Raw genomic sequence first — 114,092 nt, 5'->3', positions numbered from 1 at the left:
TTCCCGGGCCAGCAGCTGCACCTGAAGTAAGGCCCAGCTGAACCACAGGGCCCTCACAGCCGTGTCCTTCAGGATGAAGGCCTCGTGAGGGTCCCCCCCCGTCCCCACGGGCTCCCCGCTCCGGTGCGTGTTCCCCCGTACGCACCGGGGCGGGGTTTTTTCATGGGCCGCTGCGGGGGCGTCTTTGTTCAGTTCAGAAACAATTTACTCTCGGTTCTGTCCAGGGGGCGGTCCACACGGTGGCCGATCCCCCGGAGCCGGTTAGGCTCGGACTCGCAGAACCCACCGCGGTCCCGGCGGACCGTGTCACATCCCAAGAAGGAGATGCTCGTGCCGTCCATCGACGTCGTCGTAGCCCGGGAAATCCTGGACTCCCGAGGCAACCCCACGGTCGAGGTCGAGGTCGGCCTCGACGACGGCAGCACCGGTCGTGCCGCCGTTCCCTCCGGCGCCTCCACGGGCGCCTTCGAGGCCATCGAGCTGCGCGACGGTGACCCGAACCGCTACCACGGCAAGGGTGTCGAGAAGGCCGTCCTGGCCGTCATCGAGCAGATCGGCCCGGAGCTGGTCGGCTACGACGCCACCGAGCAGCGCCTGATCGACCAGGCGATGTTCGACCTGGACGCCACCGACAACAAGGGCTCGCTCGGCGCCAACGCCATTCTCGGCGTCTCCCTGGCCGTCGCCCACGCCGCCTCCGAGGCCAGCGACCTCCCGCTCTTCCGCTACCTGGGCGGCCCGAACGCGCACCTGCTGCCGGTGCCGATGATGAACATCCTGAACGGCGGCTCGCACGCCGACTCCAACGTGGACATCCAGGAGTTCATGATCGCCCCGATCGGCGCGGAGTCCTTCTCCGAGGCGCTGCGCTGGGGCACCGAGGTCTACCACACCCTCAAGAAGGTCCTGAAGAGCAAGGGCCTGTCCACCGGCCTCGGCGACGAGGGCGGCTTCGCGCCGAACCTGGAGTCCAACCGCGCCGCCCTGGACCTCATCCTCGAGGCGATCAAGGAAGCCGGTTACATCCCCGGCGAGCAGGTCGCCCTGGCGCTCGACGTCGCCGCCTCCGAGTTCTACAAGGACGGCAAGTACCAGTTCGAGGGCAAGGACCGCTCGGCCGCCGAGATGACGGAGTACTACGAGGAGCTCGTGGCGGCCTACCCGCTCGTCTCCATCGAGGACCCGCTGTTCGAGGACGACTGGGCCGGCTGGAAGGTCCTCACGGACAAGCTCGGCGACAAGGTGCAGATCGTCGGCGACGACCTGTTCGTCACCAACCCGGAGCGCCTGGCCCGCGGCATCGAGGACGGCGCCGCGAACGCGCTGCTCGTCAAGGTGAACCAGATCGGCTCGCTGACCGAGACCCTCGACGCCGTCGAGCTCGCCCAGCGCAGCGGCTTCAAGTGCATGATGTCCCACCGCTCCGGCGAGACCGAGGACGTCACCATCGCCGACCTGGCCGTCGCCACCAACTGCGGCCAGATCAAGACCGGCGCCCCGGCCCGCTCCGAGCGCGTCGCCAAGTACAACCAGCTCCTGCGCATCGAGGAGATCCTCGACGACGCCGCGGTGTACGCCGGCCGCAGCGCGTTCCCGCGCTTCAAGGGCTGACCCCGGCAGGGCTAAGCCTTAGCCAGTCGTACGTACGTCCCCGTACCGGTCCCGTACCGTGTGCGGGGACGTACGTACGTAGAAGGGGAGGCGGAGAGCCGATGGCCGTGAAGGACCGGGACCGTTTCTCCACCACGACCAGGATCAGGCTGCTCGGTGAGCAGACCGCGGCCCGTGTCTACCGCTCCCAGACCAAACGGCAGGCCCGCCGCTCCCGGCTGACCGGCCGGGCCGCGCTGCTCGCCCTCGTGCTGTGCACGCTGGTGGTGGCGCTGGCGTACCCGATAAGGCAGTACGTCTCCCAGCGCGCCGAGATCGCCGATCTCCAGCGGGAGAAGGCGCGGGCCGCCGAGCGGGTCGAGAAACTGCGCGACCTCAAGGCGCGCTGGCAGGACGACGCGTACGCGGAGCAGCAGATCCGGCAGCGGCTGCACTACGTCATGCCGGGGGAGACGGGCTTCATCGTCGTCGACCCCGACGCGGCGAAGAAGTCCCGCACCGACCTGGGCGCGGCCGACCGCCCCTGGTACGCCAACGTCTGGGACGGCGTCGACAAGTCCGACGCCTCCGAGCAGTGACACGACCTCAAGACCTCAAGACCCAGAGAAAGACAGGCATGGAAACGCCTCCGCCCTCCACTCCGCGCACCGAGCCGACCGACGCGGATGTCGAGGCCTTCAAGCAGCAGCTCGGGCGGCCGCCGCGCGGGCTGCGGGCGATCGCGCACCGGTGCCCGTGCGGGCAGCCGGACGTCGTGGAGACCGCGCCCCGGCTGCCGGACGGCACGCCCTTCCCGACGACGTACTACCTGACGTGCCCGCGCGCCGCCTCGGCGATCGGCACGCTGGAGGCGAACGGCGTCATGAAGGAGATGACGGAGCGGCTGCAGACCGATCCGGAGCTCGCCGCCGCGTACCGGGCCGCGCACGAGGACTACCTCGCGCGCCGGGACGCCATCGAGGTCCTGGAGGGCTTCCCGAGCGCGGGCGGCATGCCGGACCGGGTGAAGTGCCTGCACGTCCTGGTCGGCCACTCGCTGGCCGCCGGACCGGGCGTCAACCCGCTGGGCGACGAGGCGATCGCGATGCTGCCGGAGTGGTGGCGCAAGGGCGCGTGCGTGACGCTCCCCGAGCAGAAGGAGGGCGACCGGTGACCCGCGTCGCCGCCGTCGACTGCGGTACGAACTCGATCCGGCTCCTCGTCGCGGACTGTGACCCGCAGACCGGTGAACTGGTCGAGCTGGACCGGCGTATGACCATCGTGCGGCTCGGGCAGGGGGTCGACCGGACCGGGCGGCTCGCGCCCGAGGCGCTGGAGCGGACCTTCGCCGCGTGCCGGGAGTACGCGGCGGTCGTCAAGGAGCACGGCGCCGAGCGGCTGCGGTTCGTCGCCACCTCAGCCTCCCGGGACGCCGAGAACCGGGACGAGTTCGTGCGTGGGGTGATGGACATCCTCGGGGTCGAGCCCGAGGTCATCTCCGGGGACCAGGAGGCCGAGTTCTCCTTCACCGGGGCGACCAGGGAACTCACCGGCAGCGACCACCTCGCCAAGCCCTACCTCGTGGTGGACATCGGCGGCGGTTCGACGGAGTTCGTCGTGGGCGACGACCAGGTGCGCGCCGCACGCTCCGTGGACGTTGGCTGTGTGCGGATGACCGAGCGGCACCTGGTCCGGGACGGGGCCGTCAGCGACCCGCCGACCGACGCCCAGATCGCCGCGATGCGGGCCGACATCGAGGCCGCTCTCGACCTCGCCGAGAAGACCGTCCCGCTGCGCGAGGCGCGCACGCTGGTGGGGCTCGCCGGGTCCGTCACCACCGTGTCGGCGATCGCGCAGGAGCTACCGGAGTACGACTCGCAGGCCATCCACCACTCCCGGGTCTCCCGGGAGCGCGTCCGCGAGATCACCGACTGGCTGCTGCGCTCCACCCACGCCGAGCGCGCGGCCGTGCCCTCCATGCATCCGGGGCGCGTGGACGTCATCGGCGCCGGGGCCCTCGTCCTCCTCACGATCATGGAGCGGATCGGCGCCGAGGAGGTCGTCGTGAGCGAGCACGACATCCTCGACGGCATCGCGTGGTCCGTCGCATAGGGCCTGCGGGCACCTCTGCTGAGCAGGCAGAACAACGAATGAGCGCGTCCGGGGGGCCCTTCGGGGCCCCTCTTTGACGTGGCGTCGAGAAACTTCGTGAAGTTCTTCACAAGGAATTTGGTCCTGTGGGACGGCGAATGTGGTCCGGTTGACCCTTCCGGGGGCTCAACACCCGTGTGAACACGTTCAAAACGGTGGGTTGCGGACCTCGGGTGAGGGCTGGGGGAGGTGCCCGCGAGGTCCCCTCACGGGGCACCTTTCGGCGCAGAGAGGCAGCTCACGCGGCATTGACAACGGGTCGCCAGGTACCGTGGTTCCCGTTCCGCGCCATGACTTGGATCACGCGAGCGGCGGAGGATAACACACCCTCTGCAAGAGCTTGTGAAGGGGCGCACGAGCGACCCCCCTGGGGCAGGTGGATACTCGATGGCATGAGCACCACGGAGCGTCCCAGGATCCTCGTAGTAGGCGGTGGGTACGTAGGCCTGTACGCAGCTCGGCGCATTCTCAAGAAGATGCGCTACGGCGAGGCGACCGTCACGGTCGTCGACCCCCGGTCGTACATGACCTACCAGCCCTTCCTCCCCGAAACCGCCGCCGGCAACATCTCCCCGCGCCACGTCGTCGTCCCGCTGCGACGCGTGCTGCCGAAGGCGGAGGTGCTCACCGGCCGGGTCACCACCATCGACCAGGACCGCAAGGTCGCCACGATCGCCCCGCTGGTCGGCGAGGCGTACGAGCTGCCCTTCGACTACCTGGTGATCGCGCTCGGCGCGGTCTCCCGCACCTTCCCGATCCCCGGCCTCGCCGAGCAGGGCATCGGCATGAAGGGCATCGAGGAGGCCATCGGCCTGCGCAACCACGTGCTGGAGCAGCTCGACAAGGCCGACTCCACGACCGACGAGGAGATCCGCCGCAAGGCGCTCACCTTCGTGTTCATCGGCGGTGGCTTCGCGGGTGCGGAGACCATCGGCGAGGTCGAGGACATGGCCCGCGACGCGGCCAAGTACTACACCAACGTCTCGCGCGAGGACATGCGGTTCATCCTCGTCGACGCCGCCGACAAGATCCTTCCCGAGGTCGGCCCCAAGCTCGGCCAGTACGGCAAGGAGCACCTGGAGAGCCGGGGCGTGGAGATCTACCTCTCCACCTCGATGGACTCCTGCGTCGACGGCCACGTGGTCCTCAAGAACGGCCTGGAGGTCGACTCCAGCACCATCGTGTGGACCGCCGGCGTCAAGCCGAACCCGGTCCTTTCCCGCTACGGCCTTCCGCTGGGCCCGCGCGGTCACGTGGACACCGCCCCGACCCTCCAGGTCCAGGGCACCGACTACATCTGGGCCGCCGGCGACAACGCCCAGGTCCCGGACGTCGCCGCCCGCAAGGCCGGCGTGGAGAACGCCTGGTGCCCGCCGAACGCCCAGCACGCGCTGCGCCAGGCACGGGTCCTCGGCGACAACGTGATCTCCGGGCTGCGGGGCTTCCCGCAGAAGGAGTACAGCCACTCCAACAAGGGTGCTGTGGCGGGTCTCGGCCTGCACAAGGGCGTGGCGATGATCGTCATGGGCAAGATGAAGATCAAGCTCAAGGGCCGTCTCGCCTGGTACATGCACCGCGGCTACCACGGTCTGGCCATGCCGACCTGGAACCGCAAGATCCGCGTCTTCGCCGACTGGACCCTCGGCATGTTCCTCAAGCGCGAGGTCGTCTCCCTCGGCGCCATGGAGAACCCGCGCGAGGAGTTCTACGAGGCCGCGCGCCCCGTGCCGGCCGCCGAGCCGAAGAAGACCGAGGCGAAGGCCTCCTGACCGGCTCCGGTCACCCGACCGGTTCCGGTCGCTGATCCACCCCGAAGGACCTCCCGCCATCCGTGGTGCGGGAGGTCCTTCGGCGTTCCCGCACCCGGCGGATGTACATGGTTGCTACATGTGTTTTGCCCGGACGTGACCCGCCGAAGGGAGTGCTCCCCGGCATGCCGCTGTTTACCAAGGTGGACAATTCCGGGATCCTCGTCACGGAGGTGTGCGTCATGGCAGATGCCGCGCTGCGGCTCAGGGACCTCTTCGCACAGTTGCTTGGGGTGCCGCTACCGTTACGGATCCGCGCCTGGGACGGCTCGGAGGCCGGGCCGCCCGACGCGCCCGCGCTGGTCGTGCGCAACCGGCGTGCCGTGCGCCGGCTGCTGTTCAAGCCGGGCGAACTGGGGCTGGCCCGCGCGTGGGTCGCGGGAGACCTGGACATCGACGGCGACCTCTACACCGCCCTCGGCCTGATCTCGGGGCTCGTCTGGGAGCGCGGGGAGGACGACAGGACGCTGTTCCAGGCCCTGCGCGAACCCGAGGTGCGCTCCGCCGTACGCCGACTCGTCGCCCTCGCCGGACCGCCGCTGCCGCCCGCCCCGCCGCCCGAGGAGATCCGCCGGGCCCGCGGCCACCTGCACACCAGGCGCAGCGACAAGCGGGCCATCAGCCACCACTACGACGTCGGCAACGGCTTCTACGAGATCGTCCTCGGACCGTCGATGGTGTACTCGTGCGCCTACTGGCAGGCCCCCGAGCCCGAGGGCACCCTGGAGAACGCCCAGCGCGACAAGCTCGACCTCGTCTGCCGCAAGCTCGGCCTGACAGCCGGGCACAGACTCCTCGACGTCGGCTGCGGCTGGGGCTCGTTGGCCATCCACGCCGCCCGCGAGTACGGCGTGAGCGTCGTCGGCATCACCCTCTCCCAGGAGCAGGCGGCCTACGCCCGCAAGCGCGTCGCCGACGAAGGGCTCACCGACCGCGTCGAGATCCGGGTGCAGGACTACCGGGACGTCACCGACGGGCCGTACGACGCGATCTCCTCCATCGGCATGGCCGAACACGTCGGCGCCGAACGGTACTTGGAGTACGCCGAGGACCTGTTCAAGCTCCTGAGGCCCGGCGGGCGGCTGCTCAACCACCAGATCGCCCGGCGCCCGCAGCGCGACGAGTCGGCGTACGACCTCGACGGGTTCATCGACGCCTACGTCTTCCCCGACGGCGAACTCGCCCCCCTCGGCACCACCGTGACCATGCTGGAGCGGGCCGGGTTCGAGGTCCGGGACGTCGAGTCGATCCGCGAGCACTACGCCCACACCCTGCGCCGCTGGGTCACCAACCTGGAGGCCCAGTGGCAGCGCGCGATCCGGATCGCCGGCCCCGGGCGGTCCCGCGTATGGCTGCTGTACATGGCCGCCTGCGCCCTCGCCTTCGAACGCAACCGCATCGGCGTCAACCAGGTCCTCGCCGTCAGGACCCCCGAGTCCGGGGCCTCCGGGCTGCCCCTGAGGTCCCGCACCTGGCACTGACTGCTTGAGTGAGCCGCCGGTGCCGCCGTCGGCCCATGGGTACGGCACAGCGGCCGTGGTGACCGGCGTGGACCGGTTCAGCCCCGGTCCGCTCCTGCAACCGCCGGGCGAGGCGATCCTGCGGGCGGCGGGTTGGAATTCCGATGGGGGAGCTCGACCGCTACCTCGCTTACCTCGCTGCCTGGCCGCTCGACGCTGCTCGGGATCGGCGCGCACCTCGGCCGCGGAACCGGTCGTCCGGCGGGCTTGGCGTGAGCCGGAAGGTTCAGATGTGGCGGGGGCGCCGGGCATGAAGAAGGGGCCCGCCACCCCCCGTGACGGGCCCCGACTGCCGTACGCCTACTCCGCCTTGATGGCGGACAGCATGTTCATGCGGGCCGCCCGGCGGGCCGGCCACAGCGCGGCGAGGATGCCGACCGTCGCCGCGAGCAGCAGGAACACCGCCATCCGGGCCCAGGGCAGGACGAGTTCGTACGTCGCCATCTTCGTGCCGAGCAGCTCACCGGCCGCCCAGCCGAAGAAGACGCCCAGTCCGATGCCGAGGACTCCGCCGAACAGGGAGATGACCAGGGACTCCAGACGGACCATCCGCTTGATGCCCTTGCGGTCCAGGCCGATCGCGCGGAGCATGCCGATCTCCTGGGAGCGCTCGAAGACCGACATGGCCAGGGTGTTGATGACCCCGAGGACCGCGACGATCACCGCCATGGCCAGGAGGCCGTAGAGCATGTTCAGCATCAGCGTGAACATCTGCGCGATGGACTCGGAGAGGTCCTTCTTGTCCTGGACCTTGATGGCCGGGTTGGTGCCGAGGGCCTTCTCCAGCTTGTCCTTGGTCGCGTCCGAGGCGCCGTCGGACGTCTTCAGCATGACCTGCATGTCGGACAGGTCGCTCAGGTGCGGGTTGAGCGTGGCGGTGTCGAGCATGATGCCGCTGATCAGGTCGTTGCCCTCGTAGACCCCGGCGACCGTGAGCCGCTGCGCCTTGCCGTCCTCGTAGTGCACGGTGAAGGCCGAACCGGCTTTCCAGCCGCGGGACTTGGCGGTGTCCTGGTCCACGACGACCCGCGTGCCGCCGACCTCGAAGGTGCCGCTGTCGACCTTCAGGTCGGTCAGCTTCCCGATCGCGGGGCCGTTGACGCCGGTCAGGTACTCGGTCTCGCCGTCGATGCGGGAGGCCGCGTTGCGCAGCGGGCTGACGGCGGTGACGTCGTCGACCTTCGCCAGCTTCTTCTCGACGTCCGGCGAGAGCTCGTTGCCGTTCGCCATGGAGACGACGTAGTCCGCCTTGATGGCCGCCGACGCCATCTTGTCGATCGACTTCTGGAGACTGCCCGCCATCACCGTCATGCCGGTGATCAGGGTGAGGCCGATCATCAGCGCGGAGGCGGTGGCGGCCGTACGGCGCGGGTTGCGCACCGAGTTCTGGCGGGCCAGCTTCCCCGAGACGCCGAAGACGCGCAGGACCGGGGAGGCGGCCGCGATCAGCGGGCGGGACAGGAGGGGGGTGAGGATGAACACGCCGATGATCAGCAGGACCGCGCCCATGCCCATGGGGGCCTGGCCGTCCGAGCCGTCCATGGTCGTGGCCGCCAGGATGACGGCGACACCCGCCCCGCTGAACAGCGCCCCCAGCGTGTTGCGCAGCACCAGCGACTTGGTCGTCGCCTTCGCGTGCACGCTGCTCATCGCCGCGACCGGCGGGATCTTCGCCGCCCTGCGGCCCGGCAGCCAGGCCGCCAGCATGGTGATCAGGACACCGACCGCGAGCGCCACGCCGACCGTGCCGGGCGTGATGATCAGCGGCCCGGCCGGGACGGTCGCGCCGAGCGTGCCCATGAGGGACCTGAGCCCGGCACCGATGCCGATACCGGCCACGAGACCCGTCACCGCGGCGACCAGGCCGACCACGAACGCCTCGATCAGCACCGACCGGGTGACCTGCCGGCGGGACGCGCCGACCGCCCGCAGCAGGGCCAGCTCCTTGGTGCGCTGGGCGACCAACATGGTGAAGGTGTTGGCGATGATGAAGGTGCCGACGAACAGCGCGATGCCGGCGAAGACCAGCAGGCCCTGCTTGAGTCCGCTCATCGAGGAGGAGATCAGCCTGGCCTGGGAGTCGGCGAGTTCCTTGCCGGTCGTGGTCTCCACCCGGTCTGCCGGAAGCGCCTTGTCGAGAGCCGCCCGCAGCGCGGTCTGGGAGGTGCCGGGGGCCGCCTTCACGTCGATCTCGTCGTACGTCCCCGGCTTGCCGAACAGTTTCTGGGCGGTGGCCGTGTCGAAGAGGGCGAGGCTGCCGCCGGCGGCGACGTTGCCGTCGTCGGTGGTGAAGATGCCGGTGACGACGGGCTTCAGGACCGGGCCGTCGACCGAGAGGCGCACGGTGTCGCCGACCTTGTAGCCGGCCCGCTTCGCGGTCTCGGAGTCGATCGCGACCTGGTTCGCGCCGTGCGGTGCGGTGCCCACGGCGAGCGGGTACCGGGGGTCCTTGTTCCCGTAGTAGTTGCCGCCCTGCGACTGGAAGCCGCCGCCGATGAGCTTGCCGTCCTTGTCGGCGATGGCGGTGAAGCCGCTCACGACGCCGATGGTGTTCGAGGCGCCCGGGACCTCGGCGCTCTTCTCGAGCAGAGCCTGGGTCAGCTCGTGGCTCTTGCCGATCGTGTTGCCCTTGTCCTCCTCGGACTCGGCGGTGACGGCCACGTCGACCTGGCCGAAGCCCTTGGCCGAACTCTTCTGGTAGGCCTCGGAGATGGTGTTGGTGAAGACCAGCGTGCCGGACACGAACGCCACACCGAGCATCACGGCGAGCACGGTCATCAGCAGTCTGGCCTTGTGCGCGAGTACGTTGCGCAGGGCGGTGCGGAACATCAGGAGGTGCGGCCCTTCGCGTCGAACTGCTTCATGAAGTCGAGGACGCTGTCGGCGGTGGGCTTGTACATCTCGTCCATGATCCGCCCGTCCGCCAGGAACACCACCCGGTCCGCGTACGCCGCGGCCACCGGGTCGTGGGTCACCATGACGACCGTCTGCCCCAGCTCCCGTACGGAGTTGCGCAGGAAGCCCAGGACCTCGGCGCCGGAGCGCGAGTCGAGGTTTCCGGTCGGCTCGTCACCGAAGATGATGTCGGGCCTGGACGCCAGTGCCCGGGCGACGGCGACGCGCTGCTGCTGGCCGCCGGAGAGCTGGGCGGGGCGGTGGCTGAGCCGGTCGCGCAGCCCGACCATCCGGATGACCGAGTCCAGCCACTCCTTGTCCGGCTTGCGGCCCGCGATGTCCATCGGGAGGGTGATGTTCTCCAGGGCCGTCAGGGTCGGCAGCAGGTTGAACGCCTGGAAGATGAAGCCGATCTTGTCCCGCCGCAGCTTGGTCAGCTGCTTGTCCTTCAGGGAGCCCAGCTCGGTGTCGCCGATGCGCACCGAACCGGAGGAGAAGGTGTCGAGGCCGGCCACGCAGTGCATCAGCGTGGACTTGCCGGAGCCGGAGGGGCCCATGATCGCGGTGAACTCGGCCTGCCGGAATTCGACGGTGACCCGGTCCAGGGCGACCACCTGGGTCTCGCCCTGTCCGTAGATCTTCGACAGATCCGTGGCGCGTGCGGCCACGGTGGTGGCCCGGCCGGCGACTGGTGTGGTGGTCACGGGATGGAACTCCTAGCGGGACGACGTCGTTGCAGGACGTCTTCCATCGTGGTCGCCGGAGCCCGTCGTGTAGTCAGCCGCAGTTCTGGTTCCGAAGGCAGACTTCGGAGGGACCGCGCCGCTCGGTGTCATACCTGGGGATGACGGCCGCCCCTGATCCGGGCAAGTGCAGAGAACAGGTGGAGCGTCCTTGTTCTGGCGGTGAAATTCCGTCATTCCGCATGCGCGGCCGGGTGTCCCACGTAAGGCTATTGGCAAGTGCGGATGGCGTGTTCCATGGTCTGATGCACCCTCAGACGTCAATAAAATAAGACAACATCGGTCCGCCCGTCCGCTGTTCGGGGGATGCATCCCGATAGGCTCGGGACCTCGACGCGGAGCCCATGGCCTGCCCGGATGGTGGAATGCAGACACGGCGAGCTTAAACCTCGCTGCCCCTTCGCGGGCGTGCCGGTTCAAGTCCGGCTCCGGGCACTTTTCCGCGTTGCTGTTTCTGGCGTTCGGTCGCACGGGGCAGCGAGGGCGGGACTCGTTTCTCCCGCCCCGCCCTTGCCCTTTCAGCGGCGCAGCTCGATCACCGTGATCTCCGGCTCGGCGCCGACCCGTACCGGCGGGCCGAAGAATCAGCGCGCGATGGCCGCCCTCGGCTGCCCCCACGAGGCCGCGGAGCACCACCGCGAAACCCTGCGCACCGCCCGGGGCATCCCTTTCCACCGGGCGGAGCAGCACGCCCCGGCGGGTCTTCGCACCCCCGTCTTCGTACCGTGCCGGGTGTGACGCGCGCCCGCGCGGTGTCCTGTGCCATGGGCCGTCACCCCTCGTAGACAGTCAGGACGGCGCCGTCGATCTCGATCCGGCGGCCCGCCCGCAGGCCGCGGCGGCGCAGTGTTCTCAGACAGGCGTGGAACAGCGGCAGCTCGTCCGCGTCCAGGATGGCGGCGGCCAGTTCCACGAGTTCGGAGACCGACTTCTCGGTCAGTACGTCGGGCAGCTCGCCGGAGAGCAGGACGACCGATTCACCGGCGGGCCCGCGGACCACGGCTGTGGCCGGGCCGCCATGCACGAACAACACATTCCCCCCTGGGAGCCCGGAGTCGTGTCGCTGTCGCTCCTCGGGCAGGACGAGAGAGTAGCGGGGGGAGTGCGGCACTTTCGGCCACAGTCGAGTTCTTTTTCCGACTGCACGGAAGAGTGAACATTCGCGGTCGTGGACCGCCGGGACCGGCTTCCGGACGGTCACTTCCTTGGCCAGGGGTCGGTTCGGCGGACGGTCACTTCTTCGGTGCGCGAGGCGTGGAACGGTCCAGCAGGGACTCCACGAGCGCGGTCACATGGCGGCGGTCGTCGGCCGAGAGCTTCTGGAGGCTGGCGATGAGGAGGTCCACCTCGGGGTCGGCCGGGCGGGCGGTGCCCTCGGAGTCCTGGCCGGCCGGTGAGCCGTACACGTGGATGCCGCAGGCCTCCGCGGCGGCGCGGCGGACCGTGTCCAACGGGAGTTCCAGGCCCTTGGACAGCCCCTCCAGGGTCGTCGCCTGGGGCATCCGGACGACGCGGTCGGTGGTCGCCAGGTGGTGGACGGTGGAGCGCGGGACGCCACCGCGGCGCGCCACCTCGCCGTAGGACCAGCCCTTGCGGTCCAGGCGCTCACGGATCAACTGCTGGAGTGCGTTGGCCACGGGTGGGTCACTTCCTGCTCGCCGCTCGGCGGAACCGTCCATGTCGGGGCCGATTCTACGGGCGGCCCCACCCGCCGCCGAAAGGGTGATTCCCCGAACGGGTTGCGCAGTGGCCCCGCGAGGCCCTAGTGTCCAATCTCGTTGGACAGAACGTCCGACCAAGTTGGACAGAGTGTGGGGGGAACCTGACTCGGTCCGACCGGAAATGCCCATCCCTGAGGGGGAATTGATCATGATGGACGCTCACGAGCTCGAGGCCGAGTCCGCGGAACTGCTGCCCGGCCGGGAGGCCCTCGGTCGTCTGAAGTTCAGCTTCAACAAGACGACCAACGTCACCAAGCACATCGCCAACGTCGAGGCCCACAACTCGTCCCTGGCCGTCAACGACCACTCCCTGGCGTCGGCCGCCGCCTCCCAGGCCGGCCAGAACATCACCGTCACCCAGTAACGCCCGCGCACCACCTCGAACCCGATCCACATCACCTGAAAGGACGTCCGTCATGAGCATGGACATGCACGAGCTGGAGACCGAGTCCGCCGAGCTGCTGCCGGGCCGGGAGGCCCTCGGTCGTCTGAAGTTCAGCTTCAACAAGACGACCAACGTCACCAAGCACATCGCCAACATCCAGGCGGACAACCAGTCCGCGGCGCTCAACGACCACTCCTCGTACTCGGTCGCCGAGTCGCAGGCCTCGCAGTCGATCGTCGTCAAGCAGTAGCACCGGCGTGACCACGGCCGTCGGGGTGGGCCGCCCGTACAGCGGTGCGGTCCACCCCGACGGCCATGCGAGGGGGGAAACGGGGCGGACGTGGGGGGAGACCACATATGACAGTGCTCGGAGACGGGCCCCCGACGCTGTACGACCCCGGCCCGGTGCCCGGGCCGGGCGGCTGGCCGGTGACCTACGAGCAGGTGGCGACGGGCAGCCTGCCGGTCGTCGAACAGCGGCTCGTGCCCCGGCTGAGCGCGGGACTGCGACTGCACGGGGAGTACCAGGGGTCGGGCTTCACCGAGCCCAAGTACATCGCCCGTCGGGGGGACGGGCAGGTCGTGCAGCTGTCGCGGCTGCTGTACCTCGTGGCGTCGTCCGTCGACGGCGAACGTGACACCGAGTCGATCGCCCACCGGGTGAGCGCGAGATTCGGCCGCGAGGTCAGCGGGGACAACATCCGCTTCCTGGTGGAGAAGAAGCTCGAACCCCTCGGTGTGACGGTCCCCGAGGGCCAGGAGAGCGACGAGGTCGACGCACCGCGCTCCGACCTGCTGCTCGCCCTCAAGGGCCATCGGATCATCTTCGACGAGCGGCGCACGGCACGGATCGCGCGGATGTTCGCGTGGCTGCACCGGCCGGTCGTGGTCGCGGCCGTGCTGCTCGCGACCGTGGCCATGGACGTATGGCTGTTCGGCTTCTTCGGGGCGATCGAGCCGGTCCTGGAGGTCCTCGACCAGCCGGTGCTGATCCTGATCGTCTTCGGCCTGACCGTGGCCTCGCTCGTCTTCCACGAGTTCGGCCACGCCTCGGCGTGCAGTTACGGCGGCGCCCGGCCCGGGTGCATCGGCTGCGGGATCTTCCTGATCTGGCCGTCGATGTACACCGACGTGACGGACGTGTACCGGATCGGACGCGGCGGGCGGATCAGGACCGACCTGGGCGGGGTCTACTTCAACGTGGTGTTCATGCTCGGCATGGCCGGGCTGTACTTCGCCACGGGGGAGCCGTTCTTCCTGGCCGCGGTGTATCTCGGGCACTTCGAGATCCTCGAACAGCTGATGCCGGCGGTGCGCCTCGACGGCTACTACATCCTGGGCGACCTCGCCGGGGTCCCGGACCTCTACGGCAAGATCAAGCCGATCCTGCTCGGTCTGGTGCCGGGAAGGAAGGGACGGGCCGCGCGGAAAGAGGTCGCCGGGCTGAAGAAGTCGGCGCGGACCATCGTGGCCGCGTGGGTGCTCACCATGGTGCCGCTGATCATCGGCGAGATGGGCTACGCGCTGTGGAACCTGCCCAGGATCATCGCCACTATGACCCGGTCCATGGTCGAGCAGTTCTCCGGCACCGGGGCGGCCTTCGCGGACGGCGAGGTCGTCGAGGGGCTCGTCGGGGTGCTGGGCTGCCTGATGCTGCTGATCCCGATGGGCGGTGTCGTCTACCTCACCGTGAAGATCGGGGGGCGGATCTGGCGGGCCGCGAAGCGGTCCACGGCAGGGCGGCCCCGGTTGCGGGTGGCGCTGTGCGCGGTGGTCCTCGCCGGGCTGGCGGGCCTCAGTTACGCATGGACGTCCGGACTGACGCCCCAGCCGCTCCCGAAGAAGCCGCCCATCGCGCCGATCCTCCAGCCCGGGGTGTCGACGGAGGAAGCACAGCCCCGACAGGCCACGATCCCGGACGGCGACGCGTCCACCGCGGACGACGGCCCGGCGGACAACCCGTCAGGCCCCGGCCCCGGCGCGGTCCCACCGTCGGCGGCGGGCGGCTCACCGGGCTCCGACGCCCCGTCCGCCGGCACCTCCGCCGCCTCGGCGTCCGCCTCCCCGGCACCGTCGGCGGCATCGCCGGGCGCGGCGACCGGGGGCACCTCCCGTGGACCGGCGTCCCCGGCCCAGGGCACCTCTGCGGGCCCGGATCCGTCCTCTCCTGGCACGGGTGAGGGCTCGTCGAGCCCACCACCCCCGTCCCCGATCCCGTCGGAGAGCATCCCACCGTCCCCGGCAGACACCCCTTCCCCGGCACCGGCCAGCGGATCACCTGGGGCGTCCTGAGTGGGTGCGGCGGTGCGGGCGGGACCGCCGGCGGCTTCCGGCCCAGGACGCCGGTGCGGGCGGGACAGCCGCACCGGCTTCCGGCCCAGGACGGTGAGGCCGGGAGAGGAACGGGGCGCCCACCGGGATTCCGGCTCCGGGGCCCCGGCCCCTACGCGGCCACCCGCGTGGCGGGCGGACTCGGCGGCCGGGGTGGGGTGTCGGCTCCCGTCCCGCAGGCCGGTAAGCGGTCGGCCCTTGCCAGGGGCCGGCAGTCGGCTCCCATCCGGCGATCCGGTGTGTGGTCCGTCCTCGCCGGGGGTCGGTGGTCGGTCCTCGTGGCAGGGGGCCGGTGGTCGGTCCCGGCCGGCGAGTTGGTGGTCGGTTCTCGTCGGGAAGGCCGGTCCCGCCGGGGGCGATGGTCAGCCTTCATCGCGGGGGCCGGTGGTCGGTCCCGCCGGGGCCGGCACATGGTCCGTCGTCGTCGGCGGCGGCCTGGCCACATGGGCGACGGCTGTCCCGGGGACCAGCACGCGGTCCTCCACGCCAGGGACAGCCAGGCGGTCCTACGCGCCGGAGACAGCCACGCGGTTCTACGCGCCGGGACCGACACCCGGTCCCCGCCCCGCGGACCACCGCCCCGTCCCGTCGCGATGAGGCACCGGCGGCCGGCTCCGAGTCGGTCGCCTCTCCGTCACTCCCCACATCCGTACTGATCCATCCATCCAAGGAGACCCCTTGAGCAGCCACCGAAAACCCCGTACCTCAACTCCCTTCACCCGGCGTGCCGTTCGCGTGGGACTGTTCGCCGCCGGTGTCGCCGGTGTGGCGACCGCCGTGCCGGCGCAGGCGGCCACCGGCGGGGTCGCCAAGGTCGCCGTCGCGTCGGACCATGTCTTCAGCCACGCCGACCGCCGCGACCACACCGAGGAGAAGGACTCGTTCACCGTCCGGCAGTTCGGCAAGGTGACCGCCGCCTCCGTGCGCAACCAGGCCAACGCGGTCTCGTCGGGCTGCACCGCCGACGACGACTGCCGTTCGGTCGCGCTGTCCTTCCAGATCGTCACCGTCGCGGGCGAGCACACCCGCCTGAACGCCGTGAACCTCAGCGACGCCGCCAACAAGAGCTGCACCGGCTGCCAGACCCTGGCCGGCGCCTACCAGTTCGTGGTCTCCACGCCCACCCCGCTCACCCTCGACTCCGCCCACCGCCGCCAACTCGCCGACATCCACCGCCGACTGGACGCCCTGACCCGCTCCGACGTCCCCGCGACCGACCTGCGCACCCGGGCCGACGCGCTCGCCGCCGAGGTCAACACCGTCCTCCAGGACGCCGTGGCCGACGCCCCCAAGGGGGACGCGCAGGAGGACGTCACCATGCGCCGCCACCTGGACGGCTGGCCCAGCCGCTGACCCGGCCGGCCGTCCGGCCCGCGGCAACCACCCGTGGGCCGGACGGCCGCGCGGACCGTTGACATCGGCAGACCCTCGGCGCAGACTCGGCCCAGTTGAGTGAAATAAACTTCACCACGCGAACACGAGCTATTGCGCGCGCCAGCCACAAGGTCTCCGAAGGGAACGCCCGATGCGCACCACCGTCGGCATCATCGGAGCCGGCCCCGCCGGCCTCCTCCTCGCCCGGCTCCTCCACAACGCCGGCATCGACTCGGTCGTCCTGGAGAGCCGCGACCGCGCCTACGTCGAGCACCGCCAGCGCGCCGGGATCCTGGAGCAGGGCACCGTCGACGTACTGCGCGCGGCCGGCGCCGGCGAGCGCATGGACCGCGAGGGACTCCCGCACGACGGCATCGAGCTGCGCTACGACAGAAAGCGCCACCGCGTCGACTTCCCCGCCCTCACCGGCGGCCGGTCCGTGACGGTCTACGCCCAGACCGAGGTCTGCAAGGACCTCATCGCCCTCCAGCTCAAGGACGGCGGCCCGCTGCTGTTCGAGGCGGAGGCCCTGGCCGTCGAGGGGGCGGACGGAGACAGCCCGCGGATCCGCTTCCGGCACGAGGGGCGCGAGGACGTCCTGGAGTGCGCGTACGTCGTCGGCTGCGACGGCTTCTGGGGCGTCGCGAGGAAGGCGATCCCCGCCGAACTGACCAAGGTGTTCGAGCGGACGTACCCCTTCGCCTGGCTCGGCATCCTCGCCGACGTCCCGCCCTCCCACGACGAACTCGTCTACGCCCGCCACGACCGCGGCTTCGCCCTGCTGTCCATGCGCTCCCCGTCCGTCTCCCGCCTCTACCTCCAGGTCCCCGAGGGCACCGACGTCGAGAGCTGGGGCGACGAGGAGATCTGGGACGAGCTGGAGCGCCGCTTCGAGACGGACGACGACTGGAGGCTCGACAGGGGACCGATCACCCAGAAGTCCGTCACCCCCATGCGCTCCTACGTCCACGAGCCCATGCGCCACGGCCGTCTCTTCCTCGCCGGTGACGCGGCACACATCGTCCCGCCCACCGGCGCCAAGGGCCTGAACCTCGCCGTCGGCGACGTCGTGACCTTCGCGAGGGCGCTGACGTACCAGGAGGAGACCGGTTCGGCCGAGCGCCTCGACGCCTACTCCGAGACCTGCCTGCGGCGGGTGTGGCAGGCCGAACGGTTCTCGTACGACATGACGAGCCTGCTGCACCGGTCGCCCGACGCCACCGCCTTCGATGACCGGATGCAGCTGGCCCGGCTGGAGCGGATCGCCGGGTCGCGGGCCGCCGAGACCGACCTCGCCGAGGGGTACACCGGCTTCCCCTTCGACTGAGGCCCCTCCAGTGCCGGGAATCACGCGTGCGCGTAGCGTGTTGGCCGACACAACGAGGGAAGATCCTCCTCAAGCACTAGGGTCATTCCTTTGCCTACCCATTACTCTTGAGGCAAGGTCCACACACGGTGGCCACGGAGGAGTGAAATGAGGAGCAGCAACCCGGTCTTCTCGCGACGGGGGTTCAGCCGCGACAACGGCTACGCGGGCTTCAACACCGCGCCGCAGGCCGGGGGCGCAGCCGTAGGCACGCAGGGCAGCCCCTACGCGCAGCCGCAGGGCAACCCGTACGCGACCAACCCCTACGCCCAGGACCTGCAGCAGGGTGCGCCGCCGCAGGCCCCGGTGACCACCGGCCGGATGACGATGGACGACGTCGTCATGCGCACCGGCACCACGCTCGGCATCCTGATCGTGACGGCCGCGCTCGCCTGGGCGCTGCTGCCCGTCGACGACGCCAACATCGGCCGCTCGTACGGCATCGGTATCGGTGCCGCGGTGATCGGCATGGTCCTGGCGCTCGTGCAGTCCTTCAAGCGCACGGCCTCGCCCGCGCTGATCGTGTCGTACGCCGCGTTCGAGGGCGTGTTCCTCGGCGTCATCTCCAGCATCGTCGACAACCGCATCGCGAGCGGTGCGGCCATGCAGGCCGTGATCGGCACCCTGGCGGTCTTCGCCGCCGTACTCGTGGCGTACAAGGCCGGCTGGATCCGCGTCAACCGGCGGTTCTACGGCTTCGTGATGGCTGCCGCGCTCGGCTTCATGCTGCTGATGGTCGTCAACCTGCTGTTCGCCGTTTTCGGCGGCGGTGACGGCCTCGGCTTCCGCAGCGGCGGCCTCGGCATCCTGTTCGGCATCATCGGCGTCCTGCTCGGCGCGTGCTTCCTCGCCCTCGACTTCAAGCAGGTCGAGGACGGCATCGCCTACGGCGCCCCGCGCGAGGAGGCGTGGCTGGCCGCGTTCGGTCTCACGCTGACGCTGGTGTGGATCTACATGGAGTTCCTGCGACTCGTCGCGATCCTCAACAGCAGCGACTAGTCCCCGACGGTCGTACGGCGAAGGGCTCCCGGTTCCGACCGGGGGCCCTTCGGCATGTGCGCAGCTCAGAAGTACCTGCGCGCGGCCCTCCTCAGGTCGTACTCGTGGATGATCGCCTTGGCGTGGCCGTACGCGAGGTTGTGTTCGTGGCGGAGCCAGCTGACCTTTTCCTCGAAGCGGAAGAGGGCCGGGCCTTCGTCGACGGTGCGGAGCCAGTCGGACACTTCACGACCGGTGCAGTGGGGGATGCGGGCGAGCAGGTTGCGGTGGGTCTCCTCGGAGAGGACGTGGGACATCGGCGCCTCCGGACGCAAAGGGGATGTAAGCCGGTCCTTCAGGTCACCGTGCCTGAGCGTTCGCCTGTTGGCAACAGTCCCGGAGGGACGCGTACGGTTGCCCGGTGGCTGATACTTCGCGTCTGACCCGGGCTGTGGACCACTTCGCCGACCGTTTGCGGGCCGCGCCGCAGAGCCGGTTGCAACGGGGCGCCGCCGCCGAGGCGCTGGGCCTGGCCCGGGAGTTCGCCCGTCGGACGCAGGTTCTGGAGGAGCCGGGGACCGAGCTTCGCGAGATGCCGGACGCGGGGATGTTCGCCGCCGCCGACCAGATCACCGTGGCCGTGCACGACCTGGCCCTCGTCCTGACGGACGAGGGCCAGGTGGAAGAAGCGATGGAACTGGTCGCACAGGCCCAGCAGCGGGCCGGAGTCTGACACCTACAGAGACGCTATGACCCTGTCGGCCAGGATGTAGACGTTCTCCTCGCCGCACGCGAACGTCAGCGTGTACGCCCCCGAGACGCCCGAGCCGCCCAGCAGGACCGGGGTCTCGCCCGCGCGCAGGGCCGCCGCGAGGCGTTCGGCCGTCTCGCGGTGGCCCGGGGTCATGCAGAGGGTCGTTCCGTCGGCGAAGACGTAGACGTCAAGGGTGCCGAGGGGGCCGGGGCGGACGTCCGCCAGTTCGGTGCCGGACGCGGCCAGTTCCTCCAGGGTCGCCACCGTGCGTTCGTGGTCGCCCACGACCGGTGAACCGACCGGCACGAAGTCCGGGTGGGAGGGGTGGCGGCGCCGGGCCGCGGCCAGTTCTGGGCTGTCGCCGGCGAACTCGTCCGCGTCGGCCGAGGACTCCGACACCGGCTCCAACGGCTCCAAGCCCACGAAATCGGCCTGCCGGGGCATGAACAGCTCGCTGTCGGGCAGGCCGAGCAGCGAGGGCGCGTCGGAGGTGTCACGGGCCTCCTGGGCGGCCCAGAAGGCCCGCGCCTCGGCGAGCTCCCGCTCGCGCTCCTCGGCGAGGGCCTCGGCCACCGCGGCGCGTATCTCGTCGACGTCAGCGGCGGCACGGGCGGCCGGTACGAGACCCCGTACGGGCGCGGAGTTGTTCCTGGCGAGCTCGGTGTGCAGGGCGGCGACCTGTCGGCGCAGCACCATGAGGGTGCGCAGGACGGCGACGCCCACGGCGCCCGTGGCGGCCGTGGTGACCAGCAAGGCGATCGGCATGGCGCTCACTGACGTACTCCCGGTTCAAAGTCGACCCCCGACTTCCTACATCAGCTTGAAGGGCGGACTATCCAGCTGTCAGTGCGTAACGTCACGAAACGGACAGGTATTTGGACTCCGGATTTCGTGGTGATCCGCTCTGAGCTGCGCAAATCCCTTGGCGAAGGGAGATAGGTCACATCCTGGGGGAGATTGGATCACAAATCGGCCCAGAACCCTGGAGTTTCCACGGTTCTGGGCCAAAGAGTGACGCCGGGTCCCCGTACGGGCACGGAGAGTTGGGAAATCAGCTGAGGCGCTCGATGACCATCGCCATGCCCTGGCCGCCGCCCACGCACATGGTCTCCAGACCGAACTGCTTGTCGTGGAACTGGAGGGAGTTGATGAGCGTGCCGGTGATGCGGGCGCCGGTCATGCCGAAGGGGTGGCCGACCGCGATCGCGCCGCCGTTGACGTTCAGCTTCTCCAGCGGGATGTTCAGGTCGCGGTAGGAGGGGATCACCTGGGCGGCGAACGCCTCGTTGATCTCGACCAGGTCGATGTCGTCGATCGTGAGACCGGCGCGGCGCAGCGCCTGGTTGCTCGCGTCCACCGGGCCCAGGCCCATGATCTCGGGGGACAGGCCGGAGACACCGGTCGACACGATGCGGGCGAGCGGGGTGAGGCCGAGCTCGCGGGCCTTGGCGTCGGACATGATCACGACCGCGGCGGCACCGTCGTTGAGGGGGCAGCAGTTGGCCGCCGTGACGAGGCCGTCGGGGCGGAAGACCGGCTTCAGGCCGCCGACGGCCTCCATGGTGACGCCGGCGCGGGGGCCGTCGTCCTTGGAGACGACCGTGCCGTCGGGGAGCGTGACCGGGGTGATCTCGCGCTCCCAGAAGCCGTTCTTGATGGCTTCCTCGGCGAGGTTCTGCGAACGGACGCCGAACTCGTCCATGTCCTGACGGGTGACGCCCTTGACGCGCGCCAGGTTCTCCGCGGTCTGGCCCATCGCGATGTACGGGTCGGGGAGCTGACCGTCCTCGCGCGGCTCGTGCCAGGTCGTGCCCTCCTGGGCGGCGGTGGCGGCGGTGCGGGCCTGCGCCTCGTCGAAGATCGGGTTCGTGGTGTCCGGGAGGCCGTCGGAGCTGCCCTTGGCGTAGCGGGAGACCATCTCGACGCCGGCCGAGATGAAGACGTCGCCCTCACCGGCCTTGATGGCGTGCAGGGCCATGCGGCTCGTCTGCAGCGAGGAGGAACAGTAACGGGTGATCGTGCAGCCGGGCAGGTGGTCCATGCCCATCTGTACGGCGACGATGCGGCCCAGGTTGTAGCCCTGCTCCCCGCCGGGGAGGCCGCAGCCGAGCATCAGGTCGTCGATGTCGCGCGGGTCCAGCTCGGGGACCTTGGCGAGGGCGGCCTGGATGATCGTGGCGGTGAGGTCGTCGGGGCGCAGGTCCTTGAGCGAGCCCTTGACAGCGCGGCCGATGGGGGAGCGGGCGGTCGAGACGATCACGGCTTCGGGCATCACGGCTCCATTGGCATGCGGGGGTGTTCTTCCGGACGGGGCTCTTTGGGAAGTTACCCGTACGTATGGCCTGGGTCACGGGGGTGACGGTGTGACCTATGTCTAAGCGCTTGCTTGGGCCTCCGGTGCTGGACTCCACCCGCTCGCGCGAGTACCCCGCCAGGCACCGCTCACTGGATGCTCGTGGTGCTGGTGGGTGACGGCTCCGTCGCCCGCACCCGCCGCCTCCGCCTGCGCTTGAGCAGTGCCCAGGGCCCCGTCGGGCCCGTCGGCATCGCCGCCGCGACCTCCGTACCCGCCTCCGACGCCGCCTCCGCCGCCGCCCGGGCCACCGGCAGGAAGCCCTCGCGGCGCGAGACGTCCGGGCGGTCCTCGTCGGCCGGCCACAGGCTCAATGCCGCGCAGACCGTCGGCAGCACCGCCATCGCCGCCGTCGCATACCCCTCCGCCGAGGGGTGGTAGTTGTCGGGGCCGAACAGCTCACGCGGGTTCGCCTCGAACTCCGGACCCAACAGGTCGCCCAGCGAGACCGTGCGGCCGCCCTGCTCCACCGCGCCGATCGTCTGCGCCGCCGCCAGCTGACGCGAGGCCCGGCGGGCCAGCCACCGCAGCGGCTGCTGGACCGGCTCGATCGTGCCCAGGTCGGGACAGGTGCCGACCACCACCTCGGCACCGGCCGTGCGCAGCCGCCGTACCGCGGACGACAGGTGCCGCACGGAACGCGTCGCCGGCATCCGGTGCGTGACGTCGTTCGCGCCGATCATGATCACGCACACGTCCGGGATCCGCTCGGGGTCCGCCAGCGTCAGCGCCACCTGACGGTCCAGGTCGTCCGAGGTGGCGCCGGGCAGGGCGACATTACGGAGTTCCACCGGGCGTTCCGACACCGCCGCGAGCCCGGACGCCAGCAGCGCGCCCGGCGTCTGGGCCGCCCGGTGCACTCCCTGGCCCGCGGCCGTGGAGTCGCCCAGCATCGTCAGACGCAGCGGCGGAACGCCCGCGGCGGCATACACGTGGCCGTACCGGCCCTCGGCCTGCGGGACGTGCGGCGCCGTGCCGTTGCCCACCTGCCGCCTGGCCAGCCGCACCTCCGCCAGCACCAGCCCCATGGCCGCCGCGCCGACCAGACCGATCCCGCCGCCGCCGTATGCGGCGCCGGCCGCGATCCGCCGGGCCACCCTCGCCCTCGACATGCTCGTCATACGTCGCCGCCACCTCCGTCGTACCCGCTACACCCACTCCTTGCCCCGCACGGACCGTGGCCCAATCCCAACGGGGTGTGAACGACCGTCATGGCGCCCGATCAGGCCATAGGCTGGCTGGACCACTAGGACCAATTCTTTGCAAGCATCCGGAGACAACGGTGCAATTCCACGACTCGATGATCAGCCTCGTCGGCAACACCCCGCTGGTGAGGCTCAACAGCGTGACCAAGGGCATCAAGGCGACCGTCCTGGCCAAGGTCGAGTACTTCAACCCCGGCGGCTCCGTGAAGGACCGCATCGCCCTGCGCATGATCGAGGCGGCGGAGGAGAGCGGCGCGCTGAAGCCAGGGGGCACCATCGTCGAGCCGACCAGCGGAAACACCGGGGTCGGACTCGCCATCGTGGCGCAGCAGAAGGGGTACAAGTGCATCTTCGTGTGCCCCGACAAGGTGTCGACGGACAAGATCAACGTCCTGCGGGCCTACGGGGCCGAGGTCGTCGTCTGCCCGACCGCCGTGGACCCCGAGCACCCGGACTCGTACTACAACGTCTCCGACCGGCTGGTGCGTGAGACGCCGGGGGCGTGGAAGCCCGACCAGTACTCCAACCCCAACAACCCGCTCTCCCACTACCACTCCACCGGCCCCGAGCTGTGGGAGCAGACGGAGGGGAAGATCACCCACTTCGTGGCGGGCGTGGGCACCGGCGGCACCATCTCCGGCACCGGCCGCTACCTGAAGGACGCCAGCGATGGCGCGGTCCAGGTGATCGGCGCCGACCCCGAGGGCTCGGTGTACTCCGGCGGCTCCGGCCGGCCGTACCTCGTCGAGGGCGTCGGCGAGGACTTCTGGCCGACCGCCTACGACCGGACCGTCGCCGACGAGATCGTCGCCGTCTCCGACAAGGACTCCTTCCAGATGACCCGCCGCCTCGCCAAGGAGGAGGGCCTCCTGGTGGGCGGCTCCTGCGGCATGGCCGTGGTGGCGGCCCTGCGCGTCGCCGAACGCCTGGACGAGAACGGCGTCGTGGTCGTCCTGCTCCCGGACAGCGGGCGGGGGTACCTCTCGAAGATCTTCAATGACGAGTGGATGGCCGACTACGGCTTCCTGGAGGACGAGGGCCCCAGCGCCCGCGTCGCCGACGTCCTCAACGACAAGGTGCACGGCGCCATCCCCTCCCTCGTCCACATGCACCCGGACGAGACGGTCGGCGAGGCCATCGAGGTGCTGCGGGAGTACGGCGTCTCGCAGATGCCGATCGTCAAGCCTGGCGCCGGCCACCCGGACGTGATGGCCGCGGAGGTCGTCGGCTCGGTCGTCGAACGCGAGCTGCTCGACGCCCTGTTCACTCAGCGGGCCTCGCTGGAGGACCCGCTGGAGAAGCACATGTCGGCCCCGCTGCCCCAGGTCGGCTCCGGCGAACCGGTCGGCGACCTGATGACGGTCCTCGGTTCCGCGGACGCCGCGATCGTCCTCGTGGAGGGCAAGCCCACCGGAGTCATCAGCCGCCAGGATCTGCTGGCCTTCCTCGCCAAGGGCGGGAAGTAGCGGTAAATGTCCGGTGAACCCCGGGCGCCGGAGGCGGTCTTGCGGTTTCCTACCGAAAGGGTGGACTTCGCGGAACTGGTACGAGCTGGTCACGTCCGCGCAGCACACGCTTAACACGGGCCCGGCACAGTGGTGGATGTCGGCAGGGCGGGAGCGGCTCCCCGCCCAGGCCGGCGCCGAAACGTCCAAGGACCTCCGGAGCGGCTCCCGGACCTCCAAGGACGCCGGACGTGAGACCTGGCCTGACCCGGTCGACGTCCTTCGCGGGGACCGCCGTCGTCCCGCCCCCCGGTAACGGGGGTGCGGCGGTCCCCGCGCATCACCTTCTCAGCGCGTTGTCAGCGCGCGGGGCTCGACGCCCAGCTTCCCAGCAACGCCAGCCTCTCCGCCGTCTCCGACCCCGGTTCCGGTGTGTAGACGAGCAGGGTCTGGTCGCCGTCTCCCGGGATCGTGAGGGTCTCGTACGGGAAGACGAGCAGGCCCGCCACCGGGTGCTGGAGGCGCTTCACGCCGTAGGCGCACTCCTTGACCTGGTGGTCGGCCCACAGTCGGCGGAAGTCCTCGCTCTTGAGGGAGAGTTCGCCGACGAGCGAGGTCATTTCGCGGTCGTCCTGGTGGTGGCCCGCCAGGACACGCATGTGGGCCACGCTCTGGGCGGCCACGGCCTGCCACTCCGGGTAGAAGTCACGGGCGGCGGGGTCGAGGAACACGTGCCGCGGGATGCTGCGGGCCTTGGCGGTCGTACCGCTGTAGCCGAACACCGTGTCGGCCAGGGGGTTCCAGGCCAGGACGGTCATGCGGCGGTCCAGGACGAAGGCCGGGGTGCGGTCCATGGCGTCGATCATGAGCTGGACGGCCGGGCGGACGCGGGGGCGCGTCGGGCGGTCGGTCTGCCTGTGGGGGCGGGCCACCGCGTGGAGGTAGTCGCGTTCGGTGTCGTCCAGGCGCAGGACGCGCGCGACGGCGTCCAGGACGGCGTCGGAGACTCCCCCGGACTTCGTCCGGGAGGGGCCCCCGGGCCCCCTGCCCTGCTCCAGCCGGATGTAGTAGTCGACGCTCACTCCGGCCAGCTGCGCCACCTCCTCCCGGCGCAGACCGGGCACGCGGCGCCGGCCGTGTGAGGGCAGCCCCACCTCCTCGGGCTGTATGCGGGCGCGGCGTGAGCGCAGGAAATCTCCGAGGTCCCCGTTCATGGGTTCGATCGTAGGGGAGGCCGGGGTTTTGAACCTGGTACTGGCAGACCCAGGAAAAGCGCATCCCTGGGTACGGCGGCCCGGGCGCCGCAGGGTGGTGGTCGAGCCGGGGAGTCACCCCGGCGGACATCCCACCGAGGAGCACTTCGATGTCGTACGAGAATCTGGCCGGACGTACCGCTGTCGTCACCGGAGCGGCGAGCGGTATCGGGGAGGCCACGGCCGTGCTGCTGGCCGCGCAGGGGGCGCGGGTCGCGCTGCTCGCGCGGCGCGGTGAGCGGCTGGAGGCGGTCGTGGGGAAGATCCGGGCCGACGGCGGTCAGGCGCTGGCGGTGGTCGCGGACGTCACCGACGACGCGTCCGTGGCGGCCGCCGTGGAGAGCGTCCACGCCGCCTACGGGACCGTCGACCTGGTGGTGAACAACGCGGGCGTGATGCTGCCGAACCCGATCGTCGACGCCCGCGTCGACGAGTGGCAGCGGATGATCGACACCAATGTCACCGGTGTCCTGCGTGTCATCGGCGCCTTCGCCGGGGACCTGAACGAGGCGGCCGCGCAGGGGCGCAGCGCGGACCTGGTGAACGTCTCGTCCATCGGCGCGCACGTCACGGGCTTCACGGACTACGCCGTGTACGGGGCGACGAAGGCCGCGGTCACGCATCTCTCGGCGCTGCTGAGGAACGAGTTCGGGCCGCGGGGCGTGCGGGTCACCAACATCGAGCCGGGGCTGACGGAGAGCGAGCTCGCCACGCACATCGAGAACGACGGGCTGCGGGAGCAGATCGGCGGCATGGCCGAGGCGATGGGCACGCTGACGGCCACGGAGCTCGCCGACCTCGTCGCCTACGTCACCAGCCGGCCCCGGCACGTCAACCTGCGCCAGGTCGTGGTGCTGCCGACCGCGCAGGTGTGAGCGCCGGGTCAGTCCTCCCAGTCGCTGCCCCGGGAGGACGGCTTCGTCCGCCGGCCCCGGAAGAGGTCCGGGTTGAGGCGGAGCGCCTGGAAGGCGTTGACGCCGACGATGCCGACCCAGGTGACCATGAGGCCGGGCAGGTCGCCGAGGGCGCCGCCGATCCCGGAGAGCGGGATCGCCAGTACCAGGGAGACGATGCCGAAGCCGAAGCGTTCGCCGAAGGAGTCGGTGGGCTTGGGCGAGCGGGCGCCGCGGGCCGTCACCATCTGCTGCTCGGCGAGCTGCCGGCGCAACCGTCGGTCCACGGCGCCGTCGATCCGCTGGTCGACCTTCTCCAGGAACGAGTCGACCAGCGCGGACTCGTACTCCTCGCCCAGTTCCCTGCGGGCCTGCAGGGTGGCGTTGAGTTCCTTCTTGAGTTCGGGGTCCCGCGCGTCCATTCCGGTCATGGGGTCCACGGTAGGCAGCGGTACCGCCCGCTGCACTGGGGTTAGCCCCCCTGTTGCGGCGGGGGTGCTTCCCAGATCAGCCCGTGGTCAGCCCGTGCTGCTTCGCGTACGCGTTCGCCACGTCCTCCGGGTCCTTCTTGTCGTTGTCGACCTGGCTGTTGAGCTGGGTGAGCTGGGCGGTCGTCAGGACGTTGCCGAGGCGGGCGAGAGCCTTGCGGACGGTGTCGTCGGCCTTGCGGTCGGCTATGAGGGGGACGATGTGCTGGCTGGGGATGAGGTTCTTCGGGTCGGTCAGCACCACCCAGTCGTCGGCCGCGATGTCGGTGTCGGTGGTGAAGAGGTTCGCCACGTCGACGTCGCCCTTCTTCAGGGCGCCCTTGACGAGCGGACCGTCCGAGTCGAGGGACTTGAACTCCTTGAACTCGACGCCGTACACCTCCTTGAGGCCGACGGCGCCCACCCGGCGCTTCTTGACCTCGGGCGCCGCGCCGATGACCAGCCTGCCGTTCTGCTTGGCGAGGTCGGCGAGGGTGACGAGGCCGTACTTCCTGGCGGTCGCCCGGGTGACGACGAAGCAGTCGGAGTCGGCCGCCTGGCCGTACGGGAGCACCTGGAGGCCGGCGGGCAGGGCCAGGGTGAGGGCGTTCTGCATGGTGCCCGGCTCGGCCGACGCGTCCTTGGGGGCCAGGTAGTTGAGGAGGGCGCCCTGGTACTCGGGCAGCAGGTCGATGTCGCCGGCCTTGAGGGCGGGGATCACGATCTCTCGGGTGCCGAGGTTGGGACGGACCTTCACCTTCACGCCGGCCTGCCGGAGCACGGCCGCGTACAGGTATCCGAGGACCTGGTTCTCGGTGAAGTTGGCGGTGCCGATGGTGACTCCGCCCTTGCTGGAGCCGCTGCCGCCGGAGGTGGTGCCGCCGCCGTCGAGGGAGGTGATGCCGCTGGAGCAGGCGGAGAGGGCGGGGACGGAGGCCGCCGCGAGGAGGCCGCCGAGGAGGGTGCGTCGGTTCATCGGAGGGGTCCTTACGCGGTGCGGTGACGGAAGAGGAAGCGCTGGAGGCCGGAGAGCAGCAGGTCGAGGGCGACGGCGATCACGGCGACCAGCACCGCGCCGCCGAGGACCTGGACGAGGTCGCGCTGGGCGAGGCCGTCGAAGACGTAGCGGCCCAGGCCCCCGAACGAGACGTACGCCGCGATGGTCGCGGTGGCGACGACCTGGATCAGTGCCAGGCGCAGGCCGGTCATGATCAGGGGAAGTGCGAGGGGCAGTTCGACCTGGAACAGGACCTGGTGGCCGCGCATGCCCTGGCCGCGGGCGGCGTCCTTGACGTCCGGGTCGACCGCGGTCATGCCGGCGTAGGTGTTGGTGACGATCGCCGGGACCGCGAGAGCGACGAGGGCGACGTAGACCGGGAGCATGGACAGGCCGCCGGCCAGGAAGACCAGCACGACCAGGCCGACGGTGGGCAGGGCGCGGCCGAAGGACGCGAGGTTGATCGCGACGAAGGCGCCCTTGCCGGTGTGGCCGATCAGCAGGCCGAGGGGCAGGCCGATCGCGGCCGCGACGAGGGTCGCGAGGAGCGAGTACTGCAGGTGCTCGGCGAGCCGGTGGGCGATGCCGTCGGTGCCGGTCCACTGGGAGCCGCTGGTCAGCCAGGTGCCGAGGTTCTTGATGAGTTCGTACATGTCAGGCTCGCCTCCGCCGCCACGGGGTCAGGACGTACTGGAGGGCCACCAGCAGGGCGTCCGCGATCACGGCGAGCAGGAGCGTGAGGACCACACCCGCGATCACCGGGGTCGGGAAGTCGCGCTGGAAGCCGTCGGTGAAGAGCTGGCCGAGGCCGCCGTCGCCGATGTAGGTGGCGACCGACACGAGGGAGATCGACATGACGGTCGCGATCCGCACCCCGGCCATGATCACGGGGAGTGCGAGGGGGAGTTCGACGGTGAGGAGGGTGCGCAGGGGGCGGGTGCCCATCGCCTTCGCCGCCTCCTTGGTCTTCGCGGGGACCGAGTCGAGGCCCTCGACGGTGTTCCGCAGCAGGACGACCAGGGTGTAGATGGTCAGGCCGATCACGGTCGTGGTGCGGGTCAGGCCGCTGATCGGCAGCAGGAGCACGAAGATCGCGATCGAGGGGATCGTGAACAGGACGTTCGAGAGGCCGAGCAGGAAGCCGCGCAGGGGGCGGATCCGGTGCGCGACCACTGCCAGGGGGAGGCTGATCAACAGGCCGAAGAAGACCGCTGAGAGCGCTGCCTGGAGGTGCGAGATCGTCAGGGTGGTCAGGTCGTCGGTGTGGCCGGATATCCACGACCAGTCGATGGTCATGCGGCCACCCGGGCTTCCGTGTGGGCCCGGCCGGCGTGCCGGTGGATGTCGTCGCGGGAGGTGACGCCGGTGAGGACGCCCTCGGTGTCGACGCGGGCGACCAGGCCGGTGGGGGAGGCGACGGACTCGTCGAGGGCGGCGAGCAGGGAGTCGCCGTCCTTGAGCGGTCGTACGGGGACCTCGGCGTCCTGGGTCGCCCAGTGCAGAGGCCTGCCCGCCGCGTCGCACACCAGGGACCAGGCGGCCCCTTCCGGCGCCGGGCCCTGCGGGACCTCGGCCAGGGTCTTCAGTGAGAGCAGCTTCAGGCCGCGCTCGGCGCCGAGGAAGTCGGCCACGAAGTCGTCGGCGGGGCGGGCGAGGAGTTCGGCGGGTGGGGCGCACTGGACGAGGTGGCCGCCGGTGCGGAAGATCGCGATGCGGTCGCCGAGCCTGACCGCTTCGTCGACGTCGTGCGTGACGAAGACGATGGTCTTGTTCAACTCCTTCTGGAGTCGGAGCAGTTCGTCCTGGAGCTGGGTGCGTACGACCGGGTCGACCGCGCCGAAGGGCTCGTCCATGAGCAGGACCGGCGGGTCGGCGGCGAGCGCGCGGGCGACGCCGACGCGCTGCTGCTGGCCGCCGGAGAGCTGGTGCGGGTACCGCTTGCCGGACTCGGGGGTGAGGCCGACGGTTTCGAGGAGTTCGGCGGCGCGGATGCGGGCCTTCTTGCGGCCGTGGCCCAGGAGCAGGGGCACCGTGGCGATGTTGTCCAGCACGGTGCGGTGCGGGAAGAGTCCGGACTGCTGGATGACGTAGCCGATGGAGCGGCGCAGTTCGGCGGCGTCCTGGCGGGTGACGTCCTTGCCGCCGACCTTGATGGTGCCGGAGGTCGGTTCGACCATCCGGTTGATCATCCTGAGGGTGGTCGTCTTGCCGCAACCGGAGGATCCGACGAGGACCGTGACGCCGCCTTCCGGCATGTCGAGGGTGAGATCGTGCACTGCTGTCGTGCCGTTGGGGAAGCGCTTGTGGACCGCGTCGAACTGGATCATGAGTTGTCCCTTGCCCGGCTGTATAACGTCATGCAGAGTTCTCGGTACCTGAATAGGTTGTCAACGGTTCGGTGTTAATCCGAGGTAACGGATGACCGCCAGGCAAGATCAGATGTCCGCTTGAGGGGAGTTTGAGCTAGATGTCGTCTCGGATCGTGGACGCGTCGGATCCCGTCGCGGTCGGGCACACCGGTCTGGTGGTACTCGACGGGATCGCACTCGACGTCGCGGACGTGGTCCGCCTCGCCGACGGGAGCGCGCGGCCGGTGCCCGGGACCGACGCGATGAAGCGGGTCACTGAGTCTTGGGACGCCGCCCGCCAGATCGCCGCGACCGGACGCGTCTACGGCCGCTCGACCGGCGTCGGCGCGAACCGGAACGAGGACGTGCCCACCGAGGCGGCCGCCGAACACGGGCTGCGGCTGCTGCGCAGCCACGCCGGCGCCATCGGCGAGGAACTCCCCGCCCGGCAGGTCCGCGCGATGCTCGCGGTCCGCGCCAACCAGCTCCTGGCGGGCGGCGCCGGACTGCGGCCGACCGTCGTCACAGCCCTGTGCGAGGCGCTGGAGAACGGCGCGTACCCGGTCGTCAACGAGTTCGGCTCGGTGGGCACCGGTGACATCGCGGCGCTGGCCCAGGTGGGACTGGCGCTGGCGGGGGAGCACCCCTGGAGGGAGGCCGGCGCCCCCGAGCCCCAGCTCCTCGACAACAACGACGCCCTCGCCTTCATCAGCAGCAACGCCCTCACGCTCGCCCAGGCCGCCCTCGCGTTGCACGAGCTGCGCGGACTCGTCGAGGCCACGCAGGTCGTCGGGGCGCTGTCGCTGCTGGCCGTGGACGGGTCGCACGAGGCGTACGCCGCTCCCGTGCACGCGGCCCGCCCGCACCGCGGGTCCGCCGAAGTGGCGCGGCGGATGCGGGCCTTGATCGGGGCCGAGGACCGGCCCACCCCGCCGCTCGGGCGCATCCAGGACCCGTACGGCTTCCGCTGCCTGCCCCAGATCCACGGGCCCGCCCACGACGCCGCCGACGCCCTGGAGGAGGTCCTCGCGATCGAGATCAACGCGGCCGCCGAGAACCCCCTCATCTCCCCCGAGGACATGGCCGCCTACCATCACGGCGGCTTCTACCAGGCCCAACTCGCCCTCGCCCTGGACCACTTCAGGCTGGCCCTCACACAGGTCGCCCGCCTGTCCACGTCCCGGCTCTCCACGCTCAACGAGCCCGCCTTCACCCGCCTCAGGCCCTTCCTCGCCGACCAGGAGCCCGCCTCCTCCGGCGTGATGATCCTGGAGTACGCCGCCGGGGCCGCCCTCGGCGACCTGCGGGCCTTCTCCGCGCCCGCCTCGCTCGGCCACGCTGTACTCTCCCGGGGCGTCGAGGAACAGGCCAGCTTCGCCTCGCTCGCCGCCCGTCAGACACTGCGCGCGTGCGGCGCGTACCGTCTCGTCGTCGGCTGCGAACTCGTCGCCGCCGTACGGGCGCTGCGCCAGCGCGACCTCAGGCCCGACCCGGACCTCCCGGTGGGCCGCGCGCTGGAACTCGCCGAGGCGGTGCTGGCGGAGGACCCGGCCGACCGGCCGCTCACGGGCGACGTGACGGCGGCGGCCGCACTGCTCGACCGGTTCACGGACATCTGGAGGGGGATCGAGGCATGAGCGACATGGGCGGGGCGATGGGCGGGGCGGGTGTGGCGGACACTCCCGCGGGACGGCTTCAGACACTGTTCGAGGGACACCGGCTCACACCGACCCAGCGGCGCATCGCGCACAGCATGGTGCGGCGGGCCGCCGACGTGCCGTTCCTGTCCAGCGTGGAGCTGGCCGAACTGGCCGGGGTCAGCCAGCCCTCCGTCACCCGCTTCGCCGTCGCCCTCGGCTTCGACGGCTACCCCGCCCTGCGCAGACACCTGCGCGAGGTCGCGCCCGCCGAACAGACGGCGGCCTCCGCGTCGTACAACGAGTACCAGCAGGCCGTCGAGGCCGAGATCGAGAACCTCAGACACCTGGCGGAGATCCTCGCCGACCCGCGCCCGGTGCAGAAGGCCGGCCGGCTGCTCGCCGCCTCCCGCCCGCTGCCGGTGCTCGGGCTGCGGGCCGCCGCCTCCCAGGCGTACGGCTTCGCGTACTTCGCCGCCAAGGTCCACCCGGACGTACGGCTGCTCAACGAGGGCGGCACGATGATCCACGACCGCATCGACGCCGCCGTCCGCGCGGGCGCCTCGACCCTGCTGTGCTTCGCGCTGCCCCGGCATCCCCGCGAGGTCGTGGACACCCTCGCCTACGCCAAGGAGGCGGGCCTGAGCGTCGTCACGGTCGCCGACTCCGCCTTCGCCCCGGTCGCCAAGGTCTCCGACCTGCTGCTGCCCGCCGCCGTCGGCACCGGCCTCGCCTTCGACACGGCCTGCGCGCCGATGCTGCTGGGCCGGGTGCTGCTGGAGGCGATGTGCGACGACCTGCCGGACGCGCAGGCCCGCCTGGAGGAGTTCGACGCGCGGGCCGCGGCACGCGGACTCTTCGTGGAGTAGCGCTTTTTCAGACTCGTCTCACGTTCGCCCGCTACCCTCCCCGCCCATCAGGACTGTGCCGGGACGACGAGGAGACGGGACGTGGCACACGCAGATCGCAGGGCTCAGGGGCTGGCTCGGGTGGCCGTCGTCGTGCGCGCCGGGGCCGCACCCCTGTGGTGGCTCGGAGTGTGCGCGGCGGGCGTTGGCCTGCTGATACCGGGGCTCACCGGGCGCCGGATCGGAGTGATGGCGGGCGCGGCGCTGTTCATCGTCGCCGTGGCCGTGGTGTCGTACAGCCGTCGCAGGCGGTACACGACGCTGGGGCGGGCGGCTGTCCGCGCCGGGAAGCACGACGTGCTCCAGGACCGTGCGGTCAGTGTGCGCAACTGGCGCCGCGGGCACCGGTGGTGGCTGCTGCTGGCCTGGCTGGTCGCGCTGCTGAGTTCGTTCGCGGTGCCCGTCGCGGGCGGCATGCTGCTCGCCGGGTGCGGTGCGGGCCTCGCGCTCAAGGCCGCCTGGCTGGGGCGGCGCGAGCGGGACGAGGACGCGCTGCTGTGGGTGCGGGTCGACTGGCTCGCCGCGAACGGCGGACGCCCGGCCGGAAAGGCGGTCAAGGCCTACCGCAGCACGGGTATCGCGGCGGGCGACGCGGCCCCGGGAGGAGCGCGCCGCCGCACCGCGGCACTGGTCTAGCTCCGGTGCTCCCGGGTCACACCTCCAGGTCGGCCTCGATCTGCCTCAGCTGGTGGCGGGCCATCGCGAGGTTGGAACGCTTGGCGTCCAGGACCAGGTAGAGGAAGAGGCCGTTGCCCCCGCGTCCGCTGATCAGGCGGATCAGGTGGTACTGGTCGGACAGGGTGATCAGGATGTCCTCGATCTGCGCCTTGAGGCCGAGGTGCTCCATCGTGCGCATCTTCGCGCGGACCACGTCGGTGTTGCCGGCGGCGGCCACGTTCAGGTCGAAGGTCTTGCTGCCGCCCATGGTGCCGAGCGCCATGCCGCTGGTGTAGTCGACGAGCGCGACGCCGGTCGCGCCCTCGATGGAGGCGAGAGCCTCTTTCAGCGCGGTTTCGGTGTTGGCCATGACTGTGTCTCCTCGGTTCTCTAACTTTCGGTGGTGGTACGGGCCACCGGTGGTGCGGTGGCCGTGGCACGGGTGTCCGCGGGCTTGGCCCGGGACGTGCGGGGCGCCCTGGCACGTGCCGGAGCGGGCTTCGCGGGCGCCTTCGCGATGGCTTCGGTGTGTTCGGCGGCCGCGACGGCTTCTGTGCGCTCGGCGGCCGCGCCGTCGACGAGCTCGGCGATCCGGGCGCCCGCCCGACGGCCCTCCAGATGGAGGCGGCCGACGTTGACCCGGTCCTGTGCGAGCAGCGTGACGACGGCCCCGGCGCCCGCCGCGTACGTGGCGACGTAGCCGTACACGCCCCGCACGAGCAGTTCGCGCAGGTCCCCCTGGCCGGTCGTGTCGGACAGCTGGGCGGCCAGCGCCCGGGTGGTCCCGGTGAGTGCGGCGACGGCCTGCGGATCGACGCCCGGGGTGTCCTGGGCCAGGACGAGACCGTCGGCGTCGGCCGCGAGGGCGCCGGTGAGTTGCGGCACCCGGGCTCTGAGCCGGCGCAGCTCCTCCAGGATCGCGTCCTGAGCTGCTGCCATCAGATCTCTCCTCTCGGCGCGGATCCGCTGCCGCTCAAAGGGCCTCCAGCGCATCCCTGAGCCTCTTCAGCAAGGTGATGTGGGGATCGACGTGCTCGACGGCGTCGACGGCAGCGAAGGCATCGACGGGGACACCGACATCCGGCGGACCGGGCACCGGCTCGCACTCGGGCTCGGATCCGGTGAAGGACAGCGGAGGGCAGGGCGAGACCACCCCGGCCGCCACCAGCCGCCGTACGTCCACCAGGGTGTGGAAGGCCGGGCGGCCCAGCTCGCGGGCGATCTCCGACGCCGTGCGGATGCCGTCCACGCGGGCCAGCACCGCCTGCCGCCGGGCCGGGAGCGGTGGGGGCGAGGGGCGGTGTTCCCGGGTCAGCGGCACCTCGTCCGGCAGGGCGTGGGGCCAGATGCGGTGCAGCAGGTCGCGGCGGCGCAGGGTCTCGCGCTCCAGGGCGGCGACCGGGACGGGGCGCGGGTCGCCGGGGACGTCGTCGGGTTCCCGGGGTACGCCGAGGGCCTCGTCCGTTCCGTCCCCGGTGCCGTAGCGGAAGCGGCCCGGGGTGCTGCTCGGGGCGAGGGCGAAGTACGCCGCGTCGTACAGCGCGGTCAGCCGGCACATCTCCAGGGCGCCCGGGGTGAGCAGCCCGCCCGCGACGAGCCGGCGGCCCGCCCGGTGCACGGCCTCGGCGCCGGTGAGGCGGCGGGTCCCGGTGCCGGCGCCCGCGGTGCTCGAGACGCTCTCGGCCAGGGCCTGCCGCCAGACGTCGGCGTCCAGCGTGCCGTGGGCGGCGAGGAGGACGTCGGCGCCGGGGGCGGCCGGGCTCTCGGCGTGCACCACCTTGCCGTCGGCGAGGTGCAGGGTGCCGCGCTCGCGTATCAGGATGCCGGTGGCGCGCTCGGCGGCCAGCCGGGTCAGCATCGGCGAGACACCGCCCCGGCCGCGGTCCAGGGCGGCCGTCCTGTCGCGCACCGGCAGCCGGGGCGGCGGCGGGGCGGGCGTGGTGCGGAGCGTCGTCATCCGAGCTCCAGCCGTCCGGCCATCTCACCGAGCCGGATCCGGGCCAGCGCGAGGTTGCCCTCCGCACGGGCCAGCCACAGGTGCAGGAACACGCTGCTGTCGAAGGACGTCGGCACGAACCGCAGGACGTGGTAGCTGTCACGGTTGCTGAGGATGAGGTCCTCGACCGGCGGGTCCGGCTTCTGCCCGGCGGCCTCCGCCCCGGCGGCTCCCGCCCCGGCGGTCCCGGAGCTGCCGGAGGGCCCGACCGCCCCGGAGCTGCCGGCGACCCCGACTTCCCCGGAGCTGCCGGAGGCGAAGGCGCGCTGTTCGGCGGCGAGCCGGGCGAGCTCGGCGGCCTCCGCGGCGGCCGCCTCCTGGTCGCCGCCGGGGGCTTCCCCGACGGCGCCCAGCGCCAGCCCGCTCGTCCAGTCCACCAGCGCGGCCCCCCGCGCACCCGGCAGTCGCATCGCTTCCAGCAGGCACTCGTCGATTCCCTGCACCGTGGCTCCCCTCCCGCCTGCGGTTCGGCTGAGTGACGCCGAAACTACGCAACGTGTGCGCGAGGGGTGAGGGATCTGGCATTTTCCGGTGGAACATGCTCGGGATGACTAAGGTGGGTCAACTTGCCTTGTTCCCGGGCCAATTGATCAACGGGGCCGCCGGTGCGTGTCAACTGCTCCCGGGCGCGTGGAAGGTGGTGAGTGCACCGGTGTGCGCCCCTCCGGATTCGGCCACGATCGAGGCGAGCGTCTGGGGATCCCGCACGGTCGCGAAGCGGACGCCTCCCGCATGGTCGGGGGCGAAGCCGTAAATGCCCGGCCGGGCCAGCGAGTTGTAGGCGTAGTGGTGCGCGAAGTAGTACGCGCCCGTGTCCAGCGCCGCCGCGTAGTCCCCCTGGTCGAGCAGCGGGAGCGCGCGCCCCTCGGCCAGCAGGTCGCCCGCGAAACAGGCCGGACCGGCGACGTCCTGCACCACCTCGGGCCCGCTCTTGGGCCGTCCCTTGCCGTCGTACGCCGCGATCCGCAGCGGCCACGACCCGGGTACGTACACCGTCCGCGTGGCCACCTGCACGCCCGCGTGCGTCACCGCGACCGGCCGCCCGCCCGCGCTCTTGGCGTACTCCACCCGCGCCACGATCGTGCCGTGCTTGGCCAGCAGTGACCGCCCGAACTCGGTGACCAGCCCGTACCGCCCGTCGAACAGCCCCGGCACCGCCTCCCTGAGCGCCCGCGCGTACTCGGCGTACGTCGGAGTCGTCACGTCCGACGCGAAGTTCACCGGCAGCCCGCCGCCGATGTCGATCGTGTCGATCTGCGGCCGCCCGATCCGCCGGTTGATCTCCTCGGCGAGCGCGTACGTCTCCGCGAGCCCCTGGGTCATCAGGGGCAGCGGGATGCCCTGCGAGCCGGTGTGCGCGTGCAGCCGGGAAAGCCAGGGCCGGTCGAGGTAGGCGCGCACGACCCACTCGCGCGCCCCCTCGTCCCGCAGCGCCACCCCGAACTTCGAGGTCGCCGTGGCCGTGGAGGTCGCCCCGATGGAGCCGCCCCCGACCTGCGGGTTGACCCGAATGCCGAGCGGGGAACGGCTGACGGCCGACTTCACGAGGCCGTCGATGCGGTCCAGCTCCTGCGGGTTGTCCGCGTTGACGGCGATCCCCAGCGCCAGCGCCTCTCTGAGCTCGGCCGGTGTCTTGGCGGGCGAGTCCAGGACGGTCCGGGCCGGCGAGAGCCCCGCCGCCCGCGCCAGCGCGAGTTCGCCCGGGCTCGCCACCTCCGCGCCGATGTCCTCCTCGCGCAGCAGCCGCAGCACCGGAACCAGCGGGGTCGCCTTCACCGCGAACGCGTGCAGTACCGGGGTACCGGGTGCGGTGACCTCGTCGAAGGCCGCGCGGAGCTCGGCCGCCGACTCCCGGATGCCGGTGACGTCCAGAAGCCCGACGATGGGGGAGTCCGGCCCCAGCAGGCCCTGCTCCACGGCCGCCCGCACCGCCTCGTCCCGGCGGGCGGCCCGCCCTTCGCCGGTGGTGCCGTACTCGTCCATCACGTCCCCGTCCTGCTCGTCACCGCGTCCGGGACGTCCGGCCGAACACAACGGGCGAACATCCCTGTCCTGAAACATCACTGTCCTACCGATGCTGACGCGAGAACGTATTGACTAGTTCTATTCAGAAAGCCAGGATGTGAATATCGGCAGCAACAACCCCCAGCGATGATCCGCAGCAGAGTCCCAGGAGGCAGACCATGTCAGGACCCCGCCCCGTCCGAGCGCCGCGCGGTACGGAACTGAGCGCCCTGGGATGGCAGCAGGAAGCCGCCCTACGGATGCTGCAGAACAACCTCGACCCGGAGGTCGCCGAGCACCCCGACCAGCTCGTCGTCTACGGCGGCACCGGCAAGGCCGCCCGTGACTGGCGTTCCTTCGACGCCATGGTCCGCACGCTGCGCACCCTCAAGCAGGACGAGACGATGCTGGTCCAGTCCGGCCGCCCCGTCGGCGTCATGCAGACCCACGAGTGGGCCCCGCGCGTCCTGATCGCCAACTCCAACCTCGTCGGCGACTGGGCCAACTGGGAGGAGTTCCGCCGCCTGGAGGCCCTCGGTCTGACCATGTACGGCCAGATGACCGCCGGTTCCTGGATCTACATCGGCACCCAGGGCATCCTCCAGGGCACCTACGAGACCTTCTCCGCCGTCGCCGCGAAGAAGTTCGGCGGCACCCTGGCCGGGACGATCACCCTCACCGCCGGTCTCGGCGGCATGGGCGGCGCCCAGCCCCTCGCGGTCACCATGAACGACGGCGTCGCGATCTGTATCGACTGTGACCCCCGCGCCATCGAGCGGCGCATCGAGCACCGCTACCTGGACGTGAAGGCCGACAGCCTGGAGCACGCGCTCCAGCTGGCCGTCGAGGCCCGTGACGCCCGCCGGCCGCTCTCCATCGGCCTGCTGGGCAACGCCGCCGAACTGCTGCCGCGCATGCTCGCCGAGGGCGCGCCCATCGACATCGTCACCGACCAGACCTCCGCGCACGACCCGCTGGCGTACCTGCCGGTCGGCGTCGACTTCGACGACATGGCGTCCGCCGCGGCCAAGGACCCGGCCGGGTTCACCGTGCGCGCCCGTGAGTCGATGGCCCGCCATGTCGAGGCCATGGTCGGCTTCATGGACGCCGGCGCCGAGGTCTTCGACTACGGCAACTCGATCCGCGGCGAGGCCCGACTCGCCGGGTACGACCGGGCGTTCGCCTTCCCCGGCTTCGTCCCCGCCTACATCCGCCCGCTGTTCTGCGAGGGCAAGGGCCCCTTCCGTTGGGCCGCGCTGTCCGGTGAGGCCTCCGACATCGCCAAGACCGACAAGGCGATGCTGGAGCTGTTCCCCGAGAACGAGTCCCTCGCCCGCTGGATCAAGATGGCCGGGGAACGAGTCCACTTCCAGGGCCTGCCCGCCCGCATCTGCTGGCTCGGCTACGGCGAGCGCGACAAGGCCGGCGAGCGGTTCAACGACATGGTGGCGAGCGGGGAGCTGGCGGCACCGCTGGCCATCGGGCGCGACCACCTGGACGCCGGGTCCGTCGCCTCCCCCTACCGGGAGACCGAGGCCATGCTCGACGGGTCCGACGCGATCGCCGACTGGCCGCTGCTGAACGCCATGGTCAACGTGGCTTCGGGCGCCTCCTGGGTGTCGATCCACCACGGCGGCGGTGTCGGCATGGGGCGGTCCCTCCACGCCGGGCAGGTGACGGTGGCCGACGGTACGAAGCTGGGCGGCGAGAAGGTCCGGCGGGTGCTGACGAACGACCCGGGCATGGGCGTCATCCGGCACGTGGACGCCGGGTACGACATCGCGGAGTCCGTCGCCGACGAGCGGGGCGTGCGGGTCCCGATGCGCGAGGGTGACTCGGCGTGACGCAGCGCGGCAACTCCGGAACGGTCCAGAGCCACGGCACCGCCTCCTTCCACGAGATGTGGCGCGAGCTGCTCCCCGTCGGCCGGCACCCCGACTCCCACGGCTACCGGCGCTTCGCCTGGACCGGGGCCGACACCGAATGCCGGGCCTGGTTCAAGGAGCAGGCCGAGGCCCGCGGACTGACCTACGAGGTCGACCGCAACGGCAACCAGTGGGCCTGGCTCGGAGACCCCGCTCAGGGCGACGCCGTCGTCACCGGGTCGCACCTCGACTCCGTACCCGACGGGGGCGCCTTCGACGGACCCCTCGGAGTGGTGTCCTCCTTCGGCGCGCTCGACGAACTCCGGGCGCGGCGGGCGGAGTTCGCGAGGCCCCTCGCCGTCGTCAACTTCGGCGACGAGGAGGGCGCCCGCTTCGGGCTCGCCTGCGTCGGGTCGCGGCTCACCGCCGGGCAGCTCACCGTCGAGCAGGCACACCGGCTGACCGACGGGGAAGGGGTGACGCTCCCGCGGGCCATGGAGGCCGCCGGCCACGACCCCGACGGCATCGGAGCCGACCCGGAGCGGCTCGCCCGCATCGGCGCCTTCGTCGAGCTGCACGTCGAGCAGGGCAGGGCGCTGGACCTCTCCGGCGACCGGCTCGGGATCGCGAGCGCCATCTGGCCGCACGGCCGCTGGCGGTTCGACTTCCGGGGCGAGGCCAACCACGCCGGAACCACCCGCCTCATGGACCGGCGCGACCCCATGCTGCCGTACGCCGAGACCGTGCTGGCGGCCCGCCGCGAGGCCGAACTCGCCGGTGCCGTCGCGACCTTCGGCAAGATCGCCGTCGAGCCGAACGGCGTCAACGCCATCCCCTCCCTGGTGCGCGGCTGGCTCGACTCCCGCGCCGCCGACCAGGAGAGCCTCGACCAGGTGGTCGGCGGCGTCGAGAAGGCGGCCAGGGAGTACGCGGAGGCCCACGGTATCGACCTCGACGTGGTCCGGGAGTCCTTCACCCCCGTCGTCGAGTTCGACCACGCCCTGCGCGACGAACTCGCCCGCATCCTGGGCACCGGCACCGATCTCAGGGTGCCCGTCCTGGGAACCGGCGCGGGACACGACGCGGGAATCCTCTCCGGGAACATCCCGACCGCCATGCTGTTCGTGCGCAACCCCACCGGCGTCTCGCACTCCCCGGCGGAGTTCGCCGCCGAGGACGACTGCGTGGCCGGAGTCCTCGCGCTCGCCGACGTACTGGAAGGGCTGGCCTGCAGGTGACAGAGAAGACCTACTGGCTGGAGCACGCCTGGCTCGGAACCCACGTCGAGCCGGGTGTGGCCGTGACGGTGTCGACAGGCGGCTCCGCCGCGGGGGCGGACGGCCGCGTCGCCGCCGTCCGCACGGACACCGGCACCCCGCCCCCCGGCGCCGAGATCCTGCGCGGCCTGACCCTGCCGGGACTGGCGAACACCCACTCGCACGCCTTCCACCGGGCCCTGCGCGGCACCGTCCAGGTCGGCTCCGGGACCTTCTGGACCTGGCGCGAGGTCATGTACTCGGTCGCCGACAGGCTGACCCCGCAGACGTACTACGCCCTCGCCCGTGCCGTGTACGCGGAGATGGCGCTGGCGGGCGTGACGGCGGTCGGTGAGTTCCACTACCTGCACCACGCCCCCGGCGGCACGCCCTACGCCGACCCCAACGCCATGGGCGAGGCGCTGATCGAGGCCGCCGCCGACGCCGGTGTCCGCATCACCCTCCTCGACACCGCCTACCTCTCCTCCGGCTTCGGACAGCCGCCCAACGCCCACCAGCTGCGCTTCTCCGACGGGACGGCCCAGGAATGGGCCGAACGCTGTTCAGTTCTCAAGGACCGGGATCACGCGAGGATCGGTGCGGCGATCCACTCGGTACGGGCCGTGCCCGCCGACCAGTTGGCGACCGTGGCACGCTGGGCCGAGGAGCGGCGGGCCCCGCTCCACGTCCACCTGTCCGAGCAGACCGCCGAGAACGACGCCTGCCGCGAGGCCCACGGGTGCACGCCGACCCGGCTGCTCGCCGAGCACGGAGTCCTCGGGCCGCGCACCACCGGCGTCCACAACACCCACCTCACCGACGAGGACATCGCACTGATCGGCGGCAGCGGCACCGGCACCTGCATGTGCCCGACGACCGAGCGGGACCTCGCCGACGGCATCGGCCCGGCCGTGGCCCTCCAGCGTGCGGGCTCACCGCTGTCCCTCGGCTCCGACAGCCACGCCGTCATCGACCTGCTCGAAGAGGCACGCGCGATGGAGCTCGACGAGCGCCTGCGCACCCGCAGGCGAGGTCACTGGACGGCGGCGGCCCTCCTGCGGGCTGCCTCGGCCGACGGCCACGCGGCCCTCGGCTGGGACGGCGCGGGCACCCTGGAGCCGGGCGCGCTGGCCGACTTCACCACCATCGCCCTCGACTCGGTCAGGACGGCAGGGCCGCCTCCGCGGCTCGGGGCCGAGACGGCCGTATTCGCCGCGTCGGCAGCAGACGTGTCGCACACGGTCGTGGGAGGCCGGCACGTCGTACGGGACGGGGTCCACGCGCTCGTGCCGGATGTGCCGAAAGCCCTCGCGGACGCCGTCGCAGCGCTGCACGGATGACTCCGGGCAGCACACCCCCACGGCCCGCCCCCGAACCCGCCCCCACCGCCGACCAGGCCACCGAGGACGCCATGAGCAACGCGACGACCGTCAGCCCCGCCCACTCCGCGAGCACCGCGAGCACGCTCATCACCAACATCGCCGCTCTGGTCACCAACGACCCCTCCCTTGACGGATCCCCCCTTGGACTGATCCAGGACGCCGCCGTCGCCATCGAGGGCGACCGCGTCGTGTGGACCGGTGATCAAAGCAAAGCACCCGCCACTGACAATCGGGTCGACGCGAGCGGCCGGGCGGTGATCCCCGGCTTCGTCGACTCCCACAGCCACCTCGTCTTCGCGGGCGACCGCACCCAGGAGTTCAACGCCCGTATGTCCGGGCGGCCCTACAGCGCGGGCGGCATCCGTACGACGGTCGCGGCGACGCGGGCGGCGAGCGACGAGGAACTCGAACGCGGGCTCACCCACTACCTCGCCGAGGCCCTGAGCCAGGGCACGACGACCTTCGAGACCAAGTCCGGCTACGGCCTGACCGTCGAGGACGAGGCGAGGGCCCTGCGCATCGCCGCCGCCCACACCGACGAGGTCACCTACCTCGGCGCCCACATCGTGTCCCCGGACTATGCGGACGACCCGGCCGGTTACGTCGCCCTCGTCACCGGCGAGATGCTCGACGCCTGCGCCCCCTACGCCCGTTGGATCGACGTCTTCTGCGAGAAGGGCGCCTTCGACGGCGACCAGGCCCGCGCGATCCTCACGGCGGGCAGGGCGAGGGGCCTGCACCCCCGCATCCACGCCAACCAGCTGTCCTACGGCCCCGGCGTCCAGCTGGCCGTCGAGCTGGACGCCGCCAGCGCCGACCACTGCACCCACCTCACCGCCGAGGACGTCGACGCCCTGGCGAACAGCCGTACGGTCGCCACGCTGCTGCCCGGCGCGGAGTTCTCCACGCGCGCCGAGTGGCCGGACGCCCGCCGCCTCCTGGACGCCGGCGTCACCGTCGCCCTGTCCACGGACTGCAACCCGGGCTCCTCCTTCACCTCCTCGGTCCCCTTCTGCATCGCCCTCGCGGTACGTGACATGCGGATGACCCCGGACGAGGCCCTCTGGTCGGCCACGGCCGGCGGAGCGGCCGCCCTCCGCCGCGACGACATCGGCCGCCTCACCCCGGGCGCCTACGCCGACCTGATCCTCCTGGACGCCCCGAGCCACGTACACCTGGCGTACCGGCCGGGGGTGCCGCTGGTCGGCGGGGTGTGGCGGCGAGGCACCCGCGTGGCCTGAGCCACGAGCACGAGCCGGCCGCGACTACGACGCCCCCGCCCGCCACCGCTGCCCCGCACCCCCCGTCAGCGGCTCCAGCGAGACCCCGTCCCCGCCTCCCGGTGTCACCCCCGTCGCGATGGCGATCGCCGGGCGGATCACTCCGTCGGGGTCGACCGTGAAGCGCAGGTTGTCGCCGTTGCGGCCCTCGACCGAGTCGCAGGGCCAGATGCCGAGGCCCTTGTCCACGTCGCCGCGGCTGTCCAGGCAGAAGTCGGGGTCGGCGTACGACTGGAGGACACCGCGGCCGGTGTCGACGCGCCAGCGCTGGGAGGCGGCCGGGGTGCAGGGGGCGGTGACCACGTCCGTGCCCTCGGCGAAGTCGCCGGAGACGTCCAGGCAGCGGGCTGTGGAGACGTTGACCACCTGGGCGTAGGCGTCGCTCGGCGGGCGGAAGGGGGGAGGCGTCTTCCGGGGCGGCGCCGAACTCCTCGTCGGGGAGGGCGAGGGCGAGGGCGACCTGCTCGTGGCGGACGCGGAAGGGGAGGGCGAGGGCGAGACCGTGGTCGTCACCGTCACCCGCGGTGGGGCCGGCAGCGCCCCGCTCACGGAGGCCGAGGCCGAGGCCGACGCGTCCGCCGGAGGGCCGTCCTCCCCTGACACCAGGAACAGCAGCAGCGGCACCACGGCCACCCCCAGGGCCGCCGAGGCCAGGACGAGCCGCCGCGGGCGCGGCCAGGTGCCGGACGGGGTACGGGATCCCGCCCGTGGCCGGGTCTCCGGCTCGGCCGGGCTCCGCCCCGCGTACGCCGTCCCGCCCCATGGCAGCAGCCCCTCCGCCAGTGCCGCCCGCGGAGTGTCCCGCAACGCGCACAGCTCCTCGTGGGCCGCCGTGCAGTGCGGGCAGCGGGCCATGTGGGTGTGCAGGTCGGTGCTGGGGCGGGGGCTGTCGGGTCGTACGGACTCCTCGATGAGGCGGCGGAAGTCCGCGCACCGGGGGTCGTCCGAGGCAGCGAGGCGGTACCGGAGCGACGTCCGGGCCAGGGCGTGCAGGGCGCCCTCCGTGCCGTGGACCACGTCCTCGCGGGTGAGGCCCAGGTGGTCGGCGGTGCGGTACTCCGGCTCGCTTTCCACCAGGCCGTACCAGACGAGGCCCTGGGCGCGGGCCGGCAGGGACTCGAAGGCGGCGAGCATGGGCGGCACCGGACCACCGGGCCCCGCCGTGTTCAGGAGCAGCAGGACGCTCGGGTCCACGCCCGCCGCCCGGTCGTCCCCGGCCCACTCCGCCGCCGACCGGGCCGTCAGCAGCAGGAGCCGGTGGCGCCACGGCACGCCGGGGTCGATCCCGCGGGCCGTGTCCCGGGCGGCGAGGGTGAAGGTCTGCGCGGCCAGTTGCCGGGCGGCGGACTCCCCGGCCGTGCAGAGCCGGGCGTAGGCGAGGACCGAGGGCTGGTGGCGGGCGCGGAGCTCCAGCAGGGCCGCGTACGCCGTGGCCGTGTCGGCGCGCAGCAGCTCCGTGAGCCGGGCGTCGGACGCCCCGTCGGGGCGAGTCATGCGCACCCTCCTCCTGACGTACCGGCCAGTCTGTGAGGGACCATAGTGGGGGAAGCCAACCCTTGGGGAAAGGGTTTCGCCGGGTAATCAAGCCGGGTGCTCAAGAGGTGCCGCGGACGCACGGTGCCCGGTGTCCCACCGGACACCGGGCACACGCGCAGGTCAGCAGTGCCGACGCGTCACTCCTCGACGGTCAGGCCCTTCCGCAGTCGCACCAGGGTGCGCGACAGCAGTCGCGAGACATGCATCTGCGAGATGCCGAGCTCCTCGCCGATCTCCGACTGGGTCATGCCCGCGACGAAGCGCAGCGAGAGGATCTGGCGGTCCCGGGAGGGGAGTTCGGCGATGAGCGGCTTCAGGGACTCGACGTACTCGATGCCCTCGAGCCCGTGGTCCTCGTAACCGATCCGGTCGGCCAGCGCGCCCTCGGAGTCGTCCTCCTCGGGCTGGGCGTCCAGTGAGGAGGCGGTGTACGCGTTGGACGCCGCCATGCCCTCGACGACCTCCTCCTTCGACAACCCGAGGCGTTCGGCGAGCTCGCCCACGGTGGGGGCGCGGTCGAGCTTCTGGGCCAGCTCGTCGCCGGCCTTGGCCAGGTCGAGCCGGAGTTCCTGGAGGCGGCGCGGCACCCGCACCGACCAGGACGTGTCGCGGAAGAAACGCTTGATCTCACCCACGATGGTTGGCATCGCGAAGGTGGGGAACTCCACACCCCGGCTGAGTTCGAAGCGGTCGATCGCCTTGATCAGGCCGATGGTGCCGACCTGGATGATGTCCTCCATCGGCTCACTGCGGGAGCGGAAACGGGAGGCGGCGAACTTGACCAGAGCGAGGTTCAGTTCGACGAGCGTGTTGCGGACGTACGAATACTCGTGCGTGCCCTCCTCCAGCGACTCCAGCCGCGCGAAGAGGGTCTTGGAGAGGGCTCGCGCGTCCACGGCCCCCACCTCTTCGAAGGGCGGAATGTCCGGAAGCCCGGCGAGCACATCGCCTTCGCTGCCCTGCTCGATGGGATTCAGATGTTCCGGGGGGGATGTCGACGTCGCCTGAGGGGTATGCGAGGCGTCGAGCCGGGGTGACATGATGTCCTCCATCGTTCTCGGCATAAGGCTGCCGAAGCCAGTTCGTGCACTGCGGTGTGCGGCGCCTCCAAAGCCGGCCGTGTCGAGTTCGTGTCTCTACTAGCCCTACCCGGTTTCCCGACAGGACCGCAAGTGTGTTCTGTGCGGTTATGTCCGTTTGTGAATGATTGTTCGGGTGTCGGAGGGTGTGGAGAAGGCGTAGTGTTCGAGGGCGTCATCAGCAGCCACGACGTCGGGAGAGAGAGACGGCATGGACCGCGGGACGGTCGGCAGCGCACAGTCTGGCCGGCTTCTGGTTGAGGTGCGGCAAGAGGGCTCCAGTGCCGTCGTGACTCCAGCAGGTGAGTTGGATCACCACACGGCCGATTTGTTGCGTGAGCCACTCGAGGAGTGCCTCGCCAAGGGGAAGAGCCGGCTTGTCGTCGACTGCACACGGCTGGAGTTCTGTGACTCCACCGGACTGAATGTGCTGCTGGGGGCACGGCTGAAAGCCGAGGCGGCGGGGGGTGGCGTACATCTTGCGGGCATGCTGCCCGTCGTGGCACGGGTCTTCGAGATCACGGGGGCCGACGCGGTCTTCACCGTGCACGACACGCTGGAGGAGGCCCTGGCCGGCGAGTCCGGCGACTGAGGCGGCGGTCGGGTGGCGGCCCCGGGGGCCCCGCTCGTGTCCCGTTCGTCTCGTCCTGCCGGTGTCCACCGGGTGTCACACCTCTCGTGGCGGACATACGTCCCGAATGGAGGGGTGTTCTACCGGTCCGCTCGGGCAGGAGACATCCGTAACGACTGTTCGGTGAGCGACCATGCAGTGACCTTGTGAATCGTGAACCGGTGAATCGGTGAGGTGAAGCGCTGATGAGCACCACCCGGCCCTACTCGCCGGGCGACCGTGACCCGGAGCCCGGCGTGGAGCCTGGCGGCGAGGCAGGGGTGCCGACGGGACGGCAGGTCCGCCGGCTGAGCTTCGAGGGGGAGAGTGGGGTCGTCCCGCTCGCGCGCGACTTCACCCGGCAGGCGTTGCAGGCGTGGGGGTGGCTGCCGGCGGCGTCCGCGGACCGGCGGGCCGTGACGGAGGACGTGCTCCTCGTCGTCTCCGAGCTGGTGACGAACGCGTGTCTCCATGCGGAGGGCCCGGACCAGATGTGGATCTCCAGCGACAACAAGGTGATCCGGGTCGAGGTCTCGGACCGGGGCACCGGACAGCCCGCGCCACGCACTCCGCACCAAGCGGGCCGGCCCGGCGGGCACGGCATGTTCATCGTGCAGCGGCTCTCCCTGGACTGGGGGGTCGTACGGGCTCCCGGGGTGTCCGGCAAGACCGTGTGGGCGGAGCTCGGAGCACCCGCCTAGCCGCCCTCCGGCGCTCTTCTGCCGTCGTCCCCACAGTTCCGACACTTACTTTCTCTTCCTTCCTCTGGTGCCCCGGCGTACCTTGACGGCCGATCTGATGTGCCGTCAGGAACGAGTAAGGGGAGCGGAACCGTGTCGTACCCGAAACGAACCGCCGCGCTCGCGTCCGTCGCGGCTCTGGCCGGCTCGGCGGTGCTGATGGCCGCCCCCGCTGCCCTTGCCGAGGTCGTGAACGTCAACTACCAGTGCAAGACGCCCATCGGTGACAAGAGCGCCGTCTCGCCCATCGACATCACGGGCGTCAAGAGCGGCGGCGGCTACAGGATCACCATGTCCTGGCAGAAGGGCGTCTCCTCCAGCCCGGTCGATCTCGGCAAGGGCGCGATGAACCCGAGTGCCACCATCAGGCTGGGCGGCGCGGACAGCGGGACGATGAACGTCACGGGCCCCGCCAACCAGGCGACCGTCCCCGCCAACACCCCCATCAAGATCAACGACCTGACCGGGACGTACACCCCGAAGAAGTCCGGCAAGGTCACCTTCACCCCGGGCGTCCTCACCATCAGGGCGCTCGGTACGACCACCACCTGCACGCCGACCAACAGCCCCGGCGCCGCACTGACCCTCGACGCCGCCGCCTCGGGCTCCTCCGGCGGCGGCACCCGAAGCGACAGCGGCTCCGGCGCCGCGCTCCCGCAGACCGGCCCCGAGGACTCGGCGATCGCCCTCGGCACGCTCGGCGGCACGGTGCTGCTCGCCGGCGCCGCGGGCACGCTGTGGCTGACCCGGCGCAACCAGGCGGCCCGCGCGCGCCACTGAACGGCCCGGTTCCGCGCTCGTACGACAGCCGAGGCGTGCCGGTCACGCCCCAACGGCGCGGCGGCCGGGGGCGGTTGCTTCGCCGTACGGCGGCCAAGGCGTCGTACGACCCGGTCCCCCTGCGGACCCCGCCCGATCCCCGTGTACGGAAGCAGAGTTGACGGGAGCGACGACGTGAGCCCGAGCGGCAAGGTGCGGTGGGCGGCGATGCCGGCGGTGCTCGCGCTGCTGCTCGTGCCCCTGGCGGGGACGGCGGCCGCCGCGGACAGGCCGAGTGTGAAGCTGTCCACGTCCCAGGCGGGGACGGGCGGTTCGATCACCGTGAGCGGCAGCGGATGGCGTGCGCGGGCGCTGCTGATGATCCTGGTCTGCGGACAGGCGGTGCCGTCGCGCGGGGTACCGGGCGGCACCAACTCCTGCGCCAACGCGGACGGCCGGGCCGTCACCACGGACGCCGAAGGGCGCTTCAGCAAGATGCTGCCCGTCGCCGAGCCACCGGTGCCCTGTCCCTGCGTGGTGCACGTGGCCACGGTGACCGGGGCGAAGGCCGAGGCCGACGCGATCTTCCAGGTGGCCGGGCACGCCGTGGAGCCGCTGCCCGCGCAGCGCGACGGCGGGCGGCTGTCCGTCCTCACCGACACCCGGCTCGACGGCTCCGGCTCCCTGCTGACCTGGTTCGGGGCGCCCCCCGCCCGCACCCTCGTGTTCACCGTCGGAAACGTCGGCACCTCCGACGTCAAGAACCCCGTCTTCCAAGTCGGCACCGCGCATGGCGTGTTCGCCCCGCAGTGGGAGGAACAGCAGTGGCGCGGCACGATCCGGCCGGGCGGGAAGGCGCGGATAGAACTGCCCGTCGAACTCACGGGCGGCGCGCACGGCGAGTACACCGTCTCGCTGAAGTACGGCGGCAAGGTGCTGGCCGAGCAGCCCTGGGACGTGGGCCGGCCCTGGGGCGTGACCCTGTTCTGGGTCCTGGTCTGCCTGGTCGTGCCGGCGGCACTGTTCCGCATCGGCATGGCGGTGGTGGACCGGGTACGGCCCCGGCCCGCCGGAGGCCTGCGGCACCGCGGCCTGCGACTGCCCGAACTCGCCCTGCGCCTGCCGGGGTTCAGGCCCTCCACGGCCGCACACGCGGCCACCCCGACGTCCACCCTGCCGTGGTTCGCCCCGGACGCCGATCCGGGCGCGGCCGGTGGCCGGCTCTCCGCACCGCACGACGACAGCCCGACGAGTCCCACGACTCCCACCAGAGAGGGTTCCACGTGAGCAAGCGAAGGAGAGTCACACCGGCCGGCGGGCCGAGAAGAGCGGGCGCGGCCGGTGCGGCGCTGGTGCTGGCCGGGGCGGGCGTGGTGCTCGGCCTCGCCGCCGGACCCGCCCAGGCCGCCGAGGTGTCGTTCGCGACCCGGTGCGTGCCGCCCGCGGGCGTCGGGCTCGACCCCGTCAACGGCACCACCAAGGTCGAGATCACGGCGCCCGCCGACGCGAAGGTCGGGGACGAGATCGACGTGGTGTGGAAGTTCACCCAGGCCGCTTCCAAGAACCCGAACATCATCGACCTGCCCGCGAATTCGGTCCAGCCGACCGGCACGTTGAAGGCCTCCGGCGCGCAGAGCGCCGACATCGCGATGACCGGCCCGCGCGAGAACCCGGCCATCCCCAAGGGCGGCGACATGGTGCTGTCCGACATGAAGGGCACGCTGAAGCTCACGGCCGCCGGCACCGTCACGCTGACGCCGGGCGCCTACACGGTGAACGCGATGGGGACGAACACGGTGTGCACGCCGACGGAGACGGTGCCGGCGGCGGGCACGATCGATGTGGCCGCGGGGGGCGGTACACCGACACCGACCCCGACCCCGGATCCGACGGACACCGCCACCCCCACGTCGACCCCGACCCCGACCGACTCGGCCACGGCGACCCCGAGCACCTCCCCGTCCTCCTCCGACGGCGGCCAGACCGACTTCACCGGCAAGGCCGTCGACATCCCCTACACCTGCCAGTCGCCCCTCGGTGAGAAGAAGGCCACCTCCACGATCCAGATCAACGCCAAGAAGAGCGGCGGCAGTTACGGCCTGACCGTGCAGTTCAAGAACTCACCCATGGACAGCCCCGCCGACATCCCCGCGGACTCGGTCAAGCCCTCCATGGACGTGGTCCTGAGCGGTGCCGACAAGGGCTCGGTCCACGTCGAGGGCCCCACCAACTCCGAGGCCATCAAGTCGGGCGACCCGATAGAGATCCCGGACATGACGGGCACGTACAAGCCGGGCGCGACCGGGGAGTCGACGCTGTCGCCGGGTGTTCTGACGATCAAGGCCCTGGGCACGACGACCACCTGCAAGCCGGACAGCACGGCGGTCTCCCTGACGCTGACCACCGAGGAGCAGGAGGGCGGCGCGTCGGGTGGCTCGTCGTCCTCCGGCGGTACGTCGTCGGGCGGGTCGACGAGCGGCGGCCTGGCCGCCACCGGCGCGGACGACCATGCGGCGTTGAAGGCGCTGGGTCTGGTGGCAGGGACGGCACTGCTGCTGGGCGGCGCGATCTTCACGTTCATGCCCGGGCGCAGGAGGCTCTGAGGGGCGCGCGGACCGAGCACGGTACGGAGGCCGACGGGGCGTCGCGATGCACCAGGATCCCGACGCCCCGCGGCTTCAGCGCACGCTGCCCATGAGCTCCTTGACCCGGTTGCGGTACATCCAGACCGCGACACCGGCGAGCACGGCGAGCGTGGCCTCCAGAGCCACCACGCCCGTCTTGTTGAGGTCGACCCCGGCGATGGACAGCAACCCGGTGGTGGCGTCGCCCGCGGTCACGGCGAGGAACCAGACGCCCATCATCTGCGAGGCGTACTTCGCGGGAGCCATCTTCGTGGTCACCGACAGACCCACCGGGGACAGCAGCAGTTCACCCACGGTCTGCACGAAGTAGATCGCGACCAGCCACAGCGCGGCGGCCTTGTGGCCACCGTCCGCGATGGCCAGCGGCGCGAGGAACAGGAAGAAGGACGCACCGACGAGTACCAGGCCGGAGGCGAACTTCACGGCCGTGCTCGGCTCCTTGCCGCGCCGGTTCAGCGCCAGCCAGAACCAGGCGAAGACCGGGGCCAGCGCCATGATGATGACGGGGTTGACCGACTGGTACCAGGAGACCGGGAACGTCCAGCCGAAGACGCTGTTCTCGGCGGAGGACTCGGCGAAGATCGACAGGGTCGAGCCGCCCTGGTCGTAGATCATCCAGAACACGGCCGCGGCCACGAAGAACCAGATGTACGCGGACATCGACTTCTGCTCGGTGCGGTCCAGGTCCTTGTCGCGCTTGATGTTGGCCAGGACCATCACCGGAATGATCACGCCGAGCAGGGTCAGCGGGACCAGGATCCAGTTCAGCGTGTAGTGGCCGGAGAAGCCGACGATCGCGTAGAAGACGACGGCGATTGCGGCCCAGATCGCGGCCTTGCGCAGGGTGGACGCCTTCTCCGCGGCGGACAGCGGCGTCGGGACGACGCTGGAGCGGTCGGCCAGGTGGCGGCTGCCGATCAGGAACTGGGCGAGACCCAGGGCCATGCCGACCGCGGCGAGAGCGAAGCCCAGGTGCCAGCCGACGTTCTCGCCGATGGTGCCGATGACCAGCGGCGCGGCGAAGGCGCCGAGGTTGATGCCCATGTAGAAGACGGTGAAGCCGCCGTCGCGGCGGGCGTCCTCCAGGCCGTCGTAGAGGTGGCCGACCATCGTGGAGATGTTGGCCTTCAGCAGACCGGAACCGATCGCGACCAGGCCGAGGCCGGCGTAGAACGTGCCCGAGGAGGGCAGCGCCAGCGTGAGGTGACCGAGCATGATCACCGCACCGGCGACGGCGACGGTCTTGCGGGGGCCCCACACGCGGTCGCCGAACCAGCCGCCCGGCATCGCGAGCAGGTACACCAGCGACACGTACACGGAGTAGATCGCGGTCGCGGTCGAGGCGCTGAGGTGCAGGCCGCCCGGGGCGACGAGGTACAGCGGGAGCAGAGCCCTCATGCCGTAGTAGGAGAACCTCTCCCACATCTCGGTCATGAAGAGTGTGGCCAGTCCGCGGGGGTGGCCGAAGAAGGTCTTGTCGGAACCGGGGGTGCCCGGAGTCACCGAGGCCTTCGTCAGGCTGGACGCCATGGTCGTTCCTTGCTGGTGGGGATTACCGCACACAAAAGAGACCTTCAGCGACGGATGCGCGCCAAAGGTCCCCACGATGCGACAGGCATTGATTCACCATACGACAGGATACTGACGGAAATGGAAGGACTTGAGAGGTGAATCACAGGTGACCGAGGAACCGTACACCCGGTTTCTAAGGTCCTTACAGGATTGGCACCGCACAGTCACAGGTTCACACCGAGTCCGTGAAAGGTAAGAACCACTGGGTTGTGATCACACCCCAGCATCTGTCAGGAGCGGTCTACCATCAGCTCATGACCCGTGTACTGCTCGCCGAGGACGATGCGTCCATTTCGGAGCCGCTGGCCCGCGCCCTGCGCCGGGAAGGGTACGAGGTCGAGGTGCGTGAGGACGGCCCCACCGCACTCGACGCCGGAATGCAGGGCGGCATCGACCTGGTCGTCCTCGACCTGGGTCTGCCCGGCATGGACGGCCTCGAGGTGGCCCGCCGACTGCGCGCCGAAGGCCACGCCGTACCGATCCTCATCCTGACCGCCCGTGCCGACGAGGTGGACACCGTCGTCGGTCTCGACGCGGGCGCCGACGACTACGTCACCAAGCCCTTCCGGCTCGCCGAACTGCTCGCCCGGGTCCGGGCCCTGCTGCGGCGCGGGGCGGCCGAGCCCGCGCAGCCGCCCGCCACCCACGGGGTGCGGATCGACGTCGAGTCGCACCGGGCGTGGATGGGCGACGAGGAACTCCAGCTCACCGCCAAGGAGTTCGACCTGCTGCGGGTCCTGGTGCGGGACGCCGGCCGGGTGGTGACCCGGGACCAACTGATGCGCGAGGTCTGGGACACCACGTGGTGGTCGTCGACCAAGACCCTCGACATGCACATCTCCTGGCTCCGCAAGAAGCTCGGCGACGACGCGGCCAACCCGCGGTACATCGCGACGGTACGAGGCGTGGGCTTCCGCTTCGAGAAGAGCTGAACCCCGGGTACCCATCGGGGTATCCGCCTGGCAGGTAAGAGGACATGCGCCGTCGACTGATCCAGTCCACGCTCGCCGTGGTGCTCGTGGTGATCGCCGTCTTCGGCGTCTCCCTCGTCATCGTCGAGACCCGCACCATCAGCAACAGTGCCCAGGAGCGGGTCGACTCCGAGGCGATCCGGCTGGCCGGGATCGTGGACAGCCGGCTGTTCGCCGCGGAGGACGTGACCGCGGAGATCCTGCGCGACCAGGTCGCGCAGGAACGGTACGCCGTGATCCGCATCCCCGGGAAGGACCCGATCGAAGTCGGCGCCAAGCCCTCCGGTGAGGTCATCAGCTCCACCGAGAGGGGCGAGGAGGGCGAGACGGTCACCGTGGAGGAGCCGCGCTCCTCGGTGACCCGGGAGGTCGGCCGTACCCTCCTGATCATCGGCCTGGTGGCGCTGCTCGCCGTGATCGCCGCGGTGCTGCTGGCGATCCGCCAGGCCAACAAGCTGGCCTCACCGCTGACCGACCTCGCCGAGACCGCGGAACGTCTCGGCTCGGGCGACCCGCGGCCCCGGCACAAGCGCTACGGCGTCCCCGAGCTGGACCGGGTCGCCGATGTGCTGGACTCCTCGGCCGAGCGCATCGCCCGCATGCTGACGGCGGAACGGCGCCTGGCCGCCGACGCCTCCCACCAGCTGCGGACCCCGCTGACCGCCCTGTCCATGCGCCTGGAGGAGATCACCCTCACCGACGACCCGGACACGGTCAAGGAGGAGGCGAACGTCGCGCTGACCCAGGTGGAGCGGCTGACGGACGTGGTCGAGCGGCTGCTGACGAACTCCCGTGACCCCCGGGCCGGCAACGCCGTCACCTTCGACCTCGACGAGGTCATCCAGCAGCAGCTGGCGGAGTGGCGGCCCGCGTACCGCAGTGCGGGCCGGGCGATCGTGAGCTCCGGCAAACGCCACCTCACGGCCGTCGGCACGCCGGGCGCGGTGGCCCAGGTCCTCGCCGCGCTGATCGAGAACTCCCTCATGCACGGCGGCGGCACGGTGGCGCTGCGCACCCGTGTCACCGGCAACCAGGCCGTCATCGAGGTCACCGACGAGGGCCCCGGCGTCCCCGCCGACCTCGGCGCCCGGATCTTCGAGCGCACGATCAGCGGCCGCAACTCCACGGGCATCGGCCTCGCGGTCGCCCGGGACCTGGCGGAGGCCGACGGCGGCCGTCTGGAGATGCTCCAGGCCCAGCCCCCGGTCTTCGGCCTGTTCCTGTCCCGCACCCCGCTGAAGACGGCGGTGCTGGACGACGACGAGCCGATGGTGCGGTGAGCCGCGCGGGCTGAACGGGGAGGGTTGATTGGCGTCCGCGGGCCGGTGGGGGCTGGGCGCGCAGTTCCCCGCGCCCCTGGGTGCTTGCGTGGTCCGTGGTGTTCAGAGAACCCGCTGCTTCGGGGGCTTGGGGGCCGGGGTCGCCTGCTCGGCCTCCTCCAGGAAGGACTCCGCGCTCGCCACGGCCTCGCGGGCCGGGAGGGTCTTGAAGACCCAGCTGCGGTAGGACCAGAAGCGGAAGAGGGTGGCGATGCCGATGCCGACGAACTTGAAGACGTTGCTCTGCAGCGGGCTGTCCCAGCCGAAGCCGTAGGTCGCGGCGTACAGGATGCCGTTCTCGATGACCAGGCCGACCACGCTGAACAGCAGGAACAGGGTCAGTTCCTTCGTGCGGCCGCTCTTGTCGCGGTCGCGGTACGTGAAGTAACGGAACCCTATGTAGTTGAAGACGATCGACACGACCGTGGCGACGACGCTCGCCCGGACCACCGGCAGGTCGGTGAGATGCCGGACGACGTTGAAGACGACGAGGTTGACCAGGAGCCCCGCTCCGCCCACCGCACCGAACTTGGCGACTTCGCGAACGATCCTTCGCAGCCCTGAGGAACCATGTCCCATGGTTGTACAGTCCCCCAGTCGGGTCGGTCAGTCGAGTGATTTCGTCAACGCAGCCATGCTAACCACCCCCCTTGCCCGCTGCCTGTGGATGAACTCACACACAGGGAAACAAGCTGGTAAGAGGGCCGGTAAGAGGCGCGGGATCCGGCCGCCGTGGCGCGACCGATACCCTGGTGCCGTGACGTTCCCGGTAGTCGGCATGGTCGGCGGGGGCCAGCTCGCGCGTATGACACACGAAGCAGGCATCCCGCTCGGCATCAGGTTCAAGCTCCTCAGTGACACCCCTCAGGATTCCGCGGCGCAGGTGGTGAGCGACGTCGTCATCGGCGACTATCGCGACCTCGACACGCTGCGTGAGTTCGCGCGCGGGTGCGATGTGATCACCTTCGATCACGAACACGTACCCACCGAGCACCTCAGGGCCCTGGAGGCGGACGGCATCCCCGTGCGCCCCGGCCCCGACGCGCTCGTGCACGCCCAGGACAAGGGCGTGATGCGCGCGCGGCTCGACGCGATCGGCGTCCCGTGCCCACGGCACCGGATCGTCAGCGATCCGCAGGACGTGGCGGCCTTCGCGGAGGAGGGCGACGGCTTCCCCGTCGTACTCAAGACCGTGCGCGGCGGTTACGACGGCAAGGGCGTGTGGGTCGTGGACTCCGTCGAGGAGGCCGCGGACCCCTTCCGGGCCGGTGTGCCCGTCCTCGCCGAGGAGAAGGTCGACTACGTCCGCGAGCTCGCCGCCAACGTCGTACGGTCGCCGCACGGGCAGGCCGTCGCCTACCCGGTCGTCGAGTCCCAGCAGGTGAACGGCGTCTGCGACACCGTGATCGCCCCCGCGCCCGACCTGGACCAGGCCCTCGCGCTCAGGGCCGAGGAGATGGCGCTCAACATCGCCAAGGAACTGGGCGTCGTCGGCCACCTCGCCGTCGAGCTGTTCCAGACCCGCGACGGGCGCATCCTCGTCAACGAGCTCGCGATGCGCCCGCACAACTCGGGCCACTGGTCGATGGACGGCGCGATCACCTCGCAGTTCGCCAACCACGTCCGGGCCGTCCTCGACCTCCCGCTCGGCGACCCGCGCCCCCGCGCGAAGTGGACCGTCATGGTCAACGTCCTCGGCGGCGACTTCCCCGACATGTACTCCGCGTACCTGCACTGCATGGCCCGCGACCCCAAGCTGAAGATCCACATGTACGGCAAGGACGTGAAGCCCGGCCGCAAGGTGGGCCACGTCAACACCTACGGCGACGACCTGGACGACGTTCTCGAACGCGCACGTCACGCTGCCGGCTACCTGAGAGGCACGATCACCGAATGAGCCCCGTTGTAGGCATCGTCATGGGTTCGGACTCCGACTGGCCGGTCATGGAGGCCGCCGCCCAGGCCCTCGACGAGTTCGAGATCGCGTACGAGGTCGACGTCGTCTCCGCGCACCGCATGCCGCGCGAGATGATCGCGTACGGCGAGCAGGCGGCCGAGCGCGGTCTGAAGGCGATCATCGCGGGGGCGGGTGGCGCGGCCCACCTCCCCGGCATGCTGGCCTCCGTCACCCCCCTTCCGGTGATCGGCGTGCCGGTCCCGCTGAAGTACCTGGACGGCATGGACAGCCTCCTGTCCATCGTGCAGATGCCGGCCGGCGTCCCCGTCGCGACCGTCTCCGTCGGCGGCGCCCGCAACGCCGGACTGCTCGCGGCCCGCATCCTCGCCGCGCACGACGAGGAACTCCTCGGTCGGATGCGGGAGTTCCAGCAGGAGCTGAACGACCAGGCCACCGAGAAGGGCAAGCGCCTGAGGTCCAAGGTCGAGGGCTCCAACGGCTTCGGCTTCGGCAAGTGACCGCCGTGGGGCCGCTGGAGACGGCCCGGGAACTCCTGCGCGAGTTCCCGGTCGTCGACGGCCACAACGACCTGCCGTGGGCGCTGCGCGAACAGGTCCGCTACGACCTCGACGCCCGCGACATCGCCACCGACCAGTCGGCCCACCTCCACACCGACCTGGCACGGCTCAGGGCCGGCGGGGTCGGCGCGCAGTACTGGTCGGTGTACGTCCGCTCGGACCTGCCCGACGCGGTGCCGGCGACGCTGGAACAGATCGACTGCGTACGCCAGTTGATCGCGCGGTACCCCTCGCAGCTGCGGGCCGCGCTCACCGCCGCGGACATGGAGGCGGCGCGCGCGGAAGGCCGTATCGCCTCCCTCATGGGGGCCGAGGGCGGCCACTCCATCGCCAACTCCCTCGCGACGCTACGCGCGTTGTACGCGCTCGGTGTGCGTTACATGACCCTCACCCACAACGACAACGTCGACTGGGCGGACTCGGCGACCGACGAACCCGGCGTCGGTGGCCTGTCCGCCTTCGGCCGCGCGGTGGTCCGGGAGATGAACCGCGAGGGCATGCTCGTGGACCTCTCGCACGTGGCGGCGACGACCATGCGGGACGCGCTGGACGCGAGCGAGGCGCCGGTGATCTTCTCGCACTCCTCCGCGCGGGCGGTGTGCGACCACCCGCGCAACATCCCGGACGACGTGCTGGAACGCCTCCCGTCCAACGGCGGCATGGCCATGGTGACCTTCGTCCCGAAGTTCGTCCTCCAGGCCGCCGTCGACTGGACGGCCGCGGCCGACGAGAACATGCGCGAGCACGGCTTCCACCACCTCGCGACCACCCCCGAGGCGATGAAGGTGCACCGCGCCTTCGAGGAGCGCACCCCGCGCCCGGTCGCCACGGTCGCGACGGTCGCCGACCACCTGGACCACATGCGCGAGGTGGCCGGCGTGGACCACCTCGGCATCGGCGGCGACTACGACGGCACGGCGTTCACCCCGGACGGCCTCAGCGACGTCTCCGGCTACCCGAACCTCATCGCCGAGCTCCTCGACCGAGGCTGGTCCCGCACCGACCTCGCCAAGCTCACCTGGCAGAACGCGGTCCGGGTGCTGGGCGCGGCGGAGGACGTGGCGCGAGAGCTCAGGGCGACGCGGGGGCCGTCCAACGCGACCCTCACCCAGCTCGACGGCTGAGCGCCGGGGCACCTTCGACCTGGTGGCCGGGGCGGCAGGCGGCACCTGAACGCCGTACCCCCGAACGCCCCGCCCACCAGGAAGCACCCCGCGCTCCGTGGGACGGTGACCGTACGGCGATCAGGAAGATCACGACGTACGGAGCCCGTCATGGCAGATCTCCAGGACGAACTGCATCCCGCGGCCGAGGTGGGAGAGCTGCCCCAGCTCTTCGAGGCCGCGCCGGAGCCGTCCACCACCGGCTCCGAACCGGACGCCGAGCCTCTGGAGCGTGCCCGTGCCATCCTCGCCGCGCACCCCGTCGCCGACGGCTACAGCGGGCTGCCCTGGGCCCTGAGGCACCTGCCCTGGTACGACCTGGAGGTCGGGGAGAGCGCCGTGGACACGGATGTACCGAGGCTCAGGGAGGGGCACGTGGGTGCCCTGATGTGGTCGCTGCACCTGCCCGGGGGGCTCGACGGGGACCGTGCCGTCGGCGCCACCCTGGAACAGCTCGACCTGGTGAAGACGGTCGTGCGCAACCATCCCGAGGGCCTGCGTCTGGCCCGCACCGCGGGACAGACCACCGACGCCCGCAACTGCGGCCGGGCCGCCGTCCTGCTCGGCCCCGCCGGCGCGGCCGCCCTCGGCGACTCGCTCGGCATCCTGCGCTCCCTGCACGCCCTCGGCCTGCGCGCCCTCACCCTGACGGGGGTGTCCTGGGCGAGCAAGGCGGGGCTCACCCGGTTCGGTGAGGAGGTGCTGCGCGAGATGAACCGGCTCGGAGTCCTCGCCGACCTCTCCGGCGCCTCCGAGGCCACCGCCCGGCGGACCCTGGCGGTGTCCAAGGCTCCGGTGCTCTTCAGCCGCTCCGCCGCCCGCGCCCTGCGCCCCCACCCGGCCAACCTCCCCGACGACCTGCTCGCCGAGCTGGGCGCCGCCAAGGGCCTGTGCATGGTGCCGCTGACCGCCGAGCAGACCGGCCCGACGGTCCGGGACGTCGCCGACCACCTCGACCATGTGCGCGCGGTCGCGGGCGCCGAGTGCGTGGGCCTGTCCGGCACCTACGACGTCGGCTCCGCCCACCCGCAGGAGCTCGGCGACGCCTCCTGCTACCCCCACCTCGTCGCAGAGCTGCTGCGCCGCGGCTGGGACGAGACCGGCGTCGCGCTGCTGACCTGGGGCAACGTCCAGCGGCTGCTGCGCGAGTCCGACTTCACGGCGCGGGCGGCGCAGCAGCGGCGGGAGCCGTCCACGGCGAAGATCGCCGACCTCGACGGATGACCGGCGGCGCTGCCTGACCGGCGGGCCACCTGACCGGCTGCGCTACACCGGGTCGATCCGGCACAGGCAGAAGGGATGGCCCGCCGGATCCGCGTACACCCTGAAGTCCTCCTTGTCCTCGGCGTGCAGCAGCCGCGCGCCCAGCTCCAGCACCTTGGCCTCGGCCGCGTCGATCTCCTCCCATGTGGTCCCGCCGTCGAAGTCCAGGTGGAACTGCTGGGAGTTGCGGTCCGCCCGCGGCCACTCTGGCGGGGTGAGCCCCGGTGCGCTCTGGAAGGCCAGCCGCGGGCCGGCGGGGACGCGCAGGACCACCCAGTCGGGGTCGTCGTCCTCCGGGGTGCCGCCCACGATCCCGGCGTAGAAACGGGCGAGCGCGCGGGGATCGGGGCAGTCGATCACGACGGAACGGAAACGTGCGACAGTCACGAGGGGTCCTCCTGGTTCGACGGCGGTTCAGCAGGCGCAGAGGCAGAACGGGTGCCCCGCCGGGTCGGCGTACACACGGAAGGTGCGGGAGCGGTCCTCGGCGTCCAGCGGCTTCGCTCCGAGCGCCAGCACCTCCTTCTCGGCCGCGTCCAGGTCCTGGACGGTCAGGTCGAGGTGGAACTGCTGCGAGGCGTCGGGGGCGGGCCACTTCGGCGGTACGAAACCGGGGGCGGTCTGGAAGGCCAGCGAGGGTCCGTCGGGGATCTTGAGATCCACCCAGTCGCCCTCGCCCTCGACGGTGCCGCCGAGCACACCGGCGTAGAAACCGGCGAGCGCGCGGGGGTCCGGACAGTCCAGTACGACGGCACCGAGTTCGGCGATGGCCATGGCTTCCTCCTTGAAGCGCGGTTACCTGTAGAAGCGGGTAACCAGTAACGGTTACCGCATGCTCCCGTATCGGAGGTAACGTCGCAAGGGAATTCCCTAGCTAGGTAGCGTGCAGCCATGAGTGAGCGATCGCCCGCGCCCGGGGGGCTGGCCCTGGTCGAGTCCCTGGTCAACACGGTGGGCCTGGAGTCGGGCGCCGATTCGCTGGACACGGCGGAGGGGCGTGCGCGGTTCGGGATCGACGAGGGTGAGGTGGCGGGGGCACGCGAGCTGCGGGAGTCGCTGCGGGTCGCCCTGCTGGCCCACGCGGGACACCCGCCGCACCGCCCGGTGACGCCGCTGGGCGAGTTGCTGGCGGCGGCACCCCTGCTCCTCACGGTCGCCGCGGCCGACGGCTCGGCGGCCCTCGCCCCCGCCGACGCCCGGCCCCTCCTCTCCCGCGTCGCCGCCGCCGTCGCCGAGTCGCTGGTCGCGGGGACCTGGATCCGCCTGAAGGCCTGCGAGGCCGCGGACTGTCACTGGGCCTACTACGACCGGAGTCCGGCGGGGCGGGGGCGCTGGTGCTCCATGCAGGTGTGCGGGGCCCGGGCGAAGATGCGGCGGTACCGGGCCAGGGGGTGAGTCCCCGTCGTCAGGGCTCCTCCCGCTGCGCGCGGGACGTCCTCGAACCGACCAGCAGGAGGCACAGGACCGCCACTCCGGCCACCAGGCCGACCAGGACCAGCAAGGGGTCCAGTGGGCGGGCCGTGGTAACCGTCGCCTGGGCCGCGGGCGGCTGCGCCGGCGCCGGTAGCGTCGTCGTCCGCGGTACGGCCGCCTCGGGCGCCGCCGGTGTCGGCGAGGGGGACGGCATCGTCATCGCCGGCATCGAACGTGCCGTACGTGACGGGGTCCGGGCCGGTGCCGGGTGCGCGTGCTCTCCCGGTGCCGCCGAGGTCTTTGCCGGAGCGGGCGCGGGAGCCGGCGCCGGTGCCGCCCGGACTGTGATCCCCGCCGTCATGTCCGGATGGACCGTGCAGACGTAGCCGTAGGTACCGGCCGTGGTGAACGTGAAGCTCCAGCTCTGGCCCTTGTTCAGCATGGGGGAGTGGATCGAGAGCGGACCGGAGGTGGTCTTCACGTCGTGCGGGGCCGTGTCGTAGTTGGTCCAGGTCACCGTGGATCCGGCGGGCACGCTCAAGGACGCCGGCGAGAAGGCGTACCCCTTCATGGCCACGGAGTAGCTCGCCGCCGACGCCTGTCCGGACGGCAGCAGCCACGCGGTGAGGAGGGCGAGCACCGCCGCGGCCCGCAGCAGCCCCCTCATGCGAAGTCCGCCGCGACGAGCAGCCTGAGGCGGGTGGCCGGCAGTCGCCACGGCAGCCGGAATCCGGTGGCCCGGCGCAGCAGCCGGTAGGGCAGCTTGGCCGTGCCCACGACGAGGAGCCGGTCCTCGGCGCGGTCGACCACGCGCATCCGCAGGAGGACGGGAAAGGCGACGTCGTCGAGGACGAGGTCGGCGGTGAGCTGGAGGCGGTCGCCGGGCAGGTCCTCGACCCGCTCGGAGGTGAGGACGGCCCGCAGCTCGCCGTCGTCGAACTCGAAGCGGAACGCGCGGTGTCCGACGTCCGGGGACGTCTCCAGGGACGCTTCGGCGAGGGGCACCCGCCGACGCCGTACCGGCAAAGGCCCGTACCAGGCGGTGAGTTCGGCGAGGGAGCGGCCGGGAGCCACGGTGAGGCGTCGCGGTGGCGGAGGAACGGTGGGCAGGGTGACGGTTGTCATCCCGAACTCCTTGGAAAGCGGTTCCCGAAATGTGGTGAGGGTGTGGAGAATGGCCGTGGACGCCGTTCCGGCCGGCTGAGCCCCGGCCGGAACGGCGTCCACCCAGTCCGTCAGCAGCTGGTGGTGAGGAAGTCCGTGGTGGGCGTGAGCAGGTGCTCGGCCCAGACGGTGTGCATCTTCACGTAGGCGTCCGGGTTCAGCAGATCGGTGACCTGCTGTCCGAGCGACTCCTCCAGGTGCGCGGAGTTGATGTGGGCCAGCAGCACGCTGAGCGTGCTGTCGAGCACCGTGCCGCCGTCGTTGACGGCCGGCTTGAGGATGCTCTCGATCCACACCGTGTGCATCTTGATGTACGAGTCCAGCGCCAGCGCGTCCTGCACCTGCTGACCGGGGGACTCCTCCAGGTGCGCCGAGTAGAGGTGCTGGAGGATCGGCAGGAGCTCGTTGCGGATGCTGGTGCACTGCTCGCCGGAACCGGAGCCGTCACCGCTGGTGGGCGTGGCCGTCGGAGTGGCCGTCGGCATCGGCATGCCGGTCGGGGTCGACGTGGGGCCGGCCGTCGGCGTGGCCGTGGGGGCCGTCGTCGGGGTTGCCGTGGGTGTCGTCGCGGTCGGCGTCGGCGCGGGCGTCGTGCCGCCGCCGGAGGCCGCCACCACCTTCACGGACGACACCATGTCCGGGTGCACCGCGCAGTAGTACTCGTAGGTGCCCACCTTGGTGAAGGTGTACGACCACGAGTCGCCCTTCTGCAGCGTCCCCGAGTCGAAGGCCACCGGGGCCTTGGTCGTGGTCACCGTGTGCGGGGCGCTGTCGTGGTTGGTCCACCGGACGGTCTGGCCGGCCTCGACGACGAGCTGCTTGCCGTCGCCGAACTTGTAACCCGTGATGTCGACCTGGTAGTCGGGGGTGGCGGCCTTCATGTCGGCCATGTCGGCAGCGGCGGCAGCGGGCGCCTGAGCCGCGCCCGCGGCCTGCTGCGAGGCCGTCGTGGAACCCGTGGCCGCGCTCAGCAGCCCGAGAGAGAGCACCGCGGCGAGGGCCGCGCCGAGGCCGGCGAACAGCAGGGACCGGTTCCCGGCCGGCGACTTGCTGCGCCGGCCACCGGTCTCGTCCTTGTTTCTCACTGCAACTCCTTTTGCTTTTGCGGGTGTTCAGCGGCCGGGATCGGCCGTGACCAGCAGACTCGTCACGGCGAGCACGACGAGGACCAGCCCCGTCTCGGCCGCGACCGAGTAACCGAAGGGCCGCACGGTGGCGGCGTCGCCGCGCAGCAGCACGGCGAGATCGAGACGGGTGCGCACCCACTGGCGGCTCGCGTACGCGGCGACCAGGACGCACCCGAGGACGGCCGTCTTGACGAGCAGCAGATGCCCGTAGGAGGTGTGCAGGAGGGCGTCGTACGACCCCACCACCTGCCACGCGAGCACCAGCCCGGCGCCGACGATGCCCGTGACGCTCACCGCCGCGAGCCGCGCGTAGCCCGGCACCACCTCGGCCAGCTCCGCGACCCGCCGGCGCGGCAGCACCGCCAGCGCGAGCATGGCGAGCCCGCCGATCCACAGCGCGGCCCCGAGCAGGTGGACGAAGTCGGCGACGGCTCCCCAAGTCGGCTCGCTGCCCTCGGAGTTGTGGCCCGTCATGCCGGTCGTGCGCAGCAGCCCGAACGTCACCGCGAGCGCGCCCACCCGCCAGCCCGGCGAGCGCGCGGCACCCTGGAGCAGCGCGGCGAGCACCACGGCCGCGAGCACCCACATCAGGCCGCGCGCGGCGAGCACGATGCCGGGTCCGGTGGCGAGGACATCGGCGTAGGTCGCCGGGCGCAGGGCGTCCCGCAGGCCGCCGAGCGAGGCGTACGCACCCTGCAGTCCCACCGTCGTCACGGTCGCCAGCAGCCCGCCCGTCCAGGCCAGGCCCAGCAGCGCCCGGGCCCGCGGCTCGTAGGCCCCGCCCGGCCACAGCAGTGCGACGAACGCGAGCCCGCCGACGAACAGGGCGAGCGCGAGGTAGCCGGTCCAGCGGGCGGCGACGAGGGCCTGGCGCACCGCGGGGGACGTGACGGGAGCGGAGGCCTCGGCGCCGCCGGTCGCGGTGGCTCTCGCGGCGACGGTGAAGGCGATCCGCCCGGAGGAGGCGTGTCCGTCCTCCTTGTCCACGACGGACCACACGACGGCGAACCTCCCGTCGGCCGGGCTGTCGAGCGCGACCCGCACCGCGTTGCCCTTCGCCGTCCGGGCCACCGGCAGCCGGTCCCCGGCCATCGTCAGCACCCGCACCTCGGCCGGGTCGACGGTCTCGTCGAAGGTGAGGGTGAGGTGGGCCGGGGCCTTCGCGGGCCTGGCGCCGTCCTTGGGGGAGGAGCTCACCAACTCGGTGTGCGCGGAGGCGGGTTGGGCGGCGCCGAGGAGGGCGCAGAGGAGGGCGGCGAGGACGAGCAGCGGCCTCATGGCGTCGCCTCCGGTTCCGGGGAGGCGGAAGCGGAGGGGGCCAGTAGTCCGCCGAGCAGGCCGGAGGCGGGGGCGACGCCGACGCAGAGGGAAGGCGTCGGCGAGGGCGTCGGCGAGGGGGACGCGGCCGCCCCGTCCAGGAGCCCCAGCACGGGCCCGGTGAGACCGACGAGCAGCGGCTGTACGAGGGTGACCTGGCCATCCTGGCAGGTGGCCGTGGCCGTGGCGGAGGGGGAGGGGGTGGGAGTGGGAGTGGGAGTGGGAGTGGGAACGGGAACGGGAGCGGGAGTGCCGGAGGGGGGCGAGCTCTCGGACCCGGTGTGGCCACCGCCGTGCCCTCCGCTCCCGCCCACGGGGCCGGTGCCGGTCACGACGCCTCCGGCGTCGCCGTATCCGATGTCCGACCCGGTGCCGCCGTATCCGAAGCCCGTGCCGCCCCCGCCGTACGACGGCAACTCGCCCGAGCCGGCGGGGACTTGACCGGCCCCCGGCATGGTCGTCACCGGCGCCGTGACCGCGGGCGAGGCGGCCGGCGGAACCGCGGCCTCGGCCGTCCCGGAGGCGGCGGGGGCGCCGATGCCCGACGCGTACCCCAGCACGATCACCACCGCACCCACGAGTGCTCCGGCGACCAACTCGTCGCGATGATCACGCGGCCAATCCACCCCACGAAACAGGGGCATGACTCACTCCTGACATGCTCGGATCAATCCGACCGAAGAGCTCGGCGATGACGAACAGTGGAGTGGAGGGCGGATTCCGCTTGGCTACGCATCGGTTAACCGATCGTTGCCTACCTCTCCTTTGCAGGGGGGTGGTCTGTGAGAACGGTCAATTCGGCACCGTACTCGAATGCAAATCGAACTCGTGTTGATGATTCCGGGGAAGCCGGCATATGCCGACGCGGGCTTCCGCAGGACCTCGTGGCCACGTAGCCTCTCCGCGCCCAGGAGGTGAGGCCGTGAGTACGTACGGCACCATGCTGATTCCCGTGCCGCTCGGACAGGCGGTCCCCGTGCTGCGCGAGGTCTGCGCGGCCGGCTACGCGGTCCCGGCCGGGCCGGGGTTCTGCCTCGTCCATCCGGACCGGTTCATCGGGGGGAACAACGTCTTCGCGCTCGCCGGACCGATCAGCGCCGCACTGGGCGTTCCGGTGCTGGCGGCCTTCCAGTACGACGGCGACCGGCTGGAGCTGGAGGTCTGGCGTGCGGGCGGGCGCGCCCACCGCTACGACTCCTGGCCGGGATGGGAGAGCGAGGACGGCGGCGACACCCCCGTGGGCGCGGACCCGGCCGCGTTCCTGGACTTCGCCACCGGGCCCGTGGACGGTCACCGGCTGGCCTCGGCGCTCGCGGACACACCGATCGACCCGGAGGACATGGACGTGGACGGCGATCCGGGCTATGTCTGGGCCCAGGCCCTGCACTGGGACGTGCTGCGCGCGCTCGGCCACCCGGACCAGGTGATCCGCCGCGCCCAGTGGGACCACCACCACATGCGCCGGGCGCCGCGGGCGGTCGCGGAGGTGCTGGACGGCACCGAACTCGTCGTCCTGGGGGCCGCCGACCCCTTGTTCTGAAGCCCCGTCACGGCTGCCGCCACACGCTCAGGCGGTCGGGCGCCCCATCGCCCGGTACGTCCACCCGGCCTTCCGCCACAGCACCGGATCCAGGGCGTTGCGGCCGTCCAGGACGACCTTCGCCGCCGCGACCTCGCCGAGGGCCGCCGGGTCCAGCTCGCGGAACTCCCGCCACTCCGTGAGGTGGAGTACGACGTCGGCGCCCCGGACCGCGTCCATGGCGGTGTCGGCGTAGCCCAGGGTCGGGAAGATGCGGCGGGCGTTGTCCATGCCCTTCGGGTCGTAGACCGTGACCTGACCGCCCTGGAGGTGGATCTGCCCGGCGACGTTCAGCGCGGGTGAGTCGCGGACGTCGTCCGAGTCGGGCTTGAAGGTGGCGCCGAGCACCGCGACCCGCTTGCCGAGGAACGGCCCGCCGCCCAGTATCTGCCGCGCCAGTTCCACCATCTGACCGCGCTGGCGCATGTTGATCGAGTCGATCTCGCGCAGGAAGGTCAGCGCCTGGTCGGCGCCGAGCTCACCCGCACGGGCCATGAAGGCGCGGATGTCCTTCGGCAGACAGCCGCCGCCGAAGCCGATCCCGGCCCGCAGGAACTTCTTCCCGATCCGGTCGTCGTACCCGATCGCCTCCGCGAGCCGAGCGACATCGCCGCCGGAGGCCTCGCACATCTCCGCCATCGCGTTGATGAAGGAGATCTTCGTGGCCAGGAAGGAGTTCGCGGACGTCTTCACCAGCTCGGCGGTCGGGAAGTCCGTCACCACGAACGGCGTGCCCTCGCCGAGCGGTGTCGCGTACACCTCGCGCAGCAGCTTCTCCGCGCGCTCACTGCGCACGCCGACCACGATCCGGTCCGGGTGCAGCGTGTCGTCCACCGCGAAGCCCTCGCGCAGGAACTCCGGGTTCCAGGCCAGCTCCGCGTCCGCGCCCGCCGGGGAGTGGTCGGCCAGGTAGCGGGCCAGCCGGTCGGCGGAACCCACGGGCACGGTCGACTTGCCGACGACGAGGGCCGGGCGGGTCAGGTGCGGGGCGAGGGAGGCGATCGCGGAGTCGACGTACGACATGTCGCAGGCGTACTCGCCGTGCCGCTGCGGCGTGTTCACACAGACGAAGTGCACGTCACCGAAGGCGCCCACCTCGGCGAAGTCCATGGTGAAGCGGAGCCGGCCGGTGGAGCCCTCGATCCCGGCGACATGCTTGCGCAGCAGGTCCTCCAGGCCCGGCTCGTACATCGGGACCTCGCCCCGCTGGAGCATCTCGATCTTCTCGGGCACCACGTCGAGCCCCAGCACCTCGAACCCGAGCTCGGCCATGGCCGCGGCGTGAGTGGCGCCGAGGTAGCCGGTGCCGATCACGGTGATCTTGAGGGCCATGAAGACTCCAGAAAGGGGGACGGTCCGATGCGCGCCCGAGCATAGTCGGACGGGTCGGCGGGCATTTTTCCCGCTGTCGTCAAGCTCACGTCTCACTCGTGTGAGCCGGGCCCTAAAATTTGAGTTACTTAACGGTAATTAGCACAGGCACCGCAGCGTCTTTGGAGCGTGAGAGACCTTGGCCGGATCGGCTGACTTCGACCTGTACCGCCCGTCCGAGGAGCACGACATGCTCCGGGACGCCATCCGTTCGCTGGCGGAGGCGAAGATCGCGCCCTACGCCGCCGCGGTCGACGAGGAGGCCCGCTTCCCCCGGGAGGCGCTGGACGCCCTGGTGGCCAACGACCTGCACGCCGTGCACGTCCCCGAGGAGTACGGCGGCGCGGGCGCCGACGCCCTGGCCACGGTGATCGTCATCGAGGAGGTCGCCCGCGCCTGCGTCAGCTCCTCCCTCATCCCCGCCGTGAACAAGCTGGGCTCCCTCCCGGTGATCCTCTCGGGCTCCGAGGACCTGAAGAAGAAGTACCTGTCGCCGCTCGCCAAGGGCGACGCGATGTTCTCCTACGCCCTCTCCGAGCCGGACGCCGGTTCCGACGCGGCCGGCATGAAGACCAAGGCGGTCCGCGACGGCGACCACTGGATCCTCAACGGCGTGAAGCGCTGGATCACCAACGCGGGCGAGTCCGAGTACTACACGGTGATGGCCGTCACCGACTCCTCGAAGCGCTCCAAGGGAATCTCGGCGTTCGTCGTCGAGAAGTCCGACGAGGGCGTCTCCTTCGGCGCCCCCGAGAAGAAGCTCGGCATCAAGGGCTCCCCGACCCGCGAGGTCTACTTCGACAACGTCCGCATCCCCGCCGACCGCATGATCGGCGAGGAGGGCACCGGCTTCGCGACCGCGATGAAGACCCTGGACCACACCCGCATCACCATCGCCGCCCAAGCCCTCGGCGTCGCCCAGGGCGCCTTCGACTACGCCAAGGGCTACGTCCAGGAGCGCAAGCAGTTCGGCAAGGCCATCGCCGACTTCCAGGGCATCCAGTTCATGCTCGCCGACATGGCCATGAAGATCACCGCCGCCCGTGCCCTGACCTACCAGGCCGCGGCCGCCTCGGAGCGCCTCGACAAGGACCTCACCTTCCAGGGCGCCGCGGCCAAGTGCTTCGCCTCGGACGTGGCGATGGAGGTCACCACGGACGCGGTGCAGCTGCTGGGCGGTTACGGGTACACCCGTGACTACCCGGTCGAGCGGATGATGCGCGACGCCAAGATCACCCAGATATATGAGGGTACGAACCAGGTTCAGCGGATCGTGATGGCGAGGAACCTGCCGTAGCGGATCCGGCGCGCGACGCCCGAGGGCCCCGGCCGACGGATCGGACCGGCTGGGGCCGTTCGCCGGCCGGGCCGCGCGGGGCCTGATGCGCGGGCTCCGATGCGCGTGGCAGCCCGGCGACACCGGCGGATCCGCCGGAGGGGCCCGAGCCCCCGGAGTTGCTCCGGGGGCTTTTGTCGTACCTCGGGTGGGGTGTTTCGGGGCGGATTGTTGGCGTCCGCCCGATGGCGCCCCGCCGGGGAGGGGCGTAGGACGGAAGGGCACGGGGCCCGTCCCGGGCTCCCGCGTCCCAGGAGGAGCCATGACCCAGGCCGAGAGCATGTCCGCGATGAGCAAGGAGATGCAGGACTGCGTGGCGGCGTGCATGGAATGCCACAGCGTCTGCGAGGAGACCATGAGCTCCTGCATGCAGAGGGGCGGTCAGGCGCAGATGCAGATCATGCGCGCGCTCATCGACTGCGCCGACATGACCCGCATGTGCGCGGACATGATGATGCGCCGCTCGCCCATGTCGGCGGAGATGTGCGCGCTGTGCGCCAAGGCGTGCGAGATGTGCGCCGAGGCGTGTATGTCCATGCCGGACGATCCCCAGCTGATGCGCTGCGCGCAGGCGTGTCGCCGCTGCGTGGAGACCTGTCGGGCGATGGCGGGCATGGCGATGTGACGTACCTCGTCGCCCGGACGTGGCCGGGGGCACCCCCCGAGGTGCTCCTGGTCATGGGTGGGGCAGGCTGCGGGACATGACCGCACCCGAGCACACGACGCCGTACACGGACACGCAGGGCCGGCCCTCGGACCGCCTCTTCCAGCCGCCGCCGCTGCCCCCGGAGGCGGACGCCACCGAGGCCTTCGACGCCGCCGAGCGCGAGATGTGGAGGGGCCGCACCGAGGCCTACGCCGGGAGCTTCGCGCACCTGTGCGCCCACCCCGTGGAGGCCCTGCTGGACGCGGCCGGAGTGGGTGAGGGGACGCGCGTCCTCGACGTCGGCACCGGTACCGGTACGGCGGCCGTGGCGGCGCGGGCTCGCGGCGCCCGGGTGAGTGCGGTGGACGCCGATGCCGGGATGGTGGCGGCGGCGCGGGCCCGCGGGGTCGACGCGCGCACCGGCGAGCTTCCCGAACTCCCTTACCAGGAAGGCGAGTTCGACGCCGTCGTCGGCAACTTCGTCCTCAACCACGTCGGCCGCCCCCGCACCGCCCTCGTCGAACTGCGCCGCGTCCTGCGCCCCGGTGGCCGTGTCGCCCTCACCACGTGGAGTGCGAACCGGGGCGCGGGGCAGGACCTGCTCGGCCGGGCCTGCGAGGCGGGCGGAGCCGTACCGCCCCCGTACCTCCCCAGGCTGGATCCGGCGGAGGACTGGCCCCGTACGGCGGACGGTCTCGCCCAACTCCTCGGCGGGGCGGGCTTCGTGGCGTCCGAGGCGGCCGAACTCGGCTGGGACCACCGGGCCGGCGTCGAGGAGTGGTGGAGCGGTGCGGCGGGCGGGGTGGCCACCATCGGGCTGGTCGTCACCTCGCAGGACCCGGAGACCGTCGTACGGATCCGGCGGGAGTACGACCGTCTGAGCGCCGAACACACGGTGGCGGAAGGGCAGTTGGCCCTTCCGCACATCGCGCTGCTCGGCTCGGGACGGCGGCCGTAGGGCTCAGTTGCTCGAGACGGTGACCTTCTCGTCGTTCTTCAGCTCGTCCACCAGCGTCTTCACCTTCGCCTTGTCCCAGACCAGGTTGCCGCCCGTGGAGCCGGAGATCGGCATGTTCATGGACGTGCCGTCACCGCCGTTCACGCCCTTCATCGCCCAGAACATCTTGCCCAGGTCGTACAGGCCCATGTCCTTGTCGACGATCAGCGAGTCGAGGCCCGCGCCCATCGTCGGGTAGAGCTTGAAGGGGTTCAGGATGGTGCTCGGGGTGGCCACCTGGTTGGCGAGCGCGTTGAGGAACTTCTGCTGGTTCTTCGTGCGGTCGAGGTCGGAGCCCGCGAGGGCGTAGCGGGTGCGGACGAAGGCGAGGGCCTGGTCGCCGTTCAGGGTCTGCTTGCCCGCCGTGAAGTCGGCACCGGACTTGGTGTCCTTCATGCCGCCCTTCGGGATGTCGATCTCGACCCCGCCGACCGCGTCCACGATGTTCGCGAAGCCGGCGAAGCCGATCTCGACGTAGTGGTCGATCTTCAGGCCGGTGTTGAACTCGACCGTGCGCACGAGCAGTTCGGGGCCGTCCTCGGCGTAGGCGGCGTTCAGCTTCACGTGCCGGCCCGTGCCCTTGTAGGTCTTGCCGGACTCGGAGCCCACGAAGGTCGGGATCTCCACGTCCGAGTCACGCGGCAGCGAGATCAGCGTGTCGCCGTTGCTGCCGGTGTGCAGGATCATCATCGAGTCGGTGCGCTTGCCCGCGGCGGAGCCGGTGTGCAGCTGCTTCTTCTGCTCCGAGGAGAGCCCGGCGCGGCTGTCGGAGCCGACGATCAGGTAGTTGGTGCCGTCGCCCTGCTCCGGCCGGTCGATGACCTTGGACAGGTCGACCTCGCGGTTGAGCTTGGAGTCGGCCCAGAAGTAGGTGCCGACGGTCGTCACCACCAGCCCGGTGATCACGACGATGGCGGTCCACTTGATCCGCTTGCGCCAGTTCGGCGCGGGCCGCGGACCCCGGCCGCCGCCGGGGTCGCCGGGGTCGCCGGGCCCGCCGTGACCCCCGCCGCCGTAGACCTGGCCGGTGTTGTAGCCGCTGTCGTACTCGTCGTAGTCACCGCCGTGACCCCCGCCGTTGACGTACGACGGCTGCTGGGGCACACCGCTGCCGTACGGCGGCGCGGACGGGCCCTGGCGGCCGTACGCACCCTGCCCGGGCGCCGCCTGACCGCGGCGGACCTGCCGCATCACGCGGGCGCTCTCGGGCTGTGCGCTCGCGCTGCCGCGTCCGTACCGGTCGCCGCGGTTGTCGCCGGACCATCCCTCGGGCCAATCGTTCATGGGGCCCAGTGTGCAGGTACCCGCTGTGCCCTATACAAGGGTCGTCGGAAAATCAGGGCAGCGCTGTTGCCAAGCTGACACAAATTCCCGAATTGTCATCAGGCATAGGGTGGGGCCATGACAGACCAGGCCACCGCCGCGCACCAGGGCGCCCCGGAGATCCCGGGCAAGCCCACCTCGGCATCCCGCACCACGCTGAGCCACATCATGACCCAGGCCGACACCAACCTCCTCGGTACGGTGCACGGCGGCGTGATCATGAAGCTGGTGGACGACGCGGCGGGCGCGGTGGCCGGGCGGCACAGCGGCGGGCCCGCCGTCACCGCCTCGATGGACGAGATGGCGTTTTTGGAGCCGGTCCGCGTCGGTGACCTGGTCCATGTGAAGGCCCAGGTCAACTGGACCGGCCGGACCTCGATGGAGGTCGGCGTCCGGGTTCTCGCCGAGCGCTGGAACGAGTCCACGCCCGCCACCCAGGTCGGCTCCGCCTACCTCGTCTTCGCGGCGGTGGACGCCGACGGCAAGCCCCGCCGGGTTCCTCCGGTGCTCCCGGAGACGGAACGCGACGAGCGCCGCTACCAGGAGGCCCAGATCCGCCGCACCCACCGCCTCGCGCGCCGCCGGGCGATCATGGAACTGCGCGAGAAGCGGGCAGCGGAGGGCTTCGAGGACTGAGCCGGACACCGGCCTGCCCTCACCCCTCCTACACGCACCCCACCTCATCCCCGGTGACCACTCCGGACTCCCCCTGGAGCTCGTCCTCGGCCCGTACCTTCCGTACTCGGTCGAAGTCGGCGCCCGCGAGGACCTTCAGCACCGCCCCCTGGCCCTTCACCGCCCGCAGCTCGCTCCCGGGAAGGGCCGCCGCCAGCGAGCGGGCCGAGCGGTCCCAGCGGGGGTCGTAGGCGATGACCGTGCGCTTCAGGGTGCGGTCGGCCGAGTTCACCGGGTTCCCCGTCGTGCGGAATCCCGTCGACGCCAGGGCCGCGTCCACCCGCTTGCCGAGTCCGCCGGTCGCCGTGCCGTTCTCGACCTGGACGCGGATCTGCTGCGGGGAGACCGGGACGAGCAGCGCCTTGGTCTTCGGCTGGTGCGCGGCCAGCGGCTGGTCCTCGCGCAGGGCCCTGAAGAGCCGCGCCGACTTCACGGCGTCCCACTTCAGGGTCGAGCCCACGCCGTTGACGGGGTATCCCATCTGCCCGATCGGCACGGTCGTGAACTCCGACGAGGAGGGGGAGAAGTTTCGCATCGCCCGGCCCAGGTCGAGCAGTTCGTCCGTGCCGAAGCCCTTGTCGGCCCGTACGGAGCCGAGGACGGCCCGGGCGACATCGCGGAACCTCATCGGGTTCAGCATGACGCCGGACGAGGTCGCCCGCTCGATCAGCGCCGCGAGGAAGCGCTGCTGCCGCTTCATCCGGCCGAGATCGGAGGAGACGTCGGCGTGCCGGGAGCGGACGTACTGGAGCGCCTGCCCGCCCATCAGCCGGTGCCGGCCCGCCGTCAGGTCGAGCCCGGTGTACGCGTCCTTCAGCGGGTCGGCGTTGCAGATCTCGACCCCGCCGAGCACGTCCACCGTCTTCATGAAGCTGGTGAAGTCGACCTCCAGATAGTGGTCGATCTTGACGTGGGTCATGTTCTCGACGGTCCGGACCGTCAGCTGGGGCCCGCCCTCCGCGTACGCCGCGTTGATCTTGATGGGGTGCCCGTGGTGCTCTTCCCCCGTGGTCCGGTCGGCGTGCGGGGGCGTCATCGCGTACGAGTCACGCGGCAGGCTCACCACGCTCGCCCGTTCCCGGTCCTCCGAGATGTGCACGATCATGATCGTGTCGGTGCAGTGGCAGGGCGCCCCGCCCAGCCGGTACTTCTGCCGCTCCGCCTCGGTGATCTTGTCGCGGCCGTCGGTGCCGACCAGCAGCACGTTCATGCCGTGTCCGGCGCGCGGCCGGTTCTTCATGTCCTTGAAGGGGTCCACGCGCGTGATGTCCGCGTCGAGGCTGGTCATCACCGCGTGCCCGATCCCCGCGGAGGCGAGCACGACGACGGACAGCGTGGTCGCCGCCCGCATGGCCCAGCGGGGCCGCTTGCGTCGTACGGGGGGCGGTGCGGGCCGCCGCTGCGAGGGGTGAGGGCGGGCCGCGGAGGGCCGGGGCGGCTTGACGGGCATGGAGGGACACCTCCGCGAGGAACAGCCGAACGAGGGATCCTGAGCACCGTAGGCCCATACGATCTGCGACGACCGGCACCGCCCCGGGCGGGGCGCGGCAGTGTCCCCCGTTCGCGGTAACGTGATCCCCCTATGAACGCCAAGCCCGACGTGCAGCTCCCCGCCGTGTCTGTGATCATGCCCGTCCTCGACGAGGAGCGGCATCTGCGCGGAGCCGTCCAAGCGATCCTCGCGCAGGAGTACGCCGGCGAGATGGAGGTCGTCATCGCCCTCGGTCCGTCCAAGGACCGCACGGACGAGATCGCCGCCGAGCTCGTCGCGGAGGACCCGCGCGTGCACACCGTCCCGAACCCCACCGGCCGCACCCCCGCCGCCCTCAACGCCGCGATCAAGGCCTCCCGCCACCCGATCGTCGTCCGCGTCGACGGGCACGGCATGCTCTCGCCGAACTACATCGCGACCGCCGTACGGCTCCTGGAGGAGACCGGCGCGCAGAACGTCGGCGGCATCATGCACGCCGAGGGCGAGAACGACTGGGAGCACGCGGTCGCCGCCGCGATGACCTCGAAGATCGGTGTCGGCAACGCGGCCTTCCACACGGGCGGCGAGGCGCAGCCCGCCGAGACCGTGTACCTCGGGGTGTTCCGGCGCGAGGCGCTCGAGCAACAGGGCGGCTACAACGAGGAGTTCGTCCGCGCCCAGGACTGGGAGCTCAACTTCCGCATCCGTGAGGCGGGCGGGCTCATCTGGTTCTCGCCCGAGCTGAGGGTGTCGTACCGCCCGAGGCCGAGCGTGAAGGCCCTCGCCAAGCAGTACAAGGACTACGGCCGCTGGCGGCACGTCGTCGCCCGCTACCACGAGGGCTCCATCAACCTGCGCTACCTCGCCCCGCCGACCGCCGTGTGCGCGATCGCGGCCGGGACCGTGGTCGGCGCCGCGCTGACCCCGCTCGGCTTCGTGATCCCCGGCGGCTACCTCGCGGCGATCGTCCTCGGTTCGCTGCCCGCCGGCAAGGGGCTCCCGCTGAAGGCCCGGCTCCAGATCCCCGTCGCCCTCGCCACCATGCACATGTGCTGGGGCTACGGCTTCCTGACCAGCCCGCGCTCCCTGGCCAAGCGGGTCATCGCCTCGCGGCGGCCCGCCGTGCTGAACAAGGTGTGAAAGCGGCGCCCCTCAGGACCGAGGGGCGCCCTGTCACCAGGTGAAGCCCGGGTTGACGTGCATGCAGGCCGTGTCGTCGGCGCCGTTGAGGGCCTCCGCGGTCTTGGGGGTCGTGTCGTCCTCCTTGGGCGCCTTGTACCTCGTGCCTTCGCGCCAGTCGGCGCCGACGACGAGCGTGACCCCGGAGACGTCGGTCGACTTCTTCACCGAACTCATCGGGATTCCCAGGGACTTGGCGACCGCCTGGGCGTCGCCCTCCAGTTCCGCGCTCGGGTAGCGCACCAGCGTCGTCGCCTCGCTCAGCGACGCGGAACGGTCGGAGACCGCCTTGTCGAAGCCCTTCTCCGTCAGCAGCCCGGCCACCGTGCTCGCGCGTCCCCTCGCCGCGGCCAGGTTGTCGGTGCGGGTGCCGTTCTGGACCAGGACGCCGATCTCGTCCTTCGCGGCGGCCGGGTCGTCGGAGACCTCCTCCGCCTTCTCGGCGGTCGCCTTCCTCGCGTCCTTGCCGTCCAGCGCGATGTCGTCGCGCACCAGCCGGAAGAGCTGCTCGGCGTCCTCGGTGGGCTCCACGCGCGCGCCGACGTAACGGTTCGGCATGGTCGTCATGGTGATGCGCTCCGGCTCGACCTTGCGCAGCTCGTCGCTCAGGTCGTAGAGCTTCTTCACGGTGCCGAGCCCCGAGTCGACGGTGAGGGCCCCGGTGGCCTGCTCGGCGAGCTTGCGCAGCTTGTTCGGGCTGCTCAGGGTGGCGTTGGCGCGCAGCTGACGGACCATCGAGTTCATGTACATGTGCTGGGCCTTGGCGCGGGCCAGGTCGCTGCCGTCCTCGAAGCCGTAGCGGGTGCGCAGCCACTGCAGGGCCTGCTCGCCCTTGACCGGGTGCGTGCCCTTCTCCAGCTTCAGACCGGAGCCGTGTCCCTCGCTGTCCCGTGAGTGGATGTTGGCGTCCACGCAGACCGGGACACCGCCGATGGCGTCCGCCATGGACACCACGCCGGAGAAGTCGACCATCATGAAGTGATCGATGTGGATGCCGGTGAGCTCCTGCCAGGTGGCCACCGTGCAGCCCGGGCCGCCGTGGCCGAGGCTCTGGTTGGCCATCGCCCGGCCCTCGCTCGCCGCGTACACCTTGCCGTCGTCCGGGTCGGTGCACTTGGGGATCTTCACGAGGGTGTCGCGCGGCATGCTGACGACCGAGAGGTTGCTGCGGTCGGCGGACAGGTGCAGCAGCATCTGCACGTCCGCGAGCGGAGTGGACCCGAAGGTCTCCCTGGCGCCGCCGAGTTCCTGGTTCTCCTTGCTGTCCCGGGCGTCGGAGCCGATCAGCAGGATGTTCAGCGGGGTCTGCCCCGCGGCGTTCGGCGTCGGCTCGGCGACCTTGTTGTCGCCCAGGTTCAGGTCGTCCTGCTCGATGTTGGAGTTCAGGTGCCGGTAGTAGAGGTAGCCGGTCCCGGCCGCCGCGAGTATCAGCACCGCGAGCGTCGCCGCCGACCATCTCAGCACCCGGTGCTTGCGCGGCGCCCTGCGGCTGCCGTGCAAGCTGTCCCCCTCGGTCGCCGGCGCGGCTTCCTGCACGCTGTATTGCGTTGTCAACGTTCCCGTCCTCCCACCCACCCCACCGGACCCGCGGTCATGCCTCGGGCCCGCCGTACGTCTTAGACATACGACGGGCCCGTGAGGTTGCCCTATGAACCTGTGCGAGACCTGGGGCCCGCCCCGTGGTCTCCCGTGGACCTCAGCTCGCGCACTGCACCTTGTCCGCGGTGGACGCGTTCCGCGGGGCCGCCGCCGTCGCGGAGTTGAGCTTGACGCCCGCGCCCTTGAAGTCCTTGCCCAGGGTGAGGGTCATGGCCGGCAGCCCCTGGGAGTTGGTGACGCTCTTGCCCGGCTTCAGCGCCGAGCCCGACAGACCCATGATGTCCGCGAGGCGGCGGGCCTGGTCGGCCTGGTCGGGGGCGTACTCCAGGGTCGTCCTCGCCAGCGCCGCCTCCGCGTTGCCGGCGTTCTCGGACTTGGTCACGCCCGCCCGGGTCTGGAGGTAGGCCAGCTGCTGCTGCGCGCTGCCCCCGGCCGCACCGCCGTTGAGGATGCGCACCCGGACGTCGGAGGCGGCGGACTTGGTGCCCTTGAGCCGGGCCGCCACCTCCGCCTTCTCCTTCTTCTCCTGCGCCTTGACCTCGGTGAACGAGACGTCGTTGTTGATCGCGTCAAAGATCGGGGGTGCAAGCGCCTTGTCGACGACCACCGTCGCCTTGACCGTCTCGGCGGGGTTGTCGTTGACCGGGATCGTCATGAAGCTGATGTTCTTCGTCGGCACCTTCTTCAGCTCCAGGGCGATGTCCTTGAGCGTGCCGACCTTGCCGATCGCCTTGTCCACGGTCAGCGCGTTGGTCGCGGCCTCCGCCAGCTTCAGCAGCTTGGTGGGGCTGGTGAGGGTGTCGCCGGAGGTCATCTTGCGCATCAGCGAGCCCAGGAACTGCTGCTGCACCTTGATCCGGTCCAGGTCGCCCTCGTTGCCGAAGGCGTGCCGGGTGCGCACGAAGGCGAGGGCCTTCTCGCCCTCCACCTTGGACTTGCCCGCGGGCAGGACGAGCTTCGACTTCTCGTCGTCGACGGCCTTCTCCACACAGACCTCGACCCCGTCCACCGCGGTGGTCAGGGTCTTCACCGCGTTGAAGTCGGCCATCACGAAGTGGTCGGGCTTGATGCCGGTGGCCGCCTCGACCGTGCGCATCGTGCACCCCGCGTCCCGGCCCTTCTCACCCAGGCTCCGGTTGAAGCGGACGCCGGCCTGTCCGGCGACGACCGTCTCGCTGCCGTCCTCCTGCTTGGTTTGGCAGTCCGGTATGTCGACGATCAGGTCGCGCGGGATGCTCAGCGCGGTCGCGTTCGTCCGGTCCTTGGCGACGTGCAGCAGGATGTTGGTGTCGGCGTGGCCCACGCTGCCCGTGTCGCCGTAGCCCTCGTTGCCCTCACCGGTGCGCTTGTCGGTGCCGATGATGAGGATGTTGAAGGCCTCGTCCTTGCTGAAGTTGCTCGCGGCCGCGTCGCCGACGTCGGTCGTGCCGACGTTGCCTTCCAGGTGCTTGAGGTAGAAGTAGCCCGTCGTGGCACCGGCGACCAGGACGAACGCCATGGTGCCGCCGGTCCACAGCACTGCCCGTTTCGCCTTCGACTTCTGCTTGACCGGCCGGCGTCCACGCCGCCCCGGCAGCGGCTCCTCGGGCGGCGCGCCCCGGCGTCTGCGCTGCGGCGGGACGTCCCGGCCGGGGGCCACCGGAGTGGTCGTACGCCCGGCGGGCGCGCCCGTCCTGCCCGGTGCGGGCGCGGAGCGGCGCGGACCGGGAACGGCCGACCGCGGTGCGGAAGGGCCCAGTCGCAGTTCGTATTCGCCGGTGTTCGGATTGAGCACCCACTGGTCTGCGGGGTCGACGTCGTCCGCCCGCCCACGGCCTTGTGTGTCCACGGTTGTCCGAATCCTCCGTCAGGGCCACGCGGCGATCGCTGGATCGCTCACACTATCCGCCCGGTCGGGCCTTGAGCGACGTGAGTTGTTCCTGTGCCGATCCTGCAAGTATGTACGTACGCCCGGACCGCTCCGTTCGGTCCCGGCTGTCCCGTTCGACTACCAGCGGTAGACCCAGTACACGTCCATGCACTTCCCGGTGTCCGAGCCGTTGATGGCGTCCGCGTTGCCCGGCAGATCACCGGCCTTGGCCTCGGACTGCTTCGGATACGCCGTCCCGGTACGCCAGTCGGCGCCCACGACGAGGGTGACCCCGGAGACGTCGGTCGACTTCTTCACCGAACTCATGGGGATTCCCAGGGACTTGGCGATGCGCTGGGCGTCACCCTCCAGGTCGGCGCTCGGGTAGCGCACGACGGTCCGGTCCTCGGAGAGCCCCGCCGTCGCGTCCTTGGACGCCTGCGTGAAACCTTTCCGCACGAGCTCCTCGGCGATCGTGCCGGCGCGTCCGCCGACCGGGCCGAGCGTGGAGGTCGCCGTCGCGTTCTGCACCAGGACCCCGATCTCGTCGTCCGGCGCGGACGGGGCCTTGGTGGCCACGGTGGTCTTCTTCCCGCCCGCGGACGCCTTGCCGTTCTTGTCGAGGGCCACGTCGTCGCGGAGCATCTCCCACAACTTGTCCGCGTTCGCGCCGTCGGGTATCACGTGTTCCTTGTTCTCCCGGTCCTGCACGTTCGGCATCGTCACCGAGGTGATGCGGTCCGCCGGCACCGACTTGAGCTGCATGCCCAGGTCGTAGAGGTCCTTGACCGAGCCGATCTCCTCGGACACCTTGAGGGACTTCGTGGCCGCCTCGGCGAGGCCCATCAGCCGCGGGGTGTCGGTGAAGACGTTCTGCCCCTTCAGCGTGCGGATCATCGAGTTCAGGTACATGTGCTGGGCCCTGGCCCGCATCAGGTCGCTGCCCCAGGCGTGCCGGGTGCGCAGCCACTGCAGGGCCTCCTTGCCCTGGACCTTGTGCGTGCCCTTCCTCATCTTCAGCCCGGAGCCGCCGGGCACCGCGGCCGTCGGGCGGTCCCACACGTTCTGCTGCACACAGACGGAGACGCCCCCGATGGCGTCCGCCATCCGCACCACGCCCGAGAAGTCGATCGTCATCCAGTGGTCGATGTAGACGCCGGTGAGGTTCTGCCAGGTGGCGAGCGTGCAGCCGGCGCCGCCGCGGGCCAGGGACAGATTGATGATGTCGGTGGTCGCCGGGTACGTCTTCCCGGTGTCCGGGTCCGTGCACTTGGGGATGTCGACCCGGGTGTCGCGCGGAATGCTCACCATCGCGGCGCTCTTGCGGTCCGCGGAGAGGTGGATGAGCATCTGCACGTCGCCCAGCGGCGGGTTGCCGCGGTTGTCCCTGCTGCCGCCGAGCTTCACGTTCTCGTCGGAGTTACGGCTGTCCGAGCCGATCAGCAGGATGTTGAGCGGCGTCTGCCCGGCCGCGTTGGCCTCGGACTTCCGCGCCTTGGAGTCGCCGCTGCTGCGCTCGCCCTTGCGGATGTTGCCGTTGAGGTGCTGGTAGTAGAGGTATCCGGCGCCGGCCGTGCCGAGTATCAGCACGGCGAGCGTGGTCGCCCCCCATCTCAGCGCCCGGTGCCTGCGCTTGCCGCGCCGCCGCCCGTGCCGCCCGCCACCGTCCCCCCTGCCCCCGCTGTCGCCGCCCCCGTCGGCCTTCCGCGGACCTGGAGCGGGCCGGGAAACCGGCCGCATCCCCTCCTCGTGCACACCGCTGTGCGTCATCCCCTGTCTCCCCACCCTCACGCCGAACACGAACGAAAAAGACCTGCCGTACGTCTTCTTAGACGCACGGCAGGCCTCTGAGGTCACCGCGGAACCGGCGGACAACCTCTCACCTGTGCTGCGACACCTGCCTCACTTGGCGCACTCGACCTTGTCGGCCGTGGACTGCTGCACTCCCTCGGGGGCCTTGGTCGCCGTGGTGAAGGAGACTCCGGCGCCCTTGAAGTCCTTGCCCAGGGTCAGCGTCATCGTGGGCAGGCCCTGGGAGTTGGTGACGCTCTTGCCGGGCTTCAGCGCGGAACCCGACAGGCCCATGACGGCCGCCAGCCTGCGGGCCTGGTCGGCCTGGTCGGGGGCGTACTCCAGCGTGGTCCTGCTCAGCGCCACGCCCGCGTTGCCCGCGTTCTCCGACTTCAGGACGCCCTCCTCGTTCTGGAGGTACTCCAGCTCGGCCTGTGCGCTGCCCGCCGCCGCACCGCCGTTGAGGATGCGCACCCGCACCTCGGACGCGGCGGACTTGGTGCCCTTCAGACGGGCCGCCGCCTCCGCCGCCTCGGCGCTCTTGGAGGCGCTCGCCTTCTTCTTGACCTCGGTGAACGACACGTCGTTCTTGATCATGTCGAAGACCGTGGGAGCCGTCGCGTCGTTGAGGACGACCGTCGCCTTCACCTTCTCCGCCGGGTTGTCGACGACCGGCACGGTGGTGAACGTCAGGTTCTTCACGTTCAGTTTGCCCAGCTCCAGGCCGAGGTCCTTCAGCTTGCCGATGCTGTCGAGCTGCGAGTCGACGGTCAGCGCCTTGGTGCCCGCCTCGGCCAGCTTCAGCATCTTCGCCGGGTTGGTGAGCGTGTCGTTCGACTTCAGCTTGCGCATCAGCGCGCTCAGGAACTGCTGTTGCAGCCCGATCCGGCTCAGGTCGCCGCCGAAGCCGACCGAGTGCCGGGTGCGCACGAACGCGAGGGCGTCCTCACCCGAGATGGTGTGCGTGCCCTTGGACAGCTTGAGTTTGGAGTCCTTGTCGTCGATGTCCTTGGCCAGGCAGATCTCGACGCCGCCGACCGCCGTGGTCAGCGTCTTGACCGCGTTGAAGTCGGCCACCATGAAGTTGTCGGCCTGGATGCCGGTGAGCTCGGTCACGGTCCGCACCGTGCAGCTGGGGGTGCGTTCGTCCTGGCCGAGGCTGGTGTTGAAGCGGACGCCGTCCGTGCCCGGGATGACCTTGGTGGTGCCGTCCGGCTGCGTGGTCGGGCAGTCGGGGATGTCGACGATCAGGTCGCGCGGGATGCTGAGCGCGGTCGCGTTCGTCCGGTCCTTGGAGACGTGCAGCAGGATCGTGGTGTCCGCGTGCCCGACGCTGTCCTTGTCGCCGTAGCTCTCGTTGCCCGCGCCGGTGCGCTTGTCGGTGCCGATCAGCAGGATGTTGATCGCCTTGTCGGTCTGGAAGCCACCGGTGCTCGCGCCGTCGTCGGAGACGGAGGTGATGTTGCCGTTGAGGTGGCGGATGTAGAGGTACCCGCCGCCCGCGGCCGCGACCAGCACGAAGGCCATGGTGCCGCCGGTCCACAGCAGCGCCTTCTTCGCCGTCGACTTCTTCTTGACGGGCCGGCGTCCGCGCCGCCCCGGCAGCGGCTCCTCGGGCGGCGCGCCCCGGCGCCTGCGCGGCGGCGGGACGCCCCGGCCGGGGGCCACCGGAGTGGCCGTACGACCGGCGGGCGCGCCCGACCTGCTCGGGGAGGGCGCGGATCTACGGGGACCGGGAACACCCGACTGCGGTGCGGAAGGGGTCAGTCGCAGTTCGTATTCACCGGTGTGCGGGTTGAGTACCCACTGGTCGGCGGGGTCGATGTCGCCCGCCCGCCCACGGCCTTGTGCGTCCACGGTTGCTGAATCCTCCGTCGGCCGGATGCACCGGATCGCTCACACTAGCCGTCCGATTCGCCGACAGGTTACGGCGGTGACGAATTGCACGTGCCTACAACCGGGCAATCCGCCCATTTGCTCGGACACTGCTCGTCACCTTGAGAAACGCTTTACCCGCAGGTGTCCTCGGCGGCCGTGTTGCCACGGAAGGTGGGAGCCCCGCCGCCGTTCTCGGATTCTCCATGAGGTTCTTCATCATGAGAATGTTCTGAAACCTTCGGGGCTTTCTCCGTCACCTTCACCGGCGCATCCTTGCGCAACCGTTCGAAAAGCCGCCGGGCCTCGGGTTCGACGAGTTGATCACGATTGGCGTCGTAGACGTACGACTCCCGCGGCACGGTAAGGAATTGCACACGCTCCGTGGGGATGTGCCTGAGTCCGCGCACGAGTTCGTACAGCCCGCGCAGACTCGCCAGACCGGGATCGGTGGTGAGCGAGGAAGTCGCCGCGTCCAGCACCGGATAGAGCTTCACCGGATTCAGCAGTACGTCATTGCTCTGCACCTTGTGGACGAGTGCCCCGAGAAAGCGCTGCTGGCGTTCCATCCGGTCGGTGTCGCTGCCGTCGCCGAGGGACTTGCGGGCCCGCACATAGCCGAGCGCCTCCTCGCCGTTCAGCGTCACCCGCCCCGCCGGAAGTCGCAGCTTGGCGGCCTTGTCGTCGATCGGTTCGGCGAGGCAGACCGCCACCCCGTCGACGGCGTCCACCATGTCCTTGAACCCATGGAAGTCGACGACCACGTGATGATCCACGCGAATGTTCGTGAGTTTCTCGACGGTCCGGATCGTGCAGGCCGAACCGCCCTTCTGGAAGGCGTGGTTGAACATCGCGAACATGGGCGCGCTGCGTGTTCCGTCCGGTTCCAGACAGGCCGGCACGTCCACCATCAGGTCCCGCGGCAGCGACACGGCGGTCGCGGCACGCCGCCCGGCGGCCAGGTGCAACAGGATCGTGGTGTCCGACCGCTCCGTCCCGGAATCCCGTCCGTACCGCGCGTTCCCGTCGCCCGACCGGGAGTCGGACCCGATCAGCAGGATGTTCTGCGCGCCCTTGACCAGTGAGGTCGGCCGGTCCTTCTCGTACCGGGCGAGTTCCGCGGCGGCGGCGTCGTCCGCGGTGATGTTCCCGTCCAGCTTGGCGTAGACGGCCCCTCCGGCACCCGCGGCGGCGAGGACGACGATGCCGACACCGAGCCCGGCACCGCCCAGCCGGCGCCGCCGACGCCGCCGTATGAGCCCTTCGCCGTGGGCCGACGCCCCGAGGCCGGGCCCGAGGGCGCGAGCACTGTCGGTCACGAGTCGGCCCACCCCTCATGGCGTAGGGATCTGTTCCTACGATCATGAGGTGCACCGGGTGCGAGGGCGGCCTCGTACTGACCCGTCCGGGTGACTGTCCCCGCCTGGGCGCGGGGAACCGCACGACGAGCCGCAGCGGAGCGGCACCCGCCAACCGGACCGGACCAGCCCTTCTCAGCGGCGCACAGCAGTCACTCGCTCACTCTCGATCCGCTGGGTCAGCGTGTCCTCGCCCAACCGCTCCAGATGCCGGCACAGCACCACGGACCCCCCGTTGGCCAGCGGCCCGTACAGCCCGGCGCACACCCCGTCCCAGGTGTCGTACGACAACCCCGACAGCACGCGATCCGCCGTTCCCTCGGCCCGCGCCCGCTCCACGACCTCCGCCGCGCTGAACTCCCGCCCGGCGACGACCAGCGCGGGCTCCTCGGGGTCCACCGGAGAGAACGGAACGAACCGGTCGCCCTGGCTCGGCACCTCCACGGCGTAGTCCACGAACCCGGCCGGCGTCTGGGGGAAGCGCCCGCCGAGGGGCCGCAGGGCCAGCGCGACCCGCTCCCCGGAACACGCCCGTGCCGCCTCCAGCGTGTCCGGTCCGCTCACGACCACGTCGGCCGCGGCCGGATCCCCGCCGACATCCGCGACCACTCCCACCGACGCACACGCCAGCAACCACACCGCCGTCTGCCAGTGCGCGGGCAGCAACAGCGTCACCCGGTCACCGGGCGCTGCGGCGAGGTCGCCCTGGAGGAGGTTCGCGGTCTTGGCCACCCAATTGGCGAAGGTGGCCACGGACAATTCGACACGTTCGCCCGTGGCGTCGTCGTAGAAGGTCACCAGGGGGCGGCCGGGATCCGCGGCGAGCGCGGAACGCAGCAGGTCGGCAGGGGTGCGATCGGTGGCGTTCACCCGTGAAAGCGTACGCGGGCGGGCGGCCGGGCACCTCCGCGCGGGGCCACCGGTTCGGCGCAACGGCACCCGACGGTCCGTCAGCTCCCCGATGGACAGATTTATATGACTATGTCCAGGATCGGGAGCATGCGTGGACTTCTTGCTTCCTCGGTCGGCGTCACCTGCGCGGCCGCCCTCGCCCTTCCCCTCACCTCGCCCGCGGTCGCGGCGAGACCGGCGTCCCCAGCTGCCGTGAGACCGGCGCCGGGCGCGGAAGCCCCCGGGGGCACCCAGTCGCTGCCCCTCGCGCCCCTGGCCTCCCGCGACCGCACCCTCGCCCCGGTCGCCGAACAGGGCCTGCCCCGCCGGGACGTACGGCACTTCTCCCTCGTGGGCGTGATCTGGGACGACCCGGACACCGTGCTGCACGGCCGCGTCCAGGTCCGCACCCGCGCGGCCGGCACCGACACCTGGTCGGGCTGGCAGGACCTGGAGACCCACAACGACGACGCGGCCGACCCCGGCACGGCCGAGCGCGCCTCCGGCCGCGTCCACGGCGCCACGGCACCGCTGTGGGTGGGCGACTCCGACGGAGTGGAGGTACGGGTCCGCGCCGAGGCGGACCGCAGGACCGAGGACACGGCCCGCGGCTCCCGTACGGCGACGACGACCGCCCCGCTTCCGGTCGGCCTGCGTCTGGAACTGGTGGACCCGGGGGAGAGCGCACCGGAGCCCGCCCGGCAGAAGAGCGCGGCGGGCGCGCCCCGGCGCGCCGCCGAGCCCCGCTCCGCACCCACCGACGAACCCGCCGAGGCCCTCGCCGGGATGGACGCTGCCGCCGCCAACGCCGATCTCGCCGACCTCGACGGCACCGAGATCCCGGCGCTGGACCGGCAGCAGACCGTAGAGGAGCTGTTCGCCCTGCGCGCGGGGGAGTTGACGGATCGGCAGCGTGCGAAGCCGTACATCGGGCCGCGCCCGCGCATCGTCACCCGGCGCGGCTGGGGCGCCGACGAGGGGCTGCGCGAGCGGGGCTTCGTCTACACGAAGAAGGTCAAGGCGGCCTTCGTGCACCACACGGCGTCCGGCAACGGGTACCGCTGTGCGCAGGCGCCCTCGCTCATTCGCGGTATCTACCGCTACCACGTCAAGAGCATGGGCTGGCGGGACATCGGCTACAACTTCCTCGTCGACAAGTGCGGAAACATCTACGAGGGCCGGGCGGGCGGGGTGGCGAAGCCGGTCCTCGGCGCGCACACCCTCGGGTTCAACTCCAAAAGCATGGGGGTCGCCGTCCTCGGCAGCTACGGCTCCAAGAAGCCGCCGGCCGCCGTGACGAAGGCCGTCGCACGGCTCGCCGCGTGGAAGCTCGGTCTCTACGGCGCCAACCCCAAGGGCAAGACGTATCTGAAGTCGGGCGGTGGCAACCGCTATCCGAAGGGTAGGAAGGTACGACTGAACGTGATCTCCGGCCACCGGGACGGCTTCGCCACGGCGTGCCCCGGATGGCAGCTCTACCGCAAACTCGGATCCACCCGCACGACAGCCGCCCGTCTCCAGGGTCGTTGACGGTCGCTGGGGGCCGGGGGGATCGCCGAGGCGAGTACCGAGGCGAGTACCGAGGCGAGTACCGAGGAGAGTTCGTACCACCCGTTTCACCGCCGTCGGGGGGCAGGCGCGAATGCCGCACGGCCGCCGAAGGTGCCGTACAACGGCTGCATACACTTGCCGGTCGAAAGACAGTTCGGGCCGGTCCCGGCAGGAAGCGGAGACGACAGGTGACAGAAGCGATCCTCCTGGTCGGCGGCAAGGGCACGAGGCTGCGACCCCTCACGGTCCACACCCCCAAGCCCATGGTCCGTGCGGCCGGCGTCCCCTTCCTCACCCATCAGCTGGCCAGAGCGAGAGCGGCGGGCGTCGACCACATAGTCCTCGCGACGAGCTACCTCGCGGAGGTCTTCGAACCGCACTTCGGCGACGGCTCGTCCCTCGGGCTCCACCTCGAGTACGTCACCGAGGAGGAGCCCCTCGGCACGGGCGGCGCGATCCGCAACGTGGCCGCCCGTCTGCACTCCGCCCCCGACGACCCGGTCCTGATCTTCAACGGTGACATCCTGACGGGCCTGGACATCAGGGCGTTGGTGCGCACGCACGAGACGACGGGCGCCGACGTCTCCCTCCACCTCACGAAGGTGACGGACCCCCGGGCCTATGGACTGGTCCCCACCGACGAGACGGGCCGGGTCCTCGCCTTCCTGGAGAAACCCCAGACCCCCGAGGAGATCGTCACCGACCAGATCAACGCGGGGGCGTACGTCTTCCGCCGCTCGGTCATCGACACGATCCCGCAGGGCCGCCCGGTCTCGGTCGAACGCGAGACCTTCCCCGAACTCCTGGCGGCCGGAGCCCACCTCCAGGGCATGGTGGACTCGACGTACTGGCTCGACCTCGGCACCCCCGCCGCCTTCGTCCGCGGCTCGGCGGACCTGGTCCTGGGCCGCGCCCCCTCCCCGGCGGTCCCCGGCCGCTGCGGCGACCGCCTGGTCCTCCCCACGGCACGGGTCGCCCCCGACGCGAAGCTGACGGACGGCACGGTGGTCGGCGAGGGCGCGTACGTCGCGGAGGGCGCACGGGTCTCCGGCTCGACGATCCTCCCGGGCGCGGTCATCGAACCGGGCGCCGTCATCACCGACTCCCTGATAGGCACCCGGGCCCGAGTGGGCGAACGCTCGGTCCTCACCGGCACGGTCATCGGCGACGGCGCGGTCATCGGCGCCGACAACGAACTGCTGGACGGCACGAGAATCTGGTGCGACGCCAGGATCCCGGCGGGAGCGGTCCGCTTCTCTTCCGACCAGTGAAGTAAATCCAGCCCCTCCGGCATATCCAGCCCCTCCGGCACATCCAGCCCCTCCGGCGTTTGAGGAGCGGGGGTCCGGGGGCGGAGCCCCTGGGAGCGGGGTCGAAGGGGCGGCAGCCCCTGGAGGACGGGACGGGTAGGGGCGGCGGGGGCGAAAAATCCCCCCGGCACCCCACCCGGTCACAACCGCCCGATGTCCCCCCGGGTCATCTTCGGCGCCCGCCTGGGAGGCGTACGCCCACTCAACAAGATCAACCGAGCCGCCCTATGCCGCTGCCCCGCATACGGCTCCAGCAGCGACAACATCGCCGCGTCATCCGCATCCCGATCTCCCGCGAGCGCGAACCCCACGATCCCCGGCAGATGCAGATCCCCCACGGTCACCGCATCCGCCGCCCCATGACTGCGCTGCACCACCTCCGCGGAGGTCCACGGCCCCACTCCCGGCACCACCTCCAGCCGCGCCTGCGCAGCGGAAGGAGACATCCCCACCGCCTCCTCCAACCGCGCGGCCACCCGCACACAGCGCAGAATCGTCGAGGCCCGCTTGTTGTCCACCCCGGCCCGGTGCCACTCCCATGACGGGATCAACGCCCACGTCCGCGGCGCCGGCATCACCCACAACCGCCCACCCGCCGCGGGCCCCGGCGCCGGCTCCCCGAACTTCCGCACCAGCAGCCGCCACGCCCGATACGCCTCGTCGGTCGTGACCTTCTGCTCCAGCACGGAAGGGATCAACGACTCCAGCACCAGCCCGGTCCGCGTCAGCCGCAACCCCGGCCGCCGATGCCAGGAATGCGCCACGACCCGATGCCGGGGCACGAAGGCGGAGGGATCGTCCGCGGCCCCGAGCATCTCCGGCAACCGCGAGAGCAGCCACTCACCCCCCGGCCCCCACGCCTCGCCGCGCACCTCACCGCCGTACACGCACACCCGCAGGGTTCCGGGCCCGACCGGCGTGAGACTGGCCCGCCACACGGACCCGTCCGGAAGAGCCCGGAAGGTGGGATCCGCGGGCCCCCGCCGAAGCGCGCCGAGCACCAGCCCGAGATCGACGGGCCACCCCGGCGTCCACTTCCGCACCAGCGGGGCCTCCACCCGCGCCGCCGGCCTCCGCGCGGCGGGCACCACGACCTCCCCACCACGCACGGGCATGGGGGCCCCTCCCACGCCCTTAAGGCTGTGGGGGAGCGTGGGGCGCGGAGTGAAGCGTCCTGCCACGAATGAAGTCCTGAGCTACGAGAGGAACGGGAACACAGCCCTATGAGACTAGGCGCAAGCCGAGGCCCACCACCGCACCTCGACGCATCGGGCGCACCTCACCGCACCTCGATGAAGCTCCCCGCGTCCCGCTCCGGCCGGGGCCGGGGCTCCTCCGCCGGATGCCCCACCGCCACGGCCCCCATCGGATCCCAGTCCTCCGGCAGCCCCAGCACCTCCCGCACCACCTCGCGGCAGAACATCGTGGACGACACCCACGCCGACCCCAGCCGCTCCCCGGCGAGCGCGACGAGGAAGTTCTGCACCCCGGCCCCCGCGGCGACGACGAACATCTCCCGCTCGGCCGCGTCCCGCCGCACATCGCCGTACGTGTGCGACCCGTCCATCACCAGACAGGGCACGACGAGATACGGCGCCTTGCGCAGGACGTCGCCCCGCCGCACCCGCTTGGCTATGGACTCCTCGGACTTCCCGTCCCGCCGCAGATCGGCGATCCAGGCGTCCCGCATGGCGTCCAGCAGCCCGGTCCGCGCGTCCTCGGACTCCAGCAGCACGAACCGCCACGGCGTGGTGTGGTGCGGCGCCGGCGCGGTGACCGCGAGCGCCACCGCCCGCCGCACGGCCCCGGGGTCGACGGGCTCGTCGGTGAAGGCCCGTACGGTACGCCGCTGGGCGACCGCCTCCCGGACCGCCTCCGAGGTCCCCAGCCGGAACATGTCGTCACGCGCGTGACGCACCATGGCCCGCGCCCCCTCCCCGTGCTCCCCGGCCACGACGTGCGCGAGCCCGCGCACCACGGCGACGGGCAGCCCGGCGGCCTTGCCCTTCACGAGATCACCGGCGGCGGCCAGTTCGTCGGCCGTCGCCACGACGGTCGCGCTCAGCGGATTGCCGTACGCGTCCGTCCCGCCCCGCAGATCGTCCAGCACCCGCACCCCGGCGGCGCCGATCGCGACATCGGTGAGCCCGGCGCGCCAGGGCCGCCCGAAGGTGTCGGTGACGACGACCCCGACGTCGACCCCGAGGGCGTCCCGCAGTCCGTCCCGGATCGCCCGCGCGGACGCGTCCGGGTCCTCGGGCAGCAACAGCACCGTCCCGGAAGGGGTGTTGGAGGCATCGACCCCGGCGGCGGCCATCACGAGCCCCTGCCGGTTCTCCACGATCCTGAGCGGCCCGCGCCGCGCCACGACCCGTACGGTCTCGGCGTCGATCGCGGCCTCCCGGTCACCCGCCTCGACGACCCGCCCCTCCGCCTTGGACACGATCTTCGAGGTGACCAGCAGGACGTCCCCGTCGGCCAGCCCCGGCTCGGCGGCGGCGATCATCTTGGCCAGGTCGTCCCCTCGCTGCACCTCGGGAAGACCGGGGACGGCCCAGACCCGGTAGCCCTCGGCAGACATCTCGCTCAAGCTCCGCGCACCTCCTCCGCCAGCTCCAGCGCCTGCCGGGCCATCCGCGCGGTCGCGTCGAGGTCGGTCATCATCAGCGGTACGGCCCGGCAGCGGATGCCGGCCGACTCGATCCGCCCGACCGCGTCGGCGTCCACGGTGTCGACGAGCCAGCCGTCAAGGAGGCCCGAGCCGTAGTGCTCGGCGACCGCCGCGGCCGTGGACTCGACGCCGACCGCCGCGAGGACCTTGTCGGCCATGCCGCGCACGGGCGCGTCCCCGACGATGGGGGACAGGCCCACGACCGGCACCCCGGCCTCGGCGATCGCCTCGCGGATACCCGGCACGGCGAGGATGGTGCCCACGGACACGACGGGGTTGGACGGCGGGAACAGCACGACGTCCGCCTCCGCGATCGCTTCCAGGACCCCCGGCGCCGGCTTGGCCTGCTCCGCGCCCACCGGCACGACCGCGTGGGCCGGCACGGACGCCCGCAGCCGCACCCAGTACTCCTGGAAGTGCACCGCCTTGCGCTCCCCGTCGATCTCGACGGCGACATGCGTCTCGACCCGGTCGTCGGTCATCGGGATCAGCCGTACCCCCGGCTTCCACCGGTCGCACAGCGCCTCGGTCACCGCGCTCAGCGGATACCCGGCACCGATCATCTGCGTCCGCACGATGTGCGTGGCGAAGTCCCGGTCCCCGAGCCCGAACCACTCGGGCCCCACGCCGTACGCCGCGAGCTCCTCCTTGAGGTGGAAGGTCTCGTCGGCCCGCCCCCAGCCCTGCTCCTCGTTGATGCCGCCGCCGAGCGTGTACATCACCGTGTCGAGGTCCGGGCAGACCTTCAGCCCGAAGAGGTGGATGTCGTCCCCGGTGTTGCCGATGACCGTGACGTCCGCGTCCGGCGCGGCCTGCTTCAGACCACGCAGAAAACGGGCACCGCCGATGCCGCCTGCCAGAACCACGATTCGCATGGGAGCCAGTCTTGCAGGCGGGTACGACATCGCGTCACGCGGTCACGACGTCCACCTCGTCGTAGGACTCACGGGCGGTGCAGGCCGTGTGCATGGGCATCTCGGTCAGGCCCGGGTAGTACACGTGCAGGCTCACCGCCGGCTCCAGGGCGTCGTTGACGACCTCGTGCACGTACCCCGGCGCGAACACCCGCTGCGACCCCGCGCCCAGCGCGCGCGTCCCCCGCTCGGTGCGCTCGGTCAGCGCGCCCTCCAGGACGGTGAGGACTCCGGAGGAGCGGCCGTGGTCGTGCAACCCGCTGCCCTGGCCGGGGACCCAGGACAGCAGCCACACCTCGTAGCCGGGTCCGGTGCGCAGCCGGTGGTACCAGCGGCTCGTCGCGTCGTACTGGACGAGGTCCGCCCACTGCGAGCGGTCGGCGGCGATGGAGCGGGCCAGTCCGACGAAGTCGGCGACGGTGGCCGGGTGCTCGCGGGGGGCCTGGAGGAGGTGCGGGACCTCTAGGAGGTCGCCGGCGATCTGGAGGTCGTTGTCGCTGTTCATGGGGTGCGGGGGTCCTCGGCGAAGAGTGGGGGCTGGCTGGGTGTCGCGTACCGTCCGCCCGGATCACGGGAGGACAGGAATGCCCGGGTGAGGGCGGGGCACTAGCAGCCGAGTCACGGTGGACTCAGGAGCAGCCGGAGCGCGTTGGGCTCAACAGCTGGAACAGCAACAACAGCTACAGCGAGCGCGGGCAGCACCGTGGGACCCGGCCGTGCGGGTCGAGGTGAGTGCCAAGTTCGCGAGCATGCCCCAAGGACAGCGGCTCACACCTTCACTGTCAACTCGACACCCTGAAAGTGGGACATGTTTCACCTCATCCGGTCCATCTCCAAGATGAAAGGTTTGTTCAGGCGCCCACCGGGACACATGGCGCACAACCGGGCGCACGGGCCGTGAGTTCACCGCGACTTCCACGCGTGCGTACGGAACGAGTTCGAACGGATGGGCGTCCTTCCCCGTACAGGCCGAATGGTCTGGCGAGGCTCGGTAACCCTCTCGGGTCTCGTCTGCTTGTCAAGGTTTATGCCGATTTGAACACTTTCAGCAAGGCCTTGGTTCCGCAGAGTGAATAAGGGGCCCAATAGCAGATCTCGGCTTGACTCGCCCGGAGCAGCACACTTGTAATTTCACTCGTGTCGTTCAGCCGAAATCGCTGACGGCCGTCACACGGGGACGCGAAGACAGACGAGGGGCGCACATGACCGAGCTGGTGCAGCAACTGCTGGTCGACGACGCGGACGAGGAACTCGGCTGGCAGGAGCGCGCGCTGTGCGCCCAGACCGACCCCGAGTCCTTCTTTCCCGAGAAGGGCGGCTCCACCCGCGAGGCCAAGAAGGTCTGCCTCTCCTGCGAGGTCCGCTCCGAGTGCCTCGAATACGCCCTCGCCAACGACGAGCGCTTCGGCATCTGGGGCGGCCTGTCCGAACGCGAACGCCGCAGGCTGAAGAAGGCCGCCGTCTGACGCGAGGCACGCTTCACCGCACTTCTCGTACCCAACCGAACGGCCCGTCGCACCTGGGTCATCCACAGGCGGCGGGCCGCCGTCCTGCCCAGCCGATAGTGTGGGCGCTCGTCCGAGACGCCTCGCCGGCCCCTTGAGGGCACAGGCGTCCACCGCAGTCCACCGAACCGGGGCCCGTACCTCGATGTCCGTGCACAGCCACACGGCAGCCCAAGACCGCGCTGCCACTCCTGAGTTCCCGCGTCATGTGGTGACCGCGGTGCTCGTCTCCCACGACGGCGCCCGCTGGCTGCCCGACGCGCTCGCCGGGCTGCTCGGCCAGGAGCGCCCCGTGCAGTTCGCCGTGGGCGCCGACACCGGCAGCGCGGACGACTCCGCGCAGCTGGTCACCGACGCCCTCGGCGCCGACCGGGTCCTGCACCTCGCCCGGCGCACCGGCTTCGGCCAGGCTGTCGAGGAGGCCGCCCGCACGGCCCCCGTCCTGACCCCGGACGAGCTGCCGTACCTGAAGCGGCCCAGCGGCTGGGACCCGGTCACGCGCACGTGGCGCGACGACGCCTACGACCTGCCGGAGCTGCCGCACGGCGAGCCGGTCCAGTGGCTGTGGCTGCTGCACGACGACTGCGCCCCCGAACCCGACGCCCTGGCCCAGCTGCTGCGCGTCGTGGAGAACGAACTGGAGCTCGGCCGCGACGACGTCGCCGTCGTCGGCCCCAAGCTCCGCGGCTGGTACGACAAGCGGCAGCTCCTGGAGGTCGGCGTCTCCATCGCCAACTCCGGCCGCCGCTGGACGGGCCTCGACCGCCGCGAACAGGACCAGGGCCAGCACGACCACGTCCGGTCCGTGCTCTCGGTGTCCACCGCCGGCATGCTGATCCGCCGCGACCTCTTCGAGCAGCTCGGCGGCTTCGACCGCCACCTGCCCCTCATGCGCGACGACGTCGACCTGTGCTGGCGCGCCCAGGCCGCCGGTCACCGCGTCCTCATCGCCCCCGAGGCCGTCGTACGCCATGCCGAGGCGGCCTCCCGGGAGCGCCGTACCGTCGACTGCGCGGGCCGCACCACCGCCTCCCCGCACAAGGTCGACAAGGCCGGCGCCGCCTACACCCTGCTCGTCAACGCACGTACGGCCGCGCTGCCCTGGGTGCTGGTGCGCCTGGTCCTGGGCACCCTGCTGCGGACCGTCGCCTACCTGGTCGGCAAGGTCCCCGGACAGGCCCTCGACGAGATCCGCGGCCTCCTCGGCACCCTGCTGCGGCCCGAGCGGATCCTCGCCGGGCGGAGCAAGCGCGGCACGCCCGTCGTCGACAAGGCCGAGTTCAGGCAGCTGTTCCCGCCGCCCGGCGCGACCGTGCGGGCCACCGTGGAGCAGGTCGCGGGCAACCTCTTCGGCAACTCGGACGCCGAGACCTCCACGGCGGGACGCCATGGCGGCGGCATCGAGTCCGGGCCCGGCGGCGACGACGCGGACTTCCTGGAGATCGAGCAGTTCGCCCGCCTCAAGCGCATCGCCCGCAAGCCGGGACCGGTGCTCTTCCTGGCGCTGCTGCTGGTCGCCCTGGTCGCCTGCCGCAACCTCCTGGGCGGCGGCGCGCTCGCGGGCGGCGCCCTGCTGCCCGCCCCGGCCGACGCGAGCGAGCTGTGGTCGCGCTACGCGGACGCGTGGCACGCGGTGGGTGCCGGCGGCACCCCGTCCGCGCCGCCCTACCTGGCGCTCATCGCCGCGCTGTCCTCCGTGCTGTTCGGCTCGACCGGTCTCGCCCTGACGGTCCTGCTGGTCTGCTCGGTGCCGCTGGCCGGCGTCACGGCGTACTTCGCCTCCCGCCCGCTCGTCGAGTCCCGCCTCCTGCGCGCCTGGGCGGCCGTCGTCTACGCCTTCCTGCCCGCCGCCACCGGCGCCCTCGCCGGCGGTCGCGTCGGCACCGCCGTCCTCGCCGTCCTGCTGCCGCTCCTCGCGCGCGCGGGCGTCGCGGCCGGCGGACTGACGAACAGCACGGGTGCGCGGGGCAGTTGGCGCGCCACCTGGGCGTTCGCCCTCCTGCTCACGATCACCACCGCGTTCACGCCGATCATCTGGCCGATCACGCTGCTCCTCGGCATCGGCCTGCTGGCAGTGCGCCGCACCGACATCACCGCCTACGGCCTGCGCTTCCTGGCCCAGTTCGGCACTCCTCTGCTGGTCCTCGCGCCCTGGTCGCTGACGCTGCTCCCGTTCGGCTTCTTCGAGCAGGCGGGGCTGGAGTACGGCTCCTCGACCGCCTCCGCCCTCGACCTGCTCGGCGCGAGCCCCGGCGGACCCGGCACCGTCGACGGGCTGATGCTCATCGGAGTGGTGCTGGCCGCGCTGGCCGCCCTGCTGCGCGCCGAGCGGCAGTTCGGCGTCTGGACGGCCTGGGCGGTGGCCCTGGTCGGCCTCGTCTTCGCGGTCCTGTCCAACGACTCGACCTGGGCGGGCCCCGCCACCCTCGTCTACGGCCTCGCCCTGCTCGCCGCCGCCCTGCTCGGCGCCGACGGGGCACGCGCACGCGTGGCCGAGCAGAGCTTCGGCTGGCGCCAGCCGGTCGCCGCACTGATCGCCTTCGCCTGCGCCGCGGGCCCGCTGCTCGTCGCCGCCGGCTGGATGATCGGCGGCGCCGACGGACCGCTGGAGCGACGCGACCCCGTGCAGGTGCCCGCGTTCGTCGCCGAGGAGAGCGGCACCCGCGACCAGGCCCGCACCCTCGTCCTCGACAGCGACTCCGCCGCCCACGTCGGCTACATGCTGGTGCGCGGCTCCGGCGCCCGCCTAGGCGACGCCGAACTCGCCGCGGCCGACGGTGAGAACGACAAGCTCGACAAGGTCGTCGCCAACCTCGTCGCCGGCTCCGGCGCCGACCAGGCGAACCAGCTCGGCGGTTTCGCCGTGCGGTACGTCCTCGTGCACAAGGGCGCGCCCCGCCAGGTCACACGCGTGCTGGACGCCACCCCCGGCCTGACCCGGCTCAGCCAGCAGGACGGCAGCGGACTGTGGCGGGTCGACCAGGAGGTCGCGCGCGCGACGATCGTCGCCAAGTCCGGCTCCGGCACCGCGACACCCGTCGCCGCGGGCCCTGTCGACATCCGCACCACGATCCCCTCCGGTGCCGACGGCCGGATCCTGCGCCTCGCCGACACCGCCGACGAGGGCTGGACCGCCACCCTGGACGGCAAGCCGCTCACCCCCACCACCGTCGACGGCTGGGCCCAGGGCTTCGAACTGCCCGCCTCCGGCGGCAAGCTGGACGTCACCTTCGACGACCCCTTCACCCACACCCTCTGGCTGTGGATCCAGGGCTTCCTGGCCGTCGTCCTCGTGGTGATGGCCCTGCCCGGCCGCCGCCGCGACGTCGACGACGACCTCCCCGAGGAGCAGGTCGTACCGGCCCAGCCCGTGGCGGGCGAGGGCCGCCGCGCCCGCCGGCTGCGCGCCCAGGCCGAGGCCGAGGAGGGCGCCGGGTCCGAGGACTTCCCCGCGCCTCCGCAGGAGGCCCCCGCCGCGGTCCCGCAGCAGCAGCCCTACGGCGACTGGGACGCCCCGAGCTACGCGAACGCCGAGTACGGCACCTACGCCGGCGACCAGTACCAGGGCACCGCCCAGCAGTACCCGGCAGGCGACTACGACCAGCAGCCGTACCAGGCGGACCCCTATCAGGGCGGCCAGTACGACCCGTACGCCTACGGCGGGCAGCACCAGCAGACGTCGTACGACCAGACGTACGGCGGCCAGTACGAGCAGCAGTACGACCAGGGCTACGACCCCGCGTACGACCCGGCGCAGCAGGACCCGGGTGCCACCGGCAGTGAGCGCCCCGACGGGAGTCAGCAGTGAACCGCACCACCGTGTCCCTCATCGCCGGCACCGCCGCGCTCGCCGCCGTCACCGGGTTCGCCACGCTCAGCTCACCGCAGGCCACCGGCACCGCCAGGACGGCCGCCGAACTGCCCGTGGAGCGCACCAGTCTGCTGTGCCCCTCGCCGAGCACCTCCGACATAGCGGAGACGTCGTACACGTCCTACACGCCTGTCACCAAGGACGCGGGCAACGGGGGCAAGGCCGAACTCCGGGCGGCCGACGAGGAGTCGGACGGCAAGAGCAAGAGCAAGAGCAAGAGCAAGAGCAAGGGCAAGAAGGCCGGCAAGCCGGTCCTCGAACCCGCGGAGCCCGGCAAGCCCGCCACCGGTGACACCTCCGGAGGTGACGCGCCGGCCCTTGTCGGCACCGCCGAAGGGAAGTTCGCGCCCGGCTGGACCGTCCAGGAGACCACAAAGGTCGCTGCGGGCTCCGGCCGCGGGCTGCAGGGCGTCAACTGCTCCGCTCCCGACACCGAGTTCTGGTTCCCGGGCGTGAGCACGGCCGCCGACCGCACCGACTACGTCCACCTGACCAACCCCGACGACTCCGCCGCCGTCGTCGACATCGAGCTCTACGGCAAGGACGGCGCCCTGGACTCCACGCTGGGGGAGGGCATCACCGTCGCGCCGCACTCCAGCGACCCGATCCTGCTGTCCACCCTCACCGAGGAGAAGCAGGAGAACCTCACCGTCCATGTGAACGTCCGCAGCGGGCGCGTGGGCGCGGCCGTGCAGGCGCTGGACGACAAGCTCGGCGGCGACTGGCTGGCCGCGTCCACGGACCCGTCAGGCAGCCTGGTGCTGCCCGGCATCCCGAAGGACGCCACCGCTGTGCGCCTGGTCGCCTTCGCGCCCGGCGACGCCGACGCCGACCTCAAGGTGCAGCTCGCGTCCCCGTCCGGTCTGATCACCCCCGCCGGGAACGAGACGCTGCATGTGAAGGCGGGCATGACGGCCTCCGCCGACCTCGGTGACGTCACGCGCGGGGAGGCCGGTTCGCTGGTCCTGACCCCCACCGACACCTCCGTACCGGTGGTCGCCGCTCTGCGGGTCGTCCGCGGCAAGGGCGACGACCAGGAGACGGCCTTCATCCCGGCCACGCCTCCGGTCGGCACGCGCGCGACGGTCGCCGACAACAGCGCCAAGGGCACCACGCTCTCCCTGACCGCCCCCACGCGCGGGGCCACCGTCAAGGTCACGGCCTCGGCGGGCAGCGAGGGCGGCGAGGCCGTCTCGAAGACGTTCACCCTCAAGGCGGGCACCACGCAGAACGTGGCGGTACCGACCCCGGTCGGCCTCAAGGGCACGTACGCCCTCACGGTGGAGCACGTCTCAGGAGGGCCCGTCTACGGCGCCCGCACCCTGGCGGCGACGGAGGACGGCGTCCCGGGCTTCACCGTCCAGGTCCTCCCGGACGACCGGGGCATGGTGGCCGTGCCGGAGGCGGACCAGGACCTGTCGGTGCTCCAGAAGTAGCTTGGTGATCCGCGGGTGGTTCAGTCCTCGCCGTACCGCGGATCGACGGTCTCGGGAGTGAGCCCCAGCAGCTCGGCCACCTGCTCCACGACGATCTCGTGCACCAGCGCCGCCCGCTCGTCGCGCCCCTTGGTGCGGATCTCCACCGGACGCCGGTAGACGACCACGCGGGCGGCACGTCCCTCACGCGCGGGAATCGTCCCGCCGAGCGGCACCGCCTCGTCGTTCCAGGACTGCCCGTCCAGGCGGGGCACCTCCAGGACCACGAAATCGATGTCGGCGAGCTGCGGCCAGCGCCGCTCAAGGCGCTCCACGGAGTCCTGCACCAGGTCCGCGAACGCCTCGGCCCGGCTCGCGGCGAGCGGCACCTGCGGCGGGGCGATCGGGCCGCGCATGCCTCGTCCGTGGCGATCACGGCGGCGGGGCCCGGGGCCGGTGGCGCGGGGCGGTACGGGGTTGTCCATCACTGGTGAAGGGTAATCCTCGCCGCACTCCCGCGCCCGGCCCCCACGCGGTACACCGGACGAGGTGCACAACCACGTACGGCCGCCTCGTTCGGCATGTCGGCAGTTGACCATTCCAGCCAAGGTTGGGCTCGATTCCGTATCTCTCCGAGACCGTCGATATCGAGGCAACTGACCTGGTTTGTACGGAGTGATGACCGGGTTCAGGCCTGTTCGGCCCCTCGAAAACGGGTGTCCGCGCAGGTCGTGGCGGTGTGGTCGGAGTGGCGTGTGGGGCGTTTCACAGCACGACACGGTGGGGTGACCTGGGGGAGAGTCGTCGCGGCCCGCTCAAGAGTGCGGTACCGTCCAACGTCGTGAGCCCTGTACGTCGCTGTTCGCGCACCGCTTGCGGCCGTCCCGCCGTCGCGACGCTGACGTACGTCTACGCCGACTCGACCGCGGTCCTCGGCCCGCTCGCCACCTACGCCGAACCCCACTGCTACGACCTGTGCGCCGAGCACTCCGAGCGCCTCACCGCCCCGCGCGGCTGGGAGGTCGTCCGACTCCTCGACGCCTCGGCTCCGGCCCGGCCCAGCGGGGACGATCTGGAAGCGCTTGCCAACGCCGTGCGCGAGGCGGCCCGTCCGCAGGAGCGTGCCGCCGAGGCCGGCGGGGCCCGGCGGGCCGACCCGATGGAGGTCGCGCGCCGAGGCCATCTCCGGGTTCTGCGCTCTCCCGACAACTGACCCCTCCTTTGTGCGCGTTCGGCGCGCGTCCCGCTGTGTGACGCACGCCCATTGACGGGCCCTTGGCGCGGACACGACCATTCCGTAGGTCGTAGGGAGACATCGCTTTCCACATGACGGAATCGGGGAGGCGCCCGTGTACGTCCAGGAACTCGAACCCGTCGCCGACTCGCTCGGACTGTCCGCCCTCGTCGCGGCCCTGCCCCTGGTGATCGTTCTCGTCCTGCTCGGCGGCGTCCGCACGAAGGCGCACCTGGCGGGCCTCACCGGCCTTCTGGCGGCCGCTCTGGTCGCCTGCCTCGCCTACGGCATGCCGCTGGGCCAGACCGTCTCCAGCGCCGCCCAGGGCGCCGTCTTCGGCCTCTTCCCCATCCTGTGGATCGTCGTCAACGCCCTGTGGGTGTACCGGATGACCGTCCGCACCCGGCACTTCGACATCCTGCGCCGCTCCTTCGGCCGGCTCTCCGACGACCCGCGCATCCAGGCGCTCGTCGTCGCCTTCTGCTTCGGGGCGCTCCTGGAGGCGCTCGCCGGGTTCGGCGCCCCGGTCGCGATCTGCTCGGTCATGCTCGTCGCCCTCGGCTTCGACCCGGTGCGCGCGGCGGTCGTCGCGCTGGTCGCCAACACCGCGCCGGTCGCCTTCGGCGCCATGGGCACGCCGGTCGTGACACTCGCTCAGGTGACCGGGCTGCCGCTGGACGACGTGGCGTCCGTGGTGGGTCGTCAGACGCCTTTGCCGGCCCTCGTGGTGCCCCTGGTGCTGGTCTTCCTGGTCGACGGCGGACGGGGCCTGCGGGAGACCTGGGTGCCCGCGCTGGTCTGCGGGATCGCCTTCGCCGTCGCCCAGTTCGCCGCCTCCAACCACGTCTCCGCGCAACTGGCCGACATCGGCGCCGCCTTGTCCGGCGCGGGCGCCCTGGTCGCCGTACCACGCGCACGCGTACCGGCCGACGAGTCCGTACGCGCGTCCGTGCTGACCGGCGCGCGCGGCGAGGACCTCGACGAGAGCGACCCGCGCGGTGAAGTCCTGCGCGCCTACGCGCCGTACGCGCTGATCGTCGTGATCTTCTCCGTCGCGCAGATCCCGGTCGTCAAGGACTGGCTGGCGAAGGCGACCCGGACGTACGACTGGCCTTTCCTCGACGTCGTGGATCCCGACGGCGATCCCGTCGGCGGCAACGTCTTCACCTGGCCGATCGTGGCCACCGGCGGCACCCTCGTGCTGCTCGCGGGGATCCTCACGGCCCTCGTGCTCGGCGTGCACGCGCGCGTGGCGGTTCCGTGAATGGGCGGCGACCGTCCATGAGTTGAGGTTCGCGTTCCTGACCGTGACGTCCGTGCTGGCGCTCGCGTACGTCATGAACCTCTCCGGACAGGCCGCCACCATCGGCCACTTCGTCGCGGCCGCGGGCGCCGGACTGGCCTTCCTGTCGCCGGTCCTGGGCTGGTTCGGGGTGGCCGTCTCCGGCTCGGACACCTCGGCCAACGCGCTGTTCGGGGCGCTCCAGGTGACCGCGGCACGCGAGTCCGGGTTGTCGCCCGAGCTGCTGGCCGCCGCCAACAGCTCGGGCGGGGTGCTCGGCAAGATGATCTCGCCGCAGAACCTCACCATCGCCTGCGCGGCCGTCGGGCTCGCGGGCCGCGAGGGGGACCTCCTGCGCAAGGTGCTGCCCTGGAGTCTCGGACTGCTGCTGGTGATGTGCCTGATCGTGGTCGGACAGAGCTCGCCGGTACTCGGCTGGATGCTGCCCTGAAGCTCTGACCTCAGATAACGGCTGGGAGTCCACTCGGCTTCCGCCCTACGCGCTGTCAGTGCGTACGGGTAGTTTGTGGTGACCGACAGGACTTTCAGAAGGGTTGGCCGTGGCTGATCTGTCACAGCTCGTGAAGGCGTACGACGTGCGCGGAGTCGTTCCCGACCAGTGGGACGAGACGCTGGCCGAGCTCTTTGGTGCCGCCTTCGTCCAGGTGACCGGGGCGAGCGCCATCGTGACGGGTCACGACATGCGGCCCACGTCCCCGGGCCTGTCGCGGGCCTTCGCACGCGGAGCGGCCGCCCTCGGCGTGGACGTCACCGAGATCGGTCTGTGCTCGACCGACCAGCTGTACTACGCCTCCGGCGCGCTGAACCTGCCCGGCGCGATGTTCACGGCCTCCCACAACCCCGCGCAGTACAACGGCATCAAGATGTGCCGCGCGGGCGCGGCCCCGGTGGGCCAGGACACCGGCCTCGCCGAGATCCGCGCACTGGTCGAGCGGTGGAGCGAGACGGGCGCCCCGGAGCCGGCGGCCTCGACGGGAACGCTCACTCGGCGGGACACGCTGGAGGACTACGCGGCCCACCTGCTCTCCCTCGTCGACCTGACCTCCATCCGCCCTCTGAAGGTCGTCGTCGACGCGGGCAACGGCATGGGCGGCCACACCGTCCCGACCGTCTTCTCCGGACTGCCCCTGGACACCGTCCCGATGTACTTCGAGCTGGACGGCACCTTCCCGAACCACGAGGCCAACCCCCTGGACCCGGCCAACATCGTCGACCTCCAGGAGCGCGTCCGCGAGGAGGAGGCCGACCTCGGCATCGCCTTCGACGGCGACGCCGACCGCTGCTTCGTCGTCGACGAGCACGGCGACCCGGTCTCCCCGTCCGCCGTCACCGCCCTCGTGGCCTCCCGAGAGCTCGCCAGGCACGGCGGCAAGGGCACGGTCATCCACAACCTGATCACCTCCTGGTCGGTCCCGGAGGTCGTCGAGGAGAACGGCGGCACACCGGTACGCACCCGCGTGGGCCACTCCTTCATCAAGGCCGAGATGGCGAGGACCGGCGCGATCTTCGGCGGCGAGCACTCCGCGCACTACTACTTCAAGGACTTCTGGAACGCCGACACGGGCATGCTGGCGGCCCTGCACGTGCTGGCCGCGCTCGGCGGCCAGGACGGCCCGCTGTCGTCCCTGGTGGCCCAGTACGACCGTTACGCCGGCTCCGGCGAGATCAACTCCACGGTCGCCGACCAGGCCGGCCGCCTGGCGGCCATCAGGGCGGCCTACGAGGGGCAGGAGGGCGTCCGGCTCGACGAACTCGACGGCCTCACGATCACCACCTCCGACTGGTGGTTCAACGTCCGCCCCTCCAACACCGAGCCTCTTCTGCGCCTGAACGCCGAGGCGAGGGACGAGGCGACCATGGCGAAGGTGCGGGACGAGATATTGGCGATCATCAGGGCCTGAAACGCCGGTCAGGGCGACCTCAGCCCGTCCGGCGTTCCAGGACGAGGCCCTTCGGGCCGATGGGGGTCCGGGGGCGTAGCCCCCGGGCGGGGTCGAGGGGGCGGGGTCGAAGGGGCGGCAGCCCCTGGGGACGGGACGGGCAGGGGCGGCGGGGGCGAAAACCCAACAGCCCCCCATAGGGGCGGCGGGGGCGAAAACCCAAGGCCCCCACCCGGACCTCGCCCAACCCCCGCACCCAACTCTCCCCGGCGGTACCCTGACCAGGCACATCCGCACATGCAGCCGTACCGCCCCGAAGGGAACCCCCATGCCGCTCGAAGCCGGCCTCCTGGAGATCCTCGCCTGCCCGGCCTGCCACGCCCCCCTCAAGGAGCAGGACACCGAGCTGATCTGCACCGGTCAGGACTGCGGCCTGGCATACCCCGTCCGCGACGGCATCCCCGTCCTCCTCGTCGACGAGGCCCGCCGCCCCGCGTAAGCGCCCCGCCGCCGTAGGCGAGACAGCGCACCAGCTGCCGTAAGCGACAACGACACAGCGACCACCGGTGTCCCGGACCCGCGCGGCCGACGACCCGGCGAAGCGACAATCCGGTGTCCCGGAGACCCGCCGAAGCACATCCGGCGTCCCGGAGACCCGGCGATCGGAGGCTGCCGCCCCATGCTCGACGAATCGCTGCTCGACACCCCCGAGGCCCTCTCGGAGGCCGACCGCCGAGGCCTGCTCCGCGGTGCCGCGGAGGCCGGCGCCCGCGTCCGCACAGCAGCCCGGCACGCCGCCGAGGCCGGGGTGAACGACCTCAAGCCCGACGGCCGCCCACGCGCGGTCCTCATCGCGGGCCCCGGTGCCGCCGCCACCCACGTCGCCGACCTCCTCGGCACGCTCGCCGGCGCCGGCAGCCCCGTCACGCGCCTCGCCCCCACCGGCGTCGCCCCCGCGGCCGGCGCCCTGCGCTGGGAACTCCCCGGCTGGGCGGGCTCGGTCGACCTGCTCCTGATCGCCACCCCGGACGGCACCGAGCCGGGCCTGTCCCTGCTCGCCGACCAGGCCTACCGCCGCGGCTGCACGGTCGTCGCCGTGGCCCCCGGCCAGACCCCGCTCTTCGAGGCGGTCGAGGGCGCCCACGGTCTGTTCGTGCCCATGGCGACCGCCCCGTACGAGGAGCAGGACACACCCCTCACCGCATCCGCCCCCGGCGTCCTGTGGGCCCTGCTGACCCCGCTCCTCGCGGTCCTCGACCGCACCGGCCTGCTCACCGCCCCGCCCGACACCCTCGAGAAGATCGCCGGTCGCCTCGACCACATCGCCGAGCGCTGCGGCCCCGCCATCGCGACCTACAGCAACCCGGCCAAGACCCTCGCCGCCGAACTCGCCGACGCGCTCCCGGTGATCTGGACCGAGGGCACCTCCGCGGGCCCCGCGGGCCGGCGTTTCGCGGCGGCCCTCGCCGAGCTCTCCGGCCGCCCGTCCGTGGTCTCCGAACTGCCCGAGGCCCTCGCCGCGCACAGCACGCTGCTGTCCGGACCGCTGGCCGCCGGCGCCGACCCCGACGACTTCTTCCGCGACCGCGTCGAGGAACCTCCCGCGCTGCACGCACGCGTGGTGCTCCTTCGCGACCGTCCCATCGGCGGTCTCAGCGCCGCCCCGTCCGCCCGCGAGCTGGCCCTGAGCCACGACACGCCGATCAGCGAGCTGGAACCGGAGTCGGGGGGCGAGATCGAGACCCTCGCGGAACTGATCGCCGTCACGGATTTCGCCGCCGTTTACCTGGCGCTCGCCTCGGGGGCCTGACGTTGCCCAGGACGCCCTGAAAGCCGTACGTACAGAAAGAGCCTGATGGACCGCCTCGACAACACCATCCGCCCCTACGCCTGGGGTTCCACCACCGCCATCCCCGAACTCCTCGGCGTCCGGCCGACCGGTGAACCGCAGGCGGAGATGTGGATGGGCGCCCACCCCGGAGCCCCCTCACGCACCGGCCGGGGCACGCTGGTCGAGGTCATCGACGCGGACCCGGCGAAGGAGCTCGGCGCCGACGCGGTCGCCAAGTTCGGCCCCCGGCTGCCCTTCCTGCTCAAGATCCTCGCCGCGGGCGCCCCGCTCTCCCTCCAGGTGCACCCCGACCTCGCCCAGGCGAAAGAGGGCTACGCCGACGAGGAGCGCCGCGGCATCCCCGTGGACGCGGGCCACCGCAACTACAAGGACGCCAACCACAAGCCCGAACTGATCTGCGCGCTCACCGAGTTCGACGGCCTGTGCGGCTTCCGCGAACCCGCGCACGCGGCCGAGCTGCTCGACGCGCTCGGCGTCGACTCACTCAAGCCGTACGTCGACCTCCTGCACGCCCGCCCCGAGGAGGCGGCCCTGCGCGAGGTCCTGACGGCCGTCCTCACCGCCGACCGGGAGGAGATGGCCCACACGGTCACCGAGGCCGCGGCCGCCTGCGCCCGCCTCGGCGGCGACCACGCCCCGTACGCCGACATCGCCCACCACTACCCGGGCGACCCGGGCGTCATCGCCGCGATGCTGCTCAACCACGTCCGGCTCCAGCCCGGCGAGGCCCTGTTCCTCGGCGCCGGCATCCCGCACGCCTACCTGAGCGGCCTCGGCGTCGAGATCATGGCCAACTCCGACAACGTCCTGCGCTGCGGCCTGACCCCCAAGCACGTCGACGTCCCCGAACTCCTGCGCATCGTCCGCTTCGAGGCCGCCGACCCGGGCGTGCTCCGCCCCGAGGCGTCCCCCGACGGCGAGGAGGTCTACGAGACCCCCATCGACGAGTTCCGACTGTCCCGGTATGTCCTCCCCGAAGGTGCCGCCCCCCACGACCTGACCCGCCCGACCCCCCAGATCCTGCTCTGCACGGCAGGTTCCGTGCGAGTCGGGGAACACGAACTGAGCCCCGGCCAGTCGGTGTTCGTACCGGCGGGCGAGACGGCCGAGGTGTCCGGCAGGGGCACAGTCTTCCGGGCGACCGTGATCGTGTGACCCCGCTTGTGAGACAGGGGCATGCGACAGGGACGTGCGACAGGACGTGTGATCGTATGACCGGCCCTGTGGACGGCTGAGACGTCCGAGCCGGGGGAGGCTGCAAGAATGGCCCTCCGGCAAAGGACGGGCAAAGGCCGGGACGGCGTAGAGGCACTTGAGGCGAAGGGACAACGCGACCAGATGAGCGCGTCAGGCGGAACCAGGGCGATCGTGGCGGCACTCGGCGCCAACCTCGCGATCGCGGCATCGAAGTTCGTGGCGTTCGCGTTCAGCGGCTCGTCCTCGATGCTCGCCGAGGGCGTGCACTCGCTCGCCGACTCCGGGAACCAGTTTCTGCTGCTGGTCGGCGGCAAGAAGGCCCAGCGCGAGGCCACCCCGCAACACCCCTTCGGCTACGGGCGAGAACGCTACATCTACGCCTTCCTGGTCTCCATCGTCCTCTTCTCGGTCGGCGGCATGTTCGCCGTCTACGAGGGCTACGAGAAGATCAAGCACCCGCACGAGATCGAGCACTGGTACTGGCCGGTGGGCGTCCTCGTCTTCGCGATCATCGCCGAGGGCTTCTCCTTCCGGACGGCCATCAAGGAGTCCAACCCGCTACGCGGGGACCTCTCCTGGAAGGAGTTCGTGCGCCGCGCCAAGGCACCCGAGCTCCCGGTCGTCCTCCTGGAGGACTTCGGCGCACTCGTCGGCCTGGTCCTCGCCCTCGGCGGCGTCGGCCTGGCCCTGCTCACCGGCGACGGCGTCTGGGACGGCATCGGCACCCTCTGCATCGGCATCCTGCTCATCCTGATCGCCCTCGTCCTGGCCGTGGAGACCAAGTCCCTGCTGCTCGGCGAGGCCGCAGGCATCGAGGCCGTCCAGAAGATCGAGGCCGCGATCGTCGACGGCGAGACCGTCACCGGCATCATCCACATGCGCACGCTCCACCTCGGCCCCGAGGAACTGCTCGTCGCCGCCAAGATCGCCGTCCAGCACGACGACACGGCCGGCGAGGTCGCCTCCGCGATCAACGCCGCCGAGTCCCGGATCCGCGAGGCCGTCCCCATCGCCCGCGTCATCTACCTCGAACCGGACATCTACAGCGAGGCCGAAGCCCGCAAGGGGGCCGACCGCGAGGCGACCCCCGGGGGACCGGCGCCGCACCCCGCCGAGCACTGATCACCGGCCCACGGCGGCTGTACGGGCCCGCGTCCCCGCACGGGGGCGCGGGCCCTTCACTCACCTGATCTCGCTCAGCACGTCCAGCACGGCCCTCTCGTCCGGCGCCGCGATGAGCCTCTCCCGGAACCCGGGGTCCATCAGCTTCCGCGACAACAGGGCCAGGAGCCGCAGGTGTTCGTCGCCCGCGGCCGCCTCCGGCACGGAGATCATGAAGACCAGCCTGGCCTTCGTACCGTCCAGCGAGCCCCACTCGACGCCCTCGGCGGACCGTGCGAACCCGACGACGGGCGCGGTTACCGCATCCGTCTTGGCGTGCGGGATCGCGATCTCCTCCCCGAGTCCGGTGGTTCCCTGCTCCTCCCGCCGCAGGGCGGTGGCGACCAACTCGTCCACGTCCGTCACCTTGCCGGTCCGGACGAGCAGCTCCGCCATCTCCCGGATGGCTGCCTCCTTGTCCCGGGCGTCGAGGTCGACCTTGACGGTCTGCTCGGTGAGGTAGCCGGAGAGGACTTCGCGGTCGGGTTCGGCCGCTTCAGCCGTGGCGGCGCTGCTGGATTTGGCGTCGGTACTGGTCTTGACCCCGGCGCTGGTCCTGACGGTCACCTCGGCTTGGGTGTCGGCTTCAGTATCCGCACCCGCACCCGCACCGGCACCGGCGTCGGCGTCGGAAGCCGCGGCCTTCTGCGCCCCAGCCGCTGCCGACTCCGTGGCGGGCGGCGCGCTCGAGGCGACGACCCGCTGCGCCACCACGGCACCGACGGCTCCACCAGCCGCCGCACCGGCGCCCACTCCGACCAGCGCGGGCTCGAGCGGTGCGGCCACGCCCGGCTCGGCCACGCCCAGCCCGGGCACCGGTGCCGTGCCCGTGCGCCTCCGCTCGCTGATGTCGACCAGCGTGACCGTCGTCAGCGCGGTGACCGCCGTACCGATCAGCACGGCCACGAAGAACACCGGCACCCCGCTCACCGCACCCAGCACCGCCACGATGGGCCCGCCGTGCGGCACCGCGTCCTCGACACCGGCGACACCGGCGACGGCACCGGCCACCGCCCCACCGAGCATGTTGGCCGGGATGACCTGTGCGGGCCGCGCCGCCGCGAACGGGATCGCGCCCTCGGAGATGCCGAAGCAGCCCATGAACAGGGCGGCCAGCCCGGACTCCCGCTCCTGCTCGGTGTAGAGCCGCTTCCGTATCAACGTGGCCACACCCTGCCCCAGGGGCATGACCGGGATCGCGGCCGCGCACATGCCCATGACCGTCTGGTTGCCGGTCGCGATCAGCCCGGTGCCGAACAGGAACGCCGTCTTGTTGACCGGCCCGCCCATGTCGAACGCGATCATCAGCCCCAGAATCGCGCCCAGCAGGATCGCACTGGTGCCGGTCATCCCGCTGAGCCAGTCGGTGAGGTGCTCGAACACCCAGGAGATCGGCTTCCCGATGACGTAGATGAAGAACAGCCCGAGCGCCGTGGTCACCACGATCGGGATCACGATGATCGGCATGATCGGCTGCACGAACTTCGGGACCTTGACCTTCTTGATCCACAACACCAGATACCCGGCGAGGAACCCGGTCACGATCGCCCCGATGAACCCGGCGCCCGCCTTCGAGTCGTACAGCGAGCCCGTGTTCGCGATCCAGCCACCGATCATGCCGGGGACGAGGGCGGGGCGGTCGGCGACGGCGTAAGCGATGTATCCGGACAGGATCGGGATCATCAGCTGGAAGCCGATGACACCGATCTGATTGACGTCGGCCCAAAAGGTGCCCTCGGGGATCACATAGCCCTTGGCTGTCGCGTCGCCTCCGAGCGCGAGCGAGACCGCGATCAGGAGACCCCCGACGACTACGAACGGGATCATGTACGAGACGCCGTTCATCAGCGCCTTGTAGACGGTGCTCCGTTGCTTGCCACCGTCGCCCGACGCAGCCGCCGCAGGCTTGCTGTCCGCCGTGTGCACCGGCGCCGACCGCACCCGCTCGATCAACCGCTCAGGATGGTGAATCCCCTCCGCCACTCCCACGGTCAGGACCCGCTTGCCCACGAAACGGCTCAGGTCCACGTCCTTGTCCGCGGCGACGATGACGCCGTCCGCAGTGCTGACATCGTTGTCATCCAGGACGTTTTCAGCCCCGATAGATCCCTGGGTCTCCACCTTCATGTCGATGCCACGGCTCGCGGCGGCCTGCGCGAGCTTCTCCGCGGCCATGTACGTGTGGGCGATGCCGGTCGGGCACGCGGTCACCGCCAGCAGCCTCACCTGCTGCTGCTCGGTGCCGCCGCCCGTGGGGGGAGGTCCGGCCGGACTGGTCACGTCGATCTCCTAACGCCTTTGTCACGCGGAAACGCCGTGCCCGACGTCCCGCAAGATCGATCAGAGGTGCCGATCTCTTCGCTTCCCTCCGCACCTGCCCAGACCGCCCAAGGAGCAAAAGTCCCCGGATGACCTGGTCTGTTGTCGCCCGTTTCATAGTTCGCAGGCATGGTGCAACCGCCGTCCGGGCACCCTGCCAGGACGACTGACGGCACCCCGCCGCCATTCCGGCCGGCCACCCCTGATCGGCCTGATGTATTCGGAGGCGGACTGGGGTGCCCGGGCCGACCGGTGTAGCTTGGGACGGAGCCAGACGTCGCTGCTGATGGCGGTCGGGCGGTCCCACCGCGGACCGACCGAGGGAGAGAGGGCCTCCGACGGACTGCGCTGCGCGCACCGGGCATGCCTATGTCCTCTTCGGGCACCCCTGTGTCCGCCGCCGCGCAGACCAGCCGTACCCACCTCGCCCCAACCCCGAGGAGCAGCTCGAATGACGACTGTCGAAAACCGACAGGACTTCAAGGTCGCCGACCTCTCCCTGGCCGAGTTCGGCCGCAAGGAGATCACTCTCGCCGAGCACGAGATGCCCGGCCTGATGGCGATCCGCCGGGAGTTCGCCGCCACCCAGCCGCTGGCCGGCGCCCGCATCATGGGCTCCCTGCACATGACCGTGCAGACCGCCGTCCTGATCGAGACCCTGGTCGCCCTCGGCGCCGAGGTCCGCTGGGTCTCCTGCAACATCTTCTCCACCCAGGACCACGCGGCCGCCGCTGTCGCGGTAGGCCCGAACGGAACGCCCGAGAACCCCCAGGGCATCCCGGTCTTTGCCTGGAAGGGCGAGACCCTGGAGGAGTACTGGTGGTGCACGGAGCAGGCTCTGACCTGGCCGAACACCCCCACCGGCGGCCCGAACATGATCCTGGACGACGGCGGTGACGCCACCCTCCTGGTCCACAAGGGCGTCGAGTACGAGAAGGCCGGCAAGGTCCCCTCGGTCGACACCGCAGAGAACGAGGAGCACCGGGTCATCCTGGAGCTCCTGAACCGCACTATCACCGACGGTTCCCAGAAGTGGACCCAGCTCGCCTCGGAGATCCGCGGCGTGACCGAGGAGACCACGACCGGCGTCCACCGTCTGTACGAGATGCACCGCGACGGCACCCTCCTGTTCCCGGCGATCAACGTCAACGACGCCGTCACCAAGTCGAAGTTCGACAACAAGTACGGCTGCCGCCACTCCCTGATCGACGGCATCAACCGCGCGACCGACGTCCTCATCGGCGGCAAGACCGCGGTCGTCTGCGGCTACGGCGACGTGGGCAAGGGCTGCGCGGAGTCCCTGCGCGGCCAGGGCGCCCGCGTCATCGTCACCGAGATCGACCCGATCTGCGCCCTGCAGGCGGCGATGGACGGCTACCAGGTCACGACGCTGGACGAGGTCGTCGACAAGGCCGACATCTTCATCACCACCACGGGCAACAAGGACATCATCATGGCCTCGGACATGGCCAAGATGAAGCACCAGGCGATCGTCGGCAACATCGGCCACTTCGACAACGAGATCGACATGGCCGGCCTCGCCCAGATCCCCGGCATCGTCAAGGACGAGGTCAAGCCGCAGGTCCACACCTGGAAGTTCCCCGACGGCAAGGTCCTGATCGTCCTCTCCGAGGGCCGCCTGCTGAACCTGGGCAACGCCACCGGCCACCCGTCGTTCGTGATGTCCAACTCCTTCGCGGACCAGACCCTGGCCCAGATCGAGCTGTTCACCAAGCCCGACGAGTACCCGACCGACGTCTACGTGCTGCCCAAGCACCTCGACGAGAAGGTCGCCCGCCTCCACCTGGACGCGCTCGGTGTGAAGCTGACCAAGCTGCGCCCGGAGCAGGCGTCGTACATCGGCGTCGAGGTCGACGGCCCGTACAAGCCGGACCACTACCGCTACTGAGCCGTCCGGCACAGCAGTAGTCCCTTAGAGGCAGGCCCCCGCACCCCCGTGTCGGGGGCCTGCCCCTTTGGCCCAGTGACCCTTCTTCGGTCTTGCCCCCACGCCGTGAGACCGCCAGGCCGGACAGCCCGTCAGAACCCAGGACCCCCATGCCCCGCGGCCGTTATTCGCTCCACGATCCGCACGATCACACCCCCCTCGCGGAAGAACACTTCCAGTGCGCCCCCGGCCCGTCCGGCTGGCGCTACGTCTCTCAACTGACCACCCCCGCGGGCGATCACAGCGGCTCGGTCGACCTCACCCTCGACGCACTCGGCCGCCCCATCCGCCTCGAACTGCACGCCGCGAGCTGGCAGGTGCGCGGCGCCGCACTGGACGGCGTCACCTGGGTCCGCACGGACCCCACCGGCACCCACGCCACGGAAGGCAATGTCCCCGCCCACGCCTTCACCGGCACATCCCCCGCGTTCCTCGTCGCCACCACCCGCCTCCTGCGCCTCACCCCCTCCGCATCAGCAACTCGCGTACGCCTCGTGGCCTTCACGGACCCCGTCCTCGCCCCGCGCACCGTGGACCAGTCCTGGACCTTGCTGAAAAGAGAAGCACACGCCACTGACAACGGCCCGCTGACAGTGGAGGAATACCAGGTCACAGCCCTGGACACGGGCGAGCAGCACAACGTGCACATCGCCGGGGACGTGGTCCTCGCGGCCCCCGGCATCGAGCTGGAGGACCTTGAATCACCACCGTCGAGGTTCCCTGAAACACCGCTCGACTGAACCGGCTTCAGCCAAAGCCCGCTCCGGCACCTGACGTCGGCGTGGCCGCGGACACCTGGGGATCACGCCGGCGGAACGAACCCGGATGCGGGCCTGCTCTCCGGCGGCACGGTGGGCCGAGCTCCGGCAGCGGGCGCCTCGGACGGGGCCCCCTCCACCGGAACGCCGGCACGTCCTACGCCCGGAGCCGTCTCGGCGCCGTACGAGACGGGCGGCTGCGGAGAGGACGGAGCAGTGGGCCCCGTCCCCGGGTACGAGTAGCCGCTCTGCGCCCCTGCAGCAGGACCGGGGCCGATCACCGGAGACGCCCCGGGCGCCGTCGTAACGCTGCCGAAGGCCCGCCTGGACTCGCGGGCCTGCCGCTCCTGCACCACCGCCGCGAGATACGCGCCCGGCGGCACATCCCGCGGCGCCGGAGCCCCCGTACGCGCCGCGAGATCGGACGCCAGTCGCTCCGCCATGGCCCAGCCGACCTGCGGATCGAGTTGGTGCATCCGCGTCAGGTACTGACGGACGGCAAGCCACAGGCCATCGGGAACCGCCGACAGATCGAGTTCGGAGAACCGGCCGGCCAGCCAGGGCGGAGGCGGCGGCACGAAGCCGCTGGGCGCCACGGGAATCCGCTCCCGCACGACCAGCGTCCCCGCGAACACGTCACCGAGCCGACGCCCACGCGCCGAGACAAGCGAGGCGATACAGGCCACGACCCCGAACGTCATCAGAATCTCGACCACACCGATGGCACCCCGCACCAGCGCATGCCGGAACCGGATGGGCCCGCCGTCGTCCCGTACGACGCGAAGCCCCACGGCGAGCTTGCCCAGCGACCGCCCATGGCTGAGCGTCTCGACCGCGATCGGCCCGCCCACCAGGACGAGCAGGAACGCGGCGATCGACAGCGCCATCTGGGCCGCGTCGTCCAAAGAAGCGGAAGCGGCCACTACCGCGATGGTCACGGCGATGTACACGACCACGGCCACGATCAGATCGATCAGCACGGCCAACGCCCTGCTGGGCAGCCTCGCCGGGCGCAACTCAAGCGCCACCGCCTCGCCCGTCACCAGCTCACTCACGCCCGCCGCCCTTCCCCTGACCTGCCCTCGTGAACAGCCAGTCTGCCAAGCTGAGGGCGCATCGCGCCGCAGTACGACAAGCTGACATCCACGACGGACCGCCGACGATCAGCCGAGGAGCAGGCAAACCGATGGACCTCGACGTCTTCGTCACCGCCCACCGAGCCGAGTGGGACCGCCTCGACGCCCTGCTCCGGCGCCAGCGCCGCCTCAACGGAGCCGAGACGGACGAACTCGTCACCCTCTATCAGCGCACCGCCACTCATCTCTCCCTGATCCAGTCCAGCGCCCCCGACCCACAGCTCACCGGCCGACTCAGCCAACTCGTGGCACGCGCGCGTAGTGCCGTCACAGGCACCCGCCGCGCTTCTTGGCGCGACGTCACACGCTTCCTCGCATACGGCTTCCCCGCCGCCGTCTACCGATCGCGCCACTGGTGGGTGCCCACCGCGCTGCTCTCCACTGTCGTCGCAGCCCTCCTGGGCTGGTGGATCGGCACCCATCCCGAGGTGCAGTCCTCCATAGCGGCCCCCAGCGAGCTGCGCGAGCTCACCCGCCCCGGCGGCCAGTACGAGACGTACTACTCGAGCCATCCCGCGGCATCCTTCGCCGCCCAGGTCTGGACGAACAACGCACAGGCCGCCGCCATGTGCCTGGTCCTGGGCGTCTTTCTGGGCCTCCCGGTCCTCTGGATCCTGTTCCAGAACATGCTCAACCTCGGTGTCGGCGTCGGCCTGATGTCCTCGGCCGGCCGCCTGGACACCTTCCTCGGCCTTGTCCTCCCGCACGGCCTTCTCGAGCTCACCGCGGTCTTCGTCGCCGCGGGCACGGGCCTGCGTCTCGGCTGGACCCTGATCGATCCGGGTCCCCGCTCCCGCCGCACCGCGCTGGCGGAGGAGGGGCGAGCCGCCGTCGGCATGGCGATAGGCCTCGCCCTGGTCCTGTTCGTCTCCGGAGCCATAGAAGGCTTCGTCACGCCGTCGGGCCTGCCCACCTGGGCCCGCATAACCATTGGGATCGTCGCCGAGACGGCCTTCCTCGCCTACGTCTTCGTCCTGGGCGGACGAGCGGCCCGAGCCGGTGACACGGGCGACGTCGAGGCGGCCGAACGCAGTGCCACGGTCCCCACCGCTGCCTGATGTGCGTGGGACCGGGCTGAGCTGCTACTGTCTCCTTCGCCCCGCAGGAGCCGTTGACACGGACGGTGTGGGGAGGTAGATTCGAACAGTTGCCTGGAGCTGGGTTCACCGGCTCGGTAGCAGTGAGTGTCTGTCTGCTTCTGGAAATCTCGATTTCGAAGAAGCCCCTTCCCGATAAATCGGAAACAGATGGCCGGTCAGTCCGGTCCGGAAGTTCTGATAAAGTCGGAACCGCCGGAAAGGGAAACGCGGAAGCGGGAACCTGGAAAGCACCGAGGAAATCGGAACCGGAAACGGTCTGATAGAGTCGGAAACGCAAGACCGAAGGGAAAAGCCCGGAGGAAAGCCCGAGAG

General features: G+C 71.2%; 102 protein-coding genes, 1 tRNA gene and 1 pseudogene (1 of these 104 running past the window's edge). 58 read left to right on the top strand and 46 right to left on the bottom strand.

What is annotated here, in order from left to right; genetic code table 11:
• The 7 genes from ABZT02_RS15670 to ABZT02_RS15640 form a co-directional block, all read left to right on the top strand.
• Nucleotides 1–30, top strand: partial view of a transglycosylase family protein gene (locus ABZT02_RS15670; RefSeq protein ID WP_356018188.1) — the end only. The gene continues 666 nt to the left of window position 1, outside the view; only the last 30 of its 696 coding nucleotides appear in the window; the start codon falls outside the window, past its left edge; the stop codon is at nt 28–30.
• A 294-nt stretch (nt 31–324) separates the two neighbouring features.
• Nucleotides 325–1,611 (top strand): phosphopyruvate hydratase, encoded by a 1,287-nt coding sequence (gene eno, locus ABZT02_RS15665; RefSeq protein ID WP_356018638.1) that lies wholly within the window; start codon nt 325–327, stop codon nt 1,609–1,611.
• Nucleotides 1,612–1,712: 101 nt separating this feature from the next.
• Nucleotides 1,713–2,189 carry a septum formation initiator family protein gene (locus ABZT02_RS15660; protein WP_356018185.1) on the top strand — a complete coding sequence of 159 codons (477 nt, stop codon included), beginning with the start codon at nt 1,713–1,715 and terminating at the stop codon, nt 2,187–2,189.
• Between the two features lie 38 nt (nt 2,190–2,227).
• Complete coding sequence (locus tag ABZT02_RS15655; RefSeq protein ID WP_355747053.1) at nt 2,228–2,764, top strand: DUF501 domain-containing protein; 537 nt, start codon at nt 2,228–2,230, stop codon at nt 2,762–2,764.
• Nucleotides 2,761–3,702 carry a Ppx/GppA phosphatase family protein gene (locus tag ABZT02_RS15650; RefSeq protein WP_356018183.1) on the top strand — a complete coding sequence of 314 codons (942 nt, stop codon included), beginning with the start codon at nt 2,761–2,763 and terminating at the stop codon, nt 3,700–3,702. Before ABZT02_RS15655 ends, ABZT02_RS15650 begins: the two co-directional genes overlap by 4 nt.
• A 431-nt stretch (nt 3,703–4,133) precedes the next feature.
• On the top strand, nt 4,134–5,510 hold the full coding sequence (locus ABZT02_RS15645; RefSeq protein ID WP_356018180.1) for an NAD(P)/FAD-dependent oxidoreductase: 1,377 nt from the start codon (nt 4,134–4,136) through the stop codon (nt 5,508–5,510).
• Nucleotides 5,511–5,731: 221 nt separating this feature from the next.
• Nucleotides 5,732–7,030, top strand: a complete 1,299-nt coding sequence (locus ABZT02_RS15640; protein ID WP_356018637.1) for a class I SAM-dependent methyltransferase — start codon at nt 5,732–5,734, stop codon at nt 7,028–7,030.
• 339 nt (nt 7,031–7,369) lie between these two features.
• On the opposite strand, the gene ABZT02_RS15635 is transcribed toward ABZT02_RS15640, so the two are convergent.
• Together ABZT02_RS15635 and ABZT02_RS15630 are read right to left on the bottom strand one after the other, a co-directional pair.
• A complete protein-coding gene (locus ABZT02_RS15635; protein WP_356018178.1) occupies nt 7,370–9,898 on the bottom strand; it encodes an FtsX-like permease family protein in 2,529 nt (842 codons plus the stop codon).
• Nucleotides 9,898–10,668, bottom strand: coding sequence for an ABC transporter ATP-binding protein (locus ABZT02_RS15630; RefSeq protein WP_356018175.1), 771 nt, complete (start codon nt 10,666–10,668; stop codon nt 9,898–9,900). Before ABZT02_RS15630 ends, ABZT02_RS15635 begins: the two co-directional genes overlap by 1 nt.
• Before the next feature lie 390 nt (nt 10,669–11,058).
• Here ABZT02_RS15630 and ABZT02_RS15625 point away from each other — a divergent pair.
• Together ABZT02_RS15625 and ABZT02_RS15620 are read left to right on the top strand one after the other, a co-directional pair.
• Nucleotides 11,059–11,142: transfer RNA gene (locus ABZT02_RS15625), tRNA-Leu, on the top strand.
• 75 nt (nt 11,143–11,217) lie between these two features.
• Complete coding sequence (locus ABZT02_RS15620) at nt 11,218–11,445, top strand: hypothetical protein (protein ID WP_356018173.1); 228 nt, start codon at nt 11,218–11,220, stop codon at nt 11,443–11,445.
• Nucleotides 11,446–11,479: 34 nt separating this feature from the next.
• Here ABZT02_RS15620 and ABZT02_RS15615 read toward each other — a convergent pair whose 3' ends face one another.
• Nucleotides 11,480–11,740, bottom strand: coding sequence for a hypothetical protein (locus ABZT02_RS15615; protein ID WP_356018171.1), 261 nt, complete (start codon nt 11,738–11,740; stop codon nt 11,480–11,482).
• A 199-nt stretch (nt 11,741–11,939) separates the two neighbouring features.
• Entirely contained in the window at nt 11,940–12,344 is a 405-nt protein-coding gene (locus tag ABZT02_RS15610; RefSeq protein WP_356018168.1) for a helix-turn-helix transcriptional regulator, read from the bottom strand.
• 232 nt (nt 12,345–12,576) lie between these two features.
• Between ABZT02_RS15610 and ABZT02_RS15605 the strand changes: the two genes are divergently transcribed.
• From ABZT02_RS15605 to ABZT02_RS15580, 6 genes are all read left to right on the top strand, one after another.
• Nucleotides 12,577–12,792 carry a hypothetical protein gene (locus ABZT02_RS15605; protein WP_352388241.1) on the top strand — a complete coding sequence of 72 codons (216 nt, stop codon included), beginning with the start codon at nt 12,577–12,579 and terminating at the stop codon, nt 12,790–12,792.
• 52 nt (nt 12,793–12,844) lie between these two features.
• Nucleotides 12,845–13,063: a hypothetical protein gene (locus ABZT02_RS15600; protein ID WP_007382551.1), complete on the top strand. Its 219-nt coding sequence runs from the start codon at nt 12,845–12,847 to the stop codon at nt 13,061–13,063.
• Nucleotides 13,064–13,170: 107 nt separating this feature from the next.
• On the top strand, nt 13,171–15,105 hold the full coding sequence (locus ABZT02_RS15595) for a hypothetical protein (protein ID WP_356018165.1): 1,935 nt from the start codon (nt 13,171–13,173) through the stop codon (nt 15,103–15,105).
• A 717-nt stretch (nt 15,106–15,822) separates the two neighbouring features.
• Nucleotides 15,823–16,497, top strand: a complete 675-nt coding sequence (locus tag ABZT02_RS15590; RefSeq protein ID WP_356018163.1) for a hypothetical protein — start codon at nt 15,823–15,825, stop codon at nt 16,495–16,497.
• Nucleotides 16,498–16,669: 172 nt separating this feature from the next.
• On the top strand, nt 16,670–17,845 hold the full coding sequence (locus ABZT02_RS15585; protein ID WP_356018161.1) for a 4-hydroxybenzoate 3-monooxygenase: 1,176 nt from the start codon (nt 16,670–16,672) through the stop codon (nt 17,843–17,845).
• A gap of 147 nt (nt 17,846–17,992) precedes the next feature.
• Nucleotides 17,993–18,883 (top strand): Bax inhibitor-1/YccA family protein, encoded by an 891-nt coding sequence (locus ABZT02_RS15580; protein WP_356018159.1) that lies wholly within the window; start codon nt 17,993–17,995, stop codon nt 18,881–18,883.
• Nucleotides 18,884–18,948: 65 nt separating this feature from the next.
• Here ABZT02_RS15580 and ABZT02_RS15575 read toward each other — a convergent pair whose 3' ends face one another.
• Nucleotides 18,949–19,179: a DUF4287 domain-containing protein gene (locus tag ABZT02_RS15575; protein WP_007382546.1), complete on the bottom strand. Its 231-nt coding sequence runs from the start codon at nt 19,177–19,179 to the stop codon at nt 18,949–18,951.
• Nucleotides 19,180–19,283: 104 nt separating this feature from the next.
• On the opposite strand from ABZT02_RS15575, the gene ABZT02_RS15570 reads away from it, so the two are divergent.
• Entirely contained in the window at nt 19,284–19,595 is a 312-nt protein-coding gene (locus ABZT02_RS15570; RefSeq protein ID WP_355747087.1) for a hypothetical protein, read from the top strand.
• Nucleotides 19,596–19,598: 3 nt separating this feature from the next.
• Here ABZT02_RS15570 and ABZT02_RS15565 read toward each other — a convergent pair whose 3' ends face one another.
• The 3 genes from ABZT02_RS15565 to ABZT02_RS15555 form a co-directional block, all read right to left on the bottom strand.
• Nucleotides 19,599–20,381 carry a hypothetical protein gene (locus ABZT02_RS15565; protein WP_356018636.1) on the bottom strand — a complete coding sequence of 261 codons (783 nt, stop codon included), beginning with the start codon at nt 20,379–20,381 and terminating at the stop codon, nt 19,599–19,601.
• Between the two features lie 286 nt (nt 20,382–20,667).
• Nucleotides 20,668–21,888: an acetyl-CoA C-acetyltransferase gene (locus ABZT02_RS15560; RefSeq protein WP_356018156.1), complete on the bottom strand. Its 1,221-nt coding sequence runs from the start codon at nt 21,886–21,888 to the stop codon at nt 20,668–20,670.
• A 170-nt stretch (nt 21,889–22,058) separates the two neighbouring features.
• Entirely contained in the window at nt 22,059–23,090 is a 1,032-nt protein-coding gene (locus ABZT02_RS15555) for an SGNH/GDSL hydrolase family protein (RefSeq protein WP_356018153.1), read from the bottom strand.
• Between the two features lie 161 nt (nt 23,091–23,251).
• Here ABZT02_RS15555 and ABZT02_RS15550 point away from each other — a divergent pair, with 161 nt between their 5' ends.
• Nucleotides 23,252–24,640 carry a cystathionine beta-synthase gene (locus tag ABZT02_RS15550; RefSeq protein ID WP_356018151.1) on the top strand — a complete coding sequence of 463 codons (1,389 nt, stop codon included), beginning with the start codon at nt 23,252–23,254 and terminating at the stop codon, nt 24,638–24,640.
• A 338-nt stretch (nt 24,641–24,978) separates the two neighbouring features.
• Here the strand turns inward: ABZT02_RS15550 and ABZT02_RS15545 are convergent, their stop codons facing one another.
• On the bottom strand, nt 24,979–25,833 hold the full coding sequence (locus ABZT02_RS15545) for a helix-turn-helix transcriptional regulator (protein ID WP_356018149.1): 855 nt from the start codon (nt 25,831–25,833) through the stop codon (nt 24,979–24,981).
• A gap of 149 nt (nt 25,834–25,982) precedes the next feature.
• Between ABZT02_RS15545 and ABZT02_RS15540 the strand changes: the two genes are divergently transcribed.
• Nucleotides 25,983–26,747, top strand: coding sequence for an SDR family oxidoreductase (locus tag ABZT02_RS15540; RefSeq protein WP_356018147.1), 765 nt, complete (start codon nt 25,983–25,985; stop codon nt 26,745–26,747).
• Nucleotides 26,748–26,755: 8 nt separating this feature from the next.
• On the opposite strand, the gene ABZT02_RS15535 is transcribed toward ABZT02_RS15540, so the two are convergent.
• The 5 genes from ABZT02_RS15535 to ABZT02_RS15515 form a co-directional block, all read right to left on the bottom strand.
• Nucleotides 26,756–27,187, bottom strand: coding sequence for a hypothetical protein (locus ABZT02_RS15535; RefSeq protein WP_356018635.1), 432 nt, complete (start codon nt 27,185–27,187; stop codon nt 26,756–26,758).
• Nucleotides 27,188–27,272: 85 nt separating this feature from the next.
• Nucleotides 27,273–28,208 carry an ABC transporter substrate-binding protein gene (locus tag ABZT02_RS15530; protein WP_356018145.1) on the bottom strand — a complete coding sequence of 312 codons (936 nt, stop codon included), beginning with the start codon at nt 28,206–28,208 and terminating at the stop codon, nt 27,273–27,275.
• Between the two features lie 11 nt (nt 28,209–28,219).
• Nucleotides 28,220–28,882, bottom strand: coding sequence for an ABC transporter permease (locus ABZT02_RS15525; RefSeq protein ID WP_351992846.1), 663 nt, complete (start codon nt 28,880–28,882; stop codon nt 28,220–28,222).
• 1 nt (nt 28,883) lies between these two features.
• A complete protein-coding gene (locus ABZT02_RS15520; protein WP_356018142.1) occupies nt 28,884–29,525 on the bottom strand; it encodes an ABC transporter permease in 642 nt (213 codons plus the stop codon).
• Nucleotides 29,522–30,556 (bottom strand): ATP-binding cassette domain-containing protein, encoded by a 1,035-nt coding sequence (locus ABZT02_RS15515; protein ID WP_356018140.1) that lies wholly within the window; start codon nt 30,554–30,556, stop codon nt 29,522–29,524. Before ABZT02_RS15515 ends, ABZT02_RS15520 begins: the two co-directional genes overlap by 4 nt.
• Nucleotides 30,557–30,696: 140 nt before the next feature.
• Between ABZT02_RS15515 and ABZT02_RS15510 the strand changes: the two genes are divergently transcribed.
• From ABZT02_RS15510 to ABZT02_RS15500, 3 genes are all read left to right on the top strand, one after another.
• Nucleotides 30,697–32,214, top strand: a complete 1,518-nt coding sequence (locus ABZT02_RS15510; protein ID WP_356018139.1) for an aromatic amino acid ammonia-lyase — start codon at nt 30,697–30,699, stop codon at nt 32,212–32,214.
• 5 nt (nt 32,215–32,219) lie between these two features.
• Nucleotides 32,220–33,083 carry a MurR/RpiR family transcriptional regulator gene (locus ABZT02_RS15505; RefSeq protein ID WP_356018634.1) on the top strand — a complete coding sequence of 288 codons (864 nt, stop codon included), beginning with the start codon at nt 32,220–32,222 and terminating at the stop codon, nt 33,081–33,083.
• Between the two features lie 81 nt (nt 33,084–33,164).
• Entirely contained in the window at nt 33,165–33,758 is a 594-nt protein-coding gene (locus tag ABZT02_RS15500; RefSeq protein WP_356018137.1) for a hypothetical protein, read from the top strand.
• A 16-nt stretch (nt 33,759–33,774) separates the two neighbouring features.
• Here the strand turns inward: ABZT02_RS15500 and ABZT02_RS15495 are convergent, their stop codons facing one another.
• The 5 genes from ABZT02_RS15495 to ABZT02_RS15475 all read right to left on the bottom strand — a co-directional run bounded on the left by ABZT02_RS15495 (nt 33,775) and on the right by ABZT02_RS15475 (nt 37,758).
• The gene (locus ABZT02_RS15495) at nt 33,775–34,149 is read right to left on the bottom strand and encodes a hypothetical protein (protein ID WP_356018136.1); all 375 of its coding nucleotides are present in this window, start codon (nt 34,147–34,149) and stop codon (nt 33,775–33,777) included.
• 20 nt (nt 34,150–34,169) lie between these two features.
• Nucleotides 34,170–34,718: a roadblock/LC7 domain-containing protein gene (locus ABZT02_RS15490; RefSeq protein WP_356018134.1), complete on the bottom strand. Its 549-nt coding sequence runs from the start codon at nt 34,716–34,718 to the stop codon at nt 34,170–34,172.
• A 34-nt stretch (nt 34,719–34,752) separates the two neighbouring features.
• Nucleotides 34,753–35,736 (bottom strand): hypothetical protein, encoded by a 984-nt coding sequence (locus tag ABZT02_RS15485; RefSeq protein WP_356018132.1) that lies wholly within the window; start codon nt 35,734–35,736, stop codon nt 34,753–34,755.
• Entirely contained in the window at nt 35,733–36,218 is a 486-nt protein-coding gene (locus tag ABZT02_RS15480; protein ID WP_356018130.1) for a hypothetical protein, read from the bottom strand. Before ABZT02_RS15480 ends, ABZT02_RS15485 begins: the two co-directional genes overlap by 4 nt.
• 169 nt (nt 36,219–36,387) lie before the next feature.
• Nucleotides 36,388–37,758 (bottom strand): diaminopimelate decarboxylase, encoded by a 1,371-nt coding sequence (locus ABZT02_RS15475; protein WP_356018633.1) that lies wholly within the window; start codon nt 37,756–37,758, stop codon nt 36,388–36,390.
• A 200-nt stretch (nt 37,759–37,958) separates the two neighbouring features.
• Here ABZT02_RS15475 and hutU point away from each other — a divergent pair, with 200 nt between their 5' ends.
• Genes hutU through hutI form a run of 4 tightly spaced genes read left to right on the top strand, consistent with a single transcriptional unit; the run spans nt 37,959 to nt 43,523 of the window.
• A complete protein-coding gene (gene hutU / locus ABZT02_RS15470) occupies nt 37,959–39,623 on the top strand; it encodes a urocanate hydratase (RefSeq protein WP_356018128.1) in 1,665 nt (554 codons plus the stop codon).
• Between the two features lie 56 nt (nt 39,624–39,679).
• Complete coding sequence (locus tag ABZT02_RS15465) at nt 39,680–40,882, top strand: allantoate amidohydrolase (RefSeq protein ID WP_356018632.1); 1,203 nt, start codon at nt 39,680–39,682, stop codon at nt 40,880–40,882.
• Nucleotides 40,879–42,240 (top strand): formimidoylglutamate deiminase, encoded by a 1,362-nt coding sequence (locus ABZT02_RS15460; RefSeq protein ID WP_356018126.1) that lies wholly within the window; start codon nt 40,879–40,881, stop codon nt 42,238–42,240. Before ABZT02_RS15465 ends, ABZT02_RS15460 begins: the two co-directional genes overlap by 4 nt.
• Entirely contained in the window at nt 42,237–43,523 is a 1,287-nt protein-coding gene (hutI, locus tag ABZT02_RS15455) for an imidazolonepropionase (RefSeq protein ID WP_356018124.1), read from the top strand. The genes ABZT02_RS15460 and hutI overlap by 4 nt, the downstream gene beginning before the upstream one ends.
• A gap of 24 nt (nt 43,524–43,547) precedes the next feature.
• Here hutI and ABZT02_RS15450 read toward each other — a convergent pair whose 3' ends face one another.
• Nucleotides 43,548–45,056: an RICIN domain-containing protein gene (locus tag ABZT02_RS15450; RefSeq protein WP_356018121.1), complete on the bottom strand. Its 1,509-nt coding sequence runs from the start codon at nt 45,054–45,056 to the stop codon at nt 43,548–43,550.
• A 179-nt stretch (nt 45,057–45,235) separates the two neighbouring features.
• A complete protein-coding gene (locus ABZT02_RS15445) occupies nt 45,236–46,150 on the bottom strand; it encodes an RNA polymerase sigma factor SigF (protein WP_356018119.1) in 915 nt (304 codons plus the stop codon).
• A gap of 238 nt (nt 46,151–46,388) precedes the next feature.
• Here ABZT02_RS15445 and ABZT02_RS15440 point away from each other — a divergent pair, with 238 nt between their 5' ends.
• The 5 genes from ABZT02_RS15440 (at nt 46,389) to ABZT02_RS15420 (ending at nt 50,889) form a co-directional block, all read left to right on the top strand.
• Nucleotides 46,389–46,769: an STAS domain-containing protein gene (locus ABZT02_RS15440; RefSeq protein ID WP_356018118.1), complete on the top strand. Its 381-nt coding sequence runs from the start codon at nt 46,389–46,391 to the stop codon at nt 46,767–46,769.
• Nucleotides 46,770–46,993: 224 nt separating this feature from the next.
• Nucleotides 46,994–47,488: an ATP-binding protein gene (locus ABZT02_RS15435; RefSeq protein WP_356018115.1), complete on the top strand. Its 495-nt coding sequence runs from the start codon at nt 46,994–46,996 to the stop codon at nt 47,486–47,488.
• A gap of 132 nt (nt 47,489–47,620) precedes the next feature.
• A complete protein-coding gene (locus ABZT02_RS15430) occupies nt 47,621–48,307 on the top strand; it encodes an LPXTG cell wall anchor domain-containing protein (protein WP_356018113.1) in 687 nt (228 codons plus the stop codon).
• Nucleotides 48,308–48,514: 207 nt separating this feature from the next.
• Nucleotides 48,515–49,573 (top strand): hypothetical protein, encoded by a 1,059-nt coding sequence (locus tag ABZT02_RS15425; protein ID WP_356018631.1) that lies wholly within the window; start codon nt 48,515–48,517, stop codon nt 49,571–49,573.
• A gap of 65 nt (nt 49,574–49,638) precedes the next feature.
• Nucleotides 49,639–50,889 carry a hypothetical protein gene (locus ABZT02_RS15420; protein ID WP_356018630.1) on the top strand — a complete coding sequence of 417 codons (1,251 nt, stop codon included), beginning with the start codon at nt 49,639–49,641 and terminating at the stop codon, nt 50,887–50,889.
• Between the two features lie 75 nt (nt 50,890–50,964).
• Here the strand turns inward: ABZT02_RS15420 and ABZT02_RS15415 are convergent, their stop codons facing one another.
• Nucleotides 50,965–52,461 (bottom strand): oligopeptide:H+ symporter, encoded by a 1,497-nt coding sequence (locus ABZT02_RS15415; RefSeq protein WP_356018110.1) that lies wholly within the window; start codon nt 52,459–52,461, stop codon nt 50,965–50,967.
• A gap of 296 nt (nt 52,462–52,757) precedes the next feature.
• Between ABZT02_RS15415 and ABZT02_RS15410 the strand changes: the two genes are divergently transcribed.
• Both ABZT02_RS15410 and ABZT02_RS15405 read left to right on the top strand, forming a co-directional pair.
• Nucleotides 52,758–53,435: a response regulator transcription factor gene (locus tag ABZT02_RS15410; protein WP_007382513.1), complete on the top strand. Its 678-nt coding sequence runs from the start codon at nt 52,758–52,760 to the stop codon at nt 53,433–53,435.
• Nucleotides 53,436–53,479: 44 nt separating this feature from the next.
• Nucleotides 53,480–54,754, top strand: a complete 1,275-nt coding sequence (locus ABZT02_RS15405; protein ID WP_356018108.1) for an ATP-binding protein — start codon at nt 53,480–53,482, stop codon at nt 54,752–54,754.
• A gap of 102 nt (nt 54,755–54,856) precedes the next feature.
• On the opposite strand, the gene ABZT02_RS15400 is transcribed toward ABZT02_RS15405, so the two are convergent.
• Complete coding sequence (locus ABZT02_RS15400) at nt 54,857–55,372, bottom strand: GtrA family protein (RefSeq protein WP_356018106.1); 516 nt, start codon at nt 55,370–55,372, stop codon at nt 54,857–54,859.
• A gap of 178 nt (nt 55,373–55,550) precedes the next feature.
• On the opposite strand from ABZT02_RS15400, the gene ABZT02_RS15395 reads away from it, so the two are divergent.
• The 4 genes from ABZT02_RS15395 to ABZT02_RS15380 all read left to right on the top strand — a co-directional run bounded on the left by ABZT02_RS15395 (nt 55,551) and on the right by ABZT02_RS15380 (nt 59,655).
• On the top strand, nt 55,551–56,690 hold the full coding sequence (locus ABZT02_RS15395; protein ID WP_356018104.1) for a 5-(carboxyamino)imidazole ribonucleotide synthase: 1,140 nt from the start codon (nt 55,551–55,553) through the stop codon (nt 56,688–56,690).
• A gap of 20 nt (nt 56,691–56,710) precedes the next feature.
• Nucleotides 56,711–57,208, top strand: coding sequence for a 5-(carboxyamino)imidazole ribonucleotide mutase (purE, locus tag ABZT02_RS15390; protein ID WP_356018629.1), 498 nt, complete (start codon nt 56,711–56,713; stop codon nt 57,206–57,208).
• Nucleotides 57,205–58,392 (top strand): dipeptidase, encoded by a 1,188-nt coding sequence (locus ABZT02_RS15385; RefSeq protein WP_356018102.1) that lies wholly within the window; start codon nt 57,205–57,207, stop codon nt 58,390–58,392. The genes purE and ABZT02_RS15385 overlap by 4 nt, the downstream gene beginning before the upstream one ends.
• 150 nt (nt 58,393–58,542) lie before the next feature.
• Entirely contained in the window at nt 58,543–59,655 is a 1,113-nt protein-coding gene (locus ABZT02_RS15380) for a dipeptidase (protein ID WP_356018100.1), read from the top strand.
• Between the two features lie 42 nt (nt 59,656–59,697).
• Here ABZT02_RS15380 and ABZT02_RS15375 read toward each other — a convergent pair whose 3' ends face one another.
• Complete coding sequence (locus ABZT02_RS15375) at nt 59,698–60,081, bottom strand: VOC family protein (RefSeq protein WP_031044079.1); 384 nt, start codon at nt 60,079–60,081, stop codon at nt 59,698–59,700.
• Nucleotides 60,082–60,108: 27 nt separating this feature from the next.
• Nucleotides 60,109–60,468, bottom strand: coding sequence for a VOC family protein (locus tag ABZT02_RS15370; protein WP_356018098.1), 360 nt, complete (start codon nt 60,466–60,468; stop codon nt 60,109–60,111).
• Between the two features lie 117 nt (nt 60,469–60,585).
• Here ABZT02_RS15370 and ABZT02_RS15365 point away from each other — a divergent pair, with 117 nt between their 5' ends.
• Complete coding sequence (locus ABZT02_RS15365; protein WP_356018096.1) at nt 60,586–61,089, top strand: CGNR zinc finger domain-containing protein; 504 nt, start codon at nt 60,586–60,588, stop codon at nt 61,087–61,089.
• Between the two features lie 10 nt (nt 61,090–61,099).
• Here the strand turns inward: ABZT02_RS15365 and ABZT02_RS15360 are convergent, their stop codons facing one another.
• The 5 genes from ABZT02_RS15360 to ABZT02_RS15340 form a co-directional block, all read right to left on the bottom strand.
• Nucleotides 61,100–61,774: a cupredoxin family copper-binding protein gene (locus ABZT02_RS15360; protein WP_356018094.1), complete on the bottom strand. Its 675-nt coding sequence runs from the start codon at nt 61,772–61,774 to the stop codon at nt 61,100–61,102.
• Nucleotides 61,771–62,232: a hypothetical protein gene (locus ABZT02_RS15355; RefSeq protein ID WP_356018091.1), complete on the bottom strand. Its 462-nt coding sequence runs from the start codon at nt 62,230–62,232 to the stop codon at nt 61,771–61,773. The genes ABZT02_RS15360 and ABZT02_RS15355 overlap by 4 nt, the downstream gene beginning before the upstream one ends.
• A 110-nt stretch (nt 62,233–62,342) precedes the next feature.
• Entirely contained in the window at nt 62,343–63,356 is a 1,014-nt protein-coding gene (locus ABZT02_RS15350) for a plastocyanin/azurin family copper-binding protein (protein WP_356018089.1), read from the bottom strand.
• Nucleotides 63,357–63,383: 27 nt separating this feature from the next.
• Entirely contained in the window at nt 63,384–64,676 is a 1,293-nt protein-coding gene (locus tag ABZT02_RS15345; protein ID WP_356018087.1) for a copper resistance protein CopC, read from the bottom strand.
• Nucleotides 64,673–65,359 (bottom strand): hypothetical protein, encoded by a 687-nt coding sequence (locus ABZT02_RS15340; protein WP_356018084.1) that lies wholly within the window; start codon nt 65,357–65,359, stop codon nt 64,673–64,675. Before ABZT02_RS15340 ends, ABZT02_RS15345 begins: the two co-directional genes overlap by 4 nt.
• Nucleotides 65,360–65,637: 278 nt before the next feature.
• Between ABZT02_RS15340 and ABZT02_RS15335 the strand changes: the two genes are divergently transcribed.
• The gene (locus tag ABZT02_RS15335; RefSeq protein ID WP_356018082.1) at nt 65,638–66,255 is read left to right on the top strand and encodes a hypothetical protein; all 618 of its coding nucleotides are present in this window, start codon (nt 65,638–65,640) and stop codon (nt 66,253–66,255) included.
• 27 nt (nt 66,256–66,282) lie between these two features.
• Here the strand turns inward: ABZT02_RS15335 and ABZT02_RS15330 are convergent, their stop codons facing one another.
• Nucleotides 66,283–67,626, bottom strand: coding sequence for a UDP-glucose/GDP-mannose dehydrogenase family protein (locus ABZT02_RS15330; RefSeq protein WP_356018080.1), 1,344 nt, complete (start codon nt 67,624–67,626; stop codon nt 66,283–66,285).
• A 178-nt stretch (nt 67,627–67,804) separates the two neighbouring features.
• Here ABZT02_RS15330 and ABZT02_RS15325 point away from each other — a divergent pair, with 178 nt between their 5' ends.
• The 3 genes from ABZT02_RS15325 (at nt 67,805) to ABZT02_RS15315 (ending at nt 70,605) form a co-directional block, all read left to right on the top strand.
• Complete coding sequence (locus tag ABZT02_RS15325) at nt 67,805–68,962, top strand: acyl-CoA dehydrogenase family protein (RefSeq protein WP_356018077.1); 1,158 nt, start codon at nt 67,805–67,807, stop codon at nt 68,960–68,962.
• Nucleotides 68,963–69,263: 301 nt separating this feature from the next.
• Entirely contained in the window at nt 69,264–69,626 is a 363-nt protein-coding gene (locus ABZT02_RS15320) for a four-helix bundle copper-binding protein (protein WP_356018075.1), read from the top strand.
• A 205-nt stretch (nt 69,627–69,831) separates the two neighbouring features.
• A complete protein-coding gene (locus ABZT02_RS15315) occupies nt 69,832–70,605 on the top strand; it encodes a class I SAM-dependent methyltransferase (RefSeq protein ID WP_356018627.1) in 774 nt (257 codons plus the stop codon).
• 3 nt (nt 70,606–70,608) lie between these two features.
• Here ABZT02_RS15315 and ABZT02_RS15310 read toward each other — a convergent pair whose 3' ends face one another.
• The gene (locus ABZT02_RS15310; protein WP_356018073.1) at nt 70,609–71,928 is read right to left on the bottom strand and encodes an LCP family protein; all 1,320 of its coding nucleotides are present in this window, start codon (nt 71,926–71,928) and stop codon (nt 70,609–70,611) included.
• A gap of 117 nt (nt 71,929–72,045) precedes the next feature.
• Between ABZT02_RS15310 and ABZT02_RS15305 the strand changes: the two genes are divergently transcribed.
• On the top strand, nt 72,046–72,603 hold the full coding sequence (locus ABZT02_RS15305) for an acyl-CoA thioesterase (RefSeq protein WP_356018071.1): 558 nt from the start codon (nt 72,046–72,048) through the stop codon (nt 72,601–72,603).
• Nucleotides 72,604–72,631: 28 nt separating this feature from the next.
• Here the strand turns inward: ABZT02_RS15305 and ABZT02_RS15300 are convergent, their stop codons facing one another.
• Nucleotides 72,632–74,092 (bottom strand): LCP family protein, encoded by a 1,461-nt coding sequence (locus ABZT02_RS15300; protein WP_356018068.1) that lies wholly within the window; start codon nt 74,090–74,092, stop codon nt 72,632–72,634.
• 132 nt (nt 74,093–74,224) lie between these two features.
• Here ABZT02_RS15300 and ABZT02_RS15295 point away from each other — a divergent pair, with 132 nt between their 5' ends.
• Nucleotides 74,225–75,253, top strand: coding sequence for a glycosyltransferase family 2 protein (locus tag ABZT02_RS15295; protein WP_356018066.1), 1,029 nt, complete (start codon nt 74,225–74,227; stop codon nt 75,251–75,253).
• A gap of 33 nt (nt 75,254–75,286) precedes the next feature.
• Here ABZT02_RS15295 and ABZT02_RS15290 read toward each other — a convergent pair whose 3' ends face one another.
• From ABZT02_RS15290 to ABZT02_RS15265, 6 genes are all read right to left on the bottom strand, one after another.
• Nucleotides 75,287–76,828, bottom strand: coding sequence for an LCP family protein (locus ABZT02_RS15290; protein WP_356018626.1), 1,542 nt, complete (start codon nt 76,826–76,828; stop codon nt 75,287–75,289).
• A gap of 160 nt (nt 76,829–76,988) precedes the next feature.
• Nucleotides 76,989–78,719: an LCP family protein gene (locus ABZT02_RS15285; RefSeq protein WP_356018064.1), complete on the bottom strand. Its 1,731-nt coding sequence runs from the start codon at nt 78,717–78,719 to the stop codon at nt 76,989–76,991.
• A 159-nt stretch (nt 78,720–78,878) separates the two neighbouring features.
• Nucleotides 78,879–80,510, bottom strand: coding sequence for an LCP family protein (locus ABZT02_RS15280; protein WP_356018062.1), 1,632 nt, complete (start codon nt 80,508–80,510; stop codon nt 78,879–78,881).
• 132 nt (nt 80,511–80,642) lie between these two features.
• Nucleotides 80,643–82,388: an LCP family protein gene (locus tag ABZT02_RS15275; protein WP_356018059.1), complete on the bottom strand. Its 1,746-nt coding sequence runs from the start codon at nt 82,386–82,388 to the stop codon at nt 80,643–80,645.
• 152 nt (nt 82,389–82,540) lie between these two features.
• On the bottom strand, nt 82,541–83,725 hold the full coding sequence (locus ABZT02_RS15270) for an LCP family protein (protein ID WP_356018057.1): 1,185 nt from the start codon (nt 83,723–83,725) through the stop codon (nt 82,541–82,543).
• A gap of 174 nt (nt 83,726–83,899) precedes the next feature.
• On the bottom strand, nt 83,900–84,634 hold the full coding sequence (locus tag ABZT02_RS15265) for a TIGR03089 family protein (protein ID WP_356018055.1): 735 nt from the start codon (nt 84,632–84,634) through the stop codon (nt 83,900–83,902).
• Nucleotides 84,635–84,763: 129 nt separating this feature from the next.
• Here ABZT02_RS15265 and ABZT02_RS15260 point away from each other — a divergent pair, with 129 nt between their 5' ends.
• Both ABZT02_RS15260 and ABZT02_RS15255 read left to right on the top strand, forming a co-directional pair.
• The gene (locus tag ABZT02_RS15260; protein WP_356018053.1) at nt 84,764–86,185 is read left to right on the top strand and encodes an N-acetylmuramoyl-L-alanine amidase; all 1,422 of its coding nucleotides are present in this window, start codon (nt 84,764–84,766) and stop codon (nt 86,183–86,185) included.
• Nucleotides 86,186–86,394: 209 nt separating this feature from the next.
• Entirely contained in the window at nt 86,395–87,477 is a 1,083-nt protein-coding gene (locus ABZT02_RS15255) for an NDP-sugar synthase (RefSeq protein WP_356018052.1), read from the top strand.
• A gap of 179 nt (nt 87,478–87,656) precedes the next feature.
• On the opposite strand, the gene ABZT02_RS15250 is transcribed toward ABZT02_RS15255, so the two are convergent.
• From ABZT02_RS15250 to ABZT02_RS15235, 4 genes are all read right to left on the bottom strand, one after another.
• Nucleotides 87,657–88,631, bottom strand: a complete 975-nt coding sequence (locus tag ABZT02_RS15250) for a DNA-3-methyladenine glycosylase 2 family protein (protein WP_356018051.1) — start codon at nt 88,629–88,631, stop codon at nt 87,657–87,659.
• A 164-nt stretch (nt 88,632–88,795) separates the two neighbouring features.
• Entirely contained in the window at nt 88,796–90,097 is a 1,302-nt protein-coding gene (locus ABZT02_RS15245; protein ID WP_356018625.1) for a coenzyme F420-0:L-glutamate ligase, read from the bottom strand.
• A 5-nt stretch (nt 90,098–90,102) separates the two neighbouring features.
• The gene (gene cofD / locus ABZT02_RS15240; RefSeq protein ID WP_356018048.1) at nt 90,103–91,062 is read right to left on the bottom strand and encodes a 2-phospho-L-lactate transferase; all 960 of its coding nucleotides are present in this window, start codon (nt 91,060–91,062) and stop codon (nt 90,103–90,105) included.
• A 34-nt stretch (nt 91,063–91,096) separates the two neighbouring features.
• Nucleotides 91,097–91,606 carry a cysteine dioxygenase gene (locus ABZT02_RS15235; RefSeq protein WP_356018046.1) on the bottom strand — a complete coding sequence of 170 codons (510 nt, stop codon included), beginning with the start codon at nt 91,604–91,606 and terminating at the stop codon, nt 91,097–91,099.
• A gap of 697 nt (nt 91,607–92,303) precedes the next feature.
• On the opposite strand from ABZT02_RS15235, the gene ABZT02_RS15230 reads away from it, so the two are divergent.
• From ABZT02_RS15230 to ABZT02_RS15220, 3 genes are all read left to right on the top strand, one after another.
• Nucleotides 92,304–92,567 carry a WhiB family transcriptional regulator gene (locus ABZT02_RS15230; protein WP_003990679.1) on the top strand — a complete coding sequence of 88 codons (264 nt, stop codon included), beginning with the start codon at nt 92,304–92,306 and terminating at the stop codon, nt 92,565–92,567.
• A gap of 184 nt (nt 92,568–92,751) precedes the next feature.
• Complete coding sequence (locus ABZT02_RS15225; protein WP_356018044.1) at nt 92,752–96,414, top strand: glycosyltransferase family 2 protein; 3,663 nt, start codon at nt 92,752–92,754, stop codon at nt 96,412–96,414.
• Nucleotides 96,411–97,913, top strand: coding sequence for a DUF5719 family protein (locus ABZT02_RS15220; RefSeq protein WP_356018042.1), 1,503 nt, complete (start codon nt 96,411–96,413; stop codon nt 97,911–97,913). Before ABZT02_RS15225 ends, ABZT02_RS15220 begins: the two co-directional genes overlap by 4 nt.
• 20 nt (nt 97,914–97,933) lie before the next feature.
• On the opposite strand, the gene ABZT02_RS15215 is transcribed toward ABZT02_RS15220, so the two are convergent.
• Nucleotides 97,934–98,377, bottom strand: a complete 444-nt coding sequence (locus ABZT02_RS15215; RefSeq protein ID WP_356018040.1) for a metallopeptidase family protein — start codon at nt 98,375–98,377, stop codon at nt 97,934–97,936.
• A gap of 305 nt (nt 98,378–98,682) precedes the next feature.
• Between ABZT02_RS15215 and ABZT02_RS15210 the strand changes: the two genes are divergently transcribed.
• The 7 genes and pseudogenes from ABZT02_RS15210 (at nt 98,683) to ABZT02_RS15180 (ending at nt 106,480) form a co-directional block, all read left to right on the top strand.
• Nucleotides 98,683–99,105, top strand: a complete 423-nt coding sequence (locus ABZT02_RS15210) for a DUF3499 domain-containing protein (protein ID WP_352388874.1) — start codon at nt 98,683–98,685, stop codon at nt 99,103–99,105.
• A gap of 136 nt (nt 99,106–99,241) precedes the next feature.
• A pseudogene (locus ABZT02_RS15205) lies at nt 99,242–100,859 on the top strand (L-lactate permease).
• A 103-nt stretch (nt 100,860–100,962) separates the two neighbouring features.
• The gene (locus ABZT02_RS15200; RefSeq protein ID WP_356018038.1) at nt 100,963–102,330 is read left to right on the top strand and encodes a phosphomannomutase/phosphoglucomutase; all 1,368 of its coding nucleotides are present in this window, start codon (nt 100,963–100,965) and stop codon (nt 102,328–102,330) included.
• A 307-nt stretch (nt 102,331–102,637) separates the two neighbouring features.
• Nucleotides 102,638–102,808, top strand: a complete 171-nt coding sequence (locus tag ABZT02_RS15195; protein ID WP_007382472.1) for a Trm112 family protein — start codon at nt 102,638–102,640, stop codon at nt 102,806–102,808.
• Nucleotides 102,809–102,988: 180 nt separating this feature from the next.
• Nucleotides 102,989–104,119 carry an SIS domain-containing protein gene (locus tag ABZT02_RS15190; protein WP_356018035.1) on the top strand — a complete coding sequence of 377 codons (1,131 nt, stop codon included), beginning with the start codon at nt 102,989–102,991 and terminating at the stop codon, nt 104,117–104,119.
• Nucleotides 104,120–104,164: 45 nt separating this feature from the next.
• The gene (manA, locus tag ABZT02_RS15185; RefSeq protein ID WP_356018033.1) at nt 104,165–105,316 is read left to right on the top strand and encodes a mannose-6-phosphate isomerase, class I; all 1,152 of its coding nucleotides are present in this window, start codon (nt 104,165–104,167) and stop codon (nt 105,314–105,316) included.
• Between the two features lie 183 nt (nt 105,317–105,499).
• A complete protein-coding gene (locus ABZT02_RS15180) occupies nt 105,500–106,480 on the top strand; it encodes a cation diffusion facilitator family transporter (RefSeq protein ID WP_356018031.1) in 981 nt (326 codons plus the stop codon).
• 60 nt (nt 106,481–106,540) lie between these two features.
• On the opposite strand, the gene ABZT02_RS15175 is transcribed toward ABZT02_RS15180, so the two are convergent.
• On the bottom strand, nt 106,541–108,799 hold the full coding sequence (locus ABZT02_RS15175) for a fructose-specific PTS transporter subunit EIIC (RefSeq protein WP_356018029.1): 2,259 nt from the start codon (nt 108,797–108,799) through the stop codon (nt 106,541–106,543).
• A 490-nt stretch (nt 108,800–109,289) separates the two neighbouring features.
• On the opposite strand from ABZT02_RS15175, the gene ahcY reads away from it, so the two are divergent.
• Nucleotides 109,290–110,747 (top strand): adenosylhomocysteinase, encoded by a 1,458-nt coding sequence (gene ahcY, locus ABZT02_RS15170; protein WP_356018025.1) that lies wholly within the window; start codon nt 109,290–109,292, stop codon nt 110,745–110,747.
• 149 nt (nt 110,748–110,896) lie between these two features.
• Nucleotides 110,897–111,526, top strand: coding sequence for a hypothetical protein (locus ABZT02_RS15165; protein WP_356018023.1), 630 nt, complete (start codon nt 110,897–110,899; stop codon nt 111,524–111,526).
• Nucleotides 111,527–111,588: 62 nt separating this feature from the next.
• Here ABZT02_RS15165 and ABZT02_RS15160 read toward each other — a convergent pair whose 3' ends face one another.
• Nucleotides 111,589–112,599 (bottom strand): RDD family protein, encoded by a 1,011-nt coding sequence (locus tag ABZT02_RS15160; RefSeq protein ID WP_356018021.1) that lies wholly within the window; start codon nt 112,597–112,599, stop codon nt 111,589–111,591.
• A 131-nt stretch (nt 112,600–112,730) separates the two neighbouring features.
• Here ABZT02_RS15160 and ABZT02_RS15155 point away from each other — a divergent pair, with 131 nt between their 5' ends.
• Nucleotides 112,731–113,738: a stage II sporulation protein M gene (locus ABZT02_RS15155; RefSeq protein ID WP_356018019.1), complete on the top strand. Its 1,008-nt coding sequence runs from the start codon at nt 112,731–112,733 to the stop codon at nt 113,736–113,738.
• Nucleotides 113,739–114,092 lie beyond the last annotated feature (354 nt).

The sequence above is a fragment of the Streptomyces sp. NPDC005402 genome (genome assembly GCF_040606575.1).
Taxonomy (GTDB): domain Bacteria; phylum Actinomycetota; class Actinomycetes; order Streptomycetales; family Streptomycetaceae; genus Streptomyces.
This window is presented reverse-complemented; position numbering and strand designations above follow the sequence as displayed.

Bases quoted from the DNA above. Each gene is read 5' to 3' on its own strand.
- ABZT02_RS15320 (WP_356018075.1), top strand. From the start codon at position 69,264: ATGACCCAGGCCGAGAGCATGTCCGCGATGAGCAAGGAGATGCAGGAC.
- ABZT02_RS15525 (WP_351992846.1), bottom strand. From the start codon at position 28,882: ATGTACGAACTCATCAAGAACCTCGGCACCTGGCTGACCAGCGGCTCC.
- hutU (WP_356018128.1), top strand. From the start codon at position 37,959: ATGTCAGGACCCCGCCCCGTCCGAGCGCCGCGCGGTACGGAACTGAGC.
- ABZT02_RS15595 (WP_356018165.1), top strand. From the start codon at position 13,171: ATGACAGTGCTCGGAGACGGGCCCCCGACGCTGTACGACCCCGGCCCG.
- ABZT02_RS15605 (WP_352388241.1), top strand. From the start codon at position 12,577: ATGATGGACGCTCACGAGCTCGAGGCCGAGTCCGCGGAACTGCTGCCC.
- ABZT02_RS15195 (WP_007382472.1), top strand. From the start codon at position 102,638: ATGCCGCTCGAAGCCGGCCTCCTGGAGATCCTCGCCTGCCCGGCCTGC.
- ABZT02_RS15315 (WP_356018627.1), top strand. From the start codon at position 69,832: ATGTGGAGGGGCCGCACCGAGGCCTACGCCGGGAGCTTCGCGCACCTG.
- ABZT02_RS15580 (WP_356018159.1), top strand. From the start codon at position 17,993: ATGAGGAGCAGCAACCCGGTCTTCTCGCGACGGGGGTTCAGCCGCGAC.
- ABZT02_RS15180 (WP_356018031.1), top strand. From the start codon at position 105,500: ATGAGCGCGTCAGGCGGAACCAGGGCGATCGTGGCGGCACTCGGCGCC.
- ABZT02_RS15645 (WP_356018180.1), top strand. From the start codon at position 4,134: ATGAGCACCACGGAGCGTCCCAGGATCCTCGTAGTAGGCGGTGGGTAC.
- ABZT02_RS15490 (WP_356018134.1), bottom strand. From the start codon at position 34,718: ATGGCAGCAGCTCAGGACGCGATCCTGGAGGAGCTGCGCCGGCTCAGA.
- ABZT02_RS15165 (WP_356018023.1), top strand. From the start codon at position 110,897: ATGCCCCGCGGCCGTTATTCGCTCCACGATCCGCACGATCACACCCCC.
- ABZT02_RS15440 (WP_356018118.1), top strand. From the start codon at position 46,389: ATGGACCGCGGGACGGTCGGCAGCGCACAGTCTGGCCGGCTTCTGGTT.
- ABZT02_RS15260 (WP_356018053.1), top strand. From the start codon at position 84,764: ATGCGTGGACTTCTTGCTTCCTCGGTCGGCGTCACCTGCGCGGCCGCC.
- purE (WP_356018629.1), top strand. From the start codon at position 56,711: ATGGGTTCGGACTCCGACTGGCCGGTCATGGAGGCCGCCGCCCAGGCC.
- ABZT02_RS15520 (WP_356018142.1), bottom strand. From the start codon at position 29,525: ATGACCATCGACTGGTCGTGGATATCCGGCCACACCGACGACCTGACC.
- ABZT02_RS15215 (WP_356018040.1), bottom strand. From the start codon at position 98,377: ATGGACAACCCCGTACCGCCCCGCGCCACCGGCCCCGGGCCCCGCCGC.
- ABZT02_RS15380 (WP_356018100.1), top strand. From the start codon at position 58,543: ATGGCAGATCTCCAGGACGAACTGCATCCCGCGGCCGAGGTGGGAGAG.
- ABZT02_RS15535 (WP_356018635.1), bottom strand. From the start codon at position 27,187: ATGGACGCGCGGGACCCCGAACTCAAGAAGGAACTCAACGCCACCCTG.
- ABZT02_RS15300 (WP_356018068.1), bottom strand. From the start codon at position 74,092: ATGCCCGTCAAGCCGCCCCGGCCCTCCGCGGCCCGCCCTCACCCCTCG.
- ABZT02_RS15355 (WP_356018091.1), bottom strand. From the start codon at position 62,232: ATGACAACCGTCACCCTGCCCACCGTTCCTCCGCCACCGCGACGCCTC.
- ABZT02_RS15495 (WP_356018136.1), bottom strand. From the start codon at position 34,149: ATGGCCAACACCGAAACCGCGCTGAAAGAGGCTCTCGCCTCCATCGAG.
- ABZT02_RS15305 (WP_356018071.1), top strand. From the start codon at position 72,046: ATGACAGACCAGGCCACCGCCGCGCACCAGGGCGCCCCGGAGATCCCG.
- ABZT02_RS15510 (WP_356018139.1), top strand. From the start codon at position 30,697: ATGTCGTCTCGGATCGTGGACGCGTCGGATCCCGTCGCGGTCGGGCAC.
- ABZT02_RS15640 (WP_356018637.1), top strand. From the start codon at position 5,732: ATGGCAGATGCCGCGCTGCGGCTCAGGGACCTCTTCGCACAGTTGCTT.
- ABZT02_RS15250 (WP_356018051.1), bottom strand. From the start codon at position 88,631: ATGCCCGTGCGTGGTGGGGAGGTCGTGGTGCCCGCCGCGCGGAGGCCG.
- ABZT02_RS15565 (WP_356018636.1), bottom strand. From the start codon at position 20,381: ATGCCGATCGCCTTGCTGGTCACCACGGCCGCCACGGGCGCCGTGGGC.
- ABZT02_RS15475 (WP_356018633.1), bottom strand. From the start codon at position 37,758: ATGGACGAGTACGGCACCACCGGCGAAGGGCGGGCCGCCCGCCGGGAC.
- ABZT02_RS15345 (WP_356018087.1), bottom strand. From the start codon at position 64,676: ATGAGGCCGCTGCTCGTCCTCGCCGCCCTCCTCTGCGCCCTCCTCGGC.
- ABZT02_RS15405 (WP_356018108.1), top strand. From the start codon at position 53,480: ATGCGCCGTCGACTGATCCAGTCCACGCTCGCCGTGGTGCTCGTGGTG.
- ABZT02_RS15330 (WP_356018080.1), bottom strand. From the start codon at position 67,626: ATGGCCCTCAAGATCACCGTGATCGGCACCGGCTACCTCGGCGCCACT.
- ABZT02_RS15655 (WP_355747053.1), top strand. From the start codon at position 2,228: ATGGAAACGCCTCCGCCCTCCACTCCGCGCACCGAGCCGACCGACGCG.
- hutI (WP_356018124.1), top strand. From the start codon at position 42,237: ATGACTCCGGGCAGCACACCCCCACGGCCCGCCCCCGAACCCGCCCCC.
- ABZT02_RS15415 (WP_356018110.1), bottom strand. From the start codon at position 52,461: ATGGCGTCCAGCCTGACGAAGGCCTCGGTGACTCCGGGCACCCCCGGT.
- ABZT02_RS15465 (WP_356018632.1), top strand. From the start codon at position 39,680: ATGTGGCGCGAGCTGCTCCCCGTCGGCCGGCACCCCGACTCCCACGGC.
- ABZT02_RS15230 (WP_003990679.1), top strand. From the start codon at position 92,304: ATGACCGAGCTGGTGCAGCAACTGCTGGTCGACGACGCGGACGAGGAA.
- ABZT02_RS15555 (WP_356018153.1), bottom strand. From the start codon at position 23,090: ATGACGAGCATGTCGAGGGCGAGGGTGGCCCGGCGGATCGCGGCCGGC.
- ABZT02_RS15360 (WP_356018094.1), bottom strand. From the start codon at position 61,774: ATGAGGGGGCTGCTGCGGGCCGCGGCGGTGCTCGCCCTCCTCACCGCG.
- manA (WP_356018033.1), top strand. From the start codon at position 104,165: ATGGACCGCCTCGACAACACCATCCGCCCCTACGCCTGGGGTTCCACC.
- ABZT02_RS15575 (WP_007382546.1), bottom strand. From the start codon at position 19,179: ATGTCCCACGTCCTCTCCGAGGAGACCCACCGCAACCTGCTCGCCCGC.
- ABZT02_RS15410 (WP_007382513.1), top strand. From the start codon at position 52,758: ATGACCCGTGTACTGCTCGCCGAGGACGATGCGTCCATTTCGGAGCCG.
- ABZT02_RS15245 (WP_356018625.1), bottom strand. From the start codon at position 90,097: ATGTCTGCCGAGGGCTACCGGGTCTGGGCCGTCCCCGGTCTTCCCGAG.
- ABZT02_RS15540 (WP_356018147.1), top strand. From the start codon at position 25,983: ATGTCGTACGAGAATCTGGCCGGACGTACCGCTGTCGTCACCGGAGCG.
- ABZT02_RS15585 (WP_356018161.1), top strand. From the start codon at position 16,670: ATGCGCACCACCGTCGGCATCATCGGAGCCGGCCCCGCCGGCCTCCTC.
- ABZT02_RS15235 (WP_356018046.1), bottom strand. From the start codon at position 91,606: ATGAACAGCGACAACGACCTCCAGATCGCCGGCGACCTCCTAGAGGTC.
- ABZT02_RS15400 (WP_356018106.1), bottom strand. From the start codon at position 55,372: ATGGGACATGGTTCCTCAGGGCTGCGAAGGATCGTTCGCGAAGTCGCC.
- eno (WP_356018638.1), top strand. From the start codon at position 325: ATGCTCGTGCCGTCCATCGACGTCGTCGTAGCCCGGGAAATCCTGGAC.
- ABZT02_RS15450 (WP_356018121.1), bottom strand. From the start codon at position 45,056: ATGACTCGCCCCGACGGGGCGTCCGACGCCCGGCTCACGGAGCTGCTG.
- ABZT02_RS15280 (WP_356018062.1), bottom strand. From the start codon at position 80,510: ATGACGCACAGCGGTGTGCACGAGGAGGGGATGCGGCCGGTTTCCCGG.
- ABZT02_RS15370 (WP_356018098.1), bottom strand. From the start codon at position 60,468: ATGGCCATCGCCGAACTCGGTGCCGTCGTACTGGACTGTCCGGACCCC.
- ABZT02_RS15435 (WP_356018115.1), top strand. From the start codon at position 46,994: ATGAGCACCACCCGGCCCTACTCGCCGGGCGACCGTGACCCGGAGCCC.
- ABZT02_RS15225 (WP_356018044.1), top strand. From the start codon at position 92,752: ATGTCCGTGCACAGCCACACGGCAGCCCAAGACCGCGCTGCCACTCCT.
- ABZT02_RS15660 (WP_356018185.1), top strand. From the start codon at position 1,713: ATGGCCGTGAAGGACCGGGACCGTTTCTCCACCACGACCAGGATCAGG.
- ABZT02_RS15545 (WP_356018149.1), bottom strand. From the start codon at position 25,833: ATGAACGGGGACCTCGGAGATTTCCTGCGCTCACGCCGCGCCCGCATA.
- ABZT02_RS15600 (WP_007382551.1), top strand. From the start codon at position 12,845: ATGAGCATGGACATGCACGAGCTGGAGACCGAGTCCGCCGAGCTGCTG.
- ABZT02_RS15295 (WP_356018066.1), top strand. From the start codon at position 74,225: ATGAACGCCAAGCCCGACGTGCAGCTCCCCGCCGTGTCTGTGATCATG.
- ABZT02_RS15530 (WP_356018145.1), bottom strand. From the start codon at position 28,208: ATGAACCGACGCACCCTCCTCGGCGGCCTCCTCGCGGCGGCCTCCGTC.
- ABZT02_RS15560 (WP_356018156.1), bottom strand. From the start codon at position 21,888: ATGCCCGAAGCCGTGATCGTCTCGACCGCCCGCTCCCCCATCGGCCGC.
- ABZT02_RS15485 (WP_356018132.1), bottom strand. From the start codon at position 35,736: ATGACGACGCTCCGCACCACGCCCGCCCCGCCGCCGCCCCGGCTGCCG.
- ABZT02_RS15365 (WP_356018096.1), top strand. From the start codon at position 60,586: ATGAGTGAGCGATCGCCCGCGCCCGGGGGGCTGGCCCTGGTCGAGTCC.
- ABZT02_RS15310 (WP_356018073.1), bottom strand. From the start codon at position 71,928: ATGAACGATTGGCCCGAGGGATGGTCCGGCGACAACCGCGGCGACCGG.
- ABZT02_RS15515 (WP_356018140.1), bottom strand. From the start codon at position 30,556: ATGATCCAGTTCGACGCGGTCCACAAGCGCTTCCCCAACGGCACGACA.
- ABZT02_RS15445 (WP_356018119.1), bottom strand. From the start codon at position 46,150: ATGGAGGACATCATGTCACCCCGGCTCGACGCCTCGCATACCCCTCAG.
- ABZT02_RS15340 (WP_356018084.1), bottom strand. From the start codon at position 65,359: ATGCCCCTGTTTCGTGGGGTGGATTGGCCGCGTGATCATCGCGACGAG.
- ABZT02_RS15190 (WP_356018035.1), top strand. From the start codon at position 102,989: ATGCTCGACGAATCGCTGCTCGACACCCCCGAGGCCCTCTCGGAGGCC.
- cofD (WP_356018048.1), bottom strand. From the start codon at position 91,062: ATGCGAATCGTGGTTCTGGCAGGCGGCATCGGCGGTGCCCGTTTTCTG.
- ABZT02_RS15635 (WP_356018178.1), bottom strand. From the start codon at position 9,898: ATGTTCCGCACCGCCCTGCGCAACGTACTCGCGCACAAGGCCAGACTG.
- ABZT02_RS15425 (WP_356018631.1), top strand. From the start codon at position 48,515: ATGCCGGCGGTGCTCGCGCTGCTGCTCGTGCCCCTGGCGGGGACGGCG.
- ahcY (WP_356018025.1), top strand. From the start codon at position 109,290: ATGACGACTGTCGAAAACCGACAGGACTTCAAGGTCGCCGACCTCTCC.
- ABZT02_RS15505 (WP_356018634.1), top strand. From the start codon at position 32,220: ATGGGCGGGGCGATGGGCGGGGCGGGTGTGGCGGACACTCCCGCGGGA.
- ABZT02_RS15155 (WP_356018019.1), top strand. From the start codon at position 112,731: ATGGACCTCGACGTCTTCGTCACCGCCCACCGAGCCGAGTGGGACCGC.